Annotated in this window: 111 protein-coding genes, 1 tRNA gene, 1 other RNA gene and 2 pseudogenes (1 of these 115 running past the window's edge); 60 read left to right on the top strand and 55 right to left on the bottom strand. The window is 30.4% G+C overall.

The features are described 5' to 3' along the window. The 3 genes in view from upp to gltX are tightly spaced (at most 1 nt apart) and all read right to left on the bottom strand, a layout consistent with a single transcriptional unit that may run on beyond the window. Positions 1 to 447: the 5' portion of a uracil phosphoribosyltransferase gene (gene upp / locus ELQ10_RS00570; RefSeq protein ID WP_002831283.1), read on the bottom strand. Its footprint begins 180 nt before the window's first position; the window shows 447 of its 627 coding nt (coding positions 1-447); the start codon lies at positions 445 to 447; its stop codon lies off the left edge, out of view. Then, positions 444 to 1,679 (bottom strand): malic enzyme-like NAD(P)-binding protein, encoded by a 1,236-nt coding sequence (locus ELQ10_RS00565; RefSeq protein WP_134250037.1) that lies wholly within the window; start codon positions 1,677 to 1,679, stop codon positions 444 to 446. The genes upp and ELQ10_RS00565 overlap by 4 nt, the downstream gene beginning before the upstream one ends. A 1-nt stretch (position 1,680) precedes the next feature. Continuing rightward, positions 1,681 to 3,072 (bottom strand): glutamate--tRNA ligase, encoded by a 1,392-nt coding sequence (gene gltX, locus ELQ10_RS00560; protein WP_002869091.1) that lies wholly within the window; start codon positions 3,070 to 3,072, stop codon positions 1,681 to 1,683. Positions 3,073 to 3,136: 64 nt separating this feature from the next. Here gltX and salC point away from each other — a divergent pair, with 64 nt between their 5' ends. Next, entirely contained in the window at positions 3,137 to 3,952 is an 816-nt protein-coding gene (gene salC, locus ELQ10_RS00555) for a peptidylprolyl isomerase SalC (protein WP_002889770.1), read from the top strand. 36 nt (positions 3,953 to 3,988) lie between these two features. On the opposite strand, the gene ELQ10_RS00550 is transcribed toward salC, so the two are convergent. Next, positions 3,989 to 5,320 (bottom strand): acetyl-CoA carboxylase biotin carboxylase subunit, encoded by a 1,332-nt coding sequence (locus tag ELQ10_RS00550; RefSeq protein ID WP_002871650.1) that lies wholly within the window; start codon positions 5,318 to 5,320, stop codon positions 3,989 to 3,991. A 1-nt stretch (position 5,321) separates the two neighbouring features. Beyond that, a complete protein-coding gene (accB, locus tag ELQ10_RS00545; RefSeq protein WP_002853623.1) occupies positions 5,322 to 5,777 on the bottom strand; it encodes an acetyl-CoA carboxylase biotin carboxyl carrier protein in 456 nt (151 codons plus the stop codon). A 148-nt stretch (positions 5,778 to 5,925) separates the two neighbouring features. Here accB and dcd point away from each other — a divergent pair, with 148 nt between their 5' ends. Genes dcd through ELQ10_RS00525 form a run of 4 tightly spaced genes read left to right on the top strand, consistent with a single transcriptional unit; the run spans position 5,926 to position 9,985 of the window. Next, positions 5,926 to 6,486 (top strand): dCTP deaminase, encoded by a 561-nt coding sequence (gene dcd / locus ELQ10_RS00540; RefSeq protein ID WP_002854086.1) that lies wholly within the window; start codon positions 5,926 to 5,928, stop codon positions 6,484 to 6,486. A 50-nt stretch (positions 6,487 to 6,536) separates the two neighbouring features. Next, on the top strand, positions 6,537 to 7,541 hold the full coding sequence (gene pseB, locus ELQ10_RS00535; protein ID WP_052949199.1) for a UDP-N-acetylglucosamine 4,6-dehydratase (inverting): 1,005 nt from the start codon (positions 6,537 to 6,539) through the stop codon (positions 7,539 to 7,541). 1 nt (position 7,542) lies between these two features. Further along, complete coding sequence (gene pseC / locus ELQ10_RS00530) at positions 7,543 to 8,673, top strand: UDP-4-amino-4,6-dideoxy-N-acetyl-beta-L-altrosamine transaminase (protein WP_070304706.1); 1,131 nt, start codon at positions 7,543 to 7,545, stop codon at positions 8,671 to 8,673. Between the two features lie 46 nt (positions 8,674 to 8,719). Further along, positions 8,720 to 9,985 (top strand): DUF4910 domain-containing protein, encoded by a 1,266-nt coding sequence (locus tag ELQ10_RS00525; protein ID WP_079861725.1) that lies wholly within the window; start codon positions 8,720 to 8,722, stop codon positions 9,983 to 9,985. Here ELQ10_RS00525 and ELQ10_RS00520 read toward each other — a convergent pair. Further along, on the bottom strand, positions 9,968 to 10,711 hold the full coding sequence (locus tag ELQ10_RS00520) for an AAC(3) family N-acetyltransferase (RefSeq protein WP_052775497.1): 744 nt from the start codon (positions 10,709 to 10,711) through the stop codon (positions 9,968 to 9,970). The genes ELQ10_RS00525 and ELQ10_RS00520 overlap by 18 nt on opposite strands. Positions 10,712 to 10,801: 90 nt before the next feature. Between ELQ10_RS00520 and ELQ10_RS00515 the strand changes: the two genes are divergently transcribed. Genes ELQ10_RS00515 through ELQ10_RS00490 form a run of 6 tightly spaced genes read left to right on the top strand, consistent with a single transcriptional unit; the run spans position 10,802 to position 15,162 of the window. Beyond that, the gene (locus tag ELQ10_RS00515) at positions 10,802 to 11,032 is read left to right on the top strand and encodes an acyl carrier protein (protein ID WP_002901794.1); all 231 of its coding nucleotides are present in this window, start codon (positions 10,802 to 10,804) and stop codon (positions 11,030 to 11,032) included. After that, positions 11,029 to 11,922: a class I SAM-dependent methyltransferase gene (locus ELQ10_RS00510; protein ID WP_134250036.1), complete on the top strand. Its 894-nt coding sequence runs from the start codon at positions 11,029 to 11,031 to the stop codon at positions 11,920 to 11,922. The genes ELQ10_RS00515 and ELQ10_RS00510 overlap by 4 nt, the downstream gene beginning before the upstream one ends. Continuing rightward, a complete protein-coding gene (locus tag ELQ10_RS00505) occupies positions 11,915 to 12,331 on the top strand; it encodes a VOC family protein (protein WP_052801152.1) in 417 nt (138 codons plus the stop codon). The genes ELQ10_RS00510 and ELQ10_RS00505 overlap by 8 nt, the downstream gene beginning before the upstream one ends. Further along, positions 12,328 to 13,890 carry an HAD family hydrolase gene (locus tag ELQ10_RS00500; RefSeq protein ID WP_134250035.1) on the top strand — a complete coding sequence of 521 codons (1,563 nt, stop codon included), beginning with the start codon at positions 12,328 to 12,330 and terminating at the stop codon, positions 13,888 to 13,890. The genes ELQ10_RS00505 and ELQ10_RS00500 overlap by 4 nt, the downstream gene beginning before the upstream one ends. Continuing rightward, entirely contained in the window at positions 13,880 to 14,941 is a 1,062-nt protein-coding gene (locus ELQ10_RS00495; RefSeq protein WP_070304712.1) for a beta-ketoacyl-ACP synthase III, read from the top strand. The genes ELQ10_RS00500 and ELQ10_RS00495 overlap by 11 nt, the downstream gene beginning before the upstream one ends. Continuing rightward, a complete protein-coding gene (locus tag ELQ10_RS00490; RefSeq protein ID WP_002777644.1) occupies positions 14,941 to 15,162 on the top strand; it encodes an acyl carrier protein in 222 nt (73 codons plus the stop codon). Before ELQ10_RS00495 ends, ELQ10_RS00490 begins: the two co-directional genes overlap by 1 nt. A gap of 13 nt (positions 15,163 to 15,175) precedes the next feature. On the opposite strand, the pseudogene ELQ10_RS00485 reads toward ELQ10_RS00490, so the two are convergent. Next, positions 15,176 to 16,392 (bottom strand): annotated as a pseudogene (locus ELQ10_RS00485) (DUF2920 family protein). A gap of 60 nt (positions 16,393 to 16,452) precedes the next feature. Here ELQ10_RS00485 and ELQ10_RS00480 point away from each other — a divergent pair. Beyond that, positions 16,453 to 17,961 (top strand): amino acid adenylation domain-containing protein, encoded by a 1,509-nt coding sequence (locus ELQ10_RS00480; protein ID WP_134250034.1) that lies wholly within the window; start codon positions 16,453 to 16,455, stop codon positions 17,959 to 17,961. A gap of 39 nt (positions 17,962 to 18,000) precedes the next feature. Then, positions 18,001 to 18,228, top strand: a complete 228-nt coding sequence (locus tag ELQ10_RS00475; RefSeq protein ID WP_002875378.1) for a hypothetical protein — start codon at positions 18,001 to 18,003, stop codon at positions 18,226 to 18,228. On the opposite strand, the gene ELQ10_RS00470 is transcribed toward ELQ10_RS00475, so the two are convergent. Then, on the bottom strand, positions 18,225 to 19,295 hold the full coding sequence (locus ELQ10_RS00470) for an acyl carrier protein (protein WP_134250033.1): 1,071 nt from the start codon (positions 19,293 to 19,295) through the stop codon (positions 18,225 to 18,227). The genes ELQ10_RS00475 and ELQ10_RS00470 overlap by 4 nt on opposite strands. A gap of 123 nt (positions 19,296 to 19,418) precedes the next feature. Between ELQ10_RS00470 and ELQ10_RS00465 the strand changes: the two genes are divergently transcribed. From ELQ10_RS00465 to ELQ10_RS00415, 11 genes and pseudogenes are all read left to right on the top strand, one after another. Beyond that, positions 19,419 to 20,555: an FkbM family methyltransferase gene (locus ELQ10_RS00465; protein WP_243833023.1), complete on the top strand. Its 1,137-nt coding sequence runs from the start codon at positions 19,419 to 19,421 to the stop codon at positions 20,553 to 20,555. Positions 20,556 to 20,579: 24 nt separating this feature from the next. Continuing rightward, complete coding sequence (gene pseF, locus ELQ10_RS00460; RefSeq protein ID WP_134250032.1) at positions 20,580 to 21,275, top strand: pseudaminic acid cytidylyltransferase; 696 nt, start codon at positions 20,580 to 20,582, stop codon at positions 21,273 to 21,275. Further along, positions 21,266 to 21,946, top strand: coding sequence for a class I SAM-dependent methyltransferase (locus ELQ10_RS00455; RefSeq protein ID WP_243833022.1), 681 nt, complete (start codon positions 21,266 to 21,268; stop codon positions 21,944 to 21,946). Before pseF ends, ELQ10_RS00455 begins: the two co-directional genes overlap by 10 nt. Positions 21,947 to 21,969: 23 nt before the next feature. Next, positions 21,970 to 22,644, top strand: a complete 675-nt coding sequence (locus ELQ10_RS00450) for a class I SAM-dependent methyltransferase (RefSeq protein ID WP_070298821.1) — start codon at positions 21,970 to 21,972, stop codon at positions 22,642 to 22,644. Then, on the top strand, positions 22,641 to 23,354 hold the full coding sequence (locus ELQ10_RS00445; RefSeq protein ID WP_208379415.1) for a WbqC family protein: 714 nt from the start codon (positions 22,641 to 22,643) through the stop codon (positions 23,352 to 23,354). The genes ELQ10_RS00450 and ELQ10_RS00445 overlap by 4 nt, the downstream gene beginning before the upstream one ends. Continuing rightward, complete coding sequence (pseG, locus tag ELQ10_RS00440; RefSeq protein ID WP_134250031.1) at positions 23,351 to 24,172, top strand: UDP-2,4-diacetamido-2,4,6-trideoxy-beta-L-altropyranose hydrolase; 822 nt, start codon at positions 23,351 to 23,353, stop codon at positions 24,170 to 24,172. Before ELQ10_RS00445 ends, pseG begins: the two co-directional genes overlap by 4 nt. 119 nt (positions 24,173 to 24,291) lie before the next feature. Then, positions 24,292 to 24,888, top strand: coding sequence for a formyltransferase family protein (locus ELQ10_RS00435; protein WP_243833021.1), 597 nt, complete (start codon positions 24,292 to 24,294; stop codon positions 24,886 to 24,888). Beyond that, positions 24,854 to 25,528: a PIG-L deacetylase family protein gene (locus tag ELQ10_RS00430; RefSeq protein ID WP_134250029.1), complete on the top strand. Its 675-nt coding sequence runs from the start codon at positions 24,854 to 24,856 to the stop codon at positions 25,526 to 25,528. Before ELQ10_RS00435 ends, ELQ10_RS00430 begins: the two co-directional genes overlap by 35 nt. Further along, positions 25,525 to 26,029, top strand: a pseudogene (gene pseH, locus ELQ10_RS00425) (UDP-4-amino-4,6-dideoxy-N-acetyl-beta-L-altrosamine N-acetyltransferase). Before ELQ10_RS00430 ends, pseH begins: the two are co-directional and overlap by 4 nt. After that, positions 26,026 to 26,655 (top strand): formyltransferase family protein, encoded by a 630-nt coding sequence (locus tag ELQ10_RS00420; RefSeq protein WP_134250028.1) that lies wholly within the window; start codon positions 26,026 to 26,028, stop codon positions 26,653 to 26,655. Before pseH ends, ELQ10_RS00420 begins: the two are co-directional and overlap by 4 nt. Before the next feature lie 216 nt (positions 26,656 to 26,871). Beyond that, a complete protein-coding gene (locus ELQ10_RS00415; protein ID WP_134250027.1) occupies positions 26,872 to 28,044 on the top strand; it encodes an ATP-grasp domain-containing protein in 1,173 nt (390 codons plus the stop codon). On the opposite strand, the gene ELQ10_RS00410 is transcribed toward ELQ10_RS00415, so the two are convergent. Genes ELQ10_RS00410 through ELQ10_RS00400 form a run of 3 tightly spaced genes read right to left on the bottom strand, consistent with a single transcriptional unit; the run spans position 28,045 to position 29,750 of the window. Continuing rightward, positions 28,045 to 28,704: a class I SAM-dependent methyltransferase gene (locus ELQ10_RS00410; RefSeq protein WP_134250026.1), complete on the bottom strand. Its 660-nt coding sequence runs from the start codon at positions 28,702 to 28,704 to the stop codon at positions 28,045 to 28,047. It abuts the gene before it with no gap. A gap of 31 nt (positions 28,705 to 28,735) precedes the next feature. Next, positions 28,736 to 29,296 (bottom strand): DegT/DnrJ/EryC1/StrS family aminotransferase, encoded by a 561-nt coding sequence (locus ELQ10_RS00405; RefSeq protein WP_134250025.1) that lies wholly within the window; start codon positions 29,294 to 29,296, stop codon positions 28,736 to 28,738. Next, positions 29,283 to 29,750, bottom strand: a complete 468-nt coding sequence (locus ELQ10_RS00400; protein ID WP_166739194.1) for a DegT/DnrJ/EryC1/StrS family aminotransferase — start codon at positions 29,748 to 29,750, stop codon at positions 29,283 to 29,285. The genes ELQ10_RS00405 and ELQ10_RS00400 overlap by 14 nt, the downstream gene beginning before the upstream one ends. Positions 29,751 to 29,824: 74 nt before the next feature. Between ELQ10_RS00400 and pseI the strand changes: the two genes are divergently transcribed. Genes pseI through ELQ10_RS00385 form a run of 3 tightly spaced genes read left to right on the top strand, consistent with a single transcriptional unit; the run spans position 29,825 to position 34,623 of the window. Further along, entirely contained in the window at positions 29,825 to 30,856 is a 1,032-nt protein-coding gene (gene pseI, locus ELQ10_RS00395) for a pseudaminic acid synthase (RefSeq protein ID WP_134250023.1), read from the top strand. Further along, entirely contained in the window at positions 30,853 to 32,727 is a 1,875-nt protein-coding gene (locus tag ELQ10_RS00390; RefSeq protein WP_134250022.1) for a motility associated factor glycosyltransferase family protein, read from the top strand. The genes pseI and ELQ10_RS00390 overlap by 4 nt, the downstream gene beginning before the upstream one ends. 6 nt (positions 32,728 to 32,733) lie before the next feature. After that, positions 32,734 to 34,623 (top strand): motility associated factor glycosyltransferase family protein, encoded by a 1,890-nt coding sequence (locus tag ELQ10_RS00385; protein WP_134250021.1) that lies wholly within the window; start codon positions 32,734 to 32,736, stop codon positions 34,621 to 34,623. Between the two features lie 32 nt (positions 34,624 to 34,655). Here ELQ10_RS00385 and ELQ10_RS00380 read toward each other — a convergent pair whose 3' ends face one another. The 9 genes from ELQ10_RS00380 to ELQ10_RS00340 form a co-directional block, all read right to left on the bottom strand. Beyond that, positions 34,656 to 36,341, bottom strand: a complete 1,686-nt coding sequence (locus ELQ10_RS00380; protein WP_134250020.1) for a flagellin A — start codon at positions 36,339 to 36,341, stop codon at positions 34,656 to 34,658. A 169-nt stretch (positions 36,342 to 36,510) separates the two neighbouring features. Further along, complete coding sequence (locus ELQ10_RS00375) at positions 36,511 to 38,127, bottom strand: flagellin (protein WP_134250019.1); 1,617 nt, start codon at positions 38,125 to 38,127, stop codon at positions 36,511 to 36,513. Positions 38,128 to 38,319: 192 nt separating this feature from the next. Continuing rightward, positions 38,320 to 38,835, bottom strand: a complete 516-nt coding sequence (locus ELQ10_RS00370; protein WP_134250018.1) for a prepilin-type N-terminal cleavage/methylation domain-containing protein — start codon at positions 38,833 to 38,835, stop codon at positions 38,320 to 38,322. Beyond that, a complete protein-coding gene (gene tsaD / locus ELQ10_RS00365) occupies positions 38,836 to 39,843 on the bottom strand; it encodes a tRNA (adenosine(37)-N6)-threonylcarbamoyltransferase complex transferase subunit TsaD (RefSeq protein WP_134250017.1) in 1,008 nt (335 codons plus the stop codon). Then, positions 39,840 to 41,234, bottom strand: a complete 1,395-nt coding sequence (locus ELQ10_RS00360; RefSeq protein ID WP_052800382.1) for a M99 family carboxypeptidase catalytic domain-containing protein — start codon at positions 41,232 to 41,234, stop codon at positions 39,840 to 39,842. Before ELQ10_RS00360 ends, tsaD begins: the two co-directional genes overlap by 4 nt. Position 41,235: 1 nt before the next feature. Beyond that, positions 41,236 to 42,306 carry a 1-deoxy-D-xylulose-5-phosphate reductoisomerase gene (gene dxr / locus ELQ10_RS00355; RefSeq protein WP_134250016.1) on the bottom strand — a complete coding sequence of 357 codons (1,071 nt, stop codon included), beginning with the start codon at positions 42,304 to 42,306 and terminating at the stop codon, positions 41,236 to 41,238. After that, the gene (locus ELQ10_RS00350) at positions 42,303 to 43,028 is read right to left on the bottom strand and encodes a phosphatidate cytidylyltransferase (protein WP_002834214.1); all 726 of its coding nucleotides are present in this window, start codon (positions 43,026 to 43,028) and stop codon (positions 42,303 to 42,305) included. The genes dxr and ELQ10_RS00350 overlap by 4 nt, the downstream gene beginning before the upstream one ends. Positions 43,029 to 43,036: 8 nt before the next feature. Then, positions 43,037 to 43,375 (bottom strand): hypothetical protein, encoded by a 339-nt coding sequence (locus ELQ10_RS00345; protein ID WP_134250015.1) that lies wholly within the window; start codon positions 43,373 to 43,375, stop codon positions 43,037 to 43,039. A gap of 1 nt (position 43,376) precedes the next feature. Then, the gene (locus ELQ10_RS00340; protein WP_134250014.1) at positions 43,377 to 44,684 is read right to left on the bottom strand and encodes an NFACT family protein; all 1,308 of its coding nucleotides are present in this window, start codon (positions 44,682 to 44,684) and stop codon (positions 43,377 to 43,379) included. Positions 44,685 to 44,745: 61 nt separating this feature from the next. Between ELQ10_RS00340 and ELQ10_RS00335 the strand changes: the two genes are divergently transcribed. From ELQ10_RS00335 to ceuB, 6 genes are all read left to right on the top strand, one after another. Further along, entirely contained in the window at positions 44,746 to 45,321 is a 576-nt protein-coding gene (locus tag ELQ10_RS00335; protein WP_002855734.1) for a molybdenum cofactor guanylyltransferase, read from the top strand. Continuing rightward, a complete protein-coding gene (locus tag ELQ10_RS00330; protein WP_134250013.1) occupies positions 45,318 to 46,307 on the top strand; it encodes a phospholipase A in 990 nt (329 codons plus the stop codon). Before ELQ10_RS00335 ends, ELQ10_RS00330 begins: the two co-directional genes overlap by 4 nt. Positions 46,308 to 46,392: 85 nt before the next feature. After that, complete coding sequence (locus ELQ10_RS00325) at positions 46,393 to 47,361, top strand: ABC transporter permease (protein ID WP_002898677.1); 969 nt, start codon at positions 46,393 to 46,395, stop codon at positions 47,359 to 47,361. After that, complete coding sequence (locus ELQ10_RS00320; protein ID WP_134250012.1) at positions 47,354 to 48,292, top strand: iron chelate uptake ABC transporter family permease subunit; 939 nt, start codon at positions 47,354 to 47,356, stop codon at positions 48,290 to 48,292. Before ELQ10_RS00325 ends, ELQ10_RS00320 begins: the two co-directional genes overlap by 8 nt. Beyond that, a complete protein-coding gene (locus ELQ10_RS00315) occupies positions 48,289 to 49,044 on the top strand; it encodes an ABC transporter ATP-binding protein (protein WP_002871403.1) in 756 nt (251 codons plus the stop codon). The genes ELQ10_RS00320 and ELQ10_RS00315 overlap by 4 nt, the downstream gene beginning before the upstream one ends. A gap of 12 nt (positions 49,045 to 49,056) precedes the next feature. Then, a complete protein-coding gene (gene ceuB / locus ELQ10_RS00310) occupies positions 49,057 to 50,049 on the top strand; it encodes an enterochelin ABC transporter substrate-binding protein CeuB (protein WP_134250011.1) in 993 nt (330 codons plus the stop codon). Between the two features lie 72 nt (positions 50,050 to 50,121). Here the strand turns inward: ceuB and ELQ10_RS00305 are convergent. The 4 genes from ELQ10_RS00305 to nrfH form a co-directional block, all read right to left on the bottom strand. Next, positions 50,122 to 50,211, bottom strand: a tRNA-Ser gene (locus ELQ10_RS00305). Between the two features lie 63 nt (positions 50,212 to 50,274). Beyond that, a complete protein-coding gene (locus ELQ10_RS00300) occupies positions 50,275 to 50,829 on the bottom strand; it encodes a hypothetical protein (protein ID WP_070277618.1) in 555 nt (184 codons plus the stop codon). Between the two features lie 136 nt (positions 50,830 to 50,965). Next, positions 50,966 to 52,798 carry an ammonia-forming cytochrome c nitrite reductase subunit c552 gene (locus ELQ10_RS00295; protein WP_134250010.1) on the bottom strand — a complete coding sequence of 611 codons (1,833 nt, stop codon included), beginning with the start codon at positions 52,796 to 52,798 and terminating at the stop codon, positions 50,966 to 50,968. Between the two features lie 14 nt (positions 52,799 to 52,812). After that, the gene (gene nrfH / locus ELQ10_RS00290) at positions 52,813 to 53,328 is read right to left on the bottom strand and encodes a cytochrome c nitrite reductase small subunit (RefSeq protein WP_010891930.1); all 516 of its coding nucleotides are present in this window, start codon (positions 53,326 to 53,328) and stop codon (positions 52,813 to 52,815) included. Between the two features lie 163 nt (positions 53,329 to 53,491). Between nrfH and ELQ10_RS00285 the strand changes: the two genes are divergently transcribed. Further along, complete coding sequence (locus ELQ10_RS00285) at positions 53,492 to 55,600, top strand: RNA degradosome polyphosphate kinase (RefSeq protein WP_223209681.1); 2,109 nt, start codon at positions 53,492 to 53,494, stop codon at positions 55,598 to 55,600. A 141-nt stretch (positions 55,601 to 55,741) separates the two neighbouring features. Here ELQ10_RS00285 and ELQ10_RS00280 read toward each other — a convergent pair whose 3' ends face one another. The 3 genes from ELQ10_RS00280 to ELQ10_RS00270 all read right to left on the bottom strand — a co-directional run bounded on the left by ELQ10_RS00280 (position 55,742) and on the right by ELQ10_RS00270 (position 58,988). Then, a complete protein-coding gene (locus tag ELQ10_RS00280) occupies positions 55,742 to 58,015 on the bottom strand; it encodes an autotransporter outer membrane beta-barrel domain-containing protein (protein ID WP_134250009.1) in 2,274 nt (757 codons plus the stop codon). A gap of 203 nt (positions 58,016 to 58,218) precedes the next feature. Continuing rightward, positions 58,219 to 58,577, bottom strand: a transfer-messenger RNA (tmRNA) gene (gene ssrA, locus ELQ10_RS00275). Then, complete coding sequence (locus tag ELQ10_RS00270; RefSeq protein WP_002783915.1) at positions 58,578 to 58,988, bottom strand: hypothetical protein; 411 nt, start codon at positions 58,986 to 58,988, stop codon at positions 58,578 to 58,580. Between the two features lie 90 nt (positions 58,989 to 59,078). Here ELQ10_RS00270 and ruvB point away from each other — a divergent pair, with 90 nt between their 5' ends. After that, positions 59,079 to 60,086, top strand: coding sequence for a Holliday junction branch migration DNA helicase RuvB (gene ruvB, locus ELQ10_RS00265; protein ID WP_002859650.1), 1,008 nt, complete (start codon positions 59,079 to 59,081; stop codon positions 60,084 to 60,086). A gap of 3 nt (positions 60,087 to 60,089) precedes the next feature. Next, positions 60,090 to 61,133 (top strand): AI-2E family transporter, encoded by a 1,044-nt coding sequence (locus ELQ10_RS00260; RefSeq protein WP_002862038.1) that lies wholly within the window; start codon positions 60,090 to 60,092, stop codon positions 61,131 to 61,133. A gap of 29 nt (positions 61,134 to 61,162) precedes the next feature. Here ELQ10_RS00260 and fumC read toward each other — a convergent pair whose 3' ends face one another. The 3 genes from fumC to ELQ10_RS00245 all read right to left on the bottom strand — a co-directional run bounded on the left by fumC (position 61,163) and on the right by ELQ10_RS00245 (position 66,839). Beyond that, the gene (gene fumC, locus ELQ10_RS00255; RefSeq protein ID WP_126214986.1) at positions 61,163 to 62,554 is read right to left on the bottom strand and encodes a class II fumarate hydratase; all 1,392 of its coding nucleotides are present in this window, start codon (positions 62,552 to 62,554) and stop codon (positions 61,163 to 61,165) included. Between the two features lie 135 nt (positions 62,555 to 62,689). After that, positions 62,690 to 64,486, bottom strand: a complete 1,797-nt coding sequence (glmS, locus tag ELQ10_RS00250) for a glutamine--fructose-6-phosphate transaminase (isomerizing) (protein ID WP_070306423.1) — start codon at positions 64,484 to 64,486, stop codon at positions 62,690 to 62,692. A gap of 4 nt (positions 64,487 to 64,490) precedes the next feature. Continuing rightward, the gene (locus tag ELQ10_RS00245; protein ID WP_134250008.1) at positions 64,491 to 66,839 is read right to left on the bottom strand and encodes a nucleotidyltransferase; all 2,349 of its coding nucleotides are present in this window, start codon (positions 66,837 to 66,839) and stop codon (positions 64,491 to 64,493) included. Positions 66,840 to 66,981: 142 nt separating this feature from the next. On the opposite strand from ELQ10_RS00245, the gene mqnE reads away from it, so the two are divergent. From mqnE to ELQ10_RS00215, 6 genes are read left to right on the top strand one after another with little or no spacing between them, the layout of a single operon-like run. Beyond that, entirely contained in the window at positions 66,982 to 68,046 is a 1,065-nt protein-coding gene (gene mqnE / locus ELQ10_RS00240) for an aminofutalosine synthase MqnE (RefSeq protein WP_134250007.1), read from the top strand. Positions 68,047 to 68,056: 10 nt separating this feature from the next. Next, complete coding sequence (locus ELQ10_RS00235; protein ID WP_002893965.1) at positions 68,057 to 69,376, top strand: NCS2 family permease; 1,320 nt, start codon at positions 68,057 to 68,059, stop codon at positions 69,374 to 69,376. Between the two features lie 13 nt (positions 69,377 to 69,389). Beyond that, entirely contained in the window at positions 69,390 to 69,833 is a 444-nt protein-coding gene (locus tag ELQ10_RS00230; protein ID WP_002893963.1) for a phosphoribosyltransferase, read from the top strand. A 44-nt stretch (positions 69,834 to 69,877) separates the two neighbouring features. Then, a complete protein-coding gene (locus tag ELQ10_RS00225; protein WP_044306210.1) occupies positions 69,878 to 70,576 on the top strand; it encodes a VacJ family lipoprotein in 699 nt (232 codons plus the stop codon). A gap of 9 nt (positions 70,577 to 70,585) precedes the next feature. Beyond that, positions 70,586 to 71,155, top strand: coding sequence for a phospholipid-binding protein MlaC (locus ELQ10_RS00220; protein ID WP_134250006.1), 570 nt, complete (start codon positions 70,586 to 70,588; stop codon positions 71,153 to 71,155). Continuing rightward, a complete protein-coding gene (locus ELQ10_RS00215) occupies positions 71,155 to 73,626 on the top strand; it encodes an RND family transporter (RefSeq protein WP_134250005.1) in 2,472 nt (823 codons plus the stop codon). The genes ELQ10_RS00220 and ELQ10_RS00215 overlap by 1 nt, the downstream gene beginning before the upstream one ends. 30 nt (positions 73,627 to 73,656) lie before the next feature. Here the strand turns inward: ELQ10_RS00215 and rdgB are convergent, their stop codons facing one another. Then, positions 73,657 to 74,259, bottom strand: a complete 603-nt coding sequence (gene rdgB / locus ELQ10_RS00210) for an RdgB/HAM1 family non-canonical purine NTP pyrophosphatase (protein ID WP_052804827.1) — start codon at positions 74,257 to 74,259, stop codon at positions 73,657 to 73,659. 166 nt (positions 74,260 to 74,425) lie between these two features. Between rdgB and ELQ10_RS00205 the strand changes: the two genes are divergently transcribed. Continuing rightward, positions 74,426 to 75,727 carry an MFS transporter gene (locus ELQ10_RS00205; RefSeq protein WP_134250004.1) on the top strand — a complete coding sequence of 434 codons (1,302 nt, stop codon included), beginning with the start codon at positions 74,426 to 74,428 and terminating at the stop codon, positions 75,725 to 75,727. 2 nt (positions 75,728 to 75,729) lie between these two features. On the opposite strand, the gene ELQ10_RS00200 is transcribed toward ELQ10_RS00205, so the two are convergent. After that, positions 75,730 to 77,403, bottom strand: a complete 1,674-nt coding sequence (locus ELQ10_RS00200) for a 4Fe-4S dicluster domain-containing protein (protein ID WP_134250003.1) — start codon at positions 77,401 to 77,403, stop codon at positions 75,730 to 75,732. Positions 77,404 to 77,480: 77 nt separating this feature from the next. Between ELQ10_RS00200 and selA the strand changes: the two genes are divergently transcribed. From selA to ELQ10_RS00180, 4 genes are read left to right on the top strand one after another with little or no spacing between them, the layout of a single operon-like run. Beyond that, a complete protein-coding gene (selA, locus tag ELQ10_RS00195) occupies positions 77,481 to 78,803 on the top strand; it encodes an L-seryl-tRNA(Sec) selenium transferase (RefSeq protein WP_134250002.1) in 1,323 nt (440 codons plus the stop codon). Continuing rightward, positions 78,800 to 80,605: a selenocysteine-specific translation elongation factor gene (selB, locus tag ELQ10_RS00190; RefSeq protein ID WP_134250001.1), complete on the top strand. Its 1,806-nt coding sequence runs from the start codon at positions 78,800 to 78,802 to the stop codon at positions 80,603 to 80,605. Before selA ends, selB begins: the two co-directional genes overlap by 4 nt. A gap of 48 nt (positions 80,606 to 80,653) precedes the next feature. Beyond that, complete coding sequence (locus ELQ10_RS00185; protein ID WP_070305103.1) at positions 80,654 to 81,364, top strand: DsbA family protein; 711 nt, start codon at positions 80,654 to 80,656, stop codon at positions 81,362 to 81,364. Between the two features lie 5 nt (positions 81,365 to 81,369). Beyond that, entirely contained in the window at positions 81,370 to 81,900 is a 531-nt protein-coding gene (locus tag ELQ10_RS00180; protein ID WP_052834510.1) for a hypothetical protein, read from the top strand. Positions 81,901 to 81,943: 43 nt separating this feature from the next. On the opposite strand, the gene fldA is transcribed toward ELQ10_RS00180, so the two are convergent. From fldA to ELQ10_RS00165, 3 genes are read right to left on the bottom strand one after another with little or no spacing between them, the layout of a single operon-like run. Further along, on the bottom strand, positions 81,944 to 82,435 hold the full coding sequence (gene fldA, locus ELQ10_RS00175) for a flavodoxin FldA (protein WP_002855629.1): 492 nt from the start codon (positions 82,433 to 82,435) through the stop codon (positions 81,944 to 81,946). Further along, a complete protein-coding gene (locus ELQ10_RS00170) occupies positions 82,435 to 83,130 on the bottom strand; it encodes a hypothetical protein (RefSeq protein WP_133401689.1) in 696 nt (231 codons plus the stop codon). Before ELQ10_RS00170 ends, fldA begins: the two co-directional genes overlap by 1 nt. 2 nt (positions 83,131 to 83,132) lie before the next feature. After that, complete coding sequence (locus ELQ10_RS00165; protein ID WP_002855637.1) at positions 83,133 to 83,447, bottom strand: DUF2325 domain-containing protein; 315 nt, start codon at positions 83,445 to 83,447, stop codon at positions 83,133 to 83,135. Positions 83,448 to 83,617: 170 nt separating this feature from the next. On the opposite strand from ELQ10_RS00165, the gene ELQ10_RS00160 reads away from it, so the two are divergent. Further along, a complete protein-coding gene (locus ELQ10_RS00160; protein ID WP_133401690.1) occupies positions 83,618 to 85,042 on the top strand; it encodes a catalase in 1,425 nt (474 codons plus the stop codon). 56 nt (positions 85,043 to 85,098) lie between these two features. Next, complete coding sequence (locus tag ELQ10_RS00155) at positions 85,099 to 85,569, top strand: Cj1386 family hemin-binding protein (protein WP_002862058.1); 471 nt, start codon at positions 85,099 to 85,101, stop codon at positions 85,567 to 85,569. Here ELQ10_RS00155 and ELQ10_RS00150 read toward each other — a convergent pair whose 3' ends face one another. Next, positions 85,570 to 86,226, bottom strand: coding sequence for a transcriptional regulator (locus ELQ10_RS00150; RefSeq protein ID WP_002855654.1), 657 nt, complete (start codon positions 86,224 to 86,226; stop codon positions 85,570 to 85,572). It lies immediately after the preceding gene. Between the two features lie 167 nt (positions 86,227 to 86,393). Here ELQ10_RS00150 and ELQ10_RS00145 point away from each other — a divergent pair, with 167 nt between their 5' ends. From ELQ10_RS00145 to feoB, 7 genes are all read left to right on the top strand, one after another. After that, the gene (locus ELQ10_RS00145; RefSeq protein WP_002779137.1) at positions 86,394 to 86,756 is read left to right on the top strand and encodes a RidA family protein; all 363 of its coding nucleotides are present in this window, start codon (positions 86,394 to 86,396) and stop codon (positions 86,754 to 86,756) included. A gap of 3 nt (positions 86,757 to 86,759) precedes the next feature. After that, entirely contained in the window at positions 86,760 to 88,199 is a 1,440-nt protein-coding gene (gene dcuC / locus ELQ10_RS00140) for a C4-dicarboxylate transporter DcuC (protein WP_133401691.1), read from the top strand. 12 nt (positions 88,200 to 88,211) lie between these two features. Further along, the gene (locus ELQ10_RS00135; protein ID WP_134250000.1) at positions 88,212 to 89,375 is read left to right on the top strand and encodes a PLP-dependent aspartate aminotransferase family protein; all 1,164 of its coding nucleotides are present in this window, start codon (positions 88,212 to 88,214) and stop codon (positions 89,373 to 89,375) included. Positions 89,376 to 89,384: 9 nt separating this feature from the next. Beyond that, complete coding sequence (gene purB / locus ELQ10_RS00130; protein WP_002892895.1) at positions 89,385 to 90,752, top strand: adenylosuccinate lyase; 1,368 nt, start codon at positions 89,385 to 89,387, stop codon at positions 90,750 to 90,752. 8 nt (positions 90,753 to 90,760) lie between these two features. Further along, a complete protein-coding gene (locus tag ELQ10_RS00125; protein ID WP_134249999.1) occupies positions 90,761 to 92,101 on the top strand; it encodes an MmgE/PrpD family protein in 1,341 nt (446 codons plus the stop codon). A gap of 81 nt (positions 92,102 to 92,182) precedes the next feature. After that, positions 92,183 to 92,407 carry a ferrous iron transport protein A gene (locus ELQ10_RS00120; RefSeq protein WP_002779147.1) on the top strand — a complete coding sequence of 75 codons (225 nt, stop codon included), beginning with the start codon at positions 92,183 to 92,185 and terminating at the stop codon, positions 92,405 to 92,407. Further along, positions 92,404 to 94,245, top strand: a complete 1,842-nt coding sequence (gene feoB, locus ELQ10_RS00115) for a ferrous iron transport protein B (RefSeq protein ID WP_134249998.1) — start codon at positions 92,404 to 92,406, stop codon at positions 94,243 to 94,245. The genes ELQ10_RS00120 and feoB overlap by 4 nt, the downstream gene beginning before the upstream one ends. Here the strand turns inward: feoB and ELQ10_RS00110 are convergent. From ELQ10_RS00110 to gap, 5 genes are read right to left on the bottom strand one after another with little or no spacing between them, the layout of a single operon-like run. Beyond that, on the bottom strand, positions 94,242 to 95,735 hold the full coding sequence (locus tag ELQ10_RS00110) for a hydrogenase small subunit (RefSeq protein ID WP_134249997.1): 1,494 nt from the start codon (positions 95,733 to 95,735) through the stop codon (positions 94,242 to 94,244). The two genes, feoB and ELQ10_RS00110, sit on opposite strands and share 4 nt — an antisense overlap. A gap of 3 nt (positions 95,736 to 95,738) precedes the next feature. Further along, entirely contained in the window at positions 95,739 to 96,563 is an 825-nt protein-coding gene (fabI, locus tag ELQ10_RS00105) for an enoyl-ACP reductase FabI (RefSeq protein ID WP_002887956.1), read from the bottom strand. 3 nt (positions 96,564 to 96,566) lie between these two features. Then, positions 96,567 to 97,238 (bottom strand): triose-phosphate isomerase, encoded by a 672-nt coding sequence (locus ELQ10_RS00100; protein ID WP_070209810.1) that lies wholly within the window; start codon positions 97,236 to 97,238, stop codon positions 96,567 to 96,569. Continuing rightward, positions 97,235 to 98,437 carry a phosphoglycerate kinase gene (locus tag ELQ10_RS00095; protein WP_134249996.1) on the bottom strand — a complete coding sequence of 401 codons (1,203 nt, stop codon included), beginning with the start codon at positions 98,435 to 98,437 and terminating at the stop codon, positions 97,235 to 97,237. Before ELQ10_RS00095 ends, ELQ10_RS00100 begins: the two co-directional genes overlap by 4 nt. 2 nt (positions 98,438 to 98,439) lie before the next feature. Further along, positions 98,440 to 99,438: a type I glyceraldehyde-3-phosphate dehydrogenase gene (gene gap, locus ELQ10_RS00090; RefSeq protein WP_134249995.1), complete on the bottom strand. Its 999-nt coding sequence runs from the start codon at positions 99,436 to 99,438 to the stop codon at positions 98,440 to 98,442. Between the two features lie 59 nt (positions 99,439 to 99,497). On the opposite strand from gap, the gene nadD reads away from it, so the two are divergent. Both nadD and rsfS read left to right on the top strand, forming a co-directional pair. Further along, the gene (gene nadD, locus ELQ10_RS08605) at positions 99,498 to 100,043 is read left to right on the top strand and encodes a nicotinate (nicotinamide) nucleotide adenylyltransferase (RefSeq protein WP_070209812.1); all 546 of its coding nucleotides are present in this window, start codon (positions 99,498 to 99,500) and stop codon (positions 100,041 to 100,043) included. 27 nt (positions 100,044 to 100,070) lie between these two features. After that, entirely contained in the window at positions 100,071 to 100,397 is a 327-nt protein-coding gene (gene rsfS / locus ELQ10_RS08600) for a ribosome silencing factor (protein WP_002855339.1), read from the top strand. Positions 100,398 to 100,427: 30 nt separating this feature from the next. Here rsfS and ELQ10_RS00080 read toward each other — a convergent pair whose 3' ends face one another. Together ELQ10_RS00080 and pgmL are read right to left on the bottom strand one after the other, a co-directional pair. Further along, positions 100,428 to 100,805, bottom strand: a complete 378-nt coding sequence (locus tag ELQ10_RS00080) for a DUF1090 family protein (RefSeq protein ID WP_002932559.1) — start codon at positions 100,803 to 100,805, stop codon at positions 100,428 to 100,430. Positions 100,806 to 100,852: 47 nt separating this feature from the next. Then, positions 100,853 to 102,223, bottom strand: coding sequence for a phosphoglucosamine mutase PgmL (gene pgmL, locus ELQ10_RS00075; protein WP_134249994.1), 1,371 nt, complete (start codon positions 102,221 to 102,223; stop codon positions 100,853 to 100,855). A gap of 121 nt (positions 102,224 to 102,344) precedes the next feature. Between pgmL and fliL the strand changes: the two genes are divergently transcribed. Beyond that, positions 102,345 to 102,881 carry a flagellar basal body-associated protein FliL gene (gene fliL, locus ELQ10_RS00070; protein ID WP_002855429.1) on the top strand — a complete coding sequence of 179 codons (537 nt, stop codon included), beginning with the start codon at positions 102,345 to 102,347 and terminating at the stop codon, positions 102,879 to 102,881. Next, on the top strand, positions 102,881 to 103,228 hold the full coding sequence (gene acpS, locus ELQ10_RS00065) for a holo-ACP synthase (RefSeq protein WP_002825806.1): 348 nt from the start codon (positions 102,881 to 102,883) through the stop codon (positions 103,226 to 103,228). The genes fliL and acpS overlap by 1 nt, the downstream gene beginning before the upstream one ends. On the opposite strand, the gene ELQ10_RS00060 is transcribed toward acpS, so the two are convergent. From ELQ10_RS00060 to ELQ10_RS00005, 12 genes are all read right to left on the bottom strand, one after another. Further along, complete coding sequence (locus ELQ10_RS00060; RefSeq protein ID WP_002862076.1) at positions 103,229 to 103,648, bottom strand: hypothetical protein; 420 nt, start codon at positions 103,646 to 103,648, stop codon at positions 103,229 to 103,231. Beyond that, positions 103,645 to 105,006, bottom strand: a complete 1,362-nt coding sequence (locus tag ELQ10_RS00055) for a cytochrome P450 (protein WP_070284083.1) — start codon at positions 105,004 to 105,006, stop codon at positions 103,645 to 103,647. The genes ELQ10_RS00060 and ELQ10_RS00055 overlap by 4 nt, the downstream gene beginning before the upstream one ends. Next, the gene (locus tag ELQ10_RS00050) at positions 105,003 to 106,124 is read right to left on the bottom strand and encodes a DUF829 domain-containing protein (RefSeq protein WP_134249993.1); all 1,122 of its coding nucleotides are present in this window, start codon (positions 106,122 to 106,124) and stop codon (positions 105,003 to 105,005) included. Before ELQ10_RS00050 ends, ELQ10_RS00055 begins: the two co-directional genes overlap by 4 nt. Before the next feature lie 72 nt (positions 106,125 to 106,196). Further along, positions 106,197 to 107,381 (bottom strand): capsule polysaccharide modification protein KpsS, encoded by a 1,185-nt coding sequence (kpsS, locus tag ELQ10_RS00045; protein WP_134249992.1) that lies wholly within the window; start codon positions 107,379 to 107,381, stop codon positions 106,197 to 106,199. Continuing rightward, positions 107,378 to 109,447 carry a capsular polysaccharide biosynthesis protein gene (locus ELQ10_RS00040; protein WP_134249991.1) on the bottom strand — a complete coding sequence of 690 codons (2,070 nt, stop codon included), beginning with the start codon at positions 109,445 to 109,447 and terminating at the stop codon, positions 107,378 to 107,380. The genes kpsS and ELQ10_RS00040 overlap by 4 nt, the downstream gene beginning before the upstream one ends. A 9-nt stretch (positions 109,448 to 109,456) precedes the next feature. Further along, complete coding sequence (locus ELQ10_RS00035; protein ID WP_079860325.1) at positions 109,457 to 110,509, bottom strand: phosphonoacetaldehyde reductase; 1,053 nt, start codon at positions 110,507 to 110,509, stop codon at positions 109,457 to 109,459. Beyond that, positions 110,502 to 111,698 (bottom strand): phosphonopyruvate decarboxylase, encoded by a 1,197-nt coding sequence (gene aepY / locus ELQ10_RS00030; RefSeq protein ID WP_070209819.1) that lies wholly within the window; start codon positions 111,696 to 111,698, stop codon positions 110,502 to 110,504. Before aepY ends, ELQ10_RS00035 begins: the two co-directional genes overlap by 8 nt. Next, positions 111,698 to 113,020, bottom strand: a complete 1,323-nt coding sequence (gene aepX, locus ELQ10_RS00025) for a phosphoenolpyruvate mutase (protein ID WP_186298583.1) — start codon at positions 113,018 to 113,020, stop codon at positions 111,698 to 111,700. The genes aepY and aepX overlap by 1 nt, the downstream gene beginning before the upstream one ends. Before the next feature lie 3 nt (positions 113,021 to 113,023). Next, positions 113,024 to 113,554 (bottom strand): adenylyl-sulfate kinase, encoded by a 531-nt coding sequence (locus ELQ10_RS00020; protein WP_243833020.1) that lies wholly within the window; start codon positions 113,552 to 113,554, stop codon positions 113,024 to 113,026. A gap of 31 nt (positions 113,555 to 113,585) precedes the next feature. Further along, positions 113,586 to 114,347 (bottom strand): class I SAM-dependent methyltransferase, encoded by a 762-nt coding sequence (locus ELQ10_RS00015; RefSeq protein ID WP_070209821.1) that lies wholly within the window; start codon positions 114,345 to 114,347, stop codon positions 113,586 to 113,588. A gap of 59 nt (positions 114,348 to 114,406) precedes the next feature. After that, positions 114,407 to 115,180 (bottom strand): class I SAM-dependent methyltransferase, encoded by a 774-nt coding sequence (locus tag ELQ10_RS00010; protein WP_070244141.1) that lies wholly within the window; start codon positions 115,178 to 115,180, stop codon positions 114,407 to 114,409. A 69-nt stretch (positions 115,181 to 115,249) separates the two neighbouring features. Next, positions 115,250 to 115,343, bottom strand: a 94-nt coding sequence (locus tag ELQ10_RS00005; protein ID WP_134249990.1) for a DUF2972 domain-containing protein, incomplete at its 5' end; no start/stop codon positions are given.

Genomic DNA, 115,343 nt, shown 5'->3' with positions numbered 1-115,343 from the left:
TTGGCTTTTTAAAAAATTACAAGCCTCTATAGCAGTCCCACCTGTAGCAAACATAGGATCTATAACAATAGCAGTGCGTTTTTTTGCATCTTTGGGAAGTTTTTGAAAATAAAAATCCGCCTTTAAAGTTTCTTCATTTCTCACAAATCCCAAAAATCCAACACTTGCATCAGGAATCATCTTAAAAACGCTTTCAAGCATTCCTAATGCAGCTCTTAAAATAGGACAAATCATAATCTTTTCATCAAGTTTTTTTACTGTAGTTTTTTGTATAGGTGTTGAAATTTCAATTTCTTTTAAAGAAAAATCTTTGCTCGCTTCAAAAAGCAAAAAAGATGAAATTTCATCGATTAACATACGAAATTGAAAGGGCTTTGTCTCTTTAGCCCTTAAAATTCCTAATTTATGTTCGATCAATGGATGATTGATACAATGAATATTTTTCATTTTAAGCTTTCAAAATAAGCTTTCTCATCAAAATTTTTCACCTTAGCCACACCATCTTTTACCGCAGCTGCTGCTACAGCTGTACTTACTGCAGCTTTTACTCTTTCATCAAAAGGTTTTGGTATAACATAATCTCTTCCAAATTCTAAAGTGCTTAAATTATAAGCTTTTTTAACTGCATCACTTACAGGAAGTTTTGCAAGATCTGCTAATGCTTTAGCAGCAGCTACTTTCATATTTTCAGTGATTTTACTTGCACGCACATCTAAAGCCCCACGGAAAATAAAAGGAAAACCTAAAACATTATTGATTTGATTAGCATAATCACTTCTTCCTGTTCCTACAATCGCATCTTTTCTAAGTCTAACTACATCTTCAGGCATCACTTCAGGAATAGGATTTGCCAAAGCAAAAATCACAGGATCTTTTGCCATGCTTAAAACCATTTCATCATCAAGAATTTTTGGCGCACTAAGCCCTAGGAAAACATCAGCCCCTTTTAAAACTTCTTTTAAAGTCTTTTCCTTAGAATCAACAGCAAATTCAAGTTTTTGAGGAGTTAAATCATTTCTATCTTTAGAAATCACTCCTTTACTATCTACTAAAATAATATTTTCAACCCCTAAATTTCTATACATCTTAGCACTTGCTATACCTGCGGCACCTGCGCCACTTACAACCACCTTAATGTCTTTAAATTTTTTACCGCTTATCTCCATAGCATTCATAAGCCCTGCAGTTGAAATAATAGCCGTTCCATGCTGATCATCATGCATTACAGGAATTCCTAAATCTTGCAAAGCCGCTTCGATTTCAAAACATTTTGGCGCAGCTATATCTTCTAAATTTATCCCGCCCACAGTCGGAGCCAAAGCCTTGCAAAAATTTACAATCTCTTCCACACTATGAACATCAATTTCTATATCATAAGCATTGACATTTGCAAATTTTTTAAACAAACAAGCCTTACCTTCCATAACAGGTTTTGAAGCCTGCGCTCCTATGTTTCCAAGTCCTAAAACAGCAGAACCATCACTAACTATAGCTACTAAATTAGCCTTATTTGTATAAGTATAAGCAAGCTCATTATCTTTAGCGATTTCAAGGCAAGGTTCTGCAACTCCTGGGCTATACGCCAAAGATAGATCATGGCTTGTAGCCATTGGCTTACTTGGTACAATATCAATTTTCCCACCTAAATGGTATTTTAAAGCTTCTTCTTTTAAATTCATTTTATTTTCCTCTAACTTTTAAAAAATTTTCTATTCTTTTTTTGCACTCATCAACCTCTAAAAATTCTAATACTTCAAAAATACTAGGACTTACCGCACTCCCTGTTAAAGCTATGCGTATAGGCTGAGCCAAATCTTTTAACTTTGCTTCTTTTTTTTCTAAAAAATCATTTGTAAAATCTTCAAAATCTTTACCTGTTTTTTGATCTTTAAGTGTATTAGCAAATGCTTGGAGCAATTCTAAATTATTTTTGTTAATAAATTTTTGTACTGCATTTTCATCATAATTTTGCGGCGCATTAACTATACTTTTTGCACCATTGATAATATCATGCAAGGTTTTTGCACGCTCTCTTAATAAATCAAGTAAAAATCCTGCCTTTTCACAAACAGATAAATCAAAGCCAAGATCCTTAAGCTGACGGTTAATCTCTTCAAAAGGCAAAGTTTTAATATAATGAGCGTTAAGCCATTCAAGCTTTTTAGCATTATAACAAGATGCGCTTTTATTAATATGATAAGGGTCAAAAAGTTTTTTCAAATCTTCTAATGAAAAAACCTCATCATCACCATGGCTCCAACCTAAACGCACAAGAAAATTAAGCAAAGCTTGAGGTAAAATTCCCATTTCTTTGTATTCCATAACATCAGTTGCCCCATGTCTTTTTGAAAGCTTTTTACCATCTTCTCCATGTATCATAGCCACATGAAAAAATTTAGGAATTTTAAAACCCAATGCCTCATAAAGCACAATTTGTTTAGGAGTATTTGAAAGATGATCATCTCCGCGAATCACATCACTTACCCCCATTAAAGCATCATCAATAACAACAGTAAAATTATAAGTTGGAGTTCCATCACTTCTTGCAATGATAAAATCATCCATTATATCCTCTGCTTTAAATCTCACCTCGCCTTTAACCCCATCTTCAAAAACAATCTCACCGCTTTGAGGTGCTTTAATACGCACAACAGGCTCTATACCCTGAGGTGGCGTGCCTGTAAATTCTCTATATCTTCCATCATATCTTGGGCGCTCTTTGGCAGCTTCTTGCTTGGCGCGCAATTCTTCTAATTCTTCTTTACTCATATAACAATAATACGCTTTACCTTCATCTAAAAGCTTTTTAACATATTCTTTATAAAGATCAAAACGCTCTGATTGGTAAGTTACTTCTCCATCATGTTCTAAACCGCACCATTTAAAAGCTTCGATAATTGCTTTAGTAGCTTCTTTGGAATTTCTTTTTAAATCCGTATCTTCGATACGAAGTAAAAAATTTCCACCATTTTTTCTAGCGTATAAATAATTATAAAGAGCTGTTCTAAGTCCACCTATGTGCAAATACCCTGTTGGGCTTGGAGCAAAACGCGTTGTAAGTTTTTCGTGCATTTTTTGCCTTTTCTTAAATTTTTATTGATATAATGCGATATTTATACTTAAACAAAGGTTTGAAATGAAAAAAATTTTATTAAGTTTTGCATTTTTTGCAAGTTTAGCTAGTGCAAATACCATTAATGCTATAGCTGTAGTTGTAGATAAAGAGCCTATCACAACTTATGATATAGATCAAACTATGAAAGCACTTAAAATTGATAGAAATAAAGCTTTAGGCGTACTCATCAATGAAAAAATGGAAATTTCACAAATGAAACAACTAGGTATTGTAGTCAATGATCTAGAGCTTGATGATGCTATAAATAAAATGCTTGCTCAAAACAAAACGACTTTAAATGCTTTCAAAGCAAATTTAAAATCCAAAAATCAAAGCTATGAACAATTTCGTGCAAATTTTAAAAAAGATTTAGAAAAAAGAAAGCTTTATGAAAAAATCGCAAGTATGGCAAAAACTGATTTTAGTGATGATGGAGCAAAAAAATTTTTCGAACAAAATAAAGATAAATTCACTTTTTATACACAAATTAATGCAAATATTTATCTATCAAACAATCCTCAAACTTTAGAAAATATCAAAAATACAAAAAAAACAATCCTTAAACCACAAAATGCATCTTTAAACACAAGTAATGCCGATCCAAGACTTTTAGGGCTTTTATCACAAATTCCTGTTGGAGGCTTTTCCCCTATTTTAAATGGAAAAAATGGCTATGAACTCTATGAAGTTAAAAGCAAAGATGGGGCACAAACTCCTGAATATGAACAAGTTAAAAATGAAGTTTTAAACGCTTATGTAAGCGAACAAAGACAAAATTTCATACAGGATTATTTTGATAAACTCCGCTCTAAAATCAATATAGAATATTTAAGATAAAAATTACAATTAAAATTTCCCTTTAATAGGGAAATTTTAATGTCTTGCAAGATAATTTGTATCGTAGTTATTATTAATAAAATCAGGATTTTCCATCATAGAAAGATGAAAATCTTTGGTTGTTTTTATCCCACTTATAAGCAACTCATCTAAAGCTACTTTCATTTTTGCAATAGCTTTATTACGATCTTCTGCCCAAACTACAAGTTTGCCTATCATAGAATCATAATAAGGAGGCACGCTATAGTCTTGATAACAATGACTTTCCATTCTGACATTGCGTCCTGCGGGTGGAATGTATTTAGTAATCTTACCTGGACTTGGCAAGAAAGTTTTGGAATCTTCAGCTGTGATTCTACATTCTATAGAATGCCCATTTAATTTAATACTTTCTTGAGATGGTAAAGCATAACCTTCTGCTACTTTAATCATTTGTTCTATGATATCAATCTCACTTACCATTTCACTTACACAGTGTTCAACTTGCAAACGCGTATTCATTTCTATAAAATAAAAATCCAAATTTTTATCTACCAAAAACTCAAAAGTTCCCGCACCTTCATATCCTATAGCTTTAGCTGCCTTAATAGCAGTTTCATGAAGTCTAGTGCGTGTTTTTTCATCAAGCAAAATCGCAGGGGATTCTTCTATAAGTTTTTGATGGCGTCTTTGCATAGAACAATCTCTTTCGCCCACATGAATCACATTGCCAAAACTATCTCCTATAACCTGCACTTCTATATGGCGTGGATTTTGTATGTATTTTTCCATATACATAGTTCCATCGCCAAATGCTGTCATAGCCTCGCTTTCAGCCGACCAATACGCTTTTTCAAGATCTTTTTCATTTTCAACCACACGCATACCACGACCACCACCACCTGCAGCTGCTTTTAAAATCACAGGATAACCTATTTCTTTGGCAAGTTTTTTAGCTGCTTCAGCTCCTGCCAAAGCCCCATCGCTTCCTGGGATCACAGGTACGCCTGCTCTTTGCATGACTTGTTTTGCTTTTGATTTATCACTCATTAAATTCATAGCTTCCACAGAAGGACCTATAAATTTGATGTTATGTTTAGCACAAATTTCAACAAAATTTTGATTTTCACTTAAAAATCCGTATCCTGGAAAAATCGCATCTGCTTCAGCAATTTCAGCTGCTGTAATAATAGCTGGGATATTTAAATAGCTTTCAGAACTTCTTGCTTTGCCTATACAAATGCTTGCATCAGCGTATTTTAAATACAAAGCATCTTTATCTGCTTCAGAATACACACAAATTGCTTTTTTACCCATTTCTTTAATCGTTCTTAAAGCACGCAGTGCTATTTCTCCACGATTAGCAATTAATATGCTTTTAATTTCCATTTTATAATTTCTCCACCGCAAATAAAGGCATTCCAAATTCTACAGGCTGACCATCAGCAACTAAAATTTCAGCGATCCTACAATCAAATTCCGCTTCAATTTCATTCATGATTTTCATCGCTTCGATAATAGCTATAGTATCGCCTTTTTTAACCGTACTACCTACTTTTACAAAAGGTGCTGCACCTGGACTTGGAGCTTGATAGAAAGTTCCTACCATAGGGCTGTTTATACTTGGTTTGTTTGATTTTACACTTTGACTAGGTTGAGCTTCGTTTACAACGCTTACATTGATAGGTTGTGGAGCTGGAACTGGAGGACAAACAGGAGCTGGAACATCGCAGCACATATCTCTTTCAAGTTCTATTTCAAAACCATCTTGTTCTTTGATCTTAATTTTACTAATATTTGCTTCAGCAAAAAGGTTGACTAACTCTTTAATTTCTTCTTTTGTCATAAAATTCTCCTACAAAATTTAAGAACTTAACCTTGTATTATATAAAAAAACTTGAAATTTAACTTTAAAAAAGAAAAAAATCATAAAAAATATAGATTTTTTAGGTTATAATCCTTACAAAAAATTACAAATATTAAAAAGGTTAAAAATGGGCTTAAAAGCGGATAATTGGATAAGAAAAATGGCATTAGAACACAAGATGATCGAACCATTTTGCGAAGCAAATATAGGAAAAGGTGTGGTAAGCTATGGACTTTCAAGCTATGGTTATGATATACGTGTAGGGCGTGAGTTTAAAATTTTTACCAATGTTAATTCAACTGTAGTGGATCCAAAAAATTTCGTAGAAGAAAATGTAGTAGATTTTGAAGGCGATGTATGTATAGTTCCTGCAAATTCTTTTGCCCTAGCTAGAACTATAGAGTATTTTAAAATGCCTGATAATGTCTTAGCTATTTGTCTTGGCAAAAGCACTTATGCAAGATGTGGCATCATCGTCAATGTTACCCCTTTTGAACCAGGTTTTGAAGGACATATCACTATAGAAATTTCAAATACTACACCTTTACCTGCAAAAATTTATGCCAATGAAGGTATAGCGCAAGTGTTGTTTTTGCAAGGCGATGAAAAATGTGACACCACTTATAAAGATAAAAAAGGCAAGTATCAAGCCCAAACTGGCATAACCTTGCCAAGAATTTTAAAATAGGAACACTTATTGCTTTAATTTTAAAAAAAACTTAAGCAAAGGAAGGCAAAATGTTTAACAAAAAAAATATCTTAATCACGGGCGGAACAGGCTCGTTTGGAAAAACTTATACTAAGGTTTTGCTAGAAAACTATAAACCTAATAAGATTATCATTTATTCTCGTGATGAGCTCAAACAATTTGAAATGGCAAGCGTTTTTAATGCTCCTTGTATGCGTTATTTCATAGGAGATGTAAGAGATAAAGAGCGTTTAAGTGCTGCTATGCGTGATGTGGATTTTGTTATACATGCTGCTGCAATGAAGCATGTGCCTATTGCTGAATATAACCCTATGGAATGTATAAAAACAAACATACACGGTGCGCAAAATGTCATCGACGCTTGTTTTGAAAATGGGGTTAAAAAATGTATCGCTCTTAGCACAGACAAGGCTTGCAATCCTGTAAATTTATACGGCGCAACCAAACTTGCAAGCGACAAGCTTTTTGTCGCTGCAAACAATATAGCAGGCAACAAACAAACACGCTTTGGTGTTACAAGATATGGCAATGTTGTAGGTTCAAGAGGATCGGTAGTGCCTTTCTTTAAAAAACTCATCAGTGAAGGAGCCAAAGAACTTCCTATCACCGATACAAGAATGACTCGTTTTTGGATCAGCCTTGAAGATGGAGTGAAATTTGTACTGAGTAATTTTGAAAGAATGCACGGAGGAGAAATCTTTATCCCTAAAATTCCTTCGATGAAAATCACCGATCTAGCCCATGCTTTAGCTCCTCATTTAAGCCATAAAATCATAGGCATAAGAGCAGGAGAAAAACTACATGAAATCATGATTTCAAGCGATGATAGTCATTTAACCTATGAATTTGAAAACTACTATGCTATAAGCCCGAGTATTAAATTTGTAGATAAAGATAATGACTTTAGTATCAATGCCCTAGGCGAAAAAGGACAAAAAGTAAAAGATGGTTTTTCTTATAGTTCGGATAATAATCCTTTATGGGCAAGCGAAAAAGAACTTTTAGAAATCATCAATCACACCGAAGGTTTTTAAAATGCTTACTTATTCTCATCAAAACATCGATCAAAGCGATATAGATACACTTACAAAAGCTTTAAAAGATGAAATTTTAACAGGGGGTAAAAAGGTAGATGAATTTGAAGAAGCCCTTTGTGAATATGTGGGCGTAAAACACGCTTGTGTATTAAACTCAGCCACTTCAGCCCTTCATCTTGCTTACACAGCACTAGGCGTCAAAGAAAAAATCGTTTTAACTACTCCTTTAACCTTCGCTGCTACGGCTAATGCGGCCTTAATGGCAGGAGCTAAGGTAGAGTTTATCGACATTAAAAACGATGGCAATATCGATGAAAAAAAACTAGAAGCAAGACTTTTAAAAGATAGTGAAAATATAGGAGCTATTAGCGTAGTGGATTTTGCGGGCAATAGCGTTGAAATGGATGAAATTTCAAACCTTGCTAAAAAATACAATATCCCTTTAATCGATGATGCAAGCCATGCTTTAGGCGCCTTATATAAAAGTGAAAAAGTAGGAAAAAAAGCTGATCTTTCTATCTTTTCTTTTCACCCTGTTAAACCTATTACCACTTTTGAAGGTGGAGCTGTGGTGAGTGATAATGAAGAGCTTATCGCTAAAATCAAGCTTTTAAGAAGCCATGGTATCATTAAAAAAAGGCTTTGGGATAGCGATATGGTAGAACTTGGCTATAATTACCGCTTAAGTGATGTTGCTTGTGCTTTAGGGATAAACCAGCTTAAAAAACTCGATCGCAATCTTGAAAAAAGAGAAGAAATCGCAAAATTTTATGATAAAGAATTTGAAAAAAATCCTTATTTCTCCACGATAAAAATCAAAGATTATAAAAAAAGCTCAAGACATTTATACCCTATTTTGCTTTTTCCTGAATTTTATTGTCAAAAAGAAGAACTTTTTGAAAGCTTACTTCATGCAGGAATTGGCGTGCAGGTGCATTATAAACCAACTTATGAGTTTAGTTTTTATAAAAAACTCTTAGGAGAAATAAAACTTCAAAATGCGGATAATTTTTACAAAGCCGAGCTTAGCATACCTTGTCATCAAGAAATGAATCTAAAAGATGCAAAATTTGTAAAAGATACTTTATTTAGCATTCTTGAAAAAGTTAAAAAGGGATATTGTGGATAATAAGCTAGACTTTAGGAGTCAAGATTTTAGCCAAACTGGAAAGGCTATGTATGAACTAGCTTGTGAACTTTTTCCCATCCCTAGAAGCATCACAGGGCAAGGTTTTAGAGCTAGTTTAGAAATTTTAAATAAAACTCTGGGGGGGGGTATACTCAAATTTCACTCTATCAAAAGTGGCACAAAGGTTTTTGACTGGATAGTTCCTGATGAATGGAATGCCAAAGAAGCTTATATCATCACTCCAGAAGGAGAAAAAATTTGTGATTTTAAAAAGCATAATTTACACCTTCTAAACTATAGCGAAGCTATCGATCAAGAAATCGAACTAGAAGAACTTCAAGATCATCTTTTTTCCATAGAAGAAATGCCTGATGCTATTCCTTATGTAACGAGTTATTACAAAAGGCGTTGGGGATTTTGTCTCACGCATAATGAAAGAAAAAAACTCAAAAAAGGCAAATACAAAGTTTATATCGATGCAAAACATGATGAAAATGGGGTTTTGGACTATGCTGATTTTATCCTACCTAGCACACAAAATTCAAAAGATGAAATTTTAATTTCAACCTATCTTTGCCACCCTTCCATGGCGAATAATGAGCTTAGCGGCCCTGTGGTGGCTATTTTCTTAGCAAAATGGCTTTTGAGTTTAAAAGAAAGAAAATATAATTACCGCTTTGTCATCATCCCTGAAACCATAGGCTCTATAGTCTATCTTAGTAAACATTTAGAACATTTAAAAAAACATGTCAAAGCAGGCTTTGTGCTTTCTTGCTTAGGCGATGATCATGCTTACTCACTCATACACACACCTAAAGAAAATACTCTAAGCGATAAAGTCGCCCTGCATACGCTTAAAAATAAAGAAAATTTCAAAGCTTTTAGTTTTTTAGATCGTGGAAGCGATGAAAGACAATACAATGCTCCGCTTGTAAATCTTGGCATAGTAGGAGTATGTCGCACAAGGTATGGTGATTATGATGGATATCATAACTCAAAAGATGATCTCAATTTTATCTCTGAAAAAGGCTTAATGGGCGGACTTCAAAGCATGCAAGAAATGATTTTAAATCTAGAAATCAACGCCGTATATGAAAACACCATAGTATGCGAACCCAATCTTGGCAAAAGAGGACTATATCATACCCTTAGCACTGCCAATGACATTCCTTTGGCTTGTAATTTTCTAGCTTACTGCGATGGAGAGAATGATATCATCGATATAGCCAATATCTTAAATATGCAAGCTTATGAATTTAAAGAACTTTTAGAAAAAATCTTAGAATATAAACTTTTAAGCATAATTCATTAAATTTTTAGCATGATTATCTTCAATATCCTTAACAATTACATCATATGCTTTAGATAAATCGATTTTCTTAATGCAAAGATTTTCAAATTTTTTAAGCTCCATTACATTTTCTTTTATAAAAAGATTTTCCAAACCATTGACATCTGTTAAAACTCCATCTTTGCGAACAAACATATCATAAGTTTTTAATTGCGTAAATCCCTTTTCGTCTGTATATAAAGCCTCAAAACTTTTGTTAAAACGATAATCGACTTTTAAACACTCTTCCACATAATGCACAAAAGTAAAAGAATCTTGCAAAGGCAAATTTACAATAATCATTTTTGCATTATTTTTACGCATAAAAGCAAAAGGAGAATTATTATCAAAAGCTCCCTTATTCTCAAGCACAACAAGTTCTTTTTGAAATTTTCCAGCAACCGCAAAAGAATAAATAGGGTGTTTTGTTCTTCTAAAATCATCTCTTTTAAGAGCTATATTACCTAAAGCTCCAGTTTGTGATTTAGAATTTAAAATATCATATGCCAAACCTTTACAAAAATCCCAATTAAAAGTATGAATAGCTAGTGTATCTACATTATCTTTCATACAATCTAATAAAAAATTTAATTTTTTTCTATTATCTCCATCTATATTTTGCAAAAATTGCATCAAATTCCCTGTAAATAAAATAAAATCATCTTTATTTAACTCTAAGAAATTTATAAATCGTATTATCTTTTCCATGTTAAAACCTAAATAAAATATTTTATAATTAATGAAAAATTTTATGATACAATATATTAATTTTCAACATTCTTAAGAAAGTGCTATACAATGGAAAAACAATTTTATGAAATTTTAGAAAATATACTTGAAACCAAAGTAGATGAAAATACAAATTTAAGCATGGAAAATTGCAAGAACTGGACTTCTTTAGCTCATATTGATATCATCATGAGTTTAGAAGAGGAATTTGAAATCAAATTTAGCAAAGAAGATTTAAGTCTCTTAAAATCCCAAAACGCTTTGCTAGAAAAAATTCAAACCCTAAAGGCTGAAAAATGAAAGAAAATATTGAAAAATTATTTCAAGCCATTGCTCAAAAAAATCCTATCCATTCTAAATATCTTAAAAAAATTGATTTTTCACAAGAAGACGTAGAAGAATTTGATAAATTAATTTCTTATTATATTCAAGATGGTATCAGTATAGAAGAACAATGCGATTGTTATTTATTGATCCTTAATGATACTCTAGAAGAAACAAAATTTTTCATAGAAAATGGGACTTATCGTTATTCTAGCTTTGATGAAGTTAAGGATAAGGTTTATTTTAATCAAAGTTATATGAAACAATACATGATAGGTCTAGCTCTTTCTTCTTTTGTTTGGATAGCTCATATTAAAGTAAGAAAGTATTTTTCACAATATTTAAAAAATTTCACTCCAAAAACAACTTATTTTGAAATAGGCCCTGGCCATGGAGAATATTTTGCAAGAGCAGTTAAAAGTGGTAAATTTTCCGCCTTTTATGGACTTGATATCTCTCCAACGAGTTGTGAACTTACTCAAAAAATGGTAAAACAACAAGTAGGAGGATTGATTACAAAATGTGATTTTTTATGTCAAGATTTTTTTACTTATGATTTTGATAAAAAAGCTGATTTGATAGTGATTGGAGAAGTGCTAGAACACGTAGAAAAACCTCTTGAATTTCTTAAAAGATCTAAAGAGCTTCTTAGCGATGGAGGAGAAATTTTTGCAACTATTCCTATCAATGCTCCTGCTATTGATCATATTTATTTATTTTCCCATCCTGATGAAGTTAAAGATTTGATAGAAAAATCGGGCTTAAAGCTTAAGACTTATGAATGTTTTATGGCAAATGATTATAGTTTAGAAAAAGCATTGAAATTTAAAAATGCTATCACTATGGCAGTAGTTTTAAATGCTTGATAAAACACTCAATTTACCCCTTCATCATATAGGTGTGGCTTGTAAAAATTTAGAAAAAGAAAGGGAATGTTTTTTTAAACTAGGTTTTTACAAAGAAGCAGAATTTATAGATGAAAAACAAGGAGTAAGAGGCGAATTTATCATTCCTTGCAATGAAGCATTTCCACAGTATAGATTTGAACTTTTGCAAAATTTAAACGATAAAGGCCCACTAGATAGCTATTTGAAAAATAATACCAAAATGTATCATTTAGCCTATGAAAGTAAAAATATCGCCCAAGATTTAATTCTTTTAGAACAACAAGGAGGCATTTGTATTGTTCCTATTATGCAAGCAAGCTATTTTGCTAAACTTTGTTTTATCATGATGCCAAATAGGCTTTTAATCGAACTTGTGGAGCTAAAATGAATCTTTTTTCACCCCATTTAAAACGCAATGAGCTTATAAAATTTGCCAAAGAATTAGACTTTAGTAAAAGTCAAGATCTTCTTATCAATATCCATAGAAATCATGCTTTTGAAGGAGTGCAAAGTATCATTGCTCCTTTTTTGCATTTTGCTAATTTAAAGGCTGAGTTTAATTTCAGCTCTTATGATGATAGCTTGAGTTTTGATAATTTTAAAGAAGCTAGTTTAGAACTTTTATGGGTGGATTTAACCCGCTATAAAAATAATGTGCAAAATTTTCTAGAAGAAAGACTTCTAAAATTAAGAAAAATTTCACAAAGCCCTATTTTAGTCCTTAGTTTAGGAGAATTTAAAACAGATAAAAAAATTTTAAATTGCGAAATTTTTAACATAGAAAAACTCATAAAAGAGTATTTTGATAAAGAAGATATTTTAGACTTAGCCAAAGAAGAACTTACAGGCTCTAAGTTTAATAATAAAGCTTTGATTTTCTTAGCACAAATTTTAGGACTCAGTCTCATCCCTGCACTCGTAAAACCTGCTCTTAAAGCTCTTGTACTTGATCTTGATAATACCTTGTATCAAGGAATTTTAGGTGAAGAGGGGATAGATAATCTTAATTTAAGTCCTTTGCACAAAACCTTACAAGAAAAAATTAAAACTTTTAAAAAACAAGGCTTTTTACTTGCCCTAGCTTCAAAAAATGAAGAAAAAGACGCAAAAAAACTTTTTGAAACAAGGAAAGATTTCATCTTACAATGGGATGATTTTGATGTTAGAATGATCAATTGGGAGCCAAAAGGTGAAAATATCTTAAAAATTGCTAAAAAATTTAATATAAATACTAACACTATGCTTTTTATAGATGATAATATCGCCGAGCTTGAAAATACCAAATTTACAGGTGTTAAAACACTTTTATGCGATGAAAATATACTTTATAAAATCAAGCTTTTTCCCAATCTTTTAAAACTTTCAAACACCAAAGAAGATCAAATTCGTGCCAAAGATATAGCAGCCAATGCTTTAAGAGAAGAGCTTAAAAGCTTAAGTGATGAAGAATATTTTCAAAATCTTGAAATCAGCTTAAATTTTAGCAAAAATGATCTGCAAAATATCCCTCGCATTAGCGAACTTTTAGGCAAAACCAATCAATTTATCGCTAATTACACACGCTTAAATCAAGAAAAAGTCGCACAACACATGCAAAAAGAACTCATTGTAAGTGTGAGCATGAGCGATAAATTAAGCGATAGTGGGATTATCGCTATTTTTGTTTTTTCTTGCAAAGAAGGAAATTTATTTATCGATGATCTTTGCATTTCTTGTAGGGCTTTAGGTAGAAAACTTGAAACTAGAATGTTTTTTAAAGCCTTTGAACTAGCTTTAAATTTCTTTGATCTTAAAAACAATAATGCAAGGCTTTATTATCAAAAAGGCGAAAGAAATATGCCATTTTTGAGCTTTTTAGAACAAATTTCTAAAGAAATTGAAAAAAACTCAGCCCTTGTTTCATTTCAAAATTTAAATTTTAAAGGACTTATAATCCATGAAAACTAGATTTGATAAAGCCAAAATTTCAGGCATTTGCGTAAGCGTACCTGAACATAAAATTTGCATTGATGATGAGTTAGAAAGCGTTTTTTCAAACGATATTAAAACCCTTAAAAGAATGAAAAAAGTCATAGGTTTAAACACGCGTTATATTTGCGATGAAAACACTTGCGTAAGTGATCTTGGAAAACACGCAGCCAATACACTTTTGCAAGGTTTAAATATAGATAAAAATAGCCTTGATGCACTCATCGTAGTAACTCAAAGTCCTGATTTTTTCATGCCTTCTACGGCTTGTTATTTACATCGGCTTTTAAATTTAAGCTCTAAAACCATAGCTTTTGATTTAGGACAAGCTTGCGCAGGATATTTATACGGCTTATTTGTCGCTCATTCTTTAATACAAAGTGGCTTAGGTAAAATTTTACTCATTTGTGGGGATACTTTAAGCAAATTCATCCATCCTAAAAATATGAATTTAGCCCCTATTTTTGGAGATGGAGTAAGTGCAACTTTGATTGAAAAAACGGATTTTAATGAAGCTTTTTTTGAGCTTGGAAGCGATGGAAGACATTTTGATAAACTCATCATTCCAAAAGGTGCGATGAGAATACCTAAAGCAGATATTTTTAACAATGATTCGCTCATGCAAACTGAGGAGTTTAGACAATTAGAAAATCTTTACATGGACGGAGCAAATATTTTTAATATGGCTTTAGAATGCGAACCTAAAAGCTTTAAAGAAATTTTAGAATTTTCCAAGGTAGAAGAAAAAGACATTGCTTTTCATCTTTTTCATCAATCTAATGCGTATTTGGTTGATTGTATTAAAGAAGAATTAAAACTTAATGATGATAAAGTTCCTAATTTCATCATGGAAAAATACGCTAATTTAAGTGCTTGTTCGCTACCTGCCCTACTTTGCGAACTAGATACTCCAAAAGAATTTAAAGCGAGTTTAAGTGCTTTTGGTGCAGGGCTTAGCTGGGGAAGTGCGGTGCTAAATTTCAAGGATTTATACACAAAAGATATTTTAATTTACACAAAGGAGAAATAATGACAAAAACTGAATTTTTAGAAGAGCTTAAAGAAGCTATGCATAGAGATGAAGACTTAAATGAAGATATGCTACTTGATGATATAGATGAGTGGGATAGTTTGGCTTTTGTATCTGTGATGGTGCTTTATAAAAATCTTTTTGCTTTAAAAATCACAGCCGAGGACTTGAAAAATTGTCAAAAAGTAAGTGATTTAATCAATTTAGCAAAGCTTGATTAAAACCTTTAAGGTTTTAATCTTTTATCACTAATTCAAATTTGTCACCCACATCTTTAAATATAAACACTTTATTTCCACAAGGATAAGAGATGGAATTTTCTTGCATAAAAGATTTTCTTTTTTGCAATTTTTCAAGCATTAAAGGAAGTTCTTTTCTAAATAAGGCTTTATCACTTATTCTCATGCCGTGATTTAAGTCCTTTATAAATCTTCCATCAATCTCGCTTTCATCTTTTATCAAATGCAAAGTCGCATCATAGCCTAGTGCTTTATAAAATTCAAATAACATTTGCTTATCTTTTGCTGTATCAAACTCATCTTTAATACTATGATAACCTATAAAAATAATATTATTATTTTTTTTAGCTTGAATTTGCAAATGAGAAGAATTTAACAAAGCACGAACCATATAATTTTCATTTCCAAAAAAATAAGGACTAGCATCATCTTCTCTTGTCCAGTAAGTTATTGTTGAACAAATAAATGATATATGCTCTGTATGGATAATATAATTTCCTATATTATAATCATCACCCAATAAAGTTCTAAGATTAGGCAAAGCAGAACCTGAATTATCTATAATGGCATTAACATACCAAGGAGCTATTTTTGCTATGAGTAAAGATATATATCCTCCATATGACCCCCCCCATAAATTTTTGGTAAATCTGCAAATTTTGGAAAGCGTTTAACTAAATCTTTTAAGGCATTGATATGATCAATAGCAGGCATAATGCCATAGTTTTGATAGTCTCCATTGGGTGGGACAATAGTGGAAGTAAAATTTAGTTTAAAGTTATGATCAAGTTTATTTTGCATTTTTAAATTTTCTACATGTTTCACTAAAGAATTCGCTAAAAAAAGTGCATTATCATTATTTATTTCACCATAAGAAAAATGAAACTGATTTAATAAATTTTTAATATTTTCAATATCTCCCTCTTGAAAATATTTGTATGCACTATATTTCTCAACATTTGATCTTCTATGGCAAAAGCAATGATAAAAAACATTTACTGTCGCTACATCAAAATTTTTAGCGATATATTCTCTATCAAAGTCTAAAAAAGAAATATTTGCATTGGCTCCAAAGCCACCTATTATAAAAACTATAGCTTTGATATCTTTTTCATCATCATAACTTATGCGGTATTCAAGTTTGCTAGTTCTTTTTATATTTAATTCTACATCATCACAAGAATCGATTTCAAAGCTTTGGTTTATGAGCATATAAAGGCCTTTTTTATTAATTTATCGATATTATATTACAAAAAATTAAAAAGGTAAATCATGACAACTCATATCTATGATTTTTTAGAAAAAAGTTTAATCAAATTTAGCGAAAAAACTGCTTTTGTAGAACCCTTTGCCAAAGAAAGAAAGGAAATCACTTATAAAGACTTTGATCTTTTTTCTAAGAAACTAGCCAGTGAAATTTTAAAAACTTTAAAAAATAATAAACCTACTCAAGCTCCTGTTTTAATCATCTTGCCTAAAGGGATTGATTGTTTGATTTCATTTTTTGGAGTGGCATTAAGTGGAAATTTTTATACCCTTTTAGATGAGAAAAGTCCTAAAGAAAGAGTAGAAAAAGTCATAGAGGTTTTAAAACCTAAACTTTTTATCACTTCAAAGGATTTAAATTTTAACTTAGATTTGCCTACGCTTTATACACAAGACTTTGAAAGTTTTAATATAGATGAGAATTTAATAAAAAATGCAAAAGAAAAACACATAGATACTAATTTACTCTATGTTTTCTTTACTAGCGGGAGCACAGGCATTCCTAAAGGAGTAAGCATAGCTCATAAGAGTGTGATTGATTATACTTTTTGGGTGTGTGAGACTTTTAAATTTGATGAGAATGAAATTTTAGCCAATCAAGCACCATTTTATTTTGACAATAGCATTTTAGATATTTTTTCAAGTGTAAAATCAGGAGCGACTTTACATCTTTTACCTAATCATCTTTTTGCCTTTCCAAATAAAATTTTAGAATGCCTTGAAAAAGAAAAAGTAAGCACTATATTTTGGGTACCTTCGGTGCTGATTTATTTTGCAAATACTGAAGCTTTGAATAATTTTAGTTTAAACGCCTTAAAAAAGATACTTTTTTGTGGTGAAATCATGCCTAATAAACAGCTAAATATTTGGCGTAAACACTTACCCAATGCTTTATTTGCCAACCTTTATGGCCCAACAGAAATCACTGATGTGTGTTCTTTTTATATCATAAATCGCACTTTTAAAGATGAAGAACTTTTACCTATAGGCAAAGCGTGTAAAAATACAGAACTTTTAGTTTTTGATGAAAATATGAATTTCATAAGCCCTAAACAAATAGGTGTTAAAGGAGAGCTTTTCGTGCGTGGAACTTCTTTGTCTTTAGGGTATTATAATGACAAAGAAAAAACCAAACAAGCTTTTATTCAAAATCCTTTGCATGATAATTATTTAGATTTACTCTATAAAACAGGAGATATCGTTTCTTATAATGAATTTGGCGAACTTTTATGCTATGGAAGAGCGGATAATCAGATCAAATACATGGGGCATAGGATAGAACTTGGAGAAATAGAAAGCGTGATAAATTCTCATGCAAGTGTAAAAAACAGTGCTTGTATTTTTAAAGAAGATATTATTTGTTTTTATGAAAGCAAAGAAGAGCTTGATTTTAAATCTTTTTTAAAAGACAAATTACCTTCTTATATGATCCCAAAAAATTTTATTAAAATTGACAAATTTAAACTCAATCAAAATGGTAAAATTGATAGGAAAGTTTTAAAAGAACTTGTTTAAATAAATATTTTATAATTTCAAAAAACCAAAGGAGAAAAAATGCAAGAAATCAAACAATTTTTTATCAATATAGAAAGAACAGATATCAATGAGAGTATGGAAAATCTAGTAAGTGAAGATTTTATCGATAGTATCGATATCATGGCTTTGGTTGCTGAAATAGAAAAATTTTATAAAAAACCCTTAAAAGCAGAATTTATCACACCTGAAAATTTTGAAAGCTTTGAAAATATCAAAAAAATGCTTGAAATTGCAATGAAAGACTAATCTTTCCTTGCAAGTTCGAGTTGTTCTTTTAAAGAACTGATGATTTCATTTTTAGAAATAATAATTTGCGCTATAAAATCCGCCACATCATCCCAGTCTTTGCTTAGTGTATGAGTTAAAGTATAATTTTGTTCGTATTCTTCCCAATTCACAGGAGTAAAAAGAGAATTTTTATGGGGGAAATATTTGTTTTTTACCCATTCAAGCGAAGAAGCAAAATAATCCACATAAGCTTTAGCAATATCTTTTTGCACTGCAAATTTTAATCTTTTTTCTTTACTGCCTTCAAATTGTCTTCTTGCCATAAAAAGCAAAGAATTAAGATTATCCTGCTTTAAATCTTTTTGGTTTAATCTTGACATAAGCTCCATTCCTAAAAGATTAAAACTTTCATTTTTAGTTTGTTTTAAAACAAAACTCTCATCCCATTCAAGTCCTAAATGATAAACAAAATCTTTAAGCAAAGTCCCTCCTATATAATCCTCTCTTAGAAGTCTTACTATCAAATTTTCTTCTCCAAATACCTCAGCATGAGTTTTGCAAATCCACTCATAGTCAAAAACATATTTTCTAGGATGATCTTGCGGAGCAAAATCAGCAGAATAATATCCCATATTGTTTTTATGATCTTGAGAACAATGAGAATTTAAATAACCCAAAGTATCTCTAAAATACACAATAATATAAATTTGAGTAAAGCCTAACTCTCTCATAATTTTTTCTAAAATTTCTACATGTTTTTTAGTAGAAAAATCCCAAACTATACCCTCACATGAAAAAATAAATTTTTTGTCTTTATGTAAAACACTTTCGCTTTTAAAATTTTCTATAGTTCTAAGAAGTCTTTCGTTTGCAATATGACTTAAGACACTCTCCTCTTTTAAAATATTTTCCTTTTGAACCAACTCTAAAACCATATCCACTAAAGCCCAATGTCTATTTGCCACTCTAAGACTTTTTGGGTAAATATAAGCTTGATTTAACACTTTATTTTCATTTGCAATAAGAAAATTTTGCAAGCTTGTCGTTCCAGTTTTTGGTGTTCCTATATGTAAGTATGCTGTCATTATATTTTCCTATATATCTAAAGATGATATTATACAAAAGCAATTTGAATATTTATGTTACAAATATTTTTAATAAAAAATAATATATAATTCAAAAAACAAAACAAAGGAAATCTAATAAAATTGATAAGTGATAAATTTTCAATAACTCAAATAATAAAAAATTGCATTTTTAAAAAAACAAGAGAAATTCATTCTAGACTTTACGGTGGCATAGAGTATGTTTCTTATACTTTTAAGATTTTTAATCTTAAATTTTATACAACAAAAAAAACTTTAGAATTAACTAATCCTGAGTTTTTATCTAAAAATTTGGAAAATTTATTTAATCAATCTAGTCAAAAACAATGGAATCAATGTTTTTATATGCAAGATATCATAGGTAAATACCTAATAGAAAACAATACTCATGAAAAAATTCTAAATCTTTGCAAAAATTTAGACAATGAAAGCAAAGCTTTAGTTTTTAGAATTTTAACAAGACTAAAAAACTTCCAAGTAAATCCAAATTACCAAATCAAATACACAAAAAAAGAAAAACAAAATTTGAAAAAACTTCAAAACGAATTTTTTCCAAATATTTTGCCAATCTCTAAAGGAATTTTTGGATGGAATGGATATTTTTTACCTATTAAACAATTTGAAATTTCTGTTTTTTGGCATAAACACGCTATGCATACCTTTAGTAAGCAAACTTTAGAGAAAATAAAAAATAAAAATATTATTGATGTGGGTGGCTTTATAGGTGATAGTGCTATTATTTTTGAAAAAGAATTTACCAATCAGAAAGTTTATAGTTTTGAAGCGGTTAGTAAAAATTATGATTTGATGTTAAAAACCTTAGAGCTTAACCATAGCAAGAGGATTATTCCGGTAAAAAATGCCTTAGGTTCTAAAGAAGAAAAATTACAAATCAGTATTTCAGGCTATAGTTCAAGTTTAAAACACAGTGAAGCAAATTCCAATCACGAAGAAGTAGAAGTTATAACTCTAGATTCTTATATAGAAAAAAATCCGATAGATATAGGTTTTATAAAAATTGATATAGAGGGATTTGAACAAGAATTTTTAAAAGGTGCTATTAATACAATAAAAGCCCAAAAGCCCGCAATGCTTATAAGTATCTATCACAATCCTAATGATTTTTTTGATATCAAACCTTTAATAGAATCTTGGAATTTAGGATATAAATTTAAAATTTACAGACCTATGGATTTTTATGTTAGTTTAGAAACTGCTTTATATTGTGAAGTTGAATAAAAATATCTAATAAAGGAATCGATTATGAAAAATCTCTGCATAATCCCTGCTCGTGGTGGATCAAAAAGAATTCCTAGAAAAAATATCATTGATTTTCTAGGCAAACCTTTAATCGCTTATAGCATAGAAAATGCTTTAAATTCAGGTATTTTTGATGAAGTAGTGCTTTCAAGCGATGATGAAGAAATCATAGAAGTAGCCCTAAAATACGGTGCAAAAGCTCCATTTGTGCGTGATAGAAATTTAAGCGATGATTATGCTTCAAGCACCGCTGTGGTGCAAAATGCCATAGAAATTTTACAAAATAAAAATCAAATTTTTGATAATGTCTGCTGCCTTTATGCTACTGCTCCTTTGTTAAATAAAGACATTTTAAAACAAGCCTATGAAAAATTTATTCAAAATCAAAGCAAGTTTTTATTTGCTGCTACTGAGTTTGAGTATCCTATACAAAGGGCTTTTTATCTAAATGAAAACAATCAAGTTTATATGTTTGATGAAAAACATTATAAAAGTCGTTCACAAGACTTAACAAAAGCTTATCATGATGCAGGAGCTTTTTATTTTGGCACAAGTAAAGCTTGGCTTGAAGAAGATTTTATGTTTAAACCTCATTCTAGTGTATTTATATTGCCAAGAAATTTAGTTTGCGATATAGACACCATGCAAGATTTAGAATTTGCAAAAATACTTTACAAGGCAAATCATCAATGTTTATAAGCAAAATAAAAGGCTTTAAATATCCGGACATAGATCTTGTAAGATGGTTTTTTAAAAATAATCTTGATAAATTGCAAAATGCAAAAGTTTTAGAATTTGCTTCTCACAATGGAAATAATCTTTCTTTATTTGCCAATTATAATTATCATTGCATTGGGGTAGAACTTGATCAAAAAAATTATGAAAATGCTATTTATAATTTTAGAAAAATTATGAAATATAATAAATTTGAATTTTATAATGAAAATATGCTTGATTTTGCAACAAATTTTAAAAATCTTAATGCTAATGTTTTTTTAATTCCTAATGTTATAAATTATATCAGTAAAGATGATTTTAAAAACATGCTTTTAAATGCAAAAATAAATCATTTATATAACTATGGGGGGGGGTATGAAAGTTTTTTATTTTTAAAAGCAAGAAGTATCAAAGATCACCGATATGGACTTGGAAAAAGCATTGGCAATGGAAGCTTTATACTTAACAATGATGAATTTAGCGGTGAAAAAAATTGTCTTTGCACGGCTTATCAAGAATATGAACTTGTAGAAATTTTACAAAAATATTTAAATTTATATGATTTTGAAGTAATTACAAGTGAAAATATTAATATTAAAGATAAAGTTTATATCAAAGATAGCGATATAGTTATATATGGAAAAATCAAATAAAAAATAAAAAAGAGGGGGATAGAATGTATATTAAAGAACTCAAAGGTTTAAAATTTCCAGACAATGCAATTATTAAATTTTTTTTTAAAAATCAACTGCATACTTTACAAAAGCAAAAAGTTTTAGAATTTGCCTGCTCTAATGGCAATAATTTATCTTTATTCGCCAATTATGATTATGAATGTCTAGGTGTTGATTTAGATGATGAAAACATTGCTAATGCAAACTATAATTTCACTAATATTATTAAAGCAAAAAAATTTAATTTCTTTAAAAACAATATCTTAGACTTTCCGCTTCTATATCCTAACTTAAAAGCTGATGTTTTTTTAATTCCTAATGTTGTTAATTATCTTACTAGAGAAGAATTTTTAAAACTTCTGAATCTTTGCCAAAAAAATAAAATTTATAAAAAAGATGCATTCTTTTTTATAAGAACTAGAAGCATTAAAGATTATCGCTATGGATTGGGTGAAAAAATAGCTCATAATAGTTTTAAAATTACAAATGATAATATCACTGGAGAATTAGGTTGTATTAATACTCTTTATCAAGAACATGAGCTTGTAGAATATTTAAAACAATATTTAAATTTATATAATTTTAAAGTTTTAAACTATGAAAGTACTAATGTTATGGGTGAAGATGAACGCTTAGTTAACGATAATGACATAGTTATATATGGAAAAATCAAATGACTATAGCAATAATGCAACCGACTTTTTTACCTTGGATGGGATATATTTACATGATACAAAAGGTTGATAAATTTGTTTTTTTGGATAATGTTCAGTTTGAACAAAGATCTTGGCAAAGCCGTAATAAAATAAAACTCCAAAATAAAACCTATCTTTTCTCTTTATCTTGTCAAAAAGCTCCACAAAAAACTCTACTTAATGATATAAAATTAAGCAAAGACAGAAGATGGAGAGATAAACTACTAAAAACTTTACATCATACCTATTCCAAAACTATTAACTATAAAAAATATTTTTATTTGCTTGAAAGCTGTCTAACGAACAATAACAAGTTAGCCGATTTAAATATAGAAATAATTACCGAGATTTGCAAAGACTTGAAAATAACAACACCTTTAATTCGCGCTTCAAGTCTTAATTTACCTTGCGTAAAGCGAGAAAATTTGCTATTTGAGATTTGCAAAATACTAAAAGCTCAATCTTATCTTTCTCCTAAGGGTTCAAAATGCTACCTTGAAAAAGATTATGCTAAAAATTTATTTAAACAAGGGAATATAAATATCGAATATTTTGATTTCATTTGTCCAAGTTATCAACAACAAGGTGATAATTTCATAGCTTATCTTAGTATTATAGATTTTTTATTTAACACAAAAGATCCCTATTTAACATTTCAAGAAATCACAAAAGAAAATAAAGGCAAATCATGAAAGTTCTTTTTAGAAGTGACAGCTCTAGTCAAATAGGCTTTGGACACATTAAACGCGATCTGGTCTTAGCTAAACAATACGATGATGTAAGCTTTGCTTGTTTGTCTTTAGAAGGCTCTTTGATTGATGAAATTCCTTATCCTGTTTATGAGCTTAGCAGTGAAAGTATCTACGAGCTTATCAATCTCATCAAAGAAGAAAAATTTGAACTTCTTATCGTTGATCACTATGATATCAGCGTAGATGATGAAAAACTAATCAAGCTTGAAACAGGGATAAAAATCTTAAGCTTTGATGATGAAATAAAACCTCATCATTGCGATATTTTACTCAATGTCAATGCCTATGCAAAAGCAAGTGATTATGAAGGTTTAGTGCCTTTTAAATGCGAACTAAGATGTGGTTTTTCTTATGCCTTAATTAGAGAAGAATTTTATCAAGAAGCCAAAGAAAATGGAGAAAAAAAATATGATTTTTTCATTTGCATGGGCGGAACAGATATCAAAAATCTTTCCATAAATATCGCTTCTGATTTACCTAGAAATAAAAAAATTGCTATCGCTACAAGCTCGTCAAATCCCAACCTTAAAAAGCTTAAAAAATTTATAAAAGATCATGAAAATATAAAGCTTTTTATAGATGATAATATAGCAAAACTTATGAACGAAAGCGATAAACTCATCATCAGTGCAAGCTCTTTGGTCAACGAAGCCTTACTTTTAAAAGCAAATTTTAAAGCCATTTGTATCGCTAAAAACCAAGAAAAAATAGCCCACTGGTTACTACAAAAAGGCTATGAAGTGGAGTATAAACTTTGAATAATCAAAATATAATCATTGCAACCTTAAAAAAATGGAATATAAAAAATTTTAATAAAATTCGCGAAATTTTGCCTACATACAACTTCATTTTAATTAAAACAAAAGAAGATTTAAATTTGAACTATATACAAAAAATCAATCCAAAATATATATTTTTTCCACATTGGTCTTTCATCATTCCTAGTGAAATTTATCAAAATTATGAATGTATAGTTTTTCATATGAGCGATTTACCTTTTGGTAGAGGTGGCTCTCCTTTGCAAAATTTAATTTTACAAAATATAAAAAAAACAAAAATTTCTGCTTTAAAAGTGAATAAAGATTTAGATGCAGGCGATATTTATCTTAAATGTAAATTAGATATTTCCAAAGATAGTGCTCAAAAAATTTATAAAAAAGCTTCAAAAATTATTTTTTTCAAAATGATTCCTTATTTTTTAAAAAATAATCCAAAACCTAGTCCTCAAAATGGAAAGCCAACCTTTTTTAAAAGAAGAACGCCTGATCAAAGCTGTTTAAATTCTTTAGAAAATCCAAATTTAGAGAAAATATTTGATTTTATAAGAATGCTTGATGCACCAAGTTATCCTAAAGCTTTTTTAGAGCTTGAAAATTTAAAGATTGAATTTAAAAAAATTAAAAATAAAAAAAATCACCTTAAAGGAGAATTTAAAATTTATGAAAAAAATTCTAATCATAGCTGCACACCCTGATGATGAAGTCTTAGGCTGTTTTGGAACAGTTTCAAAATTTATTAAAGAAGGCCATGAAGCTTATACTTTAATACTTGGAGAAGGTAAAACAAGTCGTATTGCAAATAAAAACGAAATCGAACATAAAGAATTTGAAATTTTAGAAAATGAAGCTTTAAAAGCCAATCAAAGCATAGGCATTAAAGAACTTTTTAGAGAAAAATTTCCCGATAATCGTTTTGATAGTGTGCCTTTACTTGATATCATTAAAAGTATAGAAAAAATCAAAAATATACTTAAACCTGATATTATCTTTACTCATTATGCTAAAGATTTAAATATCGATCATCAAATTACCTTCAAGGCTGTTTTAACCGCAACTCGTCCTTTAGCCAATGAAAGTGTAAGAGAAATTTATAGTTTTGAAGTACTTTCATCTACAGAATGGAATTATCCTACAAGTTTTAGCCCTAATGTATTTTTTGATATTAGTGATACTTTAGAAGATAAAATCAAAGCCATGTCTTATTATCAATCAGAACTTTGCGAATTTCCACATCCAAGAAGCTTGGAAGGCATCAAGCTCCAAACACAATATCAGGGTTTAAGAGTAGGATTAAAAAATGCTGAAGCTTTTAAGCTAATTAGAGCTATAAAATGATTATTTATAAAGATTTCATCACGCTAAATTTAGATGAACTAAAACTTGTTTGGCAGTGGCGTAATGATGAAAGCATTGGTCAATTTATGCTAAATAAATCAATCAAATTTGAAGAACATCTAAATTTTATAGAACAGTTAAAAACAAGTAAAGATAAAAAATATTTTTTGCTCTATAAAGCTAAAGAGGCACTTGGGATTATTTATTTTAGAAAAATTACAAAAATAAATTGCGAATTTAGACTTTATACAAAACCCAACTTAAAAGGTGTAGGACAAATTTTAATAAATGAAATCATAAAATACGCTTTTGAAATTTTAACAATAAAAAGCCTAAAAGCTTGTGTTTTTAAGCAAAATCAAAGGGCTTTAAACCTATATTTAAAAAAATAATTTTTACATTTACTACGAGGATGAAAGTATGTTTTATTTAGAACTTAGGGTGGGGGTAGAACTTAACTTTTATACTAAATTTCCTATTTCTAAAAGGCTTATAGCGTGAAAATAGCTATACTTACTTCACCTAATCAATGGTTCATCCCTTATGCTGAAAAATTAAATCAACTTATAAAAAACTCTAAACTCTTTTTTAACCATATGGAAATTTTTAATTTTGATATAGTGTTCATACTTTCTTATCATAAAATTATAGATAAAAAATTTCTCAAACAAAATAGGTATAACATTATTATTCATGAATCCAATCTACCTCAAGGAAAAGGCTGGGCTCCACTTTTCCATCAAATCATAGAAGGTAAAAATGAAATTACTTTTTCACTTTTTGAGGCTGATGAAAAAATTGACAATGGGGATATTTATCTGCAAAAAACATTAAAATTAAATGGCTTAGAATTATATGAAGAATTAAGAAAAAAACAAGCACAACTAACTATAGATATGTGCCTAGATTTTTTAAAACTTTATCCCAATATACAAGCTAAAAGACAAAAAGGGCAAGAAAGTTTTTATCCTAAAAGAAGCCCAAAAGATAGTGAACTTGATATTAACAAAAGCCTAAAAGAACAATTCAACCTTTTACGCATAGTTAATAATGAAGAATTTCCAGCATTTTTTTATAAAGATGGTAAAAAATTTATAATTAAAATTTATCAAGAATCTGAAAAATAAACTCCATTTTATTTCTTGATGATATTTGTGATAAAATTAAGTTATTTTTAAATAATATAATTTTATTTTTATAATTTAATACTTTTTTAAATAAAAATTAAAGAATTTTTATTTATACTCAAAAATATACTTTTAAATATAATATTTTAATAAATTAATAATAATAATGGGGGGGGGGTATTTAGTATTTCTCCATTAAATAAGAGAAAGATAAAAATGAAAACTAAACATTTTTTTATTATTGGTGGAGCAAATTTACAAATAGATTTAATAAAAACCGCAAACAAATACTTCATTACCCATATTTTTGATTATGATGAAAATTGTTTTTGTAAAAACTTAGGTGATTACTTTCATCTTATATCTATTGATGAAAAAGAGAAAATCTTGGAATTGGCCTTAAGATTTAACATAATAGGGATTGCTACTTCAGCTACCGAACTAGGCAATCTTACTGCCTGCTATATAGGTGAAAAATTAGGACTTGGAACAAATTCTTATGAATGTGCTAAAAATACCACAGATAAAACCTTAATGAAAAAAATTTTTAAAAAACATAACATAGGACACGCAAAATACATTCTACTTCAAGATGAAAAAGATTTAGAGCAAATCAAAGAATTTCCTATAGTAATAAAACCTAGCGATAGAAGCGCTGGACGCGGAGTAGTAAAAATTTCTTCCAAAAAAGACTTGCTAACAAGCTACAAAATTGCCAAAGAACTCTCTTATAATAAAATTGTTTTAGCTGAAGAGGTTTTAGAAGGAAGGCAATTTAGCGTTGAAACTATCAGCTCTAATGGAAAACATCAAATTGTAGCTATTACCGAAGAATATATTAGAGATGGAAAATTTGCCGATGATTTTTTGGAAAAACAAGATTTAACCCCTGCCCGTCTTGCTTATCTTGAAAAAATAAGTATTGAAACTGAAATTTTTAAAACACTAGAAGCTTTTGACATTAAATTTGGTGCATGTCATATTGAAATTAAAGTTAAAAAAATAAACAATAATTACGAAACAAAAATCATTGAAATTGCAACAAGAATAGGTGGATGGAGAGATGCTTTAGTTTTATTTTCAAAAAATATCAATTTTAACGAACTCTTAATTCAAACTTGCCTAAAACAAAAATTACAAAAAATAGAAGACAAAACTCAAAATTATTGTTTATTAAAAATCGTTTTTACAAAAGAAGATTACGAATTTTATAAAAAAATAAAATTTTATAAAAAACATCTAATTGCGGATGAATTGTTTTTCATAGATGATAAGGAAAACTTTATTGAGCATTCCTCTTCTTTGATTGATGCGAAGGGATATTATTATCTTAAAATCCCTTTTGAAGAAAATCCCGATCTTTATATAAATGAACAAATTAAATTTTAATTATTTTTTTAAAATAATTAAAAAATCATCATCTGCAAAAGTATCATTTGTATAACTTATTCTTAAGCGATTAATCTCTATAGTTTTAAAATCCTTAAAAACCCTTTTTACTTCATCTTTATCAAAAAAATACATTTGCATGCCATCTTCACAGCTTGCAGATCTATTTTTATCGCTCTCTTGAATAATAACTTCATACTTTGAATTTTTCTTGTTATTTTTATAACGATAATCATCCATATTTCTAACCACAATATAAGCTATAGAATCTTGTTTAAGCACTCTATAAATTTCTTTAGCTGCTTTTTCTATCACCTCTTTAGAATTATAATAAAGCACTCCATAGCAAAGCAAACCATCAAAACTTTTATCTTCATAAGGGATATTATCTACACTTGAAACTTTTAAATCTGCTTGAAGATTGTATGTTTTTAAAAGCTCTTGAGTAGCTTTAATTCCATTTTCTGAATAATCCACTCCAAAAGCTTTAAAACCATTTTCTACCAAAAATTTAACATGCCTTCCCGTACCACACCCTAAATCCAAAATTTTATCTCCTAATTTAAAATTTCTAAAAACAAAACTTACCAAATCATTACTAGGATAACGTGGTTGATGTCTTTTATCTGCATGCAACTCGTGCCATTTTTCTTGAAGCATTTTTTTCCTTTTTTATTTAATATATTTGAAATTATAACAAAAATGAAATAACTTTGATATTATTTTCAATTTTTTCTTTGCTAGTTTTTTCATCTAACCATAAATTTATAAGTTCTTTACTTAAAAGTTCTGAATTTTTTTGTTTTTCTCTTCCAAAAATCAAATGTGAAGGCAAATACCAAGAGCTACAATCTATATCCTTTTCTCTTAATTTACTAAGCAATTTTTCCCTATCTCCTAAATACCTAAAGGTGTAACGCCAGGAAATACAATTAGGACTTAATTTTGGATGAATGATATTTTGATGTATTAAATTTTCTTGATAAATTTGCATTTTTTCTCTACGATTTTTACAAATTACTTCAAGATTATTAAGTTTGGTTTTTAAATTTCCATAATTTTGAGCTTTAAAAATCAAAGTGTAGTCCAAAAGTAAAGATTTTAACTTAGAAAAATAATCCAAATCTTTAGAATCTAAAGCATAGTATTTTTGTCTATATTCTTCAAAAAACATTTTAAAATCTTTAAATTCCAAACATTCATTCATTATGGATAATTCTTTTAAAACTTCACTAGAATTAGTAAAAATCACCCCCCCCCCATGAACTATTTTCCAAAAATTTAGTATGACCAAAACTTAAAATACTCGCATGAGATCTAGGATCTATCTTATAAGTTTGCGCACAATCTTCTATAATAAAAATATCATTTTCTAAACAAAACTCCCAAATTCTCTCATCACAAAAATGCCCATAAAGATGAACCAAAACTAAAGCATCATAAGAATGCTTTGCATATAAAGCAACACAACTTTCATAATCTAAAGTATAATTACACAAAGAAACATCAATAAAAACAAGTTCACATCCTGCTTTAAAAGCTGCACAAGCAACTTGAGGACACACAAGAGAAGGAATAGCAATTTTACTTTTTCCTTGTTTTTTTAAATATGAAAAAATAAGATACAAAGCACTTGTTCCAGAGCCCGTATAAAGAAGATTTTCACGATCAAATTTCAAAGAAAGAAGTTTTTCTATCTCACACACGCCTAACCTTAAATAAAAAATTATATAATTTTACCGATATTTAATTTAATTTTTAATATTTTTAGGATTAAAACATGCAAATAGGAAATTTTAACACAGATAAAAAAGTTTTTATCATAGCAGAACTTAGCGCAAATCACGCAGGAAGTCTTGAGATGGCACTTCAAAGCATAAAAGCTGCTAAAAAAGCAGGTGCTGATGCGATAAAAATCCAAACTTACACTCCAGATAGTATGACTCTAAATAGCAACAAAGAAGATTTCATCATCAAGGGTGGGCTTTGGGATAAAAGAAAATTTTATGAGCTTTACGAAAGTGCAAAAACCCCTTATGAGTGGCATTCTCAAATCTTTGAAACTGCACAAAATGAAGGCATACTTTGTTTTTCAAGTCCTTTTGCCAAAGAAGATGTAAAATTTCTAAAACGCTTTGATCCTATAGCCTATAAAATTGCTTCTTTTGAAGCCAATGATGAAAATTTTGTGCGTTTAATCGCCAAAGAAAAAAAACCCACTATCGTTTCAACGGGCATTGCTACAGAAGAAGAGCTTTTTAGAATCTGTGAAATTTTTAAAGAAGAAAAAAATCCTGATCTCATCTTTTTAAAATGCACTTCAGCTTATCCTGCTGCCATAGAAGATATGAATTTAAAAGGCATAGTAAGTTTAAAAGAAAAATTTAATGTTGAAGTTGGACTAAGCGATCACAGCTTTGGATTTTTAGCTCCTGTTATGGCAGTAGCACTTGGAGCTAGGATCATAGAAAAACATTTTATGTTAGATAAAAGCATAAAAAGTGAAGACAGTAAATTTAGCCTTGATTTTGATGAATTTAAAGCTATGGTAGATGCAGTTAGACAAGCTGAAAGTGCTTTAGGCGATGGCAAGTTAGACTTAGATGAAAAAGCTCTTAAAAATCGTGTTTTCGCAAGAAGCTTATATGCAAGCAAAGATATCAAAAAAGGTGAAATTTTCAGCAAAGAAAATGTGAAATCAATTCGTCCTTCTTTTGGACTACATCCTAAATTCTACCAAGAAATTTTAGGAAAAAGAGCTAGCAAAGATATAGAATTTGGCGATGCCTTAAAACAAGGAGATTTTAAATGAATAAAGATCTATTTTTAAAAAATACTCAAGCTTTATTTGAAGTGGATCAAATATTAGCCTACAAACTGCGTAGTTTAGAAAAAATTGATTTTAAAATACTACAAAATGAGAATGGAATTAATTTTATAAAAGATGATATCGCACTTTATAAAAATCCTAATCAAGAAATTTTAGAAAGCTCAACCCTTTTTAAAAGTGAGTATAAAAAATATCCTGTGTTATTTTTTTATGGTTTTGGAAATGGTATATTTTATAAAGCTTTATGTAAAAATAAAAATCATAAACACATAATCATTTTTGAAGATGAACTTGAAATTTTAGCTCTTGCTTTTCATTTGTTTGATTTTACCCAAGAATTAAAAAGCGAAAAACTTATACTTTTTTACAATCCAAGCCTTACCACAGCTCAACTTAGTACACTTTTTACTTACAAAAACATACATACTAGTATTAAAATTTTTAATCTTTTCATCCATAATGAATTTTATTCTAAATTTTACGGAACACAAATTCAAACTCTTAACAATGAACTTATAGAAATCATTCGTTTTATAGCACTTAATAAAGGTAATGATCCGCAAGATTCTTTGATTGGGATAAAACATACACTTAACAATTTATCCAAAACCTTAAACCATGGAGTTTTTCAAGATTTTTTAAAAGAAAGAAGAAATAAAGCTAAAAATGCCATCATAGTTTCTACAGGTCCAAGCCTAATCAAACAACTCCCCCTTTTAAAACAATATGCAAAAAAAGCTGCTATTTTTTGTACAGATAGTTCATATCCTATACTTGCAAAGCATAATATCAAGCCTGATTATGTTTTATCTCTAGAGAGAGTAATATATACATCAGAATTTTTTAACAATGATTTTAAGGAATTTGACAAAAATATATTATTTATTATTGCATCTTTAACACATGAAAATACAATCAAATATTTAGAAAAAAATCAAAGAAACTATATGTTAGTGCAACGACCCTTATATTCTGCAGCTAATCTTAAACTTGATGAATTTGGCTATCTAGGTGTAGGACACAGCGTAGCAAATATGGCTTATGAACTTGCAAGTGCCTTAAGACATGAAAATATTATCTTAATAGGACAAGATTTAGCTTATGGTAATGATGGAACCTCACATCCAAAAGAACATATTTTTGGCGAACAAGATAACGCTATAATAGGAGAATTTTACACTTTAGCTTATGGGGGAAATGGGCAAGTGCGAACTCAATTAAGCTGGAATCTATTTCGTCAAGCCTTTGAAAAAGATATTTTTTTTGCCAAAGAAAAACTAGGAATTGACACTTATAATTGCACAGAAGGTGGTGCTAGAATAGAAGGTAGTATAGAAAAGCCTTTTGCTTGGGTGTGTAAAAATCTATTAAATGAAAATTTAGAAAAGCCTTTTGCTTTTCCCAAAAAATTAAGTGATAAAAAAATGGAACAAAAATTTAAACAAACCAAAAAATTACTAATTGAAAATATAAAAGAAAGTGAAATTTTTATCCAAAAGGTTCAAGATAAACTTAAAATATTAAAATCTGAATTAGAAAAAGAACAATTAAATTTTCAATCATTAAATTCAATTAAAAAAAATCTTTTGGATTATTTTAAAGAATTTAAAAAACTAAAATCATTTAATGAATTAACTCAGGCTTTATACTATCACAATGAATGTGATATTGTAAAATATGAAGTTTTAAACAAAAACAAACAAAAAGAAAAATTAGAAGAATTTTTAAAATTACAATATAATTTTTTTATACAAATACTAGGTTACTTAAGCACTCAAAATAAAATTATTGACGATACTTTAAAAAAATTAAATTTTAACGATATAGACTATATAAATTTAAAAATAAAATGAGGAACAATGTTGATAAAAAATATTTTCATAAAAAATTTAAATGCACTAACAGCTTTTGAGTATAAAGAACTTAAAAAAAAGTTACAAAATTTAAAGTCTTTAAAACATTTTAAATATACCTTAGGAAAAGATCCGCTAGATATAAATATAATTCGAAAAAATGATTTAAAATCTCTATATAGAGATCCCTTGAAAGAATTACAAGAAAATTTAGATTTGTTTAATAACCAATTTTTAAGATATCCCGTTTTATTCTTCTATGGCTTTGGAAATGGAATTTTGTATAAAGCTCTACTTCAAAATAAAGAACGCAAACACATTATTGTTTTTGAAAAGGAATTAGAGATTATTTATTTGGCTCTTAATTTTTTAGATTTTAGTGAAGAATTAAAAAATAACCGCTTAATTATAGTTCATACCGAGCAAATAAATTATGCTACAATAGATACTCTTTTCTCTTTACCTGATATAGAATTATTCTTTAAAACTTACACATTAAATTTACATAATTCATTTTATAAAAACTATGAAGATAATATACAAAAAATTAATCAAATAAATCTCCAAGCTATGAGAACAGTAGCTTTAAGAAATGGCAATGACCCAGGAGATGCTATGATGGGTATAAGACACTTCGTGTATAACCTACCTAAAATGCTCACTCATCATAAAAAATCTGATCTTTTAAAAAAAAGAAGAAAATGCGATACAGCTATTATTGTAAGTGCCGGACCAAGTCTCGCAAAGCAACTTCCACTTTTAAAACAATATGCCAATAAAGCTACTATTTTTTGTGTTGATGCATCTTATAATACACTTGCAAAACACAATATCAAACCTGATTATGTTTTATCTTTAGAAAGAGGTAAACCAACATCAGAATTTTTTAACAATGATTTTGGAGATTTTGATAAAGATATATTATTTATTATTCTATCCTTAACTCATGAAAATACAATCAAATATTTAGAAAAAAACAAAAGAAACTATATGTTAGTGATTAGAAATCTAGCTTATGCAAGATCTTTAAAATTAGATGATTTTGGCTATCTAAGTGCTGGTTTAAGTGTTGCGCACATGTGCTGCGAACTTGCCTTGCAATTAAACTATAAAAATATTTTACTTATAGGACAAGATTTAGCTTATGGTAATGATGGGTCAACTCATTCAAGTAATTTTATTCATAAAAATCTTCACATAGGAGATTATGAAAGAGATTTTGGAAAATTTAGAACCACAGCTTATGGCGGCAATGGTGAAGTCGAAAGCTCTGAAATTTGGACTCTTTTTAGAAGGTTTTTTGAAAAAAATTTTAAAAATATTAAAGCTAAAATCTATAATTGCACAGAAGGTGGTGCTAGAATTCATGGTTTTGATGAAAAGCCATTTAAAGAAGCTTGTGAGGAATTTTTAATCAAAGATTTGAAAAAACCTTTTGCAAAACTAAAAAAACCTTCTAGACAAGAAAGCAATACTTTAATGCTAGATGCTTATAAAAAAATTAAAAAAAATATTAGTCTAGGCGAGACATTCAATAAAGAATGCAAAAAAGTTTTAAATCAAATTTGCAAAGTTACTCAAGGCAAAAACACTCTTACTCTTTCTGAAATTAATGCTAATATAGATAAAATAAAATTTAAACTTGAAAAACCAAGATATACTTTTTTAAATGAAATTTTAGGACCAACTCTTTACCATGAAGAAAGCATTCTTGCAGCTTTATATGTAAAAAACATTACCAATGAAAGTGAAAAACAAAATAAACTTTTTGCTTGGATTTATGCCCATGAATCTCTATTTGAAACCATGGTCGATTTAATAAAAATTCAAAATCAAGAATTAAAAAAAGCTATCATACCTTTACAAGATGAACTAGAAAAAAGAAAATTGATTTAATAAAGCCTAGTTTATAAAACTAGGCTTTATTTTTATTGTAAAAGTTTTAATACATTTTGTTGCACAGCATTAGCTTGGCTCATAGCGTATGAACCTGATTGTGCAAGAATATTGTATTTAGAGAAATTTGCACTTTCTGCCGCAAAGTCTACATCTCTGATAGTAGATTCTGCTGCCTTAACATTTACTTGAGTAACTGTTATATTATTAATAGTTACTTGAAGTTGATTTTGCACTGAACCAATATCAGCTCTAATTTGATCAAGATTTGCAGTAGCAGTTTCAGCTATATCCATGACTGCCATTGCACCTTTAAGAGTAGTTACACCTGCTGTTTGTTCTTGTGGAGCTAAAGATACCCTCATAGGTGCAAATTGAGAATTTCCACTTCCATTAGAAAATCCTGAACCAGCAGAAACTTGATATACCACACTTATACCTGCTGCAGAAATAACACTTTCAGCCCAAAACTTAGACATATTTTTACCAGAGCCTACAGACATACCAGTACCTTGAGAAAATCCTGAACCAGCAGCTCCAAAAGCCATAGTCATAACTGTCAATTCGCCAGGTTTAGTATTAAATCCCATAGCATCAGCAACACCTGCTTCTATTTTACCTTTTGATTCCCTCAAAGAAACAGAAGTTTGAGAAATCATAGTGCCAGCACTAAAACCAAAGCCTGTACCACTAAGATTAATATCTCTACCATCATTTTTTACTAAAGATAAACGACCATAGTTATTGTACTGACTTGGTAAAATTCCAGAAGCTGAACCAATATCCCCACCTATTTCTATACCTCTACCTTCTCTTGAAGTAAGAACCAAACGACCTTTATCATCTCTTGAAGCTTCAACTCCTGTAGTATCTTTTACAGAATTGATTGCAGCTACCAAAGAACCATTTTCATCACCTAATTTATAATCTACTTGACCTATAGTTACGCCATTGATTGAAAAATCTGAACTTGTAGAGCCTTCTTGAATTTGAAATGCTCCTGTAGTTTCAACACTAAAAGTAGCACGAACACCTGTTTTATCAGAGACGCGATTAATTTCTTCTGCTAAAGCTCCAATACCTGTCCCAACAGAAGTTGAGATTACTACATCTTGAAATTTAAAATCTTCTATACCATTATAATTTTTAATCACCATAGAAGCTGTACCACTTTGAGTAATTACAGAACCGGTTTCAAATCTTGTAACACCGATTTTAGAAGATTGAGTTGGTCCTATACTTGCTTTTATAGTTTGATTTGATTGAGATCCGATTTGAAATTCTTGATTTGTAAAATTTCCACTTAAAAGTTGCTTACCATTAAATGAAGTAGTATTAGCGATATTATCAAGCTCTTCCATTAAGCGGTTAATATCTGCTTGAAGCATAGTTCTTGTTTTTAAACTTTGGCCATCTTGAGCCGCTTGAGTTGCCTTAGTCTTGATAGTATCCAAGATCTTAAGCTGCTCATCCATGGCTTTATCAGCAGTTTGTAAAATACCTATAGCATCATTACCATTATTTATAGCTTGACCTAAAGTCGCTGCTTGTGAACGCAAAGAATCCGCTATCGCCATCCCTGAAGCATCATCTGCCGCTGAGTTAATTCTAAGACCTGAACTAAGTCTGCTTAAAGACTTATCAAGCTCGTTAGCATTAACAACTGAATTTGCATGTGCGTTCAACGCACCAATATTGGTGTTTATTCTAAAACCCATTTTAAATCCTTTCAAAATATTGCATCAAAAGGACTAAAGCAAGAAGTGTTCCAATTTTAGTTTAGTTAAAAATTTTAAAGCTTAAAAATAAAAAAGCCTAGTATTTCTACTAGGCTTGGATTTGTATATATTACAGCATTCTTAAAGAATGTGAAGACGTTTAAAATTACTATTGTAGTAATCTTAAAACATTTTGCTGGCTAGAATTTGCTTGAGCCATAGCATAAGAACCACTTTGAGCTAAGATATTTGCTTTAGAATAGTTTGCACTTTCACTAGCAAAGTCTACATCTCTGATTTGTGATTCAGCTGATTTAACATTTACTTGAGTTACAGTAATGTTATTAATAGTTGATGTAATTTGATTTTGCACAGAACCTATGTCAGCTCTAATTTGATCAAGATTTGCTATAGCGGTTTCAGCTATATCCATAACACCCATAGCTCCTTTAAGGGTGGTTACACCTGCGGTTTGTTGTTTGCCGGCACTATTTAAAACTGCACCAGTTTTTGTATTAACTAAGCTCTTTATATTAGAAACATTGAAACCTTGCTTACTCCAACCTGTTGCAGCTGTATTAGCAAATTTTGAAACTTTAAAATCAGCTATTTTGACATTAACTTTACCACCCTTATCTGCATTAAAGCCCATGGCATCAGCTATAGCTGCAGAAATTTGACCTTTTGATTCTCTTAGAGAAACAGAAGCCTCAGAAACCATACCATCTGCAAAACCAGCAATGCTAAAATTAGTACCGCTTATAGCTATATCTCTACCATCATTTTTCACTAAAGATAAACGACCATAGTTTTCATACATAGTACTTGCAACACCTGAACCATCTCCTATACTTCCTTCGATTTTAATACCTCTACCTTCTCTTGAAGTAAGAACCAAACGACCATTTTCATCTTTAGAAGCTTCAACGCCTGTAGTATCTTTTACAGCATTAATCGCTGCAAGCAAAGAACCGTTTTCATCTCCATCTTTATAATCAACTTTACCGATTTTCACCCCATTAATAGAAAAACTATCGTCTGTTGAACCACCTTGTATAGAAAAAGCTCCTACAGTTTGAACATTAAAAGAAGCACGAACACCAGTTTTATCAGAATTTCTATTGATTTCTTCTGCTAAAGCTCCAAGACCTGTTCCAACAGAAGTTGAGATCACCACACCTTGGAATTTAAAATCATCTATACCATTATAGTTTTTAATAGTAAGAGCTACAGTACCACTTGCAGTGATTTTGTTACCTGTTTCAAATCTTGTAACACCGATTTTAGAAGATTGGGTTGCACCAATACTTGCTTTTACACTTTGGTTTGATTGAGATCCGATTTGAAATTCTTGATTTGTAAAACCACCACTTAAAAGTTGTTTACCGTTAAATGAGGTAGTATTAGCAATATTATCAAGCTCTTCCATAAGACGGTTAATATCTGCTTGAAGCATAGTTCTTGTTTTTGCACTTTGACCATCTTGAGCCGCTTGAGTTGCTTTAGTCTTGATAGTATCAAGAATTTTTAATTGCTCATCCATAGCTTTATCAGCAGTTTGTAAGATACCTAAAGCATCATTACCATTTGATATAGCTTGACCTAAAGTAGAAGCTTGAGATCTTAAACTATCCGCAATAGCCATACCAGAAGCATCATCTGCTGCTGAGTTGATTCTAAGACCTGAACTTAATCTTGCAAGTGATTGATCTAAGCTTTTAGAGTTAAGATCAGAGTTTGCTTTTGCATTTAATGCTGCAACGTTTGTGTTAATACGAAATCCCATTTTAAATCCTTTTAAATAATTTCAAACTCATCCATGAGCTTGTTATCCACTATATCGTTTATAATAAAAATTACTTAATAGTTTTTGTATAATATTTTTATATTTTTTACAAAAGCTATATTTTTCTTATCTCTAAAATAATATTGATAAATACTTTTATCAAGCAAGCAAAAGAATCTGTATTCACTATCATTACATTCCCCCTATTAAAAGATAAGTTTTGCTCGCTAGATTTTTAAAATTTTCATTCTTACTTAAGATCACACAAGCTTTATTACTAGAAGAGCTTGTAAAGTCTATATTTTCTAAATCTTCATGGCTTTGATTGGCTGCGTTGATGATAGCATTTTTACTTGCTTCATTGCTTGAAATTCCCATGAGTATAAAATCTGCTTTATTTATAAAAACAAGTTTTAAGCATTCTTTATCATCGCCTACGCGAAAATTTACTTCTTTTGTGCCGTTAAAATTGCTAAGATCAACATTTTCAACCCCGCTTACATTACTCATCGTTTTTATAGAGCTTAAATGATCATTTTTTAAAGTATAAATGCTTATATCATTGATCAAAGTTTTAAGGTTATTTAAAGACTTGCTAACTTCAGCTTCATCCTTGCTTGAACTCATTTTTGGTAAAGCAATAGCAGCTAAAATTCCTAAAATAACGATCACAAAAACAAGTTCTAATATAGTAAAAGCTTTTCTCATCTATATCCTTGAAAAATTTTTATTTTTAGGGCTTAAAATATCTTCTTCTACGCTTACAAATTCCTTTTTTTCATAAGCATCAACTGCAGCTCTTGCTATCATCAAAGCATTATCAGAGCAGAATTTTAAAGGAGCTAGTTTTAAATTTGCATTATATTTTTGACATAAATTTTGCAAACGCGAACGCAAGTTAAGATTTGCACTAGCTCCGCCTACAACGCCAAAATTTTTAAATTTATAAAGATTAAAAATTTTTTCTAATTTATCCATGATATGATCACAAGCTGTATTTTCAAAGGCATAAGCTATTTCAGCTTTTATCTCATCACTTAAATTTTCATGTTTTAAAATTTCTAAACGCACTGCATTTTTAAGTCCTGAAAAACTATAAGCGAGTTCTTTAGAATGCTTTAAAGGTATGTTAAAAGAGATATTTTTAAGTTTGGCATTTTTTGCTAAATTTTCTATGATGACCCCACCAGGATAACCTAAATTCATCATTTTAGCCACTTTATCAAAACTTTCTCCAAAGCTATCATCATTTGTGCTTGCTAAAAGCTCTAAGTTTGCATCATCTTTAAGATATAGCACCATGGTATGCCCACCACTAACAAGTAAAATTCCCATATCTAAAGAAATTTTTTCTTCCAAAAAAAGACTATAAATATGTCCTTTAAGATGATTTATAGGAATTAAAGGTAAATTTAGAGCACTTGCTAAGGTTTTTGCCATGGAAATTCCACTGAGCAAAGAAACGCTAAGCCCAGGTTCATTTGTCACAGCTATGGCACAAAGATTTTTAAAATGCTCTTTGCATTGCTTAAGTATCTTTGGTAAAGCCTCGCTATGAAGTCTTGCAGCAAGTTCAGGCACCACTCCCCCATAGATACTATGATCTAATTCTTGGGAAATTTTTTTATGAAATTTACATTCTAAGGTATTTTTATCAATGATAGCTATAGAACTATCATCACAAGAGCTTTCTATAGCTAGGATAAGATTTTTCATTCAAATTCCACTAAAATAGAACCTAAAAATTTATCTTTTGATCTTGCCATTTTAAGAGTGTTTAAATCCAAATTTTTAGCATTTTTGATCAACTTGCTATTAGTATTTGCCTCTAAAAGTTGTTGCAAATTCGCCCCTCTTAATTCATAAAATTCCACTCTATAAATTTTACCTGCCATGTCTAAAGAATATTGTGTTTGCATATTTTTTTTATGAACTAAAATACCACTTTCATCTTTTCCATGATCAAAGCCTATGATATTTACGCGTACATTAGCTATCTTTGGGATAAGAAAATTCTCTTTTACTTTTACCTTGGTTCCAAAAGGAACGGTGGTTTCATTGCCATCAACTTGAAAAGTTACTTCATTAAAAGCATCACTAAATTCTAAATACTCAGGATATAATCTTGTTTGAAAACGATTGCCATACTGGATATAAAAAGAATTTCCTTCTGCGATAACAGCCGTAAGTTCATTGCTTGTGTTATAATTTAACTCTTTATTTACCGGAAAAGGCACATAGTTGATAACCTTTCTTGGATTTTTTAAAGAAAGTAAAATTCTATCATTAAAAAGCTTCACTTCAAGCTCTCGGTTTATGGCTTTATCAACCCCTTGTGGAGTGAGTTCGAAATCTCTGCTAAATTCAATTCCTGCGGTTTTTAGATAATTTTCAATCGCCAAAAGATGATAATAAGCTCTTAAATTTACAGGCAGATTTTTACTCGCTTCATTTGCAAAAGCAGCTTTGTGATTTGAAATCACAAAATAAGTTAAAGCTTTAAGCATTTCTGTATCGCCAAGCTCTTGGGTTTTGGTGTTTTTAAGATGATAAGCATGCTTTGGATCAGCAAGTGAAGAATTGACACTATTTACGGTTTGAGTGGCGATATTTTCAAGATCAGGGTATTTGCTTGCATTGATTTCGCTTGTATCAATCACGCTTGAATTTCCCCAACGCTTAGGATTTTGCATCGCATCGATATAAGTAGGTTTATAAAAACCCCAACCATCGTGAAGATTGATCACCATACTAACTTCAGGAAGTAAAATAAGCTCTTTAATGCGTTGAACGGTTTTATAATCAGGATCTTTTGGGCTAATGCTTGCAAATTTACGGTTTAAATCCCCGTTATTCCCACGCGAACGCTTGATAATGCTATCAAAAGCTAAATTTGGAGCCACTATAATCTTACCCTTAGTGATATTATAATCACTCAAAAGCAAACTTGCTGCATGAAATCCACCAGGCTCATCGCCTTGAATTCCACCAAAAATCAAAACTGTATTATTATCATCTAGACTTTTTCCATTTTCCCCCACGCTAAAGTCTAGCTCTAAAGCAAAAATGCTTGTTATAAAAAATAAAATTGTTAAAAAAATTTTCATTTTAACTCCTTAAATACTCTCTTGTTTTAAAATCATACTCAAAAACCTCTTCTATACTTGAAATTTTAGGCGCTCCAAAATGATCAAGGGCTTTAAAAATGCATTTAGCAATGTCTAAAAATCCACTTTTATTTTCTAAAAAATTATAAACACTGACTTCATTAGCAGCATTGATAATAACACCTAAATTTGGCTCTTTTAAAAATGCATTTTTAAGCTTAAAAATAGGATATTTTTTTGTGCTGATTGGATGAAATTTTAAAGCAGGCATTTTGCTAAAATCAACAGCCTCTAAAATAGGCGTATCTTGTTTTTCAAATATAGCATCTGAAATAGCTAGTTTCATATCTGCTTTTGAAAAATACGCCGTGCTAGCTCCATTTTTAAATTCACACATTGCATGCACTAAAGATCTTGGTTCTATTAAAGCATCAATTTCTTTAAAATCATATAAATGATAAGCCTCTATAATCTCAAAGAGCTTATTTGCCATAGTCGCACTATCTATAGTGATCTTTGCTCCCATGTTCCAATTAGGATGTTTTAAAGCATCTTTGACACTGACTTGATTTAAATCTTTGATTTTATACTTATAAAAAGCTCCGCCACTTGCTGTGATATAAAGTTTTGCTATATTTTTTTTACCTTCGAGTAAAAATTTTAAAGCCGCATGCTCACTATCAACGGGTAAAAATTTAGCCCCTTTTAAAAAACTCCCAGCCACCACAAGACTTTCTTTGTTAGCTAAGGCTATGTTTTTGCCAAGTTCTTTAGCCTTTAAAGTGCTTTTAAGTCCTGCAAAACCTACAATAGCATTGAGTAAAAGTTTGTCTTGGCATTCTGTTAAAATTTGCTCTAAACCTTCTTGTCCTATAAAAACTCTATCGTGTTTAACTAAATGCTTATTTTTTGAATCTTTTATGGCAACAAATTTAGGCTTAAATCTTGCGATTTGTTCATTTAAAAGAGCGATGTTATCTCCACAAGCTAAAGCAGAAATGGGAATGTTTTTTAAAGCAGCAAGTTTAAGAGCATTTACTCCTATGCTACCCGTACTTCCAAAAAGTATCATAAAAGAGCAACCATCACAAAAGCAGCAATGATCACCGCATCGATCCTATCAAGCACTCCCCCATGACCAGGGATAAGATCTCCACTATCTTTTACACCTGCTTCTCTTTTAAAATAACTCTCAAGCAAATCTCCAATTACTGCAAAAATCGCTACAAAAAACGAACAAAGCAAAGAAAGCCAAAAGCTATAAACAAAAACTCCTAAAATAGTTCCAATAACACTCGCACAAATCAAGCCACCTATAACACCTTCTAAGGTTTTGTTTGGACTTGTTGGAGAAAAAGGAGTTTTACCCATAAGTTTTCCGATAAAATACGCCCCACTATCACAAGCTGCAACGATAATGATAAGCCAAAAAAGCGCAAACATACCCTGATCTAAATACACTTGCCAAAGTGCTAAAATAGGCAAACTAGGATAAATATAAATAAGAGCTGGTTTTAAGGAAGCCTTTTTATAAACCAAATATCCAACGACTAATAACAAAGCTAAAATCCCAAAAAGCAAAGCTTTATGCGATAAACTTCCCAAAATAAAAGCTATAGCCAAAGGGATAATAGAAATATTTTCCAAAGCAAAAAGTTTTTTTGCTTCACTAAAAGATAGATACAATAAAACCGCAAAAACGATAAAATTGATAAAAAATTGATCAATCAACGCGATAATAATAATAGCCCCTATCATCACAAGAGCTGAAATAATTCTAGTTGTATTAAACATATTTTTCCTTATATACTAATATCTAAGCGATGAATGCTTTGTGCGTCTTTAAAATTTGGATCTTTAGACTCATCTTCTTTGTTTTTCTCATCATCGCTGGTTTTAGCTTCTTGATTGTGTTTTTTCTTTTTTTCTTCTTGTTCGGCTTTTTCTTTGATCTCTTCTTTGATTTCATGAGTCTCATTGACTTTTTCAAGCTTGTTCAAAGTTTTTTCTTTTTCATTAAATTCAGCCATATTTAGCGTAGCTGCAAAACCTTCTTTTGCAAGCTCATTGCTTGCTTGTGTAGCTGGATAAGCCATATTTTGATTTATATAATTGACATTTCCTAATGGGCTAACTGGCATTTTAATCCTTTGTGATATTAATACTTTTAAAATTTGTATAATTTACAAACGCCTTTTGCTGAACCTTAACAAAATTTTTTAAGGTATAATCGACCCAATACGAACCTTTCTTTAACTTAGAAAAGCTTACACAAAGCCTTGCAGCAAATTCTATCACATCAAGGCTGATTTTTTGCTTGTTTGATATAATCAAAGTATGTGCACTAGGAATATCCCTTGCATGAAGCCACAAATCATCTTTTTTAGCATTTTTAAGTAAAAATTCATTGCCTTTTTCATTTTTACCCACGCAAATTTTAAACTCATTATAATAAAAATTTGCCACAAGATCTTCTTGTTTATGATCTTGATTTTTTTTGCTATTTTTTTTAGGTAGTAAAATTTCAAGCTCTATCTCACTCTTAGCTTGAAGCAATAATTCTTTCAAACTCAAGGTAAAATCTAACTTTTCTTTTAAATTTTGTCTTTGTATGTTTAAATTTTTAGCTTTTTGTTCTAATTTTTTAGCATTTTTATAATATAAATTAGCACTTTGCTTAGGACTAAATTCAAGCTTAAATTCAAGCTCTTTGCCTTCAAAATCATCAAGCTTAAATTCCCTTTCATAATCTTTTAAAACACTCAAATTTGCAAACAATACATCAGCCCTTTTTCTGTATTCTAAAGCTTTTAAGAGTAAAGAATTTTCTTCATCTAAACTAGAAAAAAGTTCTTGTAAATTTTGTATTTTTTTATCTACTTGTATAAGTTTTAAATTTTTTATTTGTTTGATTTTACTCTCATAAATGCTTGTAAATTTGCGAGAAAAATAATCTGCAAAGTCTTTAATTTCTTCAAAATTTTCATCCATTTTATAAGGCTTTAAAGGCTCTAAAATCACATTAGGTTTTACGACACGATAACTTTTATCAATGTGCCTTAAAGCCTCTATGATCAAATCTTTTTCATCTGTAAGAATAACATTGGTATTTTTACCCGTAAATTCAAAATAAATTTTGCTCTCATAGCTTTTATAAGCCTTATTAGCTTTTACACTAAAACATAAAATACGATTGCCTTCAAGGACTTTAACTTCCTTTATAAAAGCATTGCTAAAATACTTTTTAAGCATAAAATCAAAAGGTGCATTATAATTTTTTGCATTAAATTTAGCTGTATAAATCGCACTCATTGCACGAGTAAGATCAAAAATAAATCTTTCTCTATCAAAGCTTAACTCCAAAATATTGTCATTGATACGCTTGATAAAATCGATTTTTTTAAACTGAGAAAAAAAAGTTTGCAATTGTAAAAGTTCTGTGTATTTCATAAAAGAAATTATAAAATATTTTGGCGAATTTGTGGTAGAATTACATTAAAAAAGGAAATTTGTGCAGCTTAATGAGCTAAATTGTGTGATTTTATGTGGTGGTAAATCTAGTCGTATGGGACAAGATAAAAGCAAATTGATTCTTAAAAATCAAAATTTAACTCAATTTCAAGTAAATAAATTTTCTAAAATTTTTAAAAATGTCTATGTGAGTGCGAAAGAAGACAAATTTGAAAACCATTTTAGCTTGATAAAAGATTCTTTAGAATTTGAAGTTTACTCTCCTATGCTTGCGCTTTACTCTATACTTTCAAATTTTAAAAATGAATTTGTTTTTGTTTTAAGTGTAGATAGTCCTAAAGTAGGTGAAAATGAGCTTTTAAAAATGCTTCCTTTTTTAGAGCAAAACTATAAAATAATCATAGCCAAAACCCCTTTACATAAACATCCCTTATGTGGCTTTTATCACAGCTCTTTAGCTCAAACTTGTAAAAATTTCTTAGAAAAAAATGAACAAAAAATAGGACTTTTATTTTCTGAGATTAAAACCAAATTTGTAGAATTTGAAGATGAAGATGCTTTTTTAAATCTTAATTTTTATGAAGAATATGAAAAATTTAAAAGCGAGTTAAAATGAGAAAAATTGCTTTATTTTTAAGCTTATGTGTTTTTATATGGGCTAGTGATTTACAACAAGCTTTAGAGTATGAAAAACAAGGCGATTATAAAAAAGCTATGGAAATTTACAAAAAACTCGCTTTAAAAAATTCATCTGTTTTGATTTCTCAAGAACAAAATAACTCAAGCCAAGCAACACAAACACAAAATTCTATCACTATAAAAAAAGAAGAAAAACAAGACTTTTCTCGCCTAGCCTTGGCTAATTATCTTGGTAAAAATGAAAGCTTTAATCCCCTTGGCATTAGCTCTTACAAGATGAATTATTTTTTACCTTTAGCTTATAGTTTTAATTCTTTAGGAGCAAATAATAATAAGAGTGAGGCGAAATTCCAACTTAGTGTTAAAAAAAGACTTTTTGAAAATTTACTAGGACTAGATGAAAAATATTATATAGCCTATACTCAAACTTCTTGGTGGCAAATTTATGAGCATTCTTCTCCTTTTAGAGAAACCAACTATCAACCAGAATTTTTTATAGATTTTCCTTTATATCTTAAAGATTATGAATTTTTTAACAATCTACGCGTAGGTATATTGCATGAAAGCAATGGCAAGGGAGATGAGAATTTACAATCTCGCTCATGGAATAGAATTTATGTATCTACGGCTATTTTATATAATAAATTTTTATTTGTTCCACGCCTTTGGTATAGAATTCCTGAAAGCAAAAAAGATGATGACAATCCTGCCATCTTGCATTATATGGGAAATTTTGATGTGAATTTAGCGTATTTGGGCGATGATTATTTTATCAATCTTATGCTAAGAAACAATCTTAAATTCCACGATAACAAAGGTGCTATACAAGTTGATCTAGGATATGATATTTTTAATAACGGAATTTATTGGTATTTACAATACTTTAATGGCTATGGAGAAAGCCTTATAGACTATAACAAACACTTGCAAAGACTTTCCACTGGATTTTTGATTTCTTACTAAAATATCCTTTGTAGTTTTATCATTTCTTAAAACAAATTTCATTACAATTTCATTTTTGATAATTATTATTACTATAAGGAAAGATTTGTTTTTTAAGCATATATTGAGTTTAAAAGTGCTTATAGCTTTACTTTTATTCTTTGGAATGATAAGTTTATTTATAGGAGTTATCAGTATCAATGTAAAAGATATTCTTAATCTTAACTCCACTCAACTAGAAATCATAACCCTTACAAGAATTCCTAGACTTATAGCGATTTTACTCACAGGAATGAGTCTTAGTATATGCGGGCTTATCATGCAACAACTCACGCAAAATAAATTCGTTTCTCCAACTACGGCAGGAACTATGGATTGTGCTAAATTTGGCATACTTATTTCTTTAATATTTTTTGCTGGAGCGTCTTTTTTCACTCAAGCTATCATTGCTTCTGTATTTGCACTTTTGGGTTCTTTTATATTTATCCAAATTTTAAGAAAAATCAAACTCAAAGATGTGATTTTTGTACCTTTGATAGGCTTGATGTTTGGAGGCATTATTAGTGCTATAACCACTTTTTTTGCCTATGCTTTAAATTATATACAAAATATCCAAGGCTGGTTACAAGGCAGTATGGCAAATGTTATGCAGGGAAATTATGAATTGCTCTACATTTCTTTGCCACTTTTTATACTTGCTTATTTTTTAGCTCATAAAATTACCATAGTTGGCATGGGCGAAGATGTAGCTTTAAATCTTGGAATTTCTTATAATGGTATATTATTTTTAGGCTTGATGATTGTAAGCATTATCACTAGTTTAGTGATTGTAAGCGTTGGAATTATCCCTTTTTTAGGGCTAATTATCCCAAATTTAGTAGCTCTTTATCTAGGTGATAATCTTAGAAAAAATCTTATCTATATAGCACTTTGTGGAGCTTTGTTTTTACTTGTTTGCGATATCATTTCAAGACTTGTCATCTTTCCTTTTGAAATGCCTTTAAGTATCACTACAGGTGTTTTAGGATCTTTAATCTTTATCTTTCTTTTGCTAAAAAGGAAAGTTTATGCGTAAAAAAATGCTGATTTTAAGCTTTTTAACACTTGGTATGATAGGGATTTTTATACTTGTGGGTTTAAATGGCTTTGATGAGTATGCCTTAAAAAGTCGTTTTTTACAAATTACAGCTATTATCATAGTAGCTATTTGTATCGCTGTTTCAACAGTGATTTTTCAAACTTTATGCAACAACAAAATTCTAACCCCTGCTATCATAGGATTAGATTCTTTATATATTTTACTTCAAAGTGCTCTTATCTTTTCTTTTGGTGCAGCTAATTTAAGTGTTTATAAAAACGATATCAATTTTTTAATCACTCTAGTTTGTATGGTGGTTTTTTCACTAGGACTTTATAAAATTTTATTTAGTAACGATAGAAGCATTTATCTTATAATGCTTTTAGGCTTAGTTTTTGGAACACTTTTTAGCACTTTAAGCTCTTTTTTTGAAGTATTAATCGATCCTGATGAATTCATGGTAATACAAGGAAGAATGTTTGCTAGTTTTGATAATATTGCTTTTGATGTTTTAATTCTTGCTTATATCATTAGCTTTTTAAGTTTTATATGGATTTTTCGCTATATGAAATTTTTAGATCCTTTAAATTTAGGCAAAGATTTAGCGATAAATTTAGGGATAAATTATCAAAAAATTTCAAAACAATTGATGATTATCATAGCTATTTTAACTTCTATTAGCACCGCACTTGTAGGTCCTATAACCTTTTTGGGGCTTTTGGTGGTAAATATCACTTATGAGCTATTTAAAACTGCAAAGCATAGTATTTTACTAAGCGCTTGCATACTCATTAGCATTTTAGCTTTGCTTGGAGGGGTATTTTTTATCTCTAGAGTTTTTGATTATAATGCCACTATAAGCGTGGTTATTAATTTCTTAGGTGGGATATATTTTATCTATCTTGTATTAAAGGGTAATAAATTATGATTAAACTAAAAAATATCACCAAATTTTATGATAATAAAGCCATTATTTCAGATCTTAGCCTTGATTTTCATAAAGGCAAAATCACTTCTATAATAGGAGCCAATGGCGCTGGAAAATCCACTCTTTTAGCTCTAGCAAGTCGTTTAATAAAACCTAGTAGTGGAGAAATTTATATCGATGGAATGAATTTAAAAGACTATAAAGAGCAAATCTTAGCACAAAAAATTTCCATTCTCAAACAACAAAACAATATCAATTTAAGATTAAAAGTTGAAGAATTAGTCGCTTTTGGGCGTTTTCCACATTCTCAAGGAAGACTTAATGCAAACGATAAAATCAAAATCAATGAAGCTTTAGAATACATGGGACTTAGCAACTTAAGAAATGAATTTTTAGATACATTAAGCGGCGGACAAAAACAAAGAGCTTTTATAGCCATGATTATCGCTCAAGATACTGAATTTATAATGTTTGATGAGCCTTTAAACAATCTTGATATGAAGCATAGCGTACAAATCATGCAACTAATGAAAAATTTAGTCAAAGACTTTAACAAAAGTATAGCTGTTGTATTGCATGATATTAATTTTGCTTCGATTTATTCTGATGAAATCATAGCCTTAAAAGATGGGAAGCTTTTAAAACAAGGTTCAAAAGACGAAATCATCAATCAAGAAAATTTAAAACAAATTTATGATATGGATATACCCGTAAGTCAAATTGATGGTAAGAAAATTTGTATTTATTTTTAAAAAGGAGAAAATATGAAAAAATCTTTAGTTTTTGCATTTTTTGCATTTTTTTTAAGTCTAATCTTAACAGCTTGTAATTCAAACTCAAATGAAAACAACGCAAGTTCTACAACAAAAACCAACACTGCTACAGTGAAAGTTTTGCCTATTAGCATGAGTGATGAGGGTGATAGTTTTTTAGTGAAGGATAGTCTAGGAGAAAATAAAATCCCTAAAAATCCTTCTAAGGTAGTGATCTTAGATCTTGGAATTTTAGATACTTTTGATGCTTTAAAATTAAACGATAAAGTCGCGGGCGTTCCTGCTAAAAATTTACCAAAATACCTACAACAATTTAAAAACAAACCTAGTGTAGGTGGAGTACAACAAGTTGATTTTGAAGCCATTAATGCTTTAAAACCTGATCTTATCATCATTTCTGGACGCCAAAGTAAATTTTATGATAAATTAAAAGAAATAGCTCCAACTTTATTTGTAGGTCTTGATAATGCAAATTTTTTAAGCTCTTTTGAAAACAATGTCTTAAGCGTTGCAAAACTTTATGGTTTAGAAAAAGAAGCTTTGGAAAAAATTTCAGATATTAAAAATGAAATTGAAAAAGCCAAAAGCATAGTTGATGAAGATAAAAAAGCTCTTATCATTCTTACAAATTCTAACAAAATTTCAGCCTTTGGCCCCCAATCTCGCTTTGGGATTATTCACGATGTTTTAGGGATTAACGCAGTAGATGAGAATATAAAAGTAGGCACACACGGCAAAAGTATCAATTCTGAATTTATATTAGAAAAAAACCCTGATTATATTTTTGTTGTTGATAGAAATATCATCGTAGGCAACAAAGAACGCGCTCAAGGCATACTCGATAATGCGCTTGTTGCTAAAACCAAAGCAGCACAAAACAAAAAAATCATCTATCTTGATCCAGAATACTGGTATTTAGCAAGTGGAAATGGACTAGAGTCTTTAAAAACTATGATTTTAGAAATCAAAAACGCTGTAAAATAATACAACCTCGCAAGAGCTAGTCTCTTGCTTTAATACTTAATAAAATACTTGGAATTTTCAAGAAAGTTTTAGTGGCGGACAGAGAGGGATTTGAACCCTCGAGACCCGTTAAGATCTGCACCCTTAGCAGGGGTGTGGTTTCAGCCGCTCACCCATCTGTCCAATAAAGTAAAGTGTAATTATACAAAAAAATAAATAATACCTAGCTTAAAAAGCTAGGAAAAATCAAAGGCTAAGATAAGCCAAAAGCAAAGTTACAACAACCCCTACTCCAAGAACTGCAAATTGTTTACTTCTATCTTTTTTATTTGCAAACAAAGTAATCATAAGCCCTGAAATATAAAGCATAAATAAAGTAATACCAAAACCTACGCTAAGCACAGAAAAATACCAAGCACCCTTATCTTTATGAAGCATAATCATATCTCCAAGTAAAGATCTTGTTTTTAAGGTAATGCTGTATTCATTAGTAGAATTTTGAGTTATATTAGCACTATAATGAGTTCCACCTATTGTTATACCTTTATCTTTACTTTTAATTATATTTGTATTAGATGGTACTTTTAAACCATTTGTTTTTAAATACTCTATTAAAGCTTCTCTTTCTTTACCACTTTCTATAACTTTTGACAATTGATACTGCTCAACTTTTAAGCCCACATCTTGATTAATACCAAAAATATATGCTATACCCGTTAAAGCAAAAAGCAAAGCACAAGGCAAGAAGAACAAACTAAGATAGATATGAACCTGTCTAAATAATTTATTTTTATTGATCATTTTAACTCCTTTTTGATTATCAAAATTTGTGATATTTTGACAAAACAAAGTGAAGCAAAAGTGAATTTTAAATAAAAAGTTTATATTTTTTAAAACAAAGAAAAGAAAAAGCCCTTATGATTATAGGGCTTAAGAATTATTTTTTATCAATCACTTGATAATTATAAGGAGTAAGCTCTTTATCATGCTCTAAAAGTTCTTTTGGAGGATTGCCATTAACATCTTTTTCATCTGCATAGTAACGCTCTCCAGCTTTATGATTATTAACATCTACTTTATAATAAAGCTCTCCTGGATTAAATTTTTGAATATCTTCAAAACCTAAATTTGAAGTTTTAAAATCTTTAATTCCATTTGCTACTGCAATTTCTACAAGTTTAGTTTGTCCCATTCTTGCCATATCAACAGCTTGCAATAACATTCTTGAAGCTTCGCGAGGATTATGGAAACCAGTTGAGTTTTCAGCATTAACAAAATCTGCTCTCATTTGAGCTTTACGATGAAGTTCTAAAACTTCTTTTAGCTCTTCGCTAATTTTTTTCGCATCAGCTTTTCCATCGCTTTGGAATTTTTCCATATTGCCTAGTTCATCGCGTAATTTTTTAGTATCCATAATCAAACTAACAATTGCATACTCTGCAGTTCTTTGATCATGTGCAACGCTGTTTTGTATGTCAAGCACTTGAGCTTTTAAATAATCTTCACTTTGTTTATGACAAGACTTACAAGCAGAGTTAATATCTCTTAAAGGAGAAGTGATATTGTGTTGAGTAACCTTTTTAGCTCCTTCTCTAACATAAGGCATATGACAATCCACGCAACTTACTCCATTTGCAGCATGCACACCGCCACTATAAAGTTCACTTTCTGGATGTTGAATTTTAATAATTTGCGCTCCTGTTAATTTATGAGTAAAATCAGCTCCAAATACTCCACGAACTTTATCATAATAATCATCTAGCATTTCAATTCTAAATGGTTGTCCTTTTTTCCACTCACTCCAAGGAAAAGTTAAAACTATACCATCTGTTTCAATCTCTTTAGCTTTATTGCCATCTCTCCAAAATTCATACTCATCATAATTTTTCTGAGTTCCATTCCACCATTTTTTAGAACTATCATCTACAATAGTTTCACCCATTACTTTTACTTTTTCCCCTGTTGGTTTAAAATAGTATTCAACATGGCATTGAGAGCAAACTAAAGTTCTCATTTCTTCTCTTGTAGCTTTTACACCTTGTACTGGATCTTTTTCATATCCTCTAGAAACTAAAGCATTAATAGCTGCTGGACGAGTAAGTCTTAAACTCATATCATTTGGATTGTGACAATCTGCACAAGTTACACCCATTCTTTTACCACCATGTGGGCCTGCATGTTCAGGTGAATTTTCTACTATACCATCAACAGCTGGGATATTTTTAATCATAGTCCAATAATTTGTAGAGTTAAAAGCAGTAAAATCTCCTTTAGCAACATTTTTTATAAGCCATGGAGTCCATCCACTATGACAATTCATACAAGCTGCAGGTTGACCTTTAAAAGCAGCAAGTCCATGGGCATTAAGAAAATCTTTGTTGTTTCTTGCTGTTTTCATTTGATCTACTTGAACCCAAAAATGCCCTCTTTCTTCATTGAAATCAAGACTAAAAGGATATCCTGCCCAAAGTATGGTTAATTGAGGAAAGCGAATCAATTTTGAATAAGCTAAATTACCACCAAATTCAGTAGCCTTAGGCTCTTCTTTTTCAACCGTTAAATACATTTTTAGTTGCTCTGGAAAAACCTTACCCCATTTTTCAAAATTTGGATCATCGTCGCTAAGCAAAGAAAAATCAGCATTTGCTGCAATGGCATTTTTATTTGCTTCATCTTCTTTTTTTTGATTGATATCATTATTTAGCCATAAAACTCCCGCTATAAGTAAAACCAAAACAACAATACCCAAGCGTAAAATATTTTTTTTCATTCATCTTCTCCTTATTAAATTCCGTGTTTATGTCCAACATCTTTATGACAAGAAGCACAATTTAATGACTTGTCTGCATGTGGATTTGTTGTAGCATTGATAGCTGTTTGAGCAAAATCTGCATGACAGCGTATGCAGTTTTCTTGCACCATTTTTCTGCTTTTTTCAGTCGCGCTCAAATTTGTAGGCAACTCATCAAGTTTAAAAGTAAAAGCATAAGCATGCCCTAAACCACTTTGAGCCTTAGCTATCCACTTAGCTACAAAATTATGTGGCAAATGGCAATCCACACAAGTTGCTCTTGGTTCGCCTTTGACTTTTTGAGAATGCGGCCCTGCCATGTATTCGTTATAAACTTCATTCATAATATGGCAGTTATTACAAGATTCACTTGCATTGCTTAAATAAGATGTGCCCTTAGCGTTATAAAAGGTATAAAACCCAACCGCAAAGAAAACAAAAAGCAAAACAAGAAAAATAGTAAAAAGATTCGAAGTTTTCTTCAAAATTTTCCTCCTTAAAATTATCATTTCTTAAAATCTTCAATGAAACAACAATGTCACAGAATTTCCCAGAAATAAATTTTGTGATTCTAACATAGATGAATTTAATATAATTTTAAAGATATATTTACTCTTAATTAACCTAAAAAATTTAAAACTTTTATTCAATAATTTCAAAATAAATGATAAAATACAACTAAAAAAGGAAAAATTAATGCAAACAAGTCCTGATATGTTTATCAATCGCGAACTTTCTTGGCTTCGCTTTAATTCTCGTGTTTTAGACCAATGTTCTAAAAATTTACCCTTGTTAGAAAAATTAAAATTTATAGCTATATATTGCACTAATTTAGATGAATTTTATATGATACGCGTCGCAGGCTTAAAACAACTTTTTTCAGCTGGAGTTAATGCAAGCAGTAGCGATGAAATGACCCCGTTACAACAATTAAAAGCCATACGCAAATACTTACATCAAGAAAAAGAACTTTTGGAGCGTTATTTTAATGAAATCACAAGTGAATTAGAAAAAGAAAATCTTTTCATAAAACATTATGAGAATTTAGATGAAAATTTAAAACAAAAATGTGATGAGTATTTTTTCTCCAATATTTTTCCTGTTATTGTTCCAATAGCTGTTGATGCTACTCACCCTTTTCCGCATTTAAACAACTTATCTTTTTCACTAGCGGTTAAAATTTGCGATAAAGCGCATCCTGAACTTGTAAAATTTGGAATGATTAGAATTCCAAGAGTTTTACCTCGTTTTTATGAGGTAAGTGCAAATATTTATGTTCCTATAGAAAGTATAGTCCATCAACACGCAGAAGAAATTTTTCCAGGTTATAAACTCTTAGCTTCAGCAGCATTTAGAGTGACTAGAAATGCAGATATGGTAATAGAAGAGGAAGAAGCTGATGATTTTATGATGATTTTAGAACAAGGCTTAAAACTTCGCAGAAAAGGAGCTTTTGTAAGATTACAAATCCAAAAAGATGCAGATGAACAAATCGTAGAATTTCTTAATACTCACATGAAAATTTTTCATAAAGATGTTTATGAATATTCTATTTTACTCAATCTTCCTAGCCTTTGGCAAATCGCGGGAAATAAAACCTTTACGCATCTTTTAAGCCCACTTTACACGCCTAAAACTTTACCACCTTTTGATGAGAATTTATCTATTTTTGATGCTGTAGAAAAAGAAGATATACTCATCATACAACCTTTTGAAAGTTTTGATCCAGTTTATAAATTTATCAAAGAAGCAAGCAAAGATCCTGAAGTAATTTCCATAAGAATGACACTTTATAGAGTTGAAAAAAATTCCAATATAGTTCAAGCTTTAATTGATGCTGCAAGCGATGGAAAACAAGTAACTGTGATGGTAGAATTAAAAGCACGCTTTGATGAAGAAAATAATCTTCATTGGGCGAAAGCTTTAGAAAATGCCGGAGCTCATGTTATTTATGGCATTACAGGTTTTAAAGTCCACGCTAAGGTTTCTCAAGTCATACGCAAACAAGGAGATAAACTTAAATTTTATATGCATTTAAGCACAGGAAATTATAATGCAAGCAGTGCTAAAATCTATACTGATGTGAGTTATTTTACAAGCAAAGCAGAATTTGCAAGAGATACGACAAGCTTTTTTCACATCTTATCGGGCTTTAGTAAAAATCGTCGCCTTCAAACTCTTTCAATGAGCCCAAATCAAATCAAAGAAAAAGTTTTAGAAATGATACGCATTGAAACAAGCAAGAAAAATGAAGGTGTGATTGTAGCTAAAATGAATTCTCTTGTGGATAGTGATATCATACAAGCGCTTTATGAAGCAAGTATGGAAGGAGTGCAAATCGATCTTATCATACGCGGAATTTGTTGCTTAAAACCTGATGAAGAATACAGTAAAAACATACGCGTTAGAAGCATCATAGGAAAATACTTAGAACATGCTAGAGTATTTTATTTTAAACATAGTGAACCAAATTATTTTATATCGAGTGCAGATTGGATGCCAAGAAATTTAGAGCGTCGCTTAGAACTTATGACTCCTATATATGATGAAAGAAGCAAAGCTAAATTAGCTCAATTTTTACGCTTGCAACTTAGCGATAATGTTTTAGCTTATGAGCTTAAAAACAATGGAGAATATGAAAAAATTCCTTCTTCTGAAAAAATCATAGATTCTCAACAAACCTTAGAAGAATATGTAAGTAAAATTTATAAAACACTTAAAAAAGATACAGATCAAAGTCGTGCAACGCACTTAGCTTCCAAACTTTTCAAAGAAAACTAAAAGTTTTTAGGGTTTTTACTCTAAAGACTTATTTACTTGTTTGTTATAAAAAAGGGCTTTAAGATAAAGCCCTAGGAGATTTCCCATAGAAATAAACAATCATTTCTAAACTATAAAAAGATTTAGAAATGATTTTTAAGATTAAAATTTATACTTAAGTCCTACTTGACCACTTAAGTAAGTTTCATTTTTATTATCTACTTTACCTGCTAGTATTTGTTTAGCACCAAAGCCAAGATTCATACTGAGTTGATTTGTAAAATCTACATTACCCCCTACGATAATTTGTCCGTATGTTTTTTTCTTGTTGTTAGCTTCTATACTAGTAAAGAAAGCATTATTTACAGCTAGGTTAGCTGTGTAATCATCACCACTATTGATAACAAATTGTTCTATTTTTGGAGTTACAAAAATATAAGAGTTTTCATTCATATATTTTCTAAATTCAGCACCCACTTCAACACTTACAGAATTGTTTTTCATAGAATCAATATCTTTAGCAATAGCACCATTTTCTGTATGAGATGGAGTATAACTAAAATAATAATTTACTCCCGCAAAAGGTTTAATAAATAAAGTATTATCACTAAAGTCAAACACACGACCTGCATTAGCACTAAGTCCTAAGAATTTGCTTGTATAATCTGAGTTATATGCCCCATCTACTTGAACATTGTCTTGTTTAGTTGGAGAAACTTGAGCATAAGCTTTAAGATTAAGTTCCCATTGTGGAGCTACATTGATAGTAGAATACATACCTAATTGGAAGTTATCACTTTTTTGTTCTAAATTATTGTCTTTGATTTTAGCGTTTACATAAGTAAAATAAGCACCCCATAAAACATTATCATTAGCTTGTTTATCTACACCTATAGTAGCACCATACATTGCACCACTATCTCCATCGATAATGTTAGCACCACCAAAAGCATTAGCCCAAACACTATTGGTATATTCATTTACATAGCTTGGTCTCATATCACTATCTAAAGCAGCAAATTTAAGACCATTCATTTTAGAAGCATAAGTTCCAAAAGGATTGTTTAGCATTGCTACACGAGAACCTATAGAAACATCATTAGAAATATTCATAGTGGTATTCACTGCACTAGAAGCTGAATTTAGATTAGATACAGATTTACCTGTATTGTCTGTGTCTTTTTTGATATCTAAAGCTAGTTTTACACCTTCTCTACTTGCTAAATCTGCCCCTATACTTCCTAATTGTTCTGTGATAGAACGAAGAGCTAGGATAGAAGCTTTATCATTAGCACTAAGATTTAAATTTAAGTTTTTATTTACTAAATCAACGTATTTTTCATCATCGATTTTACCGCCGTTTTGCATAGCTTCTTGTTGAAGTTTTTTAAGCTCTTCTTTTTGTTTTTCAAGGGCTTCTTTAACTTTTGTCCATTCTTCTTCTTGACTAGGATCAAATTCATTTTTAAGCAATTTATCTATAGCATCTATATCTACTGTGATTTGATTAGTTAAATTTTTAGCCGCTGCAGTAGCACCTCCATTGATCACTAAGCATTTATTGCCACCGCAGTTTTGAACGCTAAGTTTATAATCTACAAAGCCTTTTTCTCCATCGCCATATTTCTCTTCATCGCTAATATCTATAACAGCTCCTGTTTCTGCAACATCTTTGCCATGAAGATCAGTTGAAACATAATCATTTAAAAATTTTACAAGTAATGCACCTGCGTTGTTCTTTGCTTTTAAAATATCTTCATTGAAATCTTTAGCTTGAACCATTACTACATTATTTGCTTCTAAGTCTGTATAAGAGCGTTTGATAAGTCCAAAATTTGAATTTGTAAGATTTGCAGTTCCATTTACCTTAACAAAATTTCCATAAGTAGCAAAAAGGGTTTTATCGGCAGTAAAATTTCCATTTATAGTTAAACTACCATTAGCACTTTGTGTTTCACCTGCTCCATTATAAAGAATTATACCCGAACCTTTTTCTTCATCTTGAGTAATGGCTTCCTTTCCTGAGCCAGTCATAGTCAAATCTCCATTAATCACCGAAGGCGCAAAAGCTTGTAAAATTATATCTGTTGTTTCAACTTTTTTAGCAGTAGCGTTTAGATTTGTTACATAAGCAGGTTCTTGATTGTTATTATGCGTAAAGCTTAAAGTATTGTTTTTACCGATATCAATATTAAATCGATAATCAGCGCTATCATAGCCATCGCTTGGTAAATCCCCAATGCCCATTTTGATACTTAAATCTTTTCCTTTGTAATTATCAGGATTTTTAAGATTGATATCCTTACCATTTTCTTCAAAATATTTTCCTATATCTGAAGATTGTGCAAGATTGATTTCTTCAGCAAAAGCACCCGAATAAAGCAAAGTTGCTGCACCTAAGCTTAGCAATATCTTGCTCGAAGCATTTTTCTTCATAAGTTTCTCCTTCAATAAATTTAAACTAAAGAAGAAATTATACCCCCCCCTAAAAATAAGCTTAAAAATAAAACTATAATTTTTAATGAAAAATTATAGAACCTAATATATCAAAGTTTTAAGGGTAATAAATCGATCTTAACTTCATATAAAAAATTCTAAAAATTTGAAATAAACTTATGATTTACTTAAAATTAGCGTGATGGTGGAAGCGAGGGGAATCGAACCCCTGTCCAAAAATAATCCCACAAAGACCTCTACATGCTTAGCAAAGATGACTACTTCACCCTACTTCGCTCATCTTCCAAAACTCAAAAGCAAGGCTAAGACTTTATTTCACCTCAACGCTTGTCAAACGCAAGGCTACACTATCAAAAATGACCGAAAATTAAGCTAGATAGTATGACTTAAATTTCAGGCTCAACTGAACTTACGCAGCTTTAGCGTAAGCAGGAGCGAATTTAACGTTGTTTGCGTTTAATTTTATTTGGGCTTTTTACGCTTTGCCCAAAGCGACATGCCATCTAAGCAGACTTACTCCTGTCGAAGCCAAGTCGCTCCCTTATTTAGAAATAATATTTGGAACATTAACAATTAAAGGATTAAAAACCGCTAAAACAGAATCATCATTTTCATATGAACGACAATATTTTTCAAACTGATCACTCATCAAAAGCATCCAATCCGTAAATTCATCACTAGCAGGCCCATTAAAGCGATTTGCTTGCGCCATCATCTCTTCACAAAATACACAAAAATCAGTCACTTCTTCAAGATTTAAGCGTCTTGCTGCCCAAGCGGTATTGTGTGCTAAAGTTTCAAGCTCTTTTATGGCTTCTTTATAACGCACACTATCGCTTCCAAGCTTGATGATTAAAGGTTCAAACCTATCGCACATGGTTCTAAAAAATTGCAAAAATTTTTCTATATCGTCAATTTCATAATCTAATTCTAATTTTGTTAAAATTCCCATTTTTAAACCATAATCATTAAAGTTTAATGTAAATTCTAGCAAATTTTAGCTAAAATCTTATTTTAATTTTTCCAAAATATAAGCAAAGATATGGATAGAATAGTAGAAATAGAAAAATACTCCTTTGATGAAACTTACGAAACTTCGTTGCGTCCTTCAAATTTTGATGGTTATATAGGTCAAGAAAGCATTAAAAAAAATTTAAATATCTTTATAGCTGCAGCCAAAAAACGCAATGAATGTTTAGATCATATACTTTTTAGTGGTCCTGCAGGACTTGGAAAAACAACACTAGCTAATATCATCTCCTATGAAATGGGTGCAAATATCAAAACAACCGCCGCTCCTATGATAGAAAAAAGCGGAGATTTAGCCGCTATTTTAACCAATCTTAGCGAAGGGGATATACTTTTTATCGATGAAATTCACCGCTTAAGCCCTGCTATCGAAGAAGTGCTTTACCCTGCGATGGAGGATTACCGCCTTGATATCATTATAGGTAGTGGCCCAGCTGCTCAAACCATAAAAATCGATTTACCAAAATTTACTCTTATAGGGGCTACAACTCGTGCAGGTATGCTTAGCAATCCTTTACGTGATCGTTTTGGTATGCAATTTAGATTAGAATTTTACAAAGATAGCGAACTTGCCCTCATTTTGCAAAAAGCAGCTTTAAAACTTAATAAAACTTGCGAAGAAAAAGCCGCACTTGAGATCGCTAAAAGAAGTCGCTCTACCCCAAGGATAGCCTTAAGGCTTTTAAAAAGAGTTAGAGATTTTGCCGATGTTAATGATGAAGAGATTATCACAGAAAAAAGGGCTAATGAGGCCTTAAATTCTTTAGGGGTTAATGAGCTTGGTTTTGATGCGATGGATTTAAGATATCTTGAACTTTTAACCGCTGCTAAGCAAAAACCTATTGGGCTTGCAAGTATTGCTGCGGCTTTAAGCGAAGATGAAAATACCATAGAAGATGTAATCGAGCCTTATTTACTAGCTAATGGCTATATAGAACGCACTGCAAAAGGGCGTATAGCAAGTGCAAAAAGTTATAGTGCTTTAAAACTAAACTATGAAAAAACTTTATTTGAGGAGTAAATTTTGCAAAATGGAAAATTCTTTCTTATAAGCTTTATTTTAGTCATTTTATTTCTTTTGCTTTACCTTTTTAAAGGTTTTTTACTTGTAATTATCATAGCTAGTTTAATGGCGGTAGCTACCTCAAATATCAATGCGAAATTTTTAAATCTTACTAAAGGGCATAAATTTTTAGCTTCCATTCTTACAACAACTTGTATGGTTTTGCTTTTCTTTGCACCTTTTGTTTATGCTATGATAGAACTTGCCAAAGCTTTAAAAAATTTTGATATTAATTTAGTCACACAAACACTTGATTATGTCAAAAACTATCAATTTACCTTGCCTGAAAGCTTTAATTTTTTAGAACCTAAAATCAAAGAATTTTTAGCTTCTATAGATTTAAATAGCATTTCCAAACAAATTCTAAGCTATGCTTCAAGTTTTACAAAATCAGGGGCTAAATTTCTTATAGATATGGTTTTAATTTGTGTGTTTTATTTCTTTGCAAATCTATATGGAACAGAACTTGTTATCTATCTTAAATCCATCATTCCTATTGATAAAAAAGAACTCGATGATGTTTTAAGCGAAGTGGGTAATGTTATGGCTGTTGTGCTTTACTCTATGGTAATTGTAGCAATATTTCAAGGTGCACTTTTTGGTTTAATCACAATGTTTTATGGTTATGATGGAATTTTAATGGGAGTAATTTTTGCTGTAAGTTCTCTCATACCTGCTATAGGAGGAGCTTTAATTTATGTGCCTGTAAGTCTTTATGAATTTGCCTCAAACAATCTTAACTCAGCTCTTGTTATTTTTATTTACTCTGTAATTGTAATTTCTTTTATAGCAGATACTTTAATCAAGCCTTTAATCATCAAATGGATCAACAAAAAACTTGTAAAAACCCCTACTAAAATCAACGAACTTTTAATTTTCTTGGCTATGATAGCAGGAATTTCAACCTTTGGTTTTTGGGGTATTATACTAGGTCCTGCGATTTTAACTTTTTTTGTATCAACTTTAAGAATGTATGTGATTTTAAAAGATAAGAATTTAATTTAACTTGCCTTAAAAAAGGCAAGTTTTATGTTCTAGGCTTTTGGACCTATCATTTTAGTAGGATCAACAAATTTATTGAAATCTTCTTCGCTAACCAAACCAAGCTCCATTGCACTTTCTTTTAAAGAAATACCTTTTTTATGGGCATTTTTGGCTACTTTAGCAGCGTTTTCATAACCTATGTGTGGATTTAGAGCGGTAACTAGCATTAAAGAATTATGAAGATTATGATCGATTTTTGCACGATTTGGTTCTATGCCTACAGCACAATGGATATTGAATGAATGCATAGAATCAGCCAACAAATCAAGACTTTGCAAGAAATTATAAATAATCACAGGCTTAAACACATTAAGTTCAAAATTTCCTTGACTTGCTGCAAATCCAATAGCTGCATCATTTCCCATCACTTGTACAGCAACCATAGCAACAGCTTCGCACTGGGTAGGATTTACCTTACCTGGCATAATCGAACTTCCTGGCTCATTTTCAGGGATGATAAGCTCACCAAGACCGCATCTTGGGCCTGAAGCTAACCATCTTATATCATTTGCAATTTTCATTAAATTTGCAGCCAAACCTTTCATAGCTCCATGAGTAAAATTGATCGCATCATGACTTGTTAAAGCATGAAATTTATTTGGACTTGAAACAAATTTTGTACCTATAAGTTGAGTTAGTTCTTCACTTACTTTTTGACTTAATTCTGGATGTGCATTAAGCCCTGTTCCTACTGCAGTTCCTCCTATGGCAAGTTCTCTTAAAGTTGGTAAAGAAGCGATGATTTGCTCTTTTGAATGCAAAAGCATAGAAAGATATCCACTAAATTCTTGTGCTAGAGTAAGTGGCGTAGCATCTTGTAAATGCGTGCGTCCTATCTTGATAATACCATCAAATTCTTTTACTTTTTTTTCAAAAGTTGCAATAAGCTCATCAAGCGCAGGGATAAGCTTTTTCTCTACTTGCTCAACCGCAACGATACTCATAGCAGTTGGAAAAGTATCATTTGAACTTTGACTCATATTAACATGATCATTTGGATGTACAAGCTTTTCTTTGCGAAAATCTCCGCCCATGATTTCAGTGGCACGATTTGCAATAACTTCATTCATATTCATATTACTTTGTGTGCCTGAACCTGTTTGCCAAATCGCAAGTGGAAAATTATCATCAAATTTACCTGCGATAATCTCATCGCAAGCTTGAACTATAGCATTTTTCTTAGCATCATCAAGTTTGCCAAGTTTGTTATTGACTAAAGCTAAAGATTTTTTAAGATTTGCAAAAGCATAGATTAAAACCTTTGGCATTTTCTCACAACCGATTTTGAAATTTTCAAAACTTCTTTCAGTTTGAGCTCCCCAATATTTGTCATTTGGGACCTTAACTTCACCCATGGTATCGTGTTCAACTCTATATTCCATAGTGTTTCCTTTCTAGAAATATTGTTAGAATTATTTAAACAAAAATAAGCATAAAGTTAGCTTATAATTTAAAATTTATTTATATTTTTTTTGAAGTATTTGAAAGTTATGTGCAGTTTATTTAAACTGCACGGATTATTCGACTGTTACGCTTTTAGCCAAATTTCTTGGCATATCCACATCATTACCAAGTCTTATGGAAATTTCCATCGCTAAAAGTTGAGTAATTACCATCATTTCAAAAAATTCACACATATAATGATCTTGCTCATTGGTTTTTATAAAATCATCACTCAAATCAAATTCTAAAGGTGAAATGCTAAGCACTGTAGAATCCCTAGCAATAAGCTCTTCAACATTTGATTTTGTTTTTTCATAAAGCATGTGCTTTGGCATTAAAGCTATAGTATAAAGCTTAGAATCAGCCAAAGCAATAGGGCCATGTTTCATCTCTCCTGCAGGATAACCTTCAGCATGAAGATAAGATAATTCTTTAAGTTTCAAAGCTCCTTCTAAGGCCAAAGGATAAAACACATCTCTGCCTATAAAGAAAAAGCCATGTCCATCTAAATAACGCTTGGATAAACGATGAATTTTTTCATGTAAAGCCTGTTTTACACTCACGCAATTTGGAGTATGCAAAAGTGCTTTAATTTCAGCAGAAACATTTAAATTTCTTTTTTGTGCCATAAAAATAGCAAGCATCCAAAGTGTTAAAACCTGAGTGGCAAAAGCTTTAGTTGAAGCAACTCCTTTTTCTATACCCGCACGAGTTAAAAGACTTAGGTGAGCTAAACGCACTATATTAGAATTATCCACATTACAAATTGCAAAAGTCTTAGCACCCTGCTCTTTTGCAATCTTTAAAGCCTCTAAAGTATCTGCTGTTTCTCCACTTTGAGAAATAACAATAAATAAAGAATCTTTTTTTACAATCGCTTCACGGTAGCGAAATTCACTTGCAATTTCTACTTTAGCTTTAACTTTAGCAATTCTTTCAAACAAATAAGCACTTGCCATTGCAGCATGATAACTTGTTCCACAAGCACAAAGCGTGATTTCATCTACTTGACTTAAATCTTCATTGTTTAACTCATCAAAAACGACTTCATCGCCTTGAATACGCCCCATTAAAACTTCACTCATCACGCGACTTTGCTCATAAATTTCTTTTTCCATAAAAAAGCGAAATCCGTCTTTTTTTGCATAAGCCTTATCGCCTGAAAGCTTAGAAAAACAAAGTGATTTTAAAACATCATTTTCATAAACGACAAGCTCGTCTTTACTCGCATACCCTAAACTTAAATCTTCAAGATACATTACCTCATCACAACTTCCTATCAAAGGTGCATCACCTGAAGAAAAATACCATTCTTTATTTGCATTTTTACCGATAATCAAAGGAGCGGCATTTTTTGCAAAATACACATGATTGGGATCTTTTTTTGTTACCAACAAAGTAGCAAAAGCACCGCGAAGTTCTTTGATGGTTTTTTGCCAAGCCTCAAAAACTCCTAAATTTCTTGCATAAAATTCAAAAAGCTGAACAATAACTTCTGTATCGGTTTGACTTAAAAAACTCACGCCTTCTTTTTCAAGTTTATCTTTGATTTCTTTATAATTTTCTATAATACCATTGTGAATCACGCAAGAATACTGTCCTAAATGAGGATGTGCGTTGATTTCAGTAGGCTTACCATGAGTTGCCCATCTTGTATGACCTATAGCAAAACCATAACCTTGACTTTCAAAATCCGTGCATTTATTTGCCAAATTTTCAAGTTTCCCTACAGCTTTAAAAAAACTGAGTTCGCCTTCTTGCATCACTGCCATACCCGCACTATCATAGCCACGGTATTCTAATTCTTTAAGTCCATTTAATATAATTTGTTTTTTTTCATTATTTCCTATATAGCCTACGATTCCACACATTTTTTTACTCACTTATTAATAAATTAACTAACTTTTGCTCGCTATGTTCTAATTTTTCATTCTTTTGAAAAATAAAAATATTACGCGTCCTTTGTCTTATGGTTTGAATTTTTGCTGCACATAAAACAAGTTCAAGTTCATTAAAAACATTCATCAAATACGCCATTAAACCCTGCTGATCTTTAGTATTAAGACCTAATTTGGCATACATTTTAGAATAATTTAAGTCTAATTTTAACTCATCTTTTTTAATGATTGGCTTTTTAATTTTTTTCAAATTAAAACCAGAAAGATTTGAATTTAAAAGCTCGCAAAGTTTTAGTTTTTGCTCATCACTGATAATATTATCATATTCAAATCTTAAATAAATTTTATCATCAAAAAGTTCAAAAAAATTCATGAAAATAAGATTTAAATTTGTTAAAGAACTTAAAATAATGGCAATATTAAAATGAAGTGGTGCAACAATTTGCAAACTAAGATTTGTTTCATTGCTAAACCAAAATTTAAAATCATTTTCTTTGGCTAATTTAGAAATCATAACAATATCTTCAAAAGTATTTTTTATAATAAAAAGATTTGATTTGATATGTATGATTTTATCTTGCAAAATTTCATCTTGCTCTAAAAAAATCTTACTTCTTTTAAGTGTTAATTCTTTTTTTACTCTTCTTGCGCTTTCTTCAAGTAGATTTTCATCTTCAAAACCTTGTTTTGCATTTTCTAAAAGTTTATCAAGAACTCTAAAATAAAAAGCATTATAATTTAAAGCCTTAGCCTTTAGCCAAGTTAAAGTGTATAAAAGCTCTAAATTTTCTAAATTTTCTAGCTTAGAAACCAAGCTACTTACAACAATAGGATTGTATATATCTTCTTTTTCTACAAGATCTTTTAAGGCATTATTGTTTTTAAATATCTTAAGACCCCATTCTAAAATTTCATTCTTTAAATCAAATTTGGAGCAATACGCTCTATATATGCCTGCTAAAGAAATTTCATTTTCACTTTCTATAGCGCTTAAAAGTATCACAAGCTTTAAAATCATTTTTTCATCGGTTTTAAGTTTTTGGAGTATCTCAAGCTCATCTTCGTATTTTTCAAATTCACTTAACATAAGAAAAACTTGCTCATCAAAACTATAATTTCCTTCTTCATCGCTTAAAAAACGAACTGTCCAAAAAGGCTTGCATAAATCTTTTAAAATTCCACTATCAAGCAAAAGTTTTAAAACACAAAAACTATGCCTTTTATAAAAAATTTTCTCAAAAAGTATTAAAGCTTTTTCTATATCTTTTTTACTGTATTTCAATCTTCTTAGGGCAAAAACCAAGTTAAGATCGAAAATAACCTGTTTATCTTCAAGTTTTAATAAGTATTCTAAAACTTCCACAAGAGTTTTAAATTTATATTCTTGTTTAAGAGTATGATTTAATCCATCTTGAATTTGCTTTGCTAAAAAGTGTGTATAAAAACCTATAGTATGCATACTTTGTAAAGCCTTTTGAACCAACAACTCATTTGCTCCAAAATGTTTTTTAGCTTTTTTATACATTAATTCACTCAAATCATGAACATTAATAAGTAAAAACTCATCCTCATCTTTAGCGCTTAATAAATTCATCGCTGATTTTAAAGAAAGCAAAAAATCTCCAGCTAAACGCAACTCACTTAAATTTTTTTCATCTATAAAATTTAAAGCATAATTTTTTGGAGAAGTCTTAAAAAGAACAAGCAAACTCTCTAAGGATCTTAAATGATTTAATCCGCCAAAATCTTTTAAGATATTAAATTCTTGCTTTATAAATGGAATATCAAATTCTTTAAAATTTTCTAATAAAAGCTTGGCAAAATCATTTTTATTTTCTTTTAAAATACTCTCAAATTTTGTCTTAATCCCTTTAAATAAAATCCTAGAACCACATATAAAACGAGTTTGTATTATAGAAGTCTTAAGCTCATTGCTAGCATTATAAAGTCCGTTAAATTCTAAGACAACAGAGTCAATTTGCAAATGCGCATCATTTAAAATTTCGATAAAAGCCTTAATCATAGGTTTTAAATGAAAAGCCTTAATATCTTTATAAACAAAAATCAAAGAAATACTTTCATTAAAACAAAGACTATTGTTTGCATATGCTTTACTTGCTAAAACACAAAAAGGGATATTATCACTTGGAGGTGAAAAATCATCAAAATAATCTTTAAGAACTATATCATAAGCTTTTTTTATGAAATTATCCATATTTTTAGAATGATATAAGCTAAACGCCCCTTGCTTAAGAAAAAATTTTCTACAACTTTGGGTATAGGAACTAAGATTTTTTTTAAAAATTTCTAATTCTTTATTTAACAAAATTTCTACTCTCTTTAAATTTTAATATTTTAATAATAATCTTAACAAAAATATCTTTTATTTTGGCTTTTTCTATAAACTCTTTTTCAGTAAGCAAAAATTATAATGCTTTATTTAAAAACAGCAAAAGAGTAAAATTAAAATGAAAAATTTAATTACCAAACTAGAAAATGAAGAAAGATTAAACCAAGAAGAAGCCAATGCACTTTGGGATCTAGATCTTTTTACCTTAGGCAAATACGCTCACAAAAAACGCACCAAACTTCACGGAAAAAAAGTCTATTTTAATATCAATCGCCATATCAACCCAACTAATATCTGTGCAGATACCTGTAAATTTTGCGCCTTTTCAGCGCACCGAAAAAATCCTAATCCTTATTTGATGACTCATGAAGAGATTATGAAAATTGTCGATGAAACTGTAAAACGAGAAACTAAAGAAGTGCATATCGTTTCAGCTCACAACAAAGATACAACTTGGCAGTGGTATTTAGAAATTTTTAAAATGATAAAAGAAAAATATCCTAATCTTCATGTAAAAGCTATGACTGCTGCTGAGATTGATTTTTTGCATCGTCGTTTTAAAATGAGCTATGAAGAAGTGATAGAAAAAATGCTTGAATACGGCGTTGATTCTATGCCAGGCGGTGGGGCTGAAATTTTTGATGAAGAAGTGCGTAAGAAAATTTGTCATGGAAAAGTTAGCAGTGAAAATTGGCTTAAAATTCATAAACTTTGGCATGAAAAAGGCAAACAAAGTAATGCTACCATGCTTTTTGGACATATAGAAGAAAGACATCACAGAATCGATCATATGTTAAGACTGCGTGATCTTCAAGATCAAACCGGTGGATTTAATGCTTTTATCCCTCTAGTTTGGCAAAGGGATAATAGCTTTATACAAACTGATAAAATCATAGATAGTGAAGAAATTTTAAAAACCATTGCCATTGCTCGTTTAGTGCTTGATAATATTAAAAATATCAAAGCTTACTGGGCAACAATGACTTTAAATTTAGCCATGGTAGCACAAGAATTTGGAGCTAATGATTTAGACGGTACCATAGAAAAAGAAAGCATACAAAGTGCAGGTGGTGCAAAATCTGCTAAAGGCACAAGTTTAAAAATTTTTATCGATATGATAAAAACTTCAAATCTTATTCCTGTAGAACGCGATAGTTTATATAACGAGCTAAAAACCTACTAAGGAGAAAAAAATGGACTTTTTTAAACTCAAAGAAAACAATACGAGTTTTAAAACCGAAGTTATAGCAGGGCTTACTACTTTTTTGGCTATGGTTTACATTATCCCCGTAAATTCTAGCATAGTAGGAAATACAGGAATGCCCATAGAAGCTTTAATCACCGCAACAGCTTTAATCACCATAGTTGCAAGTGCTTTTAATGCTTTTTTTGCCAATACTCCTGTAGCTATGAGTGTAGGAATGGGTTTAAATGCTTATTTTACCTTTGCGGTTTGTTTAGGTCAAAACATAGCTTGGCAAAGTGCCTTAGGAGCTGTTTTTATTTCAAGTATTATTTTTCTCATACTTTCTTTTACGCATTTTCGCCTTTGGGTAATCCGCAATATCCCAAAAGATTTACGCCTTGCAATTTGTGCGGGTATAGGTTGTTTTATAGCTTTTTTAGGCTTAAGTCAAATGGGTGTGATCATGCATAATAAAGATACTTTAGTAAGCATAGGAAATTTCAAAAGTCCTCATGTGCTTTTTGGAATTTTCACTCTAGCTTTAATCATCTTTTTTTGGGCTATAAAACTTCGCGGAGCTTTTATTTTGGGGGTATTAGTAAGCTCTATTATCGCTTGGATTTTCCATTTAGACAATGCAAGTTTTCCTGTGCAAATCTTTTCTTTGCCAAATTTTAGCATGGAAAATGGCCTAGGAGCCATCTTTTTACAACTTGATATCAAAAGTGCCTTAAATATTACTATGATACCTATAATTCTTACTTTTTTTATCACTCAACTTTTTGATAGTATAGGAACTATCACAGGTGTGGGTGAAAGAGGAAAGATTTTTGATGATCCAAAAAATGGAGAAAAAAAACTAAGCAAAACATTAATGGCAGATGCAACAGGATCGGCTTTAGGAGCTATGACAGGCACTTCTACAGTTACAGCTTTTGTAGAAAGCACTACAGGGGTTGAAAGCGGGGGAAGAACGGGGCTTACAGCTTTAGTTGTAGCTATTTGTTTTGCTTTTACACTTTTTTTACTGCCACTTTTTAAAGCCATTCCTGCAAACGCAATATACCCCGTACTTGTAATGGTTGGAATTTTAATGTTTATGGAAGTTAAAAATATAGATTTTAAAGATAGTGCTATAGCTGTAGCAAGCTTTTTTACTATTATCATGATGCCTTTTACTTACTCCATCACCACAGGTTTTGCTTTTGGTTTTCTTTCTTATTTACTTGTAAGAATTTTTAAACGCGAATGGGATAAAATCAATCTTGGCATTATAGTTTTAAGTTTATTATCTTTGGGTAATTTTTTACTTATGGCACTACAATAAATAAGGATATATAATGATATTTTACTCCTATGAAGAATTTAAAGAAGATGTAAAAATTCTTGCTAAAGAAATTAAAAAAGATTTTAACCCCGATGCACTTTTAGCTATAGCAAGAGGAGGGATGAGTTTAGGACACTCTTTAGCAGTGGCTTTAAAAACGCGTCAGCTTTTTGCTTTAAACTCAATTCATTACGATGATACAAAAAAACTTGATACTATTGAAATTTTCAACATTCCTGATTTAAGCAAGCACAAAAAAATTCTACTCATTGATGATATAGTAGATAGTGGAGAAAGTTTAGCAGAAATAAAAAAAGTTTTGCTTGAAAAATTTCCTCATATAGAACTTAAAATTGCAACCATTTTTTATAAAAAAACTGCTCTTTTGGAGCCTGATTTTAAAGTAAAAGAAGCTACTGAATGGGTGGATTTTTACTGGGATATAAATCTTGATTAAAAATTTGCTATAATTTTACTTTTAAAATTTTTAGGAGTTTTTGCTTGAGAATAAAATTTATATCTTTTATTTTAATTTTTTTTACTATTTTTGCTTTTGCTAAAGAACAAAATTTAGATGATTTTGAACAAGAATACCAAAACTATCAAGTAAACGATCCACTTTCAGGATATAACAAAGCTATGACAAGCTTTAATGTGGCTTTGTATGATTATGGTTTGCGTCCCGTTCTTAAAGGCTATAACGCTATCACTCCTGAATTTATAAGATTAGGAGTAAGAAATTTCTTTGATAATTTACTTGCTCCTTTGCGTTTTGTAGGCAATGTTTTGCAGTTTAAATTTGAAGAAGCGGGAGAAGAATTTAAAAGATTTACCGCCAATACCATTATGGGCTTTGGTGGACTTATGGATGTGGCATCAAAAATGGGTCTTAAAAAACATCCCGCGGATCTAGGAACCGTTTTGGCTCACTGGGGTGTAGGAAGTGGTTTTCATATTGTCTTACCTATACTTGGTCCTAGCAATCTTAGAGATACTCTTGCTTTACCTGCAACTTGGTATGCAACTTTTACCGCTTACATTGATCCTACTTGGGCAAGTATAGCTATAAGTGCTTATGGATTTGGTAATGAACTTAGTTTTAGACTTGATGAAATTGATGAAATTTATCACAACACGCCTAATTTATATCCATTCTTGCGTGATGCTTACGAGCAAAGACGCAATGAACTTAGCAAATAAAGGAAAATAATGAAAAAAATATTTTTAATCTTGGCTTTATTTTTTAATGCTTTTGCCTTACAACTAGATGAAATTTCTAGCACTATGCAAAAAAACATTGATGCAAGCTTAAAACTTTTACAAGATAGTAAAGAAGATAAAAAACAAGCTGCTGATGGAATTTTTAAACTTTTTGATAGCATAATTGATTATAAACTCATGGCAAAACTCAGTCTTTCGAAAAATTATTCTAAATTAAACTCAAAAGAACAAGAAAAATTTACCACAGCCTTTGAAACAAGTCTTAAAAAAAGTTTTACCGATAAACTCAGTCTTTATAAAGATCAGGTTTTAAAGGTCAAAAATGGTGAGTTAAAAAATGAAAAACGTTATTTTTTAACCACTTCTATGGTGGTAGATGGGGAAGAAAAAAATATCATTTTCAAATTTTACAATGATAATAACAACTGGCTTATTTATGATGTAGATGTTTTAGGTGTGAGTATAGTACAAACTTATAGATCACAATTTGGAGATATTTTAGCCAACCAAGGCTTTGATGCCCTACTTCAAAAACTTGAAAGTATTGTCATAGAATAATGTTTGCAAAGCTTTTAAAGTTTTTTATTTCTCGTCCAAAAAGTACTTTTTTTGGAACCTTGTTTATATGCCTGTTTTTAAGCTTTTTTGCTTTTAAGCTTAGTGTAGATGCAAGTGCTGAAAGTTTACTTTTAGAAGATGATGCAGATTTAAAAACTTTTAGAGAAATTTCAAAACATTATAAAAGTGATAATTTTTTACTTTTAGCCTTCAAACCCTATGATGAAAAACCTTTTTCAAATGAAAATTTAGCTAAATTAAAAAAACTTCATGAAGAATTAGAAAAAGCCCCTTTGGTAGAGCGCGTTTTTAGTATCATCAATGCCCCTTTACTTCAAAGTTCGCAAAATACGCATTTAAAAGAACTTTTAAAAAATATCCCAAATATAGAAAGCCAAGATATAAACCGCACAAAAGCCCAAAATGAAATTTTAAATAGTCCTTTTTATAAAAATAATATCATCTCAAAAGATGGAAAAGTAACAGGACTTATTATTTACTTAAAGCCTGATACAGTTTATAATGATCTTGTAGAAAAACGCGATCTTGCCACCAATGAAAAAGAAAAAGATCAAATTCGTCTTGCCATAAAAGAACATCAAGACAAGCAAAAAGTTATCACGAAACAAAGCTTAGATACTATTAAAAGTATAGTTCGAAACTATGAAAAAAATAAAGATACGCTCTACCTTGGTGGCGTAAGCATGATCGCTGATGATATGATAGCTTATATAAAATCTGATCTTGTGCTTTATGGTGTTTCTCTTGTATTTTTACTAGGACTTGCACTTTATTATTTTTTCCGTTCATGGCGTTTTGTTTTTTTACCTCTTTTTATTTGCTTTATAAGCTTAAGTGCAGCTAGTGGAGTTTTTGCACTTTTAAATTTTCAAATCACGGTTATTTCATCAAATTATGTTGCTTTAGTTTTAATTATCACCTTAAGTGTAGTTGTTCATTTGATCACGCATTTTATCGAAAGCACTCAAAATCATCCCAAAGCTAAAGTTGAGCGCATAGTGCTTGAAACCTTACTAGCCAAAGCAAATCCTAGCCTTTATGCCATTGTTACAACGATGATAGGATTTTTTTCTTTAATCCTATCAAATATCGAACCTATCATAAAACTTGGCATTATGATGAGTATAGGTATAGGTTTAGCTCTTATCTTTAGTTATTTGTTTTTAGCAAGTATCTTAGTTCTTTTAAAACCAAAAAATTATCATAAAAAAGAGTTTAAATTTAATCTTTTAGCCTTTTGCGCCAAAACCGCTCTTGATCCTAAAAAGCGTCGCATGATTTATGGAATTTCAGTTCTTGCTATAATCTTAGCTTTAATAGGCATTTCAAAACTCAGAGTTGAAAATTCTTTTGTCAATTATTTCAAAGATGGTAGTGAAATCAAAAAAGGACTTTTGGTTATTGATAAAAATCTAGGTGGAACCTTGCCTTTAGAAGTGATCATTCGTTTTCCAAATAATAAAAACGATCAAAATACAAGCGATACTCTTGATAGTTTTGAAAGTGAATTTGAAAATTTAGCCACACAAGAAACTTATTGGTTTGATTCTAAAAAAACACGCATTGCAAAAAAAGTTCATGAATTTTTAGAAAACAAAGAATTTGTAGGCTCAGTTTTAAGTCTTAATAGTCTTTTAACCCTAGGAAAAAATATCAACGATGGAAAAGATTTAGATGATTTTACCCTTGCGTTTTTAAATGAGAATTTACCTGCTAAATTTAAACAAGACTTGCTCTCACCTTTTGTAAGTATAGAAAATAATGAGTTAAGATTTAGTATGCGTATTATTGATTCTGATCCGAATTTAAGACGTAATGAGTTTTTAATAGATCTTAAAAAACAACTCAACGAACTTGTAAAAAACGATGGAGTAGAAGTTCAAATCACAGGCATAATGGTGCTTTATAATAATATGCTCCAAAGTCTTTTTTCATCGCAATTTGATACTCTTATATTTGTAATTTTAGCTATTTTTATACTTTTTATCATTGTTTTTAGGGATTTAAAATTTTCAGTTGCGGCTATATTGGTAAATGTTATTCCTTTAAGTGTGGTTTTTGCTCTTATGGGGCTTTTAGGTATTCCTTTGGATATGATGAGTATTACTATAGCTGCTATTGCTATAGGTATAGGCGTTGATGATGCTATACATTATATTTATCGTTTTAGAGAAGAAATTAAAAACAAAAGCCTAGAAGAAGCCATTATGATTTCTCACCTTAGTATAGGTTCGGCACTTTATTATACTACCATTAGCATAGTTTTAGGTTTTAGTGTTATGGTGAGTAGCAATTTTATTCCAACAATTTATTTTGGAATTTTAACCGTTTTTGTAATGATTTTGCTTTTAAGTGGAAGTTTGTTCTTATTACCAAGCTTTTTAATCACTATTTATTCTAAGAAAACCAAGTTTCCAAACCAACATAAAGAGCATATATTAAAACAATAATAGCTATATATTTTAAAAAATTTTTCATTTTTATCCTTTATTTAAAATCTTTAAAATGATTTTTGCAAGCTCTAAAGCTTTAAAACGATGAGAGATATTATTCTTCTCATCCACGCTAAGTTGGGCTAAGGTTTTATCAAAACCCTTTGGAATAAAAAGGCTATCATAACCAAAACCATTTTCACCTTTTTCTGTATCTATTACTTTTCCATGCATGGTTCCATGCGTACTAAATTCCCCCATCAAACCTACCATAGCAATAGCAGCAACATAATGCGCCTTACTTTGTTTAAAACCTTTTTTTACCATTTCATTGACAAGTTTATCACGGTTACTTTTATCATCGCCCTTACCGCTAAATCGAGCAGAATAAATTCCTGGATTTCCTTCTAAAACATCTACACAAATGCCACTATCATCACTTAAAGCGATAAAATCTTTTTTTTGCTTTTCATCCAAAGCATCAAAAACTGCTCTTGCTTTAATCAAGGCGTTTTCTTTAAAAGTTTTTCCATTTTCTTCAATCTCAAAAGGCATTAAAACTTCATCAAAGGCATAAATTTCAAAATCTTTTAAAATTTCTTTAAGTTCTAAAACTTTATGTTTATTGCTCGTAGCTAGGATAATCTTCATAACAAAAGCTCCAAAATAATATCAAAAACAAAAATATGATTTTATAAAATTTATCCTTGTGCGTAGCTTTTAAATATCAAATGATAAAACGATGTTAATCAATGCTTAATCCATTTCATAGTAAAATTATCCTAATTTAAATTTCAAATTTAATAGGAAATTGATAATGCTAAATAATGTCTTACCCTTATCTTTCATAGTTGGAACAAGATTTTTTGGGCTTTTTATAGTTTTGCCAGTTTTAAGTCTTTATGCTTTAAAACTTGAAGGTGCTAATGAATTTTTAGTGGGACTTTTAGTTGGTGTTTACGCCTTAACCCAAATGATTTTACAAATGCCTTTTGGGATTTTAAGCGATAAAATCGGTCGTAAAAAAACCATGCTCATTGGACTGATTATTTTTATAATAGGCTCTTTAATCTGCTCTTTTGCAGAAAATATTTACACCATGCTTTTAGGAAGAATGCTCCAAGGCGCAGGAGCTATTGGAGCAGTAGCTACAGCAATGATAAGTGATTTTATCACAGAAGAAAATCGTGGTAAAGCCATGGCGGTAATGGGTTCTTTTATAGGACTTAGTTTTGCAGCTTCTATGGTAATTTCTCCTTTAATGAGTGCAAAATGGGGTTTATCTAGCCTTTTTGATCTTAGTGCGGCTTTGTCTCTTTTATGTATAATTTTACTTTATACCGTTGTACCTAAAGAAAATAAAATCACTCATGAAAATGAAAAAACTCCTTTTTTTCATCTTATTAAACAAAAAAATTTAGCCCTTATGAATCTTACTAATTTCATGCAAAAAATGCTTATGAGTATAGCATTTTTAAGTATTCCTATCATCCTAGTAAAACATTTAGGCTTTGCTTCTGATAAACTTTGGATTGTTTATAGTGCTTCTATGGTAGCAGGTTTTATCGCTATGGGCTTTGCTGGAAGTTTAGGCGAAAAAAGAGGTTTAGCTAAACAAATTTTACTCTTAGGAATTGTTTTTTTCATACTTTCTTATCTTTTCTTTGCTTTTAGTAATTCTATAGATTTTTTTATTACAGCAGTTGTGATTTTTTTCATAGGTTTTAATTTACACGAACCTATTATGCAAAGTTGTGCATCAAAATTTTGTAAAGTTCATGAAAAAGGCGCAGCATTAGGATTGTTTAATGCTTTTGGATATGGCGGAAGTTTTACAGGTGGTATTATCGGGGGGATATTTTTGCATCTAGATGCCTTAAATCTTTTAGCTATTATTTTAGTAATTTTAGCTCTAATTTGGCTTGTAGCATTATTCTTCTTAAAAAATCCAGCTGATTTTAAAAACCTTTATCTACCTTTAGAAACGCCTTTAAATTTCAGTACTTTTAGTGAAAATTTAGGGGTTGTAGATATTTATAAAAACTCTAAAAATCTTGTTGTTAAATTTGATAGCAAACTTACAAATAAAGAAGAATTAGAAGGCAAAATTAAGATCTAAATCTAATTTTGCCCCGCAAAACCCATTGCTTTTATCATCACTTTTGCCTTGCAATCTGCACAGCAATAAAGTGTTTTGATTTTATTTTCATCATTACCAAATTTAGGCTTCATTAAATTGGCTATTTTTTCTACAGCTTTTTTGGTAGCAAATTCTTTACCACATTCTATACAGGCAAAAAGCTCATCTTTTGCCATGGTTTGATATTCAAAATAAGAAGCTCTAAACTCCATTCCACTACGAAATAATTTTAAAGTATCTTTTTCGGCACAACTTAACTCACAATACCCACAAGTCGTACAAAGAGAAGCATTGAATTTCAAAGCATTTTCTTGTTTATCAGCAATTAAAGCTCCTACATTACAGGCACCCACGCAAGAAAGACAAAGCGTACAGGTGTTAGGATTGATTTCTACCTTACCATAACGCAACCATTCGCCACTTTCTATACTACCAAAATCTTCATTTTTTATCATTTCTTGCATTCTTTTGGCAAAATTTTCTCTTGTAGTTAAGGTGTTATTATGAAAATCATATTTTAAATCTTGTATGAATTCTTGCTCTTTTAAAACATTTTGCAATTCTTTCTCATCTTTAGCAACAAAAATAGCTTTTTTTTGAAATTTTCTCTCAAAAAAAGTATTTAAAAGTACAATAGCCTCATTACTACCACGAGATACAAAATCCGTATAAAAAACCAAATTTGCTCCACTATTTTGCAAAAGCGTTAAAAAATGCATAGAAGAAAGCCATTTTTCACCCTCTATCATAAAGGGTAAAACATCTTTTGGTAAAGCAAGATTTAAATTTTCTAAAGACATTTTTTTAGGAATGATTAAAATTTTTTTATCTTTATAAAACTTACAAAGGGTAAAAAAACTTTCTCTTGGCATAGGAGCATAATCAAGCGATCCGCTAGGACACACACTAATACATCCTCCACAACCCAAACAATCCACTTGAGAAAATTCCAAATGTTTGTTTTCATCATCTTTTAAAATCGCCACAGTAGGACAAATTTCAGCACATTTTGCACAATGCTCACTGCGTCTTTCGTGGTATTGACACACGCTAGCATTATAGCTAATATAAGTTTTATAATGATATTTTGGACTTTTGCTTTGCAAAAACTCCAACAATACTTCAAGATTTTCAAAATTTAAAAGATTATAACATCCACTTTGTCTTGTAAAATCTTTACGCACAACGCTTAAATCCTCAGCTTTAAAAAGTAAAAAATCAAAATCTATTTCCACTTCTTCGCCTTGATTTTTAACCACAGCACAAAGCTCCCCTACACTTCCAAAAACAGCTAAAATTTCTGCACTACTTAAAGCAATAACCTTAAATCCATGTTCTTTTAAAAACTCTACGGTTTGAGTATCGCTATCTACTGAAATCAAACGATTTTGCACTTCTTTGCTTTGTTCTAAATCAAGCCCTAAATCATAAACACTAGCTCTTGCTTCATAAAGCGTTAAAACATTTTTACTTTGCTCTAAAATTTCATCTTGAGAATTTTTAAGATAAAAATTAATCTCAGGGGCATAAATTTGTGCTTTTTGATTTTTATCATTGCAAACTAATACTTCTTTATCATTTACCTGATCTAAAATTTCAATAGCATCGGGCAAAGGGATTAAAACATCATTTTTTATATAAACAAAATCTTGCATTATCTTCCTTAATCTCTTTAAAACATCATTTTATAAATTCTATGTTAAAATAACCAAATATTTTCTTAAGGCTTAAGATGAACAAATTTAGAACTTTTCCACAGATTAACACTCTTATTGAAGATGAGAGTTTAAAATCCTATCCTTTTTATATCAAAGCATTTTTTTGTAAAAAAGTTGTCGCAAAACTAAAAGAAAATTTTTCCCAAGATAAAATTTCTAAAGATAAACTACTTTTAGAAATCAAAAAAGAAATCAAAACTTTTTATCGCAAAGATTTACAAAGTGTGATTAATGCAAGTGGAGTGGTTATACACACAAACCTTGGTAGAAGTGTAATCCATGAAGAACTTTATGAAGCGTGTAAAGATATCATTTGTAATTATTCTAATGTAGAGTTTGATTTAGAAAATGGAAAAAGAGGATCTCGCTATGCTTTGGTACTAGAAAAACTTAAAATGCTTTTTGAATGTGAAGATGCTTTAGTGGTCAATAACAACGCTGCGGCAGTTTTTTTAGTGCTTAATTCTCTTTGTTATGATAAAGAAGTCATAAGCTCAAGAGGAGAACTTGTAGAAATTGGCGGAAGTTTTCGTGTGCCTGAAGTGATAAAAGCTGCAGGTGTAAAGCTTTGCGAAGTTGGAACTAGCAACAAAACACACTTAAAAGACTATGAACAAGCTATCAGTGAAAATACCGCTCTAATTTTAAAAACCCACAAGTCTAATTTCGCTCTTATGGGTTTTCACAGTGAAGTAAATATAAAAGATCTACATGAATTAGCAAAAGAAAAAGGGCTTTTGAGTTATTATGATCTAGGTTCTGGCTGGTGTGAAAATTTAAACGAAAAACTGATTAAAAATGAACCTAAAATCAAAAAACTCGTGCAAGAATGTGATATTTTAAGTTTTAGTGGAGATAAACTTTTTGGTAGTGTGCAAGCAGGCATTATACTTGGAAAAAAAGAACTCATAGAAAAACTTAAACAAAATCAACTTTTAAGAATGCTAAGAGTGGATAAATTAACCCTATCTTTTTTAAACGAAAGCTTAAAAGCTTATTTACAAAAAGATTATGAAAAAATTATTACCTTAAAACTTTTAAATGATGACTTATCCTTTATAGAGAAAAAAGCTTTAAGAGTGCAAAAAGAATTAATTTTTCAAACCCAGCTTAAAAAAAGTAAAAGTTTAGTAGGAGGAGGTTCTATGCCTGATAAAAGTTTAGATACTTATATACTGACTTTTCAAGGAGATGCTTTAAAACTACAAACTCGATTTAGAAAAGAAAATATCATAGGACGCATTGAAAATGATGAATTTGTTCTTGATTTTAGAACTATACGAGAAAATGAACTTCAAAAACTTATTCTTATAATCAATCAAATGGAAAACTTATGAAATCTGTTATTATAGGAACCGCAGGACATATTGATCATGGAAAAACTTCACTCATTAAAGCTTTAAATGGTTTTGAAGGCGATAGTTTAAAAGAAGAACAAGAAAGACAAATCACCATTAATTTAAGTTTTTCAAATCTTAAATTAAAAGATAAAAACATTTCTTTTATCGATGTTCCAGGACATAAAGATTTGGTTAAAACTATGGTAAGTGGAGCTTTTGGCTTTAGTGTTTGTTTATTTGTCGTAGATATTAACGAAGGTTTAAAAGAACAAAGTTTAGAACATTTAGAAATTTTAAAAATTCTTGATATTAAAAATATCATTTTAGTGCTTAGCAAATGCGATCTTTGTGAAAATATAGAGCAAAAAAGTGTAGAAATTTTAGAAGAGTTAAAAAATTTAGATTATCCCATTTTAAAAGTATTTCACACCAGTATAAAAAATAATCAAGGCATAGAAGAATTAAAAAATTATCTTTATACCATAGAAAACAAAGAAAACGATGAAGAACTGATTTTTCATTATTATATCGATAGAGTTTTTTCTCTAAAAGGCATAGGAACTGTCGTTACAGGTAGCCTGAATGAAGGAAGTATCACTTTAAATGAAAAAATCATCTGTTTAGACACTCAAAAAGAACTCATTGTTAAAAATATAAAAAACCACGATACTAATTTAGAGCAAATCAAAGCTTGTAACCGTGTGGCTTTAAGTTTAAATTGTGATTATAAAGAGTTGAAAAAAGGTTATTTGCTAAGTAAAAAAGGTTATTTTAAAGCCTTTAAAGAATGCGATGCTTTAGTTAAAGCAAAAAATTTACAAAATAGCAAAATGATTTTTTGTGTAGGTTCAAGACAAATAGAATGCAAAATAAATATATTAAAAAAACTAGAAAATGATGAATTTTTTGTGCATTTTAGTTTTGATAAAAATGTATTTTTAAGTTTTGATGAGGCTTTTATTTTATTACAAAACAATCGTGTTATAGGCGGTGGTAGGGTTTTAAATCCTTTAAGCGAACCTTTAAAAAAAGAACAAAAAAATAAATTTTTAATGTTTTTGAAAAATAAAGATTTTAAAGCAGCTTTTTCTTTCTTAAAAGACGCACACAAATACGGCTTTGGTTTGCTTTCAAGCTATCAAAGATTTAAACTTTCCCATCAAAAAGCATTGAAATTAGCAAAAGAATTAAATCAAGTATTTGTCGATGAAAAAAATCTTAATGTATATCATTTACAAAGCCTAAAAGAAATTAAAAATTTCATCAAATTCATACTTGAAAAAAATCCTTATGCCATGCTTTCAGCACATTCCTTAGCTTTAAGGATTACTTGGGCAAGCGAAAATTTTTGCGAACTTGGGCTTAAAGAAATGTCAAATTTATTGGATTTTCAAAATGGAATTTATTTTAAAAAAGGTATAGATTTTGAAAAACTTCAAGAAAAAAATAATAATCAATTATATGAAATTTTAAAAAAACAAGGTATTAAACCCGAAGCTCCTTATAATCTTTATGATTTTTTAGAACTTGATAGAAAAAGCGGAGATAATATACTCAAAAAACTTACCCAAAAAGGCTTGGTTGTAAGACTTTCACACAATCTTTTTATAGAAAAACAAGCTCTTGAAAAACTTATGCAAGAATGTTTAAATTTATTAAAAAATCAAAGTCTTGATGTGCAAAGTATGAAAGAATATTTCAATCTTTCAAGAAAATATGCTATTGCTTATTTAGAATACTTAGACAAATTTCCTCAAGTAAGCAAAGAAGCTGAAAAAAGATTTTTAACAAACATTTAGAAAATCATTATAGAATTAAACATAATTTATTTAAAGGATTTATAAACTATGAAAAAATTAAGTTTAATTCTTGCCTGTTCAGCATCTTTGTTTGCTGCAAGTAATTCAGAAATTAGTGATTTTTATTCAAAAAGCATTAAAGCACAATTTCCAAATGCTACCGTTAGTGTATCAAATCGTCAAAAGGTTGGTAATACGGGTTTTGAAAGTGTTATTGTAAGCGTTGAATTAAATGGACAAAAACAAGAAAACATTCTTTTTACAAAAGATAGTCTTATCGCCCCTGATCTTATCGACTTGAAAACGGGAATTTCTTATGCTCAAGAATATGAAATGAAAAAATTTCAAGAAGCAAGAGAAAATTTTACAAAAAATGCTAAAGCTGTAGCACAAAAAGAAACCATGGTAATAGCTTTGGGAGATAAAAATAAACCTGCAATTTATGTTTTTTCAGATCCTGAATGCCCTTATTGTAGAGAACATTTAGCTCAAATTGATGATGAACTTAAAAACTATCAAGTTAATTATATTTTAACTCCAGTACATGGAAAATCTGCTTTTGAAAAATCCGCTCTAATCTACAAAGAAGCAAAAAAAGCAAAAAATGATAAAGAAAAAATCGCAATTTTAAACAAATACTATGATGCAAATATCAAAAATTATCCAAAAGTAAGCGATGCAGAATTAAAAGAAGTTTTTTCCTTATATGAAAAATATCGCTCATTAGGTCTTAGCGCTACTCCAACTATTATTAAATAAACCTAATGTCTAAATTTGCTTTAATTTTAAGCTTTTTTATAGCACTCTTTATGAGTGCTTGCACCAATGCAACTTTCATACAAAGCTTTATTCAAACAAGCAATGAAGGCATTTTTATCAGATCGCAAAAACAACAAAGTTTTAAAATTTCCTTTCAAAATCCTAGCCAACTTCGAACTACTTTGGATAGAGATTTGGCTTTAAAACTTAAAAATTTAGGCTTAAAAGAAGTAAAAGAGAATGCAGATTATGAAATTTTAATCAATCTTGTAGATATGAAAAAGCATTCTTATGCTCAAAAAATCACAACTTCAGCAAGATTTTTTTATGATTTTGATCCTTTGGAAAGCGATGGAGAATGGATGGTGGAAAACTACTATACTATACAGGTTAATTTACAAATCAACTCTAAAAATCACAATTCTCAAAAAACAAGTCTTCTTGCAAGAACGGCTTATCTTGGAAATAAAGAACGCTGTCAGTTATCTTTAGAAAATAAAATTATAAATCAAATAGTGAGTTTTTTTTATTTTTAAGAAAAGACATCAAGAGTATAAAGACTCTTGATTTTAAGAATTATTAAGCAAAATAAGGTTTGATTTGTTCTACCCAAGCATCAATTCTTGATTCAGTTTGATCTTCTTGATTATCATTGTCAAGAGCAAGTCCAACAAATTTACCATCTACAACCGCATCGCTTGCTTCAAATGTATAACCATCAGTTGAAACTTCTCCTACCAAATTTGCACCTGCATCTTTTAAATTTTGAGCTAATTTACCCATGCCACCACAAAAAGTGTCAGAATAACTTTCACTATCACCCATACCAAATACAGCTACAGTTTTTCCACCAAGACTAAGCCCTGAAAAATCAAAACCATCCCAATCATCTTGTAAATCACCACTTCCCCAAGTTGAAGTTCCACAAATTAATTTATCGTAAGAATTCATTTTAGCTGCATCAATATCTGAGATATTAAAAACATCACTAATTCCAAGTTTTGAAGCAATTGTATTAGCCGCTCCTTCTGTATTTCCCATAGCACTACCATAGATTACTGCTACTGACATTATTTTCTCCTTATAATTTGATTTGATATTTTATACGGAACTAATTTTAACATAGTTTTGTTTAAATCACACAAAAAATGTTTTATTTCAATAAAATGTGTGAAATTTTTGTTACGCGGACAAACAATATAAAATTTTTCAAAATTATTTTCTTTTATTAAATTCAATAATTCATGAATTTCATTTTCAATTTTTAAATTATATGTATTAATCTCTTTGCAAAGTGGTAAAATTGCAAATTTCTTATCTATTATAATAAGATCACCATCTTGATCGATATTTTTTCCATTATTTTGAAAAGAAACCTTATCATAAACATAAGAGCTAAATAAAATTTGTGCATCAAAACAAATGCCATAAAGATAAATTCTTAAAAGTCTTAAAAGATCGATATTCTTAGATATTTTAGTATTAAAAATTAAGCTTTTTCTTTTTTGAAAGTAAAAAGCGTATGCATTAAGCTTGATATTTATATTTTGAATCTTACCAAATGAAACATGCATTATATCATGTAAAAAATTTCCAAATATCATTTTTAAACTCTTGGTATTTTTTGCATATGAAAGAGGAATTTTTAGAGCGCTATCAACGCTCGCATTATATTGAGTTAAAAAAGTCAACATAAGCTCTTGATTGTTTAAATAGCGATAAATTTGCGGTATAAATTCTCGCTTATCATCAAATCCAAATAACATCTTTAACCTTTATAGCAAGAAAATTCTTTATTAAGATTAAAAATTTTACAATATTCACAATACACACAACTTACACTTCTTTTTGCACAAACTAATGGAATTTTGCGCTTTTTAGCTTCATTTTTGATTTTTTTCATAGTATTATGATTTAAAAAGCTTGTTAACATTACTATACATTCTGTATCACAAGGAATCGGCTTGCGATTAACTCTATTTTCATTACGCGCATCCCAGTGTTCTATTTTTTTAGCACCTAAATCATGTAAAACAGCTCTAATAGGAGTGATTTCATCTGCACCAATAACCAAAACTGACATAAATTCTCCTTTGTGATTTTTAAAATATATTTTGATAATTATTATTATAATATAAAAAAACTAAATTTATTTTGAAATTTATTATCAATAAAATGCAATTATTCAGTTAATTTTAATTTTTAATAGATATAATTTACTAATTAATAAAATTTATTATTTAGGAGAAAACAATGAAAAAATTGACTAACGATTTTGGAAACATTATAGCCGATAACCAAAATTCATTAAGCGCAGGCGCAAAAGGACCTTTGCTTATGCAAGATTATCTTTTGCTTGAAAAACTTGCTCATCAAAATAGAGAAAGAATTCCAGAAAGAACCGTTCATGCTAAGGGAAGTGGAGCTTATGGCGAAATAAAAATTACAGCAGACTTAAGTGCTTATACCAAAGCTAAAATTTTTCAAAAAGGCGAAGTTACTCCATTATTTTTACGCTTTTCAACAGTAGCAGGTGAAGCAGGTGCAGCAGATGCTGAACGCGATGTGAGAGGTTTTGCTATTAAATTTTACACCAAAGAAGGAAACTGGGATTTAGTAGGAAATAATACTCCAACTTTTTTTATCCGTGATGCTTATAAATTTCCTGATTTCATCCATACTCAAAAAAGAGATCCAAGAACACATTTAAGAAGCAATAACGCTGCTTGGGATTTTTGGAGTTTATGTCCTGAAAGCTTACATCAAGTAACCATTCTTATGAGTGATAGAGGAATTCCTGCAAGTTATCGTCATATGCATGGATTTGGAAGCCATACTTATAGTTTTACTAATGATAAAAATGAAAGATTTTGGGTGAAATTCCATTTTAAAACCCAACAAGGGATTAAAAATCTTACCAACCAAGAAGCTGCAGAGCTTATAGCAAAGGATAGGGAAAGTCATCAAAGAGATCTCTATAATGCTATAGAAAATAAAGATTTTCCAAAATGGAAAGTTCAAGTTCAAATTCTTGCTAAAAAAGATATAGAAAAGCTTGGATTTAATCCTTTTGATTTAACAAAAATTTGGCCTCATAGTCTTGTACCTTTGATGGATATAGGCGAAATGATTCTAAACAAAAATCCTCAAAATTATTTTAATGAAGTTGAACAAGCTGCCTTTAGTCCAAGCAATATCGTTCCTGGAATTGGCTTTAGCCCTGATAAAATGTTGCAAGCTAGAATTTTTTCATATCCTGATGCACAAAGATATAGAATAGGAACTAATTATCATCTTTTGCCCGTAAATCGTGCAAAAAGCGAAGTGAATACTTACAATGTCGCTGGTGCTATGAATTTTGATAGTTATAAAAATGATGCTGCTTATTATGAACCAAACAGCTATGATAATAGCCCAAAAGAAGACAAAAGCTATCTTGAACCTGATTTAGTCTTAGAAGGCGTAGCGCAAAGATATGCTCCACTAGATAATGACTTTTATACTCAACCAAGAGCTTTATTTAATCTTATGAATGATGATCAAAAAACTCAACTTTTTCATAATATCGCCGCTTCTATGGAGGGAGTTGATGAAAAAATTATCACTAGAGCTTTAGAACATTTTGAAAAAATTTCACCTGATTATGCAAAAGGAATTAAAAAAGCTTTAGAAAAATAATTTTTACTTGCCACTTTTGGTGGCAAACTAAAGATTATAATAATTAAGGAAAAACAATGACAACTCTTAGTTTAGAAGAAGAAAAAAGATTTGAAGAGCTTTGCAAAATGGCTTTTAATTTTGCAAGAAATAATGAATGTGAAAATCTTAAAATCATGATAGAAGCAGGTTTAAATGTAAATTTAAAAACTCATAAAGGCGATAGCTTGCTTATGCTTGCAGCTTATAATAATTCTTATGAAAGCGCTAAAATGCTTTTAGAAAAAGGTGCAAAAGTAGATGAAAAAAACGATCGCGGACAAACCCCATTAGCAGGAGTTTGTTTTAAAGGATACTTACCTATGTGTGAACTTTTAGTTAAATATGGAGCAAATATTGACGAAAACAATGGTTTAGGAATGACACCTTATACCTTTGCTATTATGTTTGGACGCAAAGATGTGGCAGAATTTTTACTCAAAAAATCTAAAAATAATTTTTTAAAGAAAATGAGCCTAAAAATACTAAAATTTATCAAAAAATTTTAGTTATTTTTTAAATTTCTTCAGATACCTATAAACACTAGGTTCTGAAATTTTTAAAAATTTTGCTACGATAGGAACCGCTCCTTTTATATTAAAAATACCTTTTTCATATAGCTTTTCAGCAATTTCTTCTTTTTGAGCAATGCTTAATTGATAATCAGAATTTAAATAACTAGAATCTACACTTTGAACTAAAATATCCTCTATCGAGTGACTTAATGTTTCTATGCTTGAATCATTTTGAGAAAAACTAATATTTCCTAAAATATCACCCATATCTCCAATTTTTTCTAAATCAATCATCTTGCATATTAAATCTCTCATAATGCTAGTATCATGATTGATACACAAAATACCTACTAATTTGTCATGATTTTTAATAAAAAAAGTAGATCCTCTAATTAATTTTGATTTTCCAACAAGAGCCTTATAATCACATAAAAAATCTTTTTCTAAATATTTTTTATTTTGCATAAGCTCACTTGCAAAAGCAGTCAAGGGAGAATCTAAACTTCTCCCACTAATGTGATTGTTAGCAATTGCCGCAATATAGGCCCCATCTTCAGTAATTACATGAAAAACTATCTCATATTGCTCACCTAAAACTTCTCCTAAAAAATATGTCAACTTTATAAATTGTTGTTTTTGTCCCTCATCCATAAAACTGCCTTCAATAAAAAATTAATATAATATTAAATTCTACTCTTTATACTTTAAAACATTTCTTAAAAATAAAATTTTATTATTATGATAATAAACTATTGACAAATTATTATTGTAGTGATAAAATGCATTCTGTTTAATCTATATTTAACAAAGGAGAATTCATGTCAAACTATCCAAAGGCCATTGGTCCATACTCAGCTTATAGGGAAGCAAATGGACTTTTATTTATATCAGGACAACTTCCTATCAACCCTGCTTCAGGAGAAATAGAAAGCTCTGATATCAAAGAACAAACCAAACAATCTTTAAAAAATATCGGTGCTATCTTAGAAGAAAATGGTATCAGTTATGATAAAGTGATTAAAACCACTTGCTTTTTAGCTGATATTAATGATTTTGTAGCATTCAATGAAATTTATGCTGAATTTTTTAAAGCTCCTTATCCAGCAAGAAGTGCTTTTGCAGTAAAAGATCTGCCAAAAAAAGCTAAAGTAGAGATAGAGATCATCGCTCAAAAAGGATAAAACATGCTAGGTATTGTTTTTTCTTTATTTAGTGTTTTTTTACTTGTTTTTATGCTTTATAAAAAAATCAATGCTCACATGGCATTGCTTTTAAGTGGTTTACTTTTACTTTCCTTAGCTGCTATTTTTGGACTTTCTCCACACATTGTCGCTAAAGGTTCTTTAAATTTAGGTTTTTTTGATATTTTTCAAGTTTTTAATCAAACCATGTCAAGTACATTAGCAGGACTTGGACTTACACTTATGACTATAGCAGGTTTTTCTGCTTATATGGATCATGTAGGGGCTTCTTATGCACTTTTTAAAGTTTTTGAAAAACCTTTAAAAGCCGTAAAATCTCCTTATGTTTTACTCATAGTTGCTTATTTTATCGTGCAATTTTTAGTTCTTTTCATCCCTTCTCACGCAGGCTTGGCACTTTTACTTATGGTTACTATGTATCCTATACTTGTACGCTCTGGTGTTTCAAAACTTTCTGCCTTAAGTGTGATTGCGATTTGTCAATATATCGATCATGGACCTGGAAGTGGAAATGTGATCATGGCGTCAAAAGTAGCTGAAGTTGATCCTGCAATTTATTTTGTTCATTATCAACTCCCTACAACCTTGCCTATCATTATAGCTGTAGGTATTGCGATATATCTTTGCAATAAATTTTTTGACAAAAAAGATAATTTTGTCTTCAATGCACAAGAAATTGAAAAAGAACTAAATGAAAATGAAGGCAAAGAAAAAGAACTTAAAAAGCCTCCTAGAATTTATGCGATTTTACCTATAATTCCTTTGGTTTTAATCCTAGGATTTAGTTCCGTACTTGATAGCATCTTGGTTTTAATGGGAATAAGTAGCGCTGAAGAAGTTAAAGCAGCTGCTAGTACTGCAATTAAAATGAATGTTCCAGTAGCAATGGTGATTTCAACTTTTGTGGCTATTATTTTTGAAATGATACGCTATAAAAGCGTTGTAGAAACTCTTAATTCTATTATGATTTTCTTTAAAGGAATGGGACATTTATTTGTTATCACAGTTTCACTCATCGTTTGTGGTCAAGTATTTGCAAGTGGTCTTTTATCTGTAGGTTTTGTAGATACTTTAATAGAATTTTGCAAAAATGCAGGATTTGGAGTTTTGGCTATTATTATCGCCGTTTCAATCTTACTTGCAGTTTGTGCTTTCTTAATGGGTTCAGGAAATGCAGCATTTTTTAGCTTTGCTCCACTTATCCCAAATATAGCAAAACACTTTGGAGTTGAAACTATCACCATGATAGCACCAATTCAAATTATGACAGGCTTTGGAAGATGTGTTAGTCCTATTGCACCAGCGATTTTAGCTATCTCAGCTATTGCAAAAGTAAGTCCTTTTGCCGTGGTTAAAAGAACAGCTATTCCTATGCTTGTAGCGGCTATTGTAAATGTTATTATGACTTATATCTATCTTTAAAAAGGAGAAAAAATGAACTCAAAAACTAAACTTATTCATTGTGGCAGAGGCGATCAAGGCGCTGAAGTAAGATCAGTCAATCCTACACTTATGCGTGCATCAACCATACTTTTTAAAGATCACGCAACTTGGCAAAAATATAGAGAATTAAGAAAAACAGATCGTGTTTTAAGCTATGGGGCTAGAGGAACAACAACCAATTTTGAACTTGAAAAACTTATTTGCACTCTAGAGGGTGGTTATAGAGCACAACTTTTCCCAACAGGACTTGCAGCATTAGCTATGGTGCTTTTAAACTATGCAAGCAAAGATGCGCATTTTTTAATCACCGATGCAATTTATGGTCCTGTAAGAACGATTTGCGAATTATTTTTAGAAAAAATGGGTGTTGAAATTGATTTTTTAAAAGCTGATGCAAGTGATGTAGAAGAAAAAATCAAACCTAATACCAAGCTTATCCTATGTGAAAGTCCAGGTTCTATACTTTATGAAATCATAGATTTACCAAAACTTTGCAAAATTGCCCATGCGCATAATATCCCTGTAGCTATTGACAATACTTATTCTAGTGGATATTTTCTAAATCCTTTAGAACTTGGAGTGGATATTTCAGTTATCGCCGCTACAAAATATCTTAGCGGACACTCTGATGTAACCATGGGTATAGTAGTAATCAACGAAAAAGAATGGAAAAATTTTGACAAACTTCCAGAAGCTTTAGGCTTTACAACAAGTCCTGATGATGCTTACTTAGTACTTCGTGGTATGAGAACACTAGATGTAAGAATGAAAGCTCATGAAAAAAGTGCTGATGAAATTGTAGAGTTTTTACAAAGCAGAAAAGAAATTAAAACAATTTTCTATCCAAAACTCAAATCCCACCCAAATCATGAAATTTTCATGCGTGATCATAAAGGTGCAAATGGTATGATTACCATAGAATTTACAGAAGGTTATAGCAAAGATGATGCTATTAAATTTGTAGATAAACTAGAATACTTTTCAATTGGTGCTAGCTGGGGTGGATATGAAAGCTTAGCCACCGTAACTACTCCACCTAGAACTGCAACAGATTGGAGTGCAAGAGGGCCATTTGTAAGATTTCATATAGGTCTTGAAGATACTAAAGATTTAATTGCTGATTTAACACAAGCTTTTGATAGTATTAAAAAATAAGGAGATAAGATGACAGGAATTAGCGTATTTGATCATAGATTACTAGCAGACTCATGGAGCACGCAGGAAATGCGTGCTATTTTTTGCGAACAAAACCGCATACAAAAATGGCTCGATGTTGAAGCAGCTTTAGCAAAAGCACAAGCAAAACTTAAAATTATCCCTAAAAAAGCAGCTGATGAGATCGCAAAAAAAGCTCATTATAAATTTATGGATATGGACTTTATCTTTGCTGAATTTAAAAAGACTAAACACCCTTTAGTTCCTACTGTAAGAGGATTAGAAAAAGCTTGCGATAATAATTTAGGCGAATATGTACATTTTGGAGTAACCACTCAAGATATCATCGATACAGGACTGGTTTTACAATTTAAAGAAGCAATGACTCTTGTAAAAAGCGAATTAAAAGCTATCGCAAAAGCCCTAGCAAAACTAGCTAAAACCCATAAAAATACTGCTATGATGGGAAGAACTTTAGCACTTCAGGCTTTGCCTATTACTTTTGGACATAAAGTGGCTATTTGGTTAAGCGAACTTGAGCGTCATTTTGAAAGAATACTTGAGCTTGAAAAAAGACTTTATGTAGGTAGTATAGTAGGTGCTGTAGGAACTAAAGCAAGTTTAAGTGATGAGTGCAATGAAGTAGAAAAACTCACTTTAGAAAATTTAGGACTTGATGTGCCTAATATTTCTTGGCAACCCGCACGTGATCGCTTTATAGAACTTGGTTTTGTACTAGGTAATATCAACGCAACCTTTAACAAAATCGCTCATGAAATTTTAATCCTTTCGCATAATGAAATTGATGAAGTTGCTGAACCTTTTGGCAAAGGACAAGTAGGATCAAGCACTATGCCACACAAAAGAAATCCTGCAGTAAGTGAAAATGCAGTTACAGTAAGCAATGCCTTTAAAGCAAATTTAGCCATTTTAAGCGATATTGAAAGACATGAACATGAAAGAGATGGTCAAGTTTGGAAAATGGAATGGAAGCTTTTACCTGAAATGTTTTTAATGCTTTCTGTGGTTTTAGCAAATATGAAATTCGCTCTTAGTGATTTAGAAGTAAAAAAAGACAAAATGCTTAAAAATTTAAATACTCTTAATGGTTTTGTTTTAGCAGAGCGTGTTATGTTTGCATTAAGCGATCATTATGGAAAACAACATGCCCATGAGATTGTTTATGAAAATGCTATGCTAGGTATAGAAAAACAAAAAACTTTTAAAGAAGTTTTACTTGCAGATAAAAGAGTATCTAAGGTATTGAAAGAAAAAGAAATTGATGCTTTGCTTGATGCAACAACCTATGTAGGATATGCACCAAAACTTGTAGATGAATTTTTAGCAAAAATCAAAAATAGCGCTATCTTAAAATAGGAAAAATCATGTTCTATAGTGAAATTTTAGCGGATTTTATTTTCAATCTTAAATATGAAAATATCCCTAATACAGTTGTTCAAAGGGCTAAAGAGCTTATGCTTGATAGCCTTGGAACAGCTATAGCAGCAAGCAAAGAAGAATGTGTTTTAAATGCTTTTAAAGCTTTTGAAAATTCAAGCACAGAAAAAAATACTCCTATTTGGGTAAATGATCAAAAATTAGATCCTATATACGCAGCCATGCTAGATGGCATTGCTTCTCATGCGTTAGATTTTGACGATACGCATACAGAAGCGATTTTGCATGCAAGTGCGATTTTAACTCCACTTTGTTTAAGTTATGGTTTTCATGTTAGCAAAGATGCGAAAAAAATCATCAAAGCTTTTATAATAGGCTGGGAAATTGCAGCTAGAGTAGGCATTGCAAGCAAAGGTACTTTTCATAAGCGTGGTTTTCATACTACTGCTATTGCAGGAATTTTTGGAAGCGTGAGTGCAAGTGCAATCTTGCTAGATCTTAACAAAGAACAAATCATCAATGCTTTAGGACTTGCAGGAAGTTTTGCAAGTGGGGTTAATGAGTTTTTATCCAATGGATCTAATTCAAAAGTTTTACATATTGCCAATGCTATTAAAAACGGCATTATGGTAGCTCATTTTGCTAAAAACAATATGAGTGGACCTTTGAGTATTTTTGAAGGTAGGGATAATATCTTTAAATGTTTTGGCATAGAAGAAGAATGCGATAAAACAGAACTTGGCAAAGCCTTAGGTGAAATTTGGCAAACCATGCAAGTTTCAATCAAGCCTTATCCAAGTTGTCATTTTGCTCATGGGCTTATTGATTGTGCTATTGCTTTAAAAAATGATGGTTTAAAAGCTGATGAAATTAAAAGTATTCATTGTTTTGTAGATGAAGTTCCTATTTCTTTTATCTGTGATCCTTTGGAAGCAAAATACACTCCAAATAGTGCTTATGAAGCTAAATTTTCCATGCCTTTTTTAATGGCTCTAGGATTCTTTGATGGCAAAATCACTCTTGATTCTTATGAAAATTTAAAGCGTGAAGAAGTACTAGAATTTGCTAAAAAAATCAGTTACGAAAAAAGGAAATCTCAAGGCTTTCCAAAATATTTTCCAGGGCATTTAGAAGCCAGTTTGCAAGATGGACGCATAATCCAAAAAGATGTTTTTATCAATAAAGGTAATTTTGATAATCCACTAAGTTTTGAAGAATTAAAAGCTAAATTTTTAGCCAATGCACAAATTTACCTTGATAATGCTAAAGCTAACAAAATTCTAGATCAAATCATCAATCTAGAAAATTTAAACCACTTTTCTTTTTAAATATTTATCCTTCTTTTTACAAGAAGGATAATTTCATTACACTTTTTTATTATAATATTTATTATTAATTTAGGAATTACAATGACTTTAAACGAGTTAAAAGATGGACAAAAGGCTATTATTGTCAATTTAAACGCTCACAAAGAACTCAAAAATAGACTTTTAAGCTTTGGATTTATTAAAAATAAAAACTTGAAAAAAATTCACTCCTCTTTAAAAAATGCCACCATAATGGTAGAACTTGATACAAGTTGTGTTATCCTAAGATCTGATGAAGCTAAAACCATAGAAGTGAATCTTATATGAAAAAAATCAAGATAGCCCTTGTAGGTCAGCCTAATGTAGGCAAAAGTCTTCTTATTAATGCGCTTTGCAAAGCCAATATGAAAGTAGGAAATTTTAGCGGAGTTACTATAGAAAAAGCAAGCGCAAAAACTTTTTATAAAAACTATGAATTTGAAGTCATTGATTTGCCAGGAACTTATTCTTTAGATGGATATAGCGAAGAAGAAAAAATCACACGTCATTTTTTAAATCAAAATGACTATGATGTTATTGTTAATGTTTTAGATGCTACCAATTTAGAACGTAATCTTATCCTTAGTGCAGAACTTTTAAGCCTTAATAAAAAAATGCTTTTAGCTTTAAATATGTGTGATGAAGCCAAAAAAGAAGGTATAGAGCTTGACACTTCTGTTTTAAGCCAAGAATTTCAAAGTCAAGTTGTTGAAATTTCAGCAAAAACAAAAGAAAATTTAGAACTTTTGCTGCAAAAAATTATTATTTTATTTGAAAGTAAATTTATTCCAAGATCTCAATTTTACACTCCGCTTTGCGAAAAAAGTCCAGAAAAAGAAGATTTATTATATTTTATTAATGAACTTTCAAAAAAAATTATTACACACAAAAAAGAAGAAAGAAATTTAACCAAAAAAATCGATGCTTTACTTATCCATAAATTCTTTGGCTTACCTATATTTTTATTTTTAATGTGGCTTTTATTTCAACTCACCTTTAGCTTAGGACAAATTCCTATGGATTATATAGAATCAGGCTTTAATGCCTTAGGTGAATTTGTTAAAAACAATATTTCTAATACCTTTATCGCTTCAGCTTTGGCTGATGGGATTATCGCAGGTGTTGGTGCTGTGATACTTTTTTTGCCTAATATAATGATTTTATTTTTAGGCATAGCTCTTTTAGAAACCACAGGCTATATGTCAAGAGTAGCTTTTTTACTTGATGGGATTTTACATAAATTTGGTTTGCATGGTAAAAGTTTTATTCCACTAATCACTGGTTTTGGTTGTTCAGTACCTGCTTTTATGGCTACACGCACTCTTAAGAACAAAAGAGATAGACTTTTAACTCTTTTTGTGATCAATTTTATGAGTTGTGGGGCAAGACTTCCTGTATATGTGCTTTTTATCGGTGCTTTTTTTCCAAGTGAAAAAGCAGGAAATTATCTTTTTGGAATTTATATTTTAGGTGCGATTTTAGGACTTTGTGCTGCAAAATTTTTAAGAATGACAGCATTTCGTGGACTTGATGAACCTTTTGTTATGGAAATGCCAAAATATCGTATGCCAAATTGGCATTTAGTTTGGTTTATGGTTTATAATAAAGCCAAAATGTATCTTAAAAAAGCAGGAACTTTCATACTTTTGGCCTCTTTGCTCATATGGTTTGCTAGCAATTTTCCAAAAAGTGAAGAAAATTTAAATGATTTTAATGCTCAAGAAAGAGCTATAGAACAAAGTTATTTAGGACAATTTGGCAAAAGCATAGAACCTATTTTTCAACCCCTTGAGTTAGATTGGAAATTAAGCGTATCTTTAATCAGTGGTTTGGCTGCTAAAGAAGTGATGATTTCAACTATGGGAGTGCTTTATTCACTAGGAAAAGATGTAGATGAAACAAATAATGATTTAAAAGGAATTATCGCTAAAAATATACCTATACCAAGTGCAGTGGCTTTTATTTTATTTGTAATGATTTATAATCCTTGCTTTGCAGCAACTATAGTTTTTTCAAAAGAAAGTGGAAAGCTAAAATATACTCTCTTTCTCTTTCTTTTTACCTGCACAAGTGCTTATATAGTAGCTTTTATAGGACTTCATATTGCTAAAATTTTATTAAACTAACTTGCTTTTAATGATGAAATTTTAGTAATATTATCTTCAAAAGCTTTTAAAATGCTATAAGCAATACCTTCAAAATCAAGCCCACCGCAAAGATAGATTAAAGTCATACGAAAAGATTTACTCACATCAAGCTTTGGTTTTTCAGCGTTCATATTTAACTTAAAATCATAAGGACTTGCATGTTTAAAAGCATAATTTTTTGCCGCAATTAAAAAATCATTCTTATCTTTTAAAAACTCTCCTTTAACTAAAATAAAGCTTATTTCAAGATATTTCCAAAAATCTTTTGAAGGCATAGGATTTTCATCAAAATTTTGCTCTATAAAAGTATAGTTTTTTTCAAAGGATTTTTTATAATTTTCTACAAGCAAAGCACCTAATTTATTTTTAGCTATATTTTGTAAAATAAGTTTTATATTGCTTTCAAATTCAAAATCTATTTGTTCTAAAATTTTAATTTGCTCTTCTAGAAAAAATTCTTGTTTTAACTCTTCATTACAAAGTTTAGCGTAAGAAAAAATATTTGCCATAGGCTTTTCATAATTCCCAAACTCATCCCAAAAATTTTTCTCACTACAGGCTATACAACCATGTCCTGCAGCCACTGGCCAAGAAGTTTTAGCATTAAATTTCACTTTAGGGCAGTTATTGTAAGTATAAGGTCCTTTACAACCTATCTTAAATAAACAAGCTCCATTCTTTGCAGCCTCATCGTCAAAATGTTCAGCAAAAATCCCACTTTCAAATTTCGCCTTTCTTTCACACATATCATGCAAACATTTACCATAAGCCCACACAGGACGATTTTGCTCATCAAGTTCAGGCAAAACTCCAAATAAAGCAAAAAAACTTAAAGTCACAATGATATTTGCATCACTTGGAGGACAACCTGGGATATTTACTACTTTTTGACTTAAAACTTCACTAATACCACAAGTTTTACTAGGATTTGGATAAGCAGCCTGAATACCACCATAACTTGAACAAGTACCCACTGCAAAGATAGCCTTGGCTTTAGCAGCTAGTTTTTCTAAAATTTCATAGCCACTCTCTCCTTGTGCTCCTATAGTAAGAAAAAAGGTATCAATGGCTGCAACACCACCTTCAACCGCTAAAATAAAATCTTCTTCTAAAACATGCTCTAAAAGTTCTTCAGCCTTAGTGCCATTTGCTGCCATTAAAGTTTCATGATATTCTAAAGAAAAAAAATCAAAAATAAGCTCATCAAAACTTGGCAACTCAGAACGCAACAAACTCTCACTACACCCTGTACATTCACAAAGATGAAGCCATACTAACTTTGTCTTAGGTGCGATTTGAAAAAATCTTTGAGCAAGAGCTGGAATTTCATTGCCTAAAGATAAATGCCTAGCAAGAATTTTTACACTTTCTTCATTAATAACCTTATCCTCTTTTAAAGTAGAATTTTCAAGTTTTTTAATGCGATCTTCAAGTATATTTTTTAATTCTTCATTGCTAAGCTTTGCCATTTTTTATCCTTTTTGATTATCCCAACAAAGAACAGTTTGCCCTTCTTCATTTTTTTCAACATCACCCATACCCATGATGTTATATCCTGCATCGACATAATGTATTTCACCTGTAACACCATTTGCCAAATCGCTAAGTAAATACATAGCCGAATTTCCTACATCTTCTATACTAACATTGCGTTTTAAAGGAGAATTGATTTCATTGTATTTTAAAATCATTCTAAAATCCCCTATTCCACTTGCTGCCAAAGTTTTAATAGGACCTGCTGAAATAGCATTAACACGGATTCCTTTTACCCCTAAATCTCTTGCCAAATAACGCACAGAACTTTCAAGTGCAGCTTTTGCTACACCCATAACATTATAATGAGGCACATATTTAACCCCTCCAAGATAACTTAAAGTCAAAATCGAACCCTTATCTTTTAAAATAGGTAAAACTGCACGCGTTAAAGAAAGTAAAGAATACACAGAAGTTTGCATAGCTATATCAAAAGCTTCTTTTGAAGTTTCTAAAAAAGAATTTTCTAAAGCTTCTTTTGGAGCAAAAGCAACCGCATGCACTACAAAATCAATCTCGCCTAAATCTTTTTTGATTTTTTCAGCGATAGAATCTAAATGCTCGTTATTATTTACATCAAGCTCATAAACAAAATTAGAATTAAACTCTTGCGCTATAGGTTCTACGCGTTTTTTTAAAGCATCATTCAAAAAAGTAAAAGCGAGCTGGGCTCCTTGATCAAAACATGCTTTTGCTATGCCATAAGCGATAGATTTATTATTTGCAACCCCTACAATAAGACCTTTTTTACCTTTCATAATCATCTTTTATCCTTTGATTAATTTTATAAAATTTTCTACTTTTAAAGCTGCAGAGCCTATCAAAACTCCGCCACAATGATTTACACTTAAAATTTCTTTAATATTATTTTCATTCACACTTCCACCATAAAGTAAAGGCGCCTTAGTTAAACTCGCTAAAAATTCAAGCACTTTAGCAATATCTGTAGTTTGTGCGCTCACTCCCGTTCCTATAGAATAAATAGGCTCATAAGCGATGATGAGTTTTTCATAATTTAAATCAATAATTTCAAGTTGTTTTTTTAAAAACTCTAAAGTCTTGCCTGAATTTTTTGTATCTAAATTTTCACCTATACAAAAAATAATTTTGTAACCATGCTCTTTAGCAAAATCAAATTTAGCCTTAATAAATTCTTCATCTCCTAAAGCTCTTCTTTCAGAATGCCCGATTAAAACACATTTGATCCCAAATTCGTCCAAATGTTCTTTTCCAAGCTCGCCTGTAAAAGCGCCATTAACACAAGGATAAAAATTTTGTGCTCCTTGTATGAAGTTATTTTCATTTTCTAAAAATGCTACGCTAGGTGGAAAAACGATAATATCATCGCATTTTGCCCCCATAGTTTTATTTAAAATTTCAGCATAAATTTTAAAGCTTGCCCTTGTGTGATTGCATTTTAAATTTGCAGCAAAGATCATTCATTTTCCTTAGATCTTAAAGCTTTTACACCTGGAAGTTCTTTACCCTCTATAAGTTCAAGAGAAGCACCACCTCCAGTAGAAATAAAAGTCATCTCATCTGCATCACCTGCACGCGCAACCACATCAGCCGTATCACCGCCTCCAACAACAGAAGTTGCATGTCCTTCGCTGATATAATGACTCATTTTAATACTGCCTTTTGAAAATTTGTCAATCTCAAAAACACCCATAGGTCCATTCCACCAAATCGTTTGCGCATCAGAAATCACCTCTTTAAAAAGTCTCACACTTGCAGGTCCTATATCTAAACCCATCCAACCATTTGGAATTTCTTGCGCTGGAGCAAATTTCATCGGCGCATCTTGTGAGCACGCAGGAGCGGCTACAACGTCTACTGGAAGATAAATTTTCACTCCTAAATTTTTACCCTTGGTAAGAATTTTATTAGCTTCTTCTAAAAGTTCTTCTTCTAAAAGTGAATTTCCTATATCATAACCTAAAGCTTTTAAAAAAGTAAATGCCATACCTCCGCCTATGATTAATTTATCTACCTTTGGTAATAAATTTGTCAATGCTTGAAGTTTTCCACTTACCTTTGAACCTCCAACAACAGCGACAAAAGGACGTGCTGGATGTTTGATAAGATTGCTTGCAAAATCAATTTCTTTTTGGAGTAAAAATCCTGCGCCTTTGTGTTTTTCATCAAAAAATTTAGTAATAGCCTCCACGCTAGAATGTGCTCTATGGCATACTCCAAAAGCATCATTGATATAAACTTGAACCATAGAAGCAAGTTCTTTGGCTAAATTTTCATCATTTTTAGTTTCGCCTTTTTCAAAACGCAAATTTTCAAGAAGTAAAATTTCACCCGCTTTTAAATTCATAGCTTTGGTTTTTGCATCTTCGCCGATAACATCTTTTGCCATAATAATTTCTTTATCTAAAAGTCTAGCAAGACGCTTAGCCACAGGTTCTAAAGAATATTTAGAGCTAATTTCTTTTGGACGCCCTAAATGAGAGGCTAAAATCACACTACAACCATTATCCAAACAATATCTTATCGTAGGAATAGCTGATCTTATGCGTCTATCATCAGTGATATTTAAAAAATCATCTTGAGGAACATTAAAATCACATCTTATAAAAACTTTTTTCTTAGCTAAATCAATATCTTTTATAGAAATAATATCACTCATGATTAAGCCTTATTTGCAATATATACTGCCATATCTACTAGACGACTTGAATAGCCCCATTCATTATCATACCAAGCAATTACCTTGATAAAATCATCCGCAATCACTTGAGTTAAATCACTTGCCACAATTGCTCCATAAGAACAAGTGATAAAATCGCTTGAAACTCTTTCATCATCATCCACCATTAAAATGCCTTTTAAATTTGTAGTTGCAGCTTTTCTAAAAGCTTCATTGATTTCATCTTTGCTGACTTTACGACTTAGTTGTGCAGTTAAATCCACGCTTGATACATCAATCACTGGCACACGCATACTTTGTCCGTGAAGCTTGCCATTAAGTTCAGGCATAACAAGTTTCATAGCTTTTGCTGCGCCTGTAGAAGTTGGAATGATATTTTGTGCTGCAGCACGAGAACGGCGTTTATCTTTAGCTTTAGCATCAATAATACTTTGTCCATTTGTATAAGCATGTATTGTTGTCATAAGTCCTTTTTCTATGCCAAAATTATCTTGTAAAACACGACAAACAGGACCTAAACAATTTGTTGTACAACTTGCATTAGAAATAATGCTTTCACCCTTGTAAAGTTCTGAATTTACTCCTAAAACATAAGTAGGAGTATCATCTTTTGCAGGAGCACTCATGATCACTTTTTGTACTCCCATATCTATAAATTCTTGACATTTTGCCATAGTTAAATGCGCTCCTGTGCACTCTAAAACAATTTGTGCGCCGTGTTTTGCAAAGTCAAGATCTTTTACATTGCGACTTTTAAATACTTTGATTTTTTTACCATTTACCACTAAATCATCGCCTTCACTATCAACACTACCTTTAAATTCACCATGTACTGTATCGTATTTAAAAAGGTATTTTGTAAGTTCAACATCCGTAGTATCATTTATCGCCACAAGCTCAATATCATTTCTTTCTAAGATGATTCTTGCAACACATCTGCCTATGCGTCCAAAACCATTTATAGCAACTTTTACAGCCATTTAATTTCCTTTTGCAAAATATAATGCTAATATTCTACAAAAAAAAGGTTAAAATTTTAATGAAGATAGCACTTTTTGGTGGCAGTTTTGATCCACCACATAATGGACACAATAGCGTTGTTTTAGAGGCTTTGGAAAAATTAGATATTGATAAACTTATTATTATGCCTACTTATATCAACCCTTTTAAACAAAACTTTAGTGCTGATGAAAAGCAAAGATTCTTATGGGTTAAAAAACTTTGGGGACATTTTCCAAAAGTTGAAATTTGTGATTTTGAAACCAAGCAAAAACGCCCTGTTCCTAGCATAGAAAGTGTTAAGTATCTTTATAAGCTTTATAATCCTAGTAAATTTTATCTTTTAATCGGCGCAGATCATTTAGAAAAACTTCATCTTTGGCATGATTTTGAAAAACTTAATTCTTTAGTAGAATTTGTTATTGCCAATCGCAATGATATAGAAATTCCTAAGAATTTCAAAGATTTAAAAACCGATAAAAAAATCGCATCTTCTTTTATACGCAATACCTTAAATACAAATGAAGTTTGCGAAGAAATTAAAGATGAAGTAAAAAAATATTATGAAAAATTACAAAAAAATTGATACAATTTCAAAAATTAAAGGACAATAATGCAAGAAAGAATAGATTTAATCGTTAAAATTTTAGATGAAAAAAAAGCTGAAGATATCAAAACCATTGACATGAGCGAGCAAGAATACTTTGTAAAATATGTCATTATCGCAGCTACTTTAGGAGAAAGACACGCTCTATCTTTAATCGATGAGCTTAAAACACAACTTAAAGCCAAAGGTGAGGAATTTTTAAACATAGATAGTAGTGAAGAATGGAGCGTGATTGATCTTGGCGATATTTTAATCCATCTTTTAACACCAGAACACAGAGGAATTTATAATATAGAAGAATTATTAGAAAATCTTAAAAAAGGTAGGGTTTAAAAAGACTAAATTTAATTAGCCTTTTAATTTTTAGAGATTATCAATATATTCTTTAATTTCTTTTTTGATTTTCTCTTTTTGTTCTTTTAAAGCTTCTTTTTTAGCTTTATACTCAGCCTTACTCATATAATCTTTTTGTTCTTTTAAAGCATCAAGTTCTTTTTCGATTTTTTCCACTTCTTGTTCTTTAAGTTTTTTAGCTTCTAACTTTTTATCATAAAACATAGGATCTTTAGCACAATCATTTTGTACTTGTTTTAAAGCAAGCTCTAAGCTTAAGGTTCTAGCTGTATCATTATGCGCTTTAGAAAAACTGATTTCTTTATTGATACGATCGATTTTTCTATCACATTCACTTGCACCAAAAGCAAAGGCACACAACGAAAGTAGAACAAGTATTTTTTTCATTTTTAATTCCTTTTTAAAATAAATTTAAATCGCGAAATATTATCTCATCAATTCTTAAGCCTAGCTTTTATATCATCAAATAAAGCAAATACCATACTTTCAAGCTCTTTTGCTCTTTCTAAAGAAGTTGCTTCAAAGCGTGTGATAAGATAAGGGCTGGTGTTAGATGCACGAAGCAAAGCCCATCCATCGCCAAAATCTATCCTAGCTCCATCAATTTCACAAAGACTTTTAACACCTTTTAAAGCTCCTTTTTCAATCTCTTTTTGAAATTCTTCCACAAGTTTAAATTTTTCTTCTTCATTTATAGGAATTTTAATTTCAGGTGTAGTATAAAGTTTTGGTAAAGCTTTAATCATACTTTCTAAATCAAAACCTTTATAAACAAGTTCTAAGGCTCTTAAAAATGCGTAAATTCCATCATCATAACCAAAATATCTATGTTTAAAGAAAATATGTCCACTCACTTCAGCAGCTAAATCAATATCTTTTTCTTTCATCATTTTTTTGATATTAGAATGTCCTGTTTTTCCCATAAAAATAGTTCCAAATTTAGCCACTTCATCAAAAAGATTTTTAGAACATTTTACCTCACCTAAAATGCGTGGATTAGGAATATTTTTAGCAAACAAATAACAAAGCTCATCCCCACAAAATACATGAGTTTTACTCAAAGCAACCATTCTATCAGCATCCCCATCAAAAGCAAAAGCTAAAGAATAATCTTGATTTTGATTTAAAAACTCTCTAATCGCACTTAAGTTTTCTTCTTCTGTAGGATCTGGAGCGTGGTTTGGAAACTGTCCATCAGGCTCTGCAAACATTACATGAGCTTTTAAATTTAAAGCTTTGATTAAAGGCTCTATCACTACTCCAGCCGCACCATTTGTGCAATCAACACCAAATTTATAATTAAAATCCTTTAAAAAACTAAATTGCTCGCACATAAATTTCACATAAAGGCTTAAAATATCGTATTTTTCTACTTCTAAATTTTCCTCAATCTCATCATCTAAATGCTTATAAACTTCTTCTGAAAACTCTTTTAATTCCACGCCAAAAAAACTTTCTTTATTGATAGTGATTTTAAAACCATTATAATCTTTTGGGTTATGAGAGCCTGTTATCATAACATTTGCATCAAATTTCAAGCCCTCATAAAGACTAAAATATCCCAATGGAGTTGGTACAAGCCCTATATCATAGATTTTTATTCCCGCTTTGTTAAGTCCACTCACTAGATAATTAAAAAGTTCATTTGCACTATATCTTGCATCATAGCCCACACTTACATTTTTACAGCCTTTATTTAGCATGGTTTGTCCTAAGCAAAAACCTATAGCCTTAACACTTTTTTCATTCAGTTCTTTGCCATAAAGTCCTCTTATATCATATTCTCTAAAAATCACATCTAACATTTTTTTCCTTCAAATTTATCTCTTCTTTGACCTAAATTTATCGTTTTTCTAAAGCAAATTTGGATAGAAAAGAAATTTTTGCTACAATTTTACATTAATTTCACTAAATGAAGGAAAATTTATGGATGAAGAATTAGAAAACGAAGAAACGAAAAAGAAAAAAGGCGGTTCACTTGTAATTATTATTGTTATTTTACTTTTTGTTTTACTTCTTAGTATTATGGGAGTGATTGCTTGGCTTATTTCAAGCAGTTCAAGTGATGAAAGTGAAGTCAAAGAAGCTCCAAAAGAAGAGGCAAAAGCCGATAAACCTAAGGTTTCAGCCCCTACTCAACGAGGTAGTGATTTTGCTAATATAGGTCCTATGTATCCACTTGATCCTTTTACCCTAAATTTACTTAGCGATAGTGGCTCAAGATATGTAAAATGCACTATAGAATTAGAACAAAATAGCGAACTTTTAAAACCTGAGCTTGACAAAAAAGTTCCAGTGATTCGTGATATTATTATTCGTACATTAACAGCTAAAACTTTTGAAGAAGTAAGTACACAAAAAGGCAAAGAACGTTTAAAAGATGAGCTAGTTGGAAAAATCAATGAAATTTTAACCGATGGCTTTATTAAAAATGTTTATTTTACGGATTTTGTAGTTTCTTAATGCGTGTAGGCTGTGATATCATCGCCATTTCTAGGATAGAAAAAATTCATTCTAGACATGGTAAAAATTTTTTGGATAAATTTCTAAGCCCAAAAGAACAAATACTCATTAAAAATCCAGCAACTCTAGCAGGCCTTTGGGCTGCTAAAGAAGCCGCTAGCAAGGCTTTGGGTGTTGGAATTTGTGAATTATGCAGTTTTTTTGATATTGAAATATCAAAAGATGAAAAAAACGCGCCTAAATTAAAATATTCTCAAAAAATTACAAAAGATTTTAATATCACTCAAACTTCCCTAAGCATTTCTCATGATAATGGTTTTGCTATAGCCATAGTGGCTATAGTTTGATTATTTTCCTATAGTTTGCTTGTCTAAATTTCTTGAAAGTATGAAATCCACCACAGGTTGTTCTCTTTTATTTGCTCTTTTACAATGATCTTTTTGAAAAAAATCTGTGATTTTTATAACAATCCTTGCCCATTTTTTGCGATTTCTTTCACGCCACGCATGAGAAGAAACACTCTCCCAAGCATAGCCATTAAACAAGCTTGCATTTACAAAATGATCTAAAGCTCTAACACCCTGTCTTGCTCGTGCGGTATTAAAAAAAGTTCCTATAATCACAATAAAAAGATATCCTAAAACTGCTAAAGGTACTATTGCACAAAGCAGAATAGTACCTGCTAATTTTTCTTTTAAGCTTCCTTTTAAGGTGCGTTTTACACGACGACGAAAATTGGCACGAATTTTAGTTCTAACTCTTTTCATAGCTCTCTTTTGCTAAATTTTATCCTCATACCATTAGCCGAACGCACTGTTAAACGCCCTACTACATCAGGTACAAAACCTTCTTCAAGTTCTAGTTTGTAAGTTTTTAAAATATTAGCCAAAATCAAAATCGCTTCTTGCATAGCAAAACCTTGTCCTATACAAATTCTCTCCCCTACCCCAAAAGGCAAATAAGCATCTTTTTTGTATTCTCCTTCAAAACGAGAAGGATTAAATCCATGCGGATTTGTCCAAAATTCTTCATGTCTGTGTATCAGCCAAGGAGCAATCACCACCCCAGAACCTTTTTTAATAAGCTTATCTCTAACTTGGGTATCTTTTTTTGCCTCTCTTGCAAAAAATCCAACAGGAGGATAAAGCCTTAAAGATTCTTTAAAAATATTTGTTAAGTATTTAAACTGTCTTAGATGCGAAATTTCAATGGCTCCACCCTGTAAAACCTGAGTAATCTCCTCATAAGCTTTTTCTTGCTCCTTAGGATAAAGACTAAGCAAATAAAGTGTCCATGTCAAAGAACTTGCTGTGGTTTCATGTCCTGCTAAAAAAAGCATAGCCACTTGATCTAAAATTTCCTCAAAAGAAAAACGCTTATTCGTATCCGCATCCACTACTAAAAGCAAAGATCCTAAAATATCTTCAAATTCTGCATTATCCGTCATATCATATCTTGGCTTTATGATGTCACTTAAAACCTGTCTGATCACATCTCCAGCCTTAGCACGCTTACAATCTCCTAAAACATAAGAAAGCCATTTTGGAAAACGAAACATACGACGCATGGCTGTATGCACACTTTGCTCTTGAAAAGTCACAAAGGCATTTAAGATTTTTTTACCTTTTTCCTCATCGAGTTTTGAAGACATAATGGTGCGAAAAATCACATCAGCGGTAATAAAAGTCATAGCTTCATCTACTTCAATAACAGCATGATTTGGATACTTACTAAAACGATCCATCATATCTGCCACAGCTTCACTCATAAGATTAAACACTTTATTGATACGAGTCATTTCAAAACTTGGACGCAAAAGCTCTCTTTGCTTTTTCCAAACTTCACCATTTGTAGTAAAAATACTCTCCCCTAAAAGTGGACTTAAAAGCTCATGCAAAAATGCACTTTTAGGAAATTCTCTAACCTCATCAACCATCATTCTTTTAACTTCTTTAGTGTCATTTATAACATAAAGATCAAAATTTGGCATCTTCACATAGCCTGTTTGCATTTTATAACTACGCTCATAAAGCCCATCAAGCCAAGATCTACGCTTTAACAAAAAAGTTAAAAGTGTAGAAGCCTTATTTTTATAAGGTTTTGGAAAAAAGGGACATTCACTCATATTTTTACCTTTTCTTCTAAAAATTTAGGCATTATGATGAAAGAAAAAAAATCATAATCACCTTTAACACTAATACTATAAAGATATAAAAAGTGCGCTTTGTTTTTATCTCTTTTTATTTTTTTATACTCATGTTTTTCATATAAAGTGTGAAATTTAGCACTTAAAAATGGGGGTGTAAATTTAGCATTTACACCACTCGTGCGGAAAAAATCCACTTGAGGAAAACATGCTCCATCAATAATCGATGTGTAATCATACCATTTTAAATCAAACCTTGAAACAAATTCAAGCTTCTTTCTAAATTCATCTGCTTTTTTTTGATAACTCACTAAAGGTATGCATTCTCCTAAAGTAAGAATTTTTAATTTACGAAGTAAAGATAAATCTAAATTTTGTCTTAAAATACACTCCAAAACTTCTATGCAAACTATAGTTCCAACACTATGCGCTACTAAAATAAGCTCATAATCTTGTTTACTTTCGTTTTGTTTTAGCTTCTCCACTATAACATTTGCAAAAAGCTTGATTCTTTCTTGCATAATGCCTGTTTTTTTATCTTGCCAAGTAGCACAAAAAGCACAAATTCTTGCTATCCAAAATACAGCTAATTTCTTGCCTAATTTAAATAAAAAATGATTTAGTAAAAATCCTAAAAAACATCCTATGATGATAGCTAAAGAAAAATGCATATAATTTTGCAAAAAAGCAAAACTTCCAAAAGCTAAAACCAAAGAAAATAGTAAAGAAAATAACACATAAAAAAAAGGATAATAACCTGTGATAAGTTGATAAATCGACTCTTTACCAAATTTGATAAAAAGTCCTGTGATAGTATAAATTCTAAAAAAACTATAACAATCCGCTAAGGCATCTTTGTAATTTTCCGACCAATTTTTCTTAACAATATCATTCCATGTTAAAAAATGATATTTAGTTTGTACTCCTTCGCACGAAATTTGAAAAAAAGGAAATTGCTCATTTTTTTCAATTTTACTTATATCAGTCTTAATGTTAAAAGCATGAGAATAATCTTTTAGGTTTTTTTTAAATAAATCATAATAAAATCTATAACTTTTAGGATCATATCCTGCTATATAAAATACTTCCCTATCCATACAATAATTTCTTTTTACTTTTAATTATAACAACTTTGCTTTAAAAGCTCTCTTAATCAAAGCTTTTTAGTCTTATTTGTCTAAAAAGAAATTTTTATAAAAATTGCCGTTGAATTGATTAGTTTGTAAAAGGTATTTCTTAAAATTACACACCAAAACAGGATTAGGTTTATAAGCATGAGCTTCACGCCAAAAAAATTGAAGTTTTTTTGGATAAGATAAGCCTTCAAAATCATAAAAAGCATTGCCACAAACCTTAGTCGGACAGCCTTCTAAAATAGCACTAAGGCCTACTGTTGAATTTATAGTAATACAACCTAAAGCCTTTCTTAAAAGAACTGGCAAGTGGGTATCATGAACATATAAAACCCTTCCCTCTACATGATATTTTTGACTTAAATCATTTATAAGTTTAGAATAATTCTTATAACCCCTATCCATGGGATGGTGTTTAAAAACTAGATAAGATTTAGCTCTTGCATGATTTGCAAAAGAAAGTATGGTTTCCTCTATAAAGTGCTCTATGCTTTTTTTGTAATGATATTTAATTTGCGTATCGCTATAAACTTGTAAAATCGCCAAAAAGTACTTTTTTTCTAAATTATAAATCTTTTCATTTAGTTTTTTTTCTGTAATCTTATAAAGATACTTTCTATACAATGATCTAAACCAAAATAAAAATTCAAAAGGATATAAAGCACGATGATGAAGTTTGTTGTTAAAAAATGGAGCCAAAATAAAAGCAAACAACCAATACAAAAAAGCATCAAAAGCCATAAATTTAAATCCACCTGGAATTTCTTTTATGATTTCTTTGGTAAAAATATTTTGAGAAAGATAAAAATTTTTATCACGCGGTAAAGAAGAATTTGCATTCACCCCATCTTTTTCCAAAGTAATACAATAAGGCCTTAAATATCCTTCTTCAAAAATCCATATTTCAATTCCTAATTCTTTAGCCACTTTAATAGCCTTAGCATGGATAATACGACAATCATTATACATTAAAATAGCATCGATTTTTTTGCTTTGAAAAAAATCTCTATAGAAATTTTCAAGATCTTTTTCATCGCACTTACACCTCGTTCCACTAGGATAGAAAAAAAAATCTCCACCGTTAAAATTGAGTTTAAAAACTTTGGTTTGTTTTTTTTCCATTCTTATTGCAAGATGATGAAAAAAATTTCCCACAGGCCCTTGCAAGAGTAAAACATTTTTACCGCTAAATTCTTTTTTAATTTTAGTGCTAAATCTCATTTCTTTGCTAAAAATTCATAAAATCTTCTTATTTTTCTAAGCATAAAAGTTTTAAAATCTATTGTCAATTTTATATATTTTTTTGAAAAATAAGCTTTTTGTAAATTTAGCATTATATCTAAACAAACTTCAATTTCACATAAAGTTTTTGTTTTAGGATTTATATATCTTGGATATGCTATCAAAGCACCTGCTACAAGCTCTTCTAGGCTTAGTTTTCTTGTTCTTCTTTCGCATCTATATTTATCTTTTGTTAAACCCCAGCCCGCATAAAAAGGCATACCATAAGTAAAAACTTTTTTAGCTCTTAAAAGAGCATCAAAACCACTTGTAGAAGTAATAGTGTGAATTTCATCAGCAATTTTTATAGCACTATCAATACTGCAATCTTTTACAATCTTATCACAAAATTCCAAGATGAGTGTTTCATCTTTTAAACCTACACGGTTGCCGCTTAACACATCAGGATGGGGTTTAAAGATGATATAAGCATCTTGATTTTTAGAACGCACCTCCTTAAGTAAATCAAGAGTAGATAAGCCAAAACCCCCTAAAATCATCGAAGCATCATCTTCAACTTGAGCAGGGATTAAAATAATTTTTTGCCCTGTTTTGGCATTGATTTTTAAATTTTCATGCTTTAAGCCATTATATTTTGAAAAGCGGTTCTCAAGTAAGATTTTTATAATATTTTTTGCTCTATTTAGCATATTTTCATCAAAAATTTCGTTTTGCAAAAGCTCTTCTAGTTTACTTGGTTTATTTGGATCTATGTAAAGTCCTTTATCATCAACGATTAAAGAAAAAGGGCGCGTAAGATCAGAACCTAAAGAGATTGAGCGGATAAATCCATCTTCAACTAAAGAAATTTTAGGAGTAAAATGAAGCAAATTCTCATCTTGTGTTTTTTTTATAAGAATACTTTTAAGAGTATTATAATCTATCCTTTTACCCCAAATGAAAAATTTATCATTTTCTTTAAGTTTATACCTAGCTAAAGATTTTAAAGAATTTAAAAAAATGATTTCATTGTTTTTAGCCTTAAAAAAAGGCTTGATAAAATGCCTTTTCCATAGGGTAAAGCCTAGCATAAAAAGCCTATTAGAATTTGCTTTTTCTATATCTTTATATTTTACTAAAGTTTTGATAGTATCAAAAATATCACTTTTTTGATTTAAATAAGGATTAAAATACTCGCTATAAAGTATATAAGCAGCATAGAAAACTTCTTCTAAACTTCTTTTTTGCATCCTTCTTTTACACTCTAATTTATCTTTTGTTAGACCCCAGCCCGCATAAAAAGGCATGCCATAACAAATACACTCACATTCTTGCATCAAAGCTTCAAAACCCATACCAGAAGTTTTGGTATAAACCTTATCAAAAAACTCAAGCAAGGCTATGGGATTAAAATTTTCAGTGATTAAAATACATTCTTTAGGTAAGGAATTTAAATCTAAATCACTTTGTTTTTTACCACTTAAAACATCTGGATGGATTTTTATATAAATTTTAGAATCAGGATTTTCTTTTATGGCATCTTTTATCATATCAAGAGTTTTAAAATCTTTAGCAAGCCCAAATTCAAGCGAGGCATCACTGGCCGTTTGAGTGATGATTAAAACGCGTTTTTCATCTTTTTGAAAATAATTATCTGGGATATCGAGATTATTATTATACTTGCTAATTTTATATTTTTTGATAAGCTCTATAGCTTTTTTAGCTTGCTTGATTTCTTCATCTTTAAATTCATAAGTATTTAAAAGATTTTCAAGCTTTGAAGGCATTGTTGCATCATAATAAATGCCTATATCATCTTTAACCATAGAAAAACTTGGACTATTTTCAACCCCTAAGTTTAATGAGCGGATAAAACCATCTTCTAAAAGTATGAATTTAGCCTTATGTTTTTTTGCCAAATTCATAGCTTTTAAACCTGATTTTTTGCGTCCCCAGCCGAAGAAAAGATCATCTTTTTTGATTTTTAAATTTTTCTTATACAAAGAAATAGTATAAAAATTTCTAGCATTAGCAATAAGTTTTTTTGATGTTGAGTAACTACTCATATTTATTATTTAGCACAAAGATAAAAACTTTTTCTTGGTTAATTCAAGATCAAACATCCCATTTTTTGCTCTAGAATTTAAATTATCAAAAATATCTTCAATAAACTGTTTAGTTATTCCATAACTCTTTAAATTTGTAGAAATATTTAAAATATGAAATAAAGAAATAATTTTTTCCTTATATATAGATAAAAGCTTATTTATTTTTACATCATCAATGCATTGTAATAAAATAGGAATTGTAAAACTACATGCTAATCCATGAGATATACCTAATTTCATGGTTATTGGATAACTAATGGCGTGGGCTAATGCTGTTTGAGTATTTGAAAAAGCTAAACCTGCATAAATACTTGCTAAAATAATTTTCAAACGTAATTCTTTAGAATTTAAATCATTTTGCAACCTTGGTAAATATTCTAAAATCAATTCTATAGCCTTAATTGCATGATTTGCAGATATAGCATTAGAATTTTTATTCCAAATTGATTCTATAGAATGAGAAAGAGCATCTAAAGCCGTATATATAGTCAGCTCTCTTGGAATGTTTAAAAATAAATTTGGATCATAAAAAGCTTCTTTACAATATAAATTTTCATCAGATAATGAAAATTTAATATTATTAGGAGTATCCCATAATGTAGCCCATTTAGTAAGCTCGCTACTTGTACCTGCAGTAGTTGGAATAGCGAAAATAGGTATAAATGAACACGAATTACTTATATCCAAATTTCCACCATTTCTAATAACATCTCCTGATACGCTAAAATACTTGGCCATATCCAAAACACTACCACCACCAAAAGCTATAATTTCTTTATAATTTCTATAATCTTTTTTAATTAGTTCAGCATAATTAATTTCAGGGTTGGGTAAAATATCATAAATTACGCCTTCTAAACGATCGCCGAGCTTATCCTCTAAAATTTTGGTCAATCCTTTTTTATAAAAACTTTTTGAAGTAAGCAATAAAATAGAGTCTGTCTTTAAACTGTCTATAATATGCTCATATGATACATTAAAATTAATTTTAACCGGATTATAATATCTAAAATCACTCATCACTCTTCCTGTTTAAAAATTGTGCTATTCTCAATGCAACTTCTTTAGGAGTAATTTTAGGTCTTCCTAGTTTTTCTTTACTGCCTTTTAAAATTTTAACATAGATAAATACAGCTCCACCTTCCTTACGAGCAATAAAAAAATCAAGTGCTTGTATTAAATCATCCAATGAATTTATTATAAATATTTTTTCATAACCACAAAAATGCGCTATTTGTGGAAAATTTATAAATGGCGAAAGATTAAACTGTCCCCCAGTGCTATCATGACTTTCATTGTCTAATAATATATGACAAAAATTCCCTTTGTTATTATTCTTGGTATAATATGCATTTGTAGTTAATGCTCCCATTCTCATTAGCAAAGCAGAATCTCCATCTATTGCAATGATTTTTTTTGAATTTTGCAAGGATACACCTAAAGCTAAGGAACTTACACATCCCATTGATCCTACCATATATAATTGATTTTCCGTATCTCGAATTTCGTACAATTCTCTACCTGTTTTTCCTGTAGTTGCAAATAATGCAATATTATTTTTATAAGAAAAATTAGCAATACATTCTAAAATTTCAATTCTTTTTGGTTGAAATTCGGCTAAACTATTCTCTTGCTGGATTATCTCTCTACCTATATTCTTCACGGGAATATTAAAATTTTTCAAAGAACATTTTTCAAAAGTATTATTTTTAACTATAAAAAAATAAGATTTTTGTTGTTTTAAATGCTTATGAGCTATTTGCAACTGTCTAATAGCTTGATTATAGTCTGGAGATAAAAAATCATAAGTAATATTACAAGTTTCTAATAAACGATCTGTAATAGTTCCTAAAAGTTCATGTTGTGGCTCGTCAGTATTTCTATCTTGATCATCTCTTTCTCCTCTAAGAGAAACAAAACCTAAAATAGGAATTTCAAAAGTATAATTTAAAGAAGTAAGAGGGGATAGTGCATTGCTTAATCCACTATTTTGCATTAAAACAACTCCAAAATTATCTTTTTTTTCCATATTTGCTAAACTTATACCAGTAGCAATAGCTATGGCATCTCCTTCATTATTAGACATAATGAAAGAATTTTCATTAATAGCGTAATTTATCATAGGAGAAAGATACGAACAAGGCACTCCACTAAACTGAAAACATCCAATTGTTTTTAAAGCTTCTCCAAAAAATTCCATATTAAGCATTAGACAGTTCCTGGAATAAGATTTAGAATTTCATTAATTTTCATACATTTGCTTTCAGATTCTTTACTTCTATCATTTTCCAAAATTTCTTTTGCCACATTTTGCATTGCAACAAAAGAAGCGCGAAGCATATGATTAGCATATATAATTATATTAGCTCCATGTGCAGCCAAATCACTGGCTTTGATTTCATTAAAGCTAGTAGGAACAACAACAATAGGCGTGTCTTGATCTTTCAATCTAAATTGTTTTAAAAAATCAATGATTTCATCTCCATCTTTATGTCTAGAATGAATCATTATGCCATCTGCACCCGCTTGAATATATGCAAAAGCTCTTTGCAAGGCATCATCCATACCTTTATCTAAAATTAAAGATTCTATTCTAGCAATAATCATAAATTCGTTCGTTATTTGAGCTTTTTTTCCAGCTTGAATTTTACTACAAAAATCCTCAATACTGTCTTGATTTTGAATCACATCATTTCCAAGCAAAGAATTCTTTTTCAATCCTATCTTATCTTCAATAATCACAGCAGAAACACCTATTCTTTCTAAACTTCTTACAGTAAAAACAAAATGTTCTAGTTTCCCACCCGTATCAGCATCATAAATTAAAGGTTTTGATGTTACCTCAAATATTTCATTAACCGTATTAAGCCTACTTGATAATTCTACCGCTTCAATATCAGGCTTTCCTCTACTTGTTGAATCAGTTAAAGAACTAGACCAAAAACCGTCAAATTCTATTTTTGTACCATTTTTACTAACAAAAGTGTTTTCTGCAATCAATGCTGAAATTGCAGAATGCGTTTCTAAAATTCTTAAAGGTTTTTTAGCATTAATTAAACGCCTTAAAAGTGATAATCTAGCATTAGTTGTAATACCTAGAGATTTTGCATTTTGATTAAGTTCAGTAGAACTGATACCTTGGGTATATTTTGGTTCTATCAGCTCTCCACAACCTAATTCTTTCAACAAAGCAATAACATTTGATCTTTCTCTTTTTTGAGGACCTTCTTTCCAATCATCACCATGAATCACAAATTTGGGTTTTAGTTTAATAATATTATCAGCATAACTCAAAGTATTTTGAGGTATCACTTCATCAATAAAACCTATACTTTCAACAATAATTTTTCTTTGCTCATAATTCATATAAGGAAGTCGTTTATAAGAAGCAATCGCAGAATCAGTCAATAAACCCAATACAACCTTACCTTCAATCTTATTAGCGTATTCTCTTGCTAATTTCATAATATTTATATGACCAGGATGTATCAGATCAGCAGACATAGCTATATATACGATATTACTATTCATTTTTTACCTTTCTTTATTAAAAAATAATTCAACTTCATTATATAAATTATTAATTTTTTTTTCTAAATCAGTCTTTGAACTATTATCTATGATATAATGAGCATTTGGTTTAGCATATTTTATATCAACACCTACAACATCTTTAATTTCACCCTTTAAAGCACCAGAATACAAACCCTTCTGATCTCTTAAAATAAGCTCCTCCATAGGACAATCGACAAAAACTTCAAAATAATTTTCAATCGTATTTCTATTAAGTAAATAAATTTCTTCAAATAAAGATATAGTCGCACAGATAACAATTATGTCATTTTTTGCTAAAAAGGAGCATAAAGATGAAATTTTTTTAGCAGACATCAATCTTGCCTCTCTAGAATACCCGTACTCTTGCAAAATTTCCCTAATTACATCCCCATCCAATAAAATTGTATGAGGGTATTTTTCTTTCAATTTTTTATACAAGCCTTGACTTATAGTAGTTTTTCCAGCACCTGCCAATCCAGATATCCATATTACTTTGCCATTACTCATCAATTCTCATGCTCCTAAATTTATAAAAATAAAATTATATTTTTCTAGCACTCCAAGTTCTTGTAGTGTATTTTATACTAAATTCTTTTGGGAGTCTTTCTTTAATTTTACTCATAATTTTACCCAAAAGTTCTTCACCTTCTTTTGTTGCTACATCCCAATATTTATTTTTGACACTTTTCCATGCATTGATATAATTTTCAATATTCTGATGAAAATAAAAATCCTCTTCAGTATAAACAATGTTATCAAAAAGATCCTTGCGACTCTCTATGATAGGTCTTTGATCTTCCCTTCTTGTCCCTCTTGTGTAATTTGGCACAAATTCTACGATAGTGTCTTCAGCTATTTTTTGTATAGGATCATTTAAATCTCTATGATTCCACATACAAGTGAAATAAGCATCTTTTTTTAATAAACGATATGCTTCTTGCAAAGACTCATTCCTATCAATCACATCAAAACTACTTCCAAAAGTCACCCAATCAAAGCTTTCATTTTCTAAAGTTGTATTGTTTGCCACAGCACGAATCCAAGTAATATTTTTATCCCTTGTTCTATTTATACCAATTTCACGCATCGCATCATTTGGTTCTACAGATACCACCTCACATCCTCTTTCCAAAAGCATAATACTTAAATTTCCAGTTCCTGCACCGATATCAGCCACTTTAATATCTTTTTTTCCAATAAGACTAATTAGCATATCTATAGTTTTTGGTGTATAATTTGGTCTATAGCTATAAAATTTTGCATGTTCGGTATAATCCCATTTATTTTCTACTAATTTTTCCATAATTTTCCTTATTATTCGTCATTTTCAACACAAAATGACGAACTAAAGAATTATGAAAATTATGCCTTCTTAGCAGTCCAAGCTCTTATTTTGTAAGACATCTCGATTTTTTCCATATGAGAAATTTTAGCTTCTATCATTTCTAAAATTTCTTTCCATCTTTTTTCGCCAGCTTGTGCTTGTATATCATTTACAGAATGCCAAGCCCCAAGATAACGCTCTTTATCCCAAAACTCTTTATAGTCACACTCCATAAAAAAGCAGTCTGTGAAATCTCCTGTTGAAACAAGAATTTCTTCCCATTTTTTAGTATTTTGCAATCCACTGCTTACACGAGTAAGCTCTGGTACAATATGCTTAATTTCCTTTTCGATTTCATCAAAAACTGAGCCCTCTACAATGTGGCGAGGATTCCAAATCGCAGTGAAATACCCCCCCCCTGTCAATATACGACTAAATTCAGGGAGTGATTTTTTAGGATCTGTCCAGTGAAAAGAACTAGCCATAATAACCCAATCAGCGATATCACTCTCAATTCCAGTTTCTTCACCACTACCTTTTTTCCAGATTAAATTCGAACAATTTTGAGTAAATTTAATTCCTTCTTCTCTCATGTTATCATTGGGTTCTATGGCCGTAACATCAAGTTTAAACTCCTCTGAAAGAATTTTTGTAAATTTACCAGTACCCGCACCTACTTCAATGACCTTTAAGTCTTTAGTTGCTTTATTGGAATCATTAATACATCTGATAAGCTTTTCAATCAACATTGGATTATAAGCAGGTCTATTATGATAGTGTTTTGCCAAATTTGTAAAATCACCAAGATTCATTTAACATCCTTTTTTTTAATTTCTAATTATTTATTATACATTTTATTTCTTAAATCTTATTTTAATATTTTATTCTACATAATTTTCATCTAACTCCTTACACATTTTTTCAAATTCTTGATAGTATTTCCATGATGCTACTATATCCGGACGATGTTGTTTG

The sequence above is a fragment of the Campylobacter sp. US42a genome, from assembly GCF_004379055.1.
GTDB lineage: Bacteria > Campylobacterota > Campylobacteria > Campylobacterales > Campylobacteraceae > Campylobacter_D > Campylobacter_D jejuni.
Note: the sequence above shows the minus strand (reverse complement) of the source record. Positions and strands in the feature narration are given on the sequence as shown.

Excerpts from the sequence above, each read along its gene's own strand:
- ELQ10_RS00565 (WP_134250037.1), bottom strand. The coding sequence starts at position 1,679 with ATGAATTTAAAAGAAGAAGCTTTAAAATACCATTTAGGTGGGAAAATT.
- gltX (WP_002869091.1), bottom strand. The coding sequence starts at position 3,072 with ATGCACGAAAAACTTACAACGCGTTTTGCTCCAAGCCCAACAGGGTAT.
- salC (WP_002889770.1), top strand. The coding sequence starts at position 3,137 with ATGAAAAAAATTTTATTAAGTTTTGCATTTTTTGCAAGTTTAGCTAGT.
- ELQ10_RS00550 (WP_002871650.1), bottom strand. The coding sequence starts at position 5,320 with ATGGAAATTAAAAGCATATTAATTGCTAATCGTGGAGAAATAGCACTG.
- accB (WP_002853623.1), bottom strand. The coding sequence starts at position 5,777 with ATGACAAAAGAAGAAATTAAAGAGTTAGTCAACCTTTTTGCTGAAGCA.
- dcd (WP_002854086.1), top strand. The coding sequence starts at position 5,926 with ATGGGCTTAAAAGCGGATAATTGGATAAGAAAAATGGCATTAGAACAC.
- pseB (WP_052949199.1), top strand. The coding sequence starts at position 6,537 with ATGTTTAACAAAAAAAATATCTTAATCACGGGCGGAACAGGCTCGTTT.
- pseC (WP_070304706.1), top strand. The coding sequence starts at position 7,543 with ATGCTTACTTATTCTCATCAAAACATCGATCAAAGCGATATAGATACA.
- ELQ10_RS00525 (WP_079861725.1), top strand. The coding sequence starts at position 8,720 with ATGTATGAACTAGCTTGTGAACTTTTTCCCATCCCTAGAAGCATCACA.
- ELQ10_RS00520 (WP_052775497.1), bottom strand. The coding sequence starts at position 10,711 with ATGGAAAAGATAATACGATTTATAAATTTCTTAGAGTTAAATAAAGAT.
- ELQ10_RS00515 (WP_002901794.1), top strand. The coding sequence starts at position 10,802 with ATGGAAAAACAATTTTATGAAATTTTAGAAAATATACTTGAAACCAAA.
- ELQ10_RS00510 (WP_134250036.1), top strand. The coding sequence starts at position 11,029 with ATGAAAGAAAATATTGAAAAATTATTTCAAGCCATTGCTCAAAAAAAT.
- ELQ10_RS00505 (WP_052801152.1), top strand. The coding sequence starts at position 11,915 with ATGCTTGATAAAACACTCAATTTACCCCTTCATCATATAGGTGTGGCT.
- ELQ10_RS00500 (WP_134250035.1), top strand. The coding sequence starts at position 12,328 with ATGAATCTTTTTTCACCCCATTTAAAACGCAATGAGCTTATAAAATTT.
- ELQ10_RS00495 (WP_070304712.1), top strand. The coding sequence starts at position 13,880 with ATGAAAACTAGATTTGATAAAGCCAAAATTTCAGGCATTTGCGTAAGC.
- ELQ10_RS00490 (WP_002777644.1), top strand. The coding sequence starts at position 14,941 with ATGACAAAAACTGAATTTTTAGAAGAGCTTAAAGAAGCTATGCATAGA.
- ELQ10_RS00480 (WP_134250034.1), top strand. The coding sequence starts at position 16,453 with ATGACAACTCATATCTATGATTTTTTAGAAAAAAGTTTAATCAAATTT.
- ELQ10_RS00475 (WP_002875378.1), top strand. The coding sequence starts at position 18,001 with ATGCAAGAAATCAAACAATTTTTTATCAATATAGAAAGAACAGATATC.
- ELQ10_RS00470 (WP_134250033.1), bottom strand. The coding sequence starts at position 19,295 with ATGACAGCATACTTACATATAGGAACACCAAAAACTGGAACGACAAGC.
- pseF (WP_134250032.1), top strand. The coding sequence starts at position 20,580 with ATGAAAAATCTCTGCATAATCCCTGCTCGTGGTGGATCAAAAAGAATT.
- ELQ10_RS00455 (WP_243833022.1), top strand. The coding sequence starts at position 21,266 with ATGTTTATAAGCAAAATAAAAGGCTTTAAATATCCGGACATAGATCTT.
- ELQ10_RS00450 (WP_070298821.1), top strand. The coding sequence starts at position 21,970 with ATGTATATTAAAGAACTCAAAGGTTTAAAATTTCCAGACAATGCAATT.
- ELQ10_RS00445 (WP_208379415.1), top strand. The coding sequence starts at position 22,641 with ATGACTATAGCAATAATGCAACCGACTTTTTTACCTTGGATGGGATAT.
- pseG (WP_134250031.1), top strand. The coding sequence starts at position 23,351 with ATGAAAGTTCTTTTTAGAAGTGACAGCTCTAGTCAAATAGGCTTTGGA.
- ELQ10_RS00430 (WP_134250029.1), top strand. The coding sequence starts at position 24,854 with ATGAAAAAAATTCTAATCATAGCTGCACACCCTGATGATGAAGTCTTA.
- ELQ10_RS00415 (WP_134250027.1), top strand. The coding sequence starts at position 26,872 with ATGAAAACTAAACATTTTTTTATTATTGGTGGAGCAAATTTACAAATA.
- ELQ10_RS00410 (WP_134250026.1), bottom strand. The coding sequence starts at position 28,704 with ATGCTTCAAGAAAAATGGCACGAGTTGCATGCAGATAAAAGACATCAA.
- pseI (WP_134250023.1), top strand. The coding sequence starts at position 29,825 with ATGCAAATAGGAAATTTTAACACAGATAAAAAAGTTTTTATCATAGCA.
- ELQ10_RS00390 (WP_134250022.1), top strand. The coding sequence starts at position 30,853 with ATGAATAAAGATCTATTTTTAAAAAATACTCAAGCTTTATTTGAAGTG.
- ELQ10_RS00385 (WP_134250021.1), top strand. The coding sequence starts at position 32,734 with ATGTTGATAAAAAATATTTTCATAAAAAATTTAAATGCACTAACAGCT.
- ELQ10_RS00380 (WP_134250020.1), bottom strand. The coding sequence starts at position 36,341 with ATGGGTTTTAGAATAAACACCAATATTGGTGCGTTGAACGCACATGCA.
- ELQ10_RS00375 (WP_134250019.1), bottom strand. The coding sequence starts at position 38,127 with ATGGGATTTCGTATTAACACAAACGTTGCAGCATTAAATGCAAAAGCA.
- ELQ10_RS00370 (WP_134250018.1), bottom strand. The coding sequence starts at position 38,835 with ATGAGAAAAGCTTTTACTATATTAGAACTTGTTTTTGTGATCGTTATT.
- tsaD (WP_134250017.1), bottom strand. The coding sequence starts at position 39,843 with ATGAAAAATCTTATCCTAGCTATAGAAAGCTCTTGTGATGATAGTTCT.
- ELQ10_RS00360 (WP_052800382.1), bottom strand. The coding sequence starts at position 41,234 with ATGAAAATTTTTTTAACAATTTTATTTTTTATAACAAGCATTTTTGCT.
- dxr (WP_134250016.1), bottom strand. The coding sequence starts at position 42,306 with ATGATACTTTTTGGAAGTACGGGTAGCATAGGAGTAAATGCTCTTAAA.
- ELQ10_RS00350 (WP_002834214.1), bottom strand. The coding sequence starts at position 43,028 with ATGTTTAATACAACTAGAATTATTTCAGCTCTTGTGATGATAGGGGCT.
- ELQ10_RS00345 (WP_134250015.1), bottom strand. The coding sequence starts at position 43,375 with ATGCCAGTTAGCCCATTAGGAAATGTCAATTATATAAATCAAAATATG.
- ELQ10_RS00340 (WP_134250014.1), bottom strand. The coding sequence starts at position 44,684 with ATGAAATACACAGAACTTTTACAATTGCAAACTTTTTTTTCTCAGTTT.
- ELQ10_RS00330 (WP_134250013.1), top strand. The coding sequence starts at position 45,318 with ATGAGAAAAATTGCTTTATTTTTAAGCTTATGTGTTTTTATATGGGCT.
- ELQ10_RS00320 (WP_134250012.1), top strand. The coding sequence starts at position 47,354 with ATGCGTAAAAAAATGCTGATTTTAAGCTTTTTAACACTTGGTATGATA.
- ELQ10_RS00315 (WP_002871403.1), top strand. The coding sequence starts at position 48,289 with ATGATTAAACTAAAAAATATCACCAAATTTTATGATAATAAAGCCATT.
- ceuB (WP_134250011.1), top strand. The coding sequence starts at position 49,057 with ATGAAAAAATCTTTAGTTTTTGCATTTTTTGCATTTTTTTTAAGTCTA.
- ELQ10_RS00300 (WP_070277618.1), bottom strand. The coding sequence starts at position 50,829 with ATGATCAATAAAAATAAATTATTTAGACAGGTTCATATCTATCTTAGT.
- ELQ10_RS00295 (WP_134250010.1), bottom strand. The coding sequence starts at position 52,798 with ATGAAAAAAAATATTTTACGCTTGGGTATTGTTGTTTTGGTTTTACTT.
- nrfH (WP_010891930.1), bottom strand. The coding sequence starts at position 53,328 with ATGATAATTTTAAGGAGGAAAATTTTGAAGAAAACTTCGAATCTTTTT.
- ELQ10_RS00280 (WP_134250009.1), bottom strand. The coding sequence starts at position 58,015 with ATGAAGAAAAATGCTTCGAGCAAGATATTGCTAAGCTTAGGTGCAGCA.
- ELQ10_RS00270 (WP_002783915.1), bottom strand. The coding sequence starts at position 58,988 with ATGGGAATTTTAACAAAATTAGAATTAGATTATGAAATTGACGATATA.
- ruvB (WP_002859650.1), top strand. The coding sequence starts at position 59,079 with ATGGATAGAATAGTAGAAATAGAAAAATACTCCTTTGATGAAACTTAC.
- fumC (WP_126214986.1), bottom strand. The coding sequence starts at position 62,554 with ATGGAATATAGAGTTGAACACGATACCATGGGTGAAGTTAAGGTCCCA.
- glmS (WP_070306423.1), bottom strand. The coding sequence starts at position 64,486 with ATGTGTGGAATCGTAGGCTATATAGGAAATAATGAAAAAAAACAAATT.
- mqnE (WP_134250007.1), top strand. The coding sequence starts at position 66,982 with ATGAAAAATTTAATTACCAAACTAGAAAATGAAGAAAGATTAAACCAA.
- ELQ10_RS00235 (WP_002893965.1), top strand. The coding sequence starts at position 68,057 with ATGGACTTTTTTAAACTCAAAGAAAACAATACGAGTTTTAAAACCGAA.
- ELQ10_RS00230 (WP_002893963.1), top strand. The coding sequence starts at position 69,390 with ATGATATTTTACTCCTATGAAGAATTTAAAGAAGATGTAAAAATTCTT.
- ELQ10_RS00220 (WP_134250006.1), top strand. The coding sequence starts at position 70,586 with ATGAAAAAAATATTTTTAATCTTGGCTTTATTTTTTAATGCTTTTGCC.
- ELQ10_RS00215 (WP_134250005.1), top strand. The coding sequence starts at position 71,155 with ATGTTTGCAAAGCTTTTAAAGTTTTTTATTTCTCGTCCAAAAAGTACT.
- rdgB (WP_052804827.1), bottom strand. The coding sequence starts at position 74,259 with ATGAAGATTATCCTAGCTACGAGCAATAAACATAAAGTTTTAGAACTT.
- ELQ10_RS00205 (WP_134250004.1), top strand. The coding sequence starts at position 74,426 with ATGCTAAATAATGTCTTACCCTTATCTTTCATAGTTGGAACAAGATTT.
- ELQ10_RS00200 (WP_134250003.1), bottom strand. The coding sequence starts at position 77,403 with ATGCAAGATTTTGTTTATATAAAAAATGATGTTTTAATCCCTTTGCCC.
- selA (WP_134250002.1), top strand. The coding sequence starts at position 77,481 with ATGAACAAATTTAGAACTTTTCCACAGATTAACACTCTTATTGAAGAT.
- selB (WP_134250001.1), top strand. The coding sequence starts at position 78,800 with ATGAAATCTGTTATTATAGGAACCGCAGGACATATTGATCATGGAAAA.
- ELQ10_RS00185 (WP_070305103.1), top strand. The coding sequence starts at position 80,654 with ATGAAAAAATTAAGTTTAATTCTTGCCTGTTCAGCATCTTTGTTTGCT.
- ELQ10_RS00180 (WP_052834510.1), top strand. The coding sequence starts at position 81,370 with ATGTCTAAATTTGCTTTAATTTTAAGCTTTTTTATAGCACTCTTTATG.
- fldA (WP_002855629.1), bottom strand. The coding sequence starts at position 82,435 with ATGTCAGTAGCAGTAATCTATGGTAGTGCTATGGGAAATACAGAAGGA.
- ELQ10_RS00170 (WP_133401689.1), bottom strand. The coding sequence starts at position 83,130 with ATGTTATTTGGATTTGATGATAAGCGAGAATTTATACCGCAAATTTAT.
- ELQ10_RS00165 (WP_002855637.1), bottom strand. The coding sequence starts at position 83,447 with ATGTCAGTTTTGGTTATTGGTGCAGATGAAATCACTCCTATTAGAGCT.
- ELQ10_RS00160 (WP_133401690.1), top strand. The coding sequence starts at position 83,618 with ATGAAAAAATTGACTAACGATTTTGGAAACATTATAGCCGATAACCAA.
- ELQ10_RS00155 (WP_002862058.1), top strand. The coding sequence starts at position 85,099 with ATGACAACTCTTAGTTTAGAAGAAGAAAAAAGATTTGAAGAGCTTTGC.
- ELQ10_RS00150 (WP_002855654.1), bottom strand. The coding sequence starts at position 86,226 with ATGGATGAGGGACAAAAACAACAATTTATAAAGTTGACATATTTTTTA.
- ELQ10_RS00145 (WP_002779137.1), top strand. The coding sequence starts at position 86,394 with ATGTCAAACTATCCAAAGGCCATTGGTCCATACTCAGCTTATAGGGAA.
- dcuC (WP_133401691.1), top strand. The coding sequence starts at position 86,760 with ATGCTAGGTATTGTTTTTTCTTTATTTAGTGTTTTTTTACTTGTTTTT.
- ELQ10_RS00135 (WP_134250000.1), top strand. The coding sequence starts at position 88,212 with ATGAACTCAAAAACTAAACTTATTCATTGTGGCAGAGGCGATCAAGGC.
- purB (WP_002892895.1), top strand. The coding sequence starts at position 89,385 with ATGACAGGAATTAGCGTATTTGATCATAGATTACTAGCAGACTCATGG.
- ELQ10_RS00125 (WP_134249999.1), top strand. The coding sequence starts at position 90,761 with ATGTTCTATAGTGAAATTTTAGCGGATTTTATTTTCAATCTTAAATAT.
- ELQ10_RS00120 (WP_002779147.1), top strand. The coding sequence starts at position 92,183 with ATGACTTTAAACGAGTTAAAAGATGGACAAAAGGCTATTATTGTCAAT.
- feoB (WP_134249998.1), top strand. The coding sequence starts at position 92,404 with ATGAAAAAAATCAAGATAGCCCTTGTAGGTCAGCCTAATGTAGGCAAA.
- ELQ10_RS00110 (WP_134249997.1), bottom strand. The coding sequence starts at position 95,735 with ATGGCAAAGCTTAGCAATGAAGAATTAAAAAATATACTTGAAGATCGC.
- fabI (WP_002887956.1), bottom strand. The coding sequence starts at position 96,563 with ATGATTATGAAAGGTAAAAAAGGTCTTATTGTAGGGGTTGCAAATAAT.
- ELQ10_RS00100 (WP_070209810.1), bottom strand. The coding sequence starts at position 97,238 with ATGATCTTTGCTGCAAATTTAAAATGCAATCACACAAGGGCAAGCTTT.
- ELQ10_RS00095 (WP_134249996.1), bottom strand. The coding sequence starts at position 98,437 with ATGAGTGATATTATTTCTATAAAAGATATTGATTTAGCTAAGAAAAAA.
- gap (WP_134249995.1), bottom strand. The coding sequence starts at position 99,438 with ATGGCTGTAAAAGTTGCTATAAATGGTTTTGGACGCATAGGCAGATGT.
- nadD (WP_070209812.1), top strand. The coding sequence starts at position 99,498 with ATGAAGATAGCACTTTTTGGTGGCAGTTTTGATCCACCACATAATGGA.
- rsfS (WP_002855339.1), top strand. The coding sequence starts at position 100,071 with ATGCAAGAAAGAATAGATTTAATCGTTAAAATTTTAGATGAAAAAAAA.
- ELQ10_RS00080 (WP_002932559.1), bottom strand. The coding sequence starts at position 100,805 with ATGAAAAAAATACTTGTTCTACTTTCGTTGTGTGCCTTTGCTTTTGGT.
- pgmL (WP_134249994.1), bottom strand. The coding sequence starts at position 102,223 with ATGTTAGATGTGATTTTTAGAGAATATGATATAAGAGGACTTTATGGC.
- fliL (WP_002855429.1), top strand. The coding sequence starts at position 102,345 with ATGGATGAAGAATTAGAAAACGAAGAAACGAAAAAGAAAAAAGGCGGT.
- acpS (WP_002825806.1), top strand. The coding sequence starts at position 102,881 with ATGCGTGTAGGCTGTGATATCATCGCCATTTCTAGGATAGAAAAAATT.
- ELQ10_RS00060 (WP_002862076.1), bottom strand. The coding sequence starts at position 103,648 with ATGAAAAGAGTTAGAACTAAAATTCGTGCCAATTTTCGTCGTCGTGTA.
- ELQ10_RS00055 (WP_070284083.1), bottom strand. The coding sequence starts at position 105,006 with ATGAGTGAATGTCCCTTTTTTCCAAAACCTTATAAAAATAAGGCTTCT.
- ELQ10_RS00050 (WP_134249993.1), bottom strand. The coding sequence starts at position 106,124 with ATGGATAGGGAAGTATTTTATATAGCAGGATATGATCCTAAAAGTTAT.
- kpsS (WP_134249992.1), bottom strand. The coding sequence starts at position 107,381 with ATGAGATTTAGCACTAAAATTAAAAAAGAATTTAGCGGTAAAAATGTT.
- ELQ10_RS00040 (WP_134249991.1), bottom strand. The coding sequence starts at position 109,447 with ATGAGTAGTTACTCAACATCAAAAAAACTTATTGCTAATGCTAGAAAT.
- ELQ10_RS00035 (WP_079860325.1), bottom strand. The coding sequence starts at position 110,509 with ATGAGTGATTTTAGATATTATAATCCGGTTAAAATTAATTTTAATGTA.
- aepY (WP_070209819.1), bottom strand. The coding sequence starts at position 111,698 with ATGCTTAATATGGAATTTTTTGGAGAAGCTTTAAAAACAATTGGATGT.
- aepX (WP_186298583.1), bottom strand. The coding sequence starts at position 113,020 with ATGAATAGTAATATCGTATATATAGCTATGTCTGCTGATCTGATACAT.
- ELQ10_RS00015 (WP_070209821.1), bottom strand. The coding sequence starts at position 114,347 with ATGGAAAAATTAGTAGAAAATAAATGGGATTATACCGAACATGCAAAA.
- ELQ10_RS00010 (WP_070244141.1), bottom strand. The coding sequence starts at position 115,180 with ATGAATCTTGGTGATTTTACAAATTTGGCAAAACACTATCATAATAGA.